This window comes from Pseudomonas sp. WS 5079 (assembly GCF_012985465.1).
Classification (GTDB): Bacteria; Pseudomonadota; Gammaproteobacteria; order Pseudomonadales; family Pseudomonadaceae; genus Aquipseudomonas.
In genome coordinates this window covers 166,955-281,878 of sequence record NZ_JAAQWN010000007.1, presented here as the reverse complement: position 1 = coordinate 281,878, position 114,924 = coordinate 166,955, and the positions used below count along the sequence as shown (strand labels likewise).

At 61.3% G+C, this 114,924-nt stretch carries 103 protein-coding genes and 1 pseudogene (2 of these 104 only partly in view); 41 read left to right on the top strand and 63 right to left on the bottom strand.

Annotated features, from left to right (window positions below):
- Positions 1–1,508, top strand: the 3' portion of a protein-coding gene (glmS, locus tag HBO05_RS20100) for a glutamine--fructose-6-phosphate transaminase (isomerizing) (protein ID WP_057439302.1). The gene continues 325 nt to the left of window position 1, outside the view; only the last 1,508 of its 1,833 coding nucleotides appear in the window; its start codon lies off the left edge, out of view; its stop codon occupies positions 1,506–1,508.
- 383 nt (positions 1,509–1,891) lie between these two features.
- Here glmS and HBO05_RS20095 read toward each other — a convergent pair whose 3' ends face one another.
- Together HBO05_RS20095 and HBO05_RS20090 are read right to left on the bottom strand one after the other, a co-directional pair.
- Positions 1,892–2,857, bottom strand: coding sequence for a DMT family transporter (locus HBO05_RS20095; protein ID WP_262376956.1), 966 nt, complete (start codon positions 2,855–2,857; stop codon positions 1,892–1,894).
- On the bottom strand, positions 2,854–4,062 hold the full coding sequence (locus tag HBO05_RS20090) for a tetratricopeptide repeat protein (protein ID WP_172313835.1): 1,209 nt from the start codon (positions 4,060–4,062) through the stop codon (positions 2,854–2,856). Before HBO05_RS20090 ends, HBO05_RS20095 begins: the two co-directional genes overlap by 4 nt.
- 119 nt (positions 4,063–4,181) lie before the next feature.
- Between HBO05_RS20090 and HBO05_RS20085 the strand changes: the two genes are divergently transcribed.
- On the top strand, positions 4,182–5,084 hold the full coding sequence (locus HBO05_RS20085; RefSeq protein ID WP_172313833.1) for a LysR family transcriptional regulator: 903 nt from the start codon (positions 4,182–4,184) through the stop codon (positions 5,082–5,084).
- Between the two features lie 281 nt (positions 5,085–5,365).
- On the opposite strand, the gene HBO05_RS20080 is transcribed toward HBO05_RS20085, so the two are convergent.
- On the bottom strand, positions 5,366–6,328 hold the full coding sequence (locus HBO05_RS20080; RefSeq protein ID WP_169954058.1) for a bifunctional GNAT family N-acetyltransferase/nucleoside diphosphate kinase regulator: 963 nt from the start codon (positions 6,326–6,328) through the stop codon (positions 5,366–5,368).
- Positions 6,329–7,048: 720 nt separating this feature from the next.
- Here HBO05_RS20080 and HBO05_RS20075 point away from each other — a divergent pair.
- Genes HBO05_RS20075 through HBO05_RS20045 form a run of 7 tightly spaced genes read left to right on the top strand, consistent with a single transcriptional unit; the run spans position 7,049 to position 15,229 of the window.
- A complete protein-coding gene (locus tag HBO05_RS20075; protein WP_169954057.1) occupies positions 7,049–8,074 on the top strand; it encodes a glycosyltransferase in 1,026 nt (341 codons plus the stop codon).
- Entirely contained in the window at positions 8,074–9,222 is a 1,149-nt protein-coding gene (locus HBO05_RS20070) for an FAD-dependent oxidoreductase (RefSeq protein ID WP_169954056.1), read from the top strand. Before HBO05_RS20075 ends, HBO05_RS20070 begins: the two co-directional genes overlap by 1 nt.
- Positions 9,179–10,033 carry a pyridine nucleotide transhydrogenase gene (locus HBO05_RS20065; protein ID WP_346343162.1) on the top strand — a complete coding sequence of 285 codons (855 nt, stop codon included), beginning with the start codon at positions 9,179–9,181 and terminating at the stop codon, positions 10,031–10,033. The genes HBO05_RS20070 and HBO05_RS20065 overlap by 44 nt, the downstream gene beginning before the upstream one ends.
- The gene (locus tag HBO05_RS20060; protein WP_172313831.1) at positions 10,030–10,863 is read left to right on the top strand and encodes a TIM barrel protein; all 834 of its coding nucleotides are present in this window, start codon (positions 10,030–10,032) and stop codon (positions 10,861–10,863) included. Before HBO05_RS20065 ends, HBO05_RS20060 begins: the two co-directional genes overlap by 4 nt.
- A gap of 2 nt (positions 10,864–10,865) precedes the next feature.
- Complete coding sequence (locus HBO05_RS20055) at positions 10,866–11,222, top strand: SMR family transporter (protein ID WP_057440644.1); 357 nt, start codon at positions 10,866–10,868, stop codon at positions 11,220–11,222.
- 11 nt (positions 11,223–11,233) lie between these two features.
- Positions 11,234–12,040, top strand: a complete 807-nt coding sequence (locus HBO05_RS20050) for a glycosyltransferase family 2 protein (protein WP_169954053.1) — start codon at positions 11,234–11,236, stop codon at positions 12,038–12,040.
- A 15-nt stretch (positions 12,041–12,055) separates the two neighbouring features.
- Complete coding sequence (locus HBO05_RS20045) at positions 12,056–15,229, top strand: hypothetical protein (protein WP_172313828.1); 3,174 nt, start codon at positions 12,056–12,058, stop codon at positions 15,227–15,229.
- A 78-nt stretch (positions 15,230–15,307) separates the two neighbouring features.
- Here the strand turns inward: HBO05_RS20045 and HBO05_RS20040 are convergent, their stop codons facing one another.
- Genes HBO05_RS20040 through HBO05_RS20015 form a run of 6 tightly spaced genes read right to left on the bottom strand, consistent with a single transcriptional unit; the run spans position 15,308 to position 20,994 of the window.
- Complete coding sequence (locus HBO05_RS20040) at positions 15,308–16,240, bottom strand: phosphatidate cytidylyltransferase (protein ID WP_170042018.1); 933 nt, start codon at positions 16,238–16,240, stop codon at positions 15,308–15,310.
- A 1-nt stretch (position 16,241) separates the two neighbouring features.
- Positions 16,242–16,862 (bottom strand): lysophospholipid acyltransferase family protein, encoded by a 621-nt coding sequence (locus HBO05_RS20035; protein ID WP_169954050.1) that lies wholly within the window; start codon positions 16,860–16,862, stop codon positions 16,242–16,244.
- Between the two features lie 9 nt (positions 16,863–16,871).
- Positions 16,872–17,315, bottom strand: coding sequence for a hypothetical protein (locus HBO05_RS20030; protein ID WP_169954049.1), 444 nt, complete (start codon positions 17,313–17,315; stop codon positions 16,872–16,874).
- Positions 17,305–18,603, bottom strand: coding sequence for a phosphatase PAP2/dual specificity phosphatase family protein (locus tag HBO05_RS20025; RefSeq protein WP_172313826.1), 1,299 nt, complete (start codon positions 18,601–18,603; stop codon positions 17,305–17,307). The genes HBO05_RS20030 and HBO05_RS20025 overlap by 11 nt, the downstream gene beginning before the upstream one ends.
- 2 nt (positions 18,604–18,605) lie before the next feature.
- Positions 18,606–20,360: a bifunctional alpha/beta hydrolase/class I SAM-dependent methyltransferase gene (locus tag HBO05_RS20020; protein WP_172313824.1), complete on the bottom strand. Its 1,755-nt coding sequence runs from the start codon at positions 20,358–20,360 to the stop codon at positions 18,606–18,608.
- 10 nt (positions 20,361–20,370) lie between these two features.
- Positions 20,371–20,994, bottom strand: coding sequence for a CDP-alcohol phosphatidyltransferase family protein (locus HBO05_RS20015; RefSeq protein WP_172313822.1), 624 nt, complete (start codon positions 20,992–20,994; stop codon positions 20,371–20,373).
- 216 nt (positions 20,995–21,210) lie between these two features.
- Between HBO05_RS20015 and HBO05_RS20010 the strand changes: the two genes are divergently transcribed.
- The 4 genes from HBO05_RS20010 (at position 21,211) to cfaB (ending at position 24,416) form a co-directional block, all read left to right on the top strand.
- Entirely contained in the window at positions 21,211–21,465 is a 255-nt protein-coding gene (locus HBO05_RS20010) for a hypothetical protein (protein WP_169954045.1), read from the top strand.
- A 62-nt stretch (positions 21,466–21,527) separates the two neighbouring features.
- Positions 21,528–22,373, top strand: coding sequence for a DUF692 domain-containing protein (locus HBO05_RS20005; RefSeq protein WP_172313820.1), 846 nt, complete (start codon positions 21,528–21,530; stop codon positions 22,371–22,373).
- Complete coding sequence (locus tag HBO05_RS20000) at positions 22,364–23,146, top strand: DNA-binding domain-containing protein (protein WP_169954043.1); 783 nt, start codon at positions 22,364–22,366, stop codon at positions 23,144–23,146. Before HBO05_RS20005 ends, HBO05_RS20000 begins: the two co-directional genes overlap by 10 nt.
- A gap of 85 nt (positions 23,147–23,231) precedes the next feature.
- The gene (cfaB, locus tag HBO05_RS19995) at positions 23,232–24,416 is read left to right on the top strand and encodes a C17 cyclopropane fatty acid synthase CfaB (protein ID WP_170057501.1); all 1,185 of its coding nucleotides are present in this window, start codon (positions 23,232–23,234) and stop codon (positions 24,414–24,416) included.
- Between the two features lie 201 nt (positions 24,417–24,617).
- On the opposite strand, the gene cls is transcribed toward cfaB, so the two are convergent.
- Complete coding sequence (cls, locus tag HBO05_RS19990) at positions 24,618–26,057, bottom strand: cardiolipin synthase (RefSeq protein WP_172313818.1); 1,440 nt, start codon at positions 26,055–26,057, stop codon at positions 24,618–24,620.
- A gap of 130 nt (positions 26,058–26,187) precedes the next feature.
- On the opposite strand from cls, the gene HBO05_RS19985 reads away from it, so the two are divergent.
- A complete protein-coding gene (locus tag HBO05_RS19985; protein ID WP_169954040.1) occupies positions 26,188–26,709 on the top strand; it encodes a DUF3617 domain-containing protein in 522 nt (173 codons plus the stop codon).
- 39 nt (positions 26,710–26,748) lie between these two features.
- Here the strand turns inward: HBO05_RS19985 and HBO05_RS19980 are convergent, their stop codons facing one another.
- The 5 genes from HBO05_RS19980 to HBO05_RS19960 form a co-directional block, all read right to left on the bottom strand.
- Positions 26,749–28,086, bottom strand: a complete 1,338-nt coding sequence (locus HBO05_RS19980; RefSeq protein ID WP_172313816.1) for a dihydroorotase — start codon at positions 28,084–28,086, stop codon at positions 26,749–26,751.
- 2 nt (positions 28,087–28,088) lie between these two features.
- Positions 28,089–28,649, bottom strand: coding sequence for a DapH/DapD/GlmU-related protein (locus tag HBO05_RS19975; RefSeq protein ID WP_170042025.1), 561 nt, complete (start codon positions 28,647–28,649; stop codon positions 28,089–28,091).
- Positions 28,646–29,071 carry a phosphoribosyl-AMP cyclohydrolase gene (hisI, locus tag HBO05_RS19970; protein WP_172313814.1) on the bottom strand — a complete coding sequence of 142 codons (426 nt, stop codon included), beginning with the start codon at positions 29,069–29,071 and terminating at the stop codon, positions 28,646–28,648. The genes HBO05_RS19975 and hisI overlap by 4 nt, the downstream gene beginning before the upstream one ends.
- On the bottom strand, positions 29,068–29,973 hold the full coding sequence (gene folE2 / locus HBO05_RS19965; RefSeq protein ID WP_172313812.1) for a GTP cyclohydrolase FolE2: 906 nt from the start codon (positions 29,971–29,973) through the stop codon (positions 29,068–29,070). Before folE2 ends, hisI begins: the two co-directional genes overlap by 4 nt.
- A gap of 78 nt (positions 29,974–30,051) precedes the next feature.
- Complete coding sequence (locus HBO05_RS19960) at positions 30,052–30,420, bottom strand: glutamine synthetase (RefSeq protein WP_169954035.1); 369 nt, start codon at positions 30,418–30,420, stop codon at positions 30,052–30,054.
- A gap of 126 nt (positions 30,421–30,546) precedes the next feature.
- Here HBO05_RS19960 and dksA point away from each other — a divergent pair, with 126 nt between their 5' ends.
- From dksA to HBO05_RS19940, 4 genes are read left to right on the top strand one after another with little or no spacing between them, the layout of a single operon-like run.
- Entirely contained in the window at positions 30,547–30,951 is a 405-nt protein-coding gene (gene dksA, locus HBO05_RS19955; protein WP_169954034.1) for an RNA polymerase-binding protein DksA, read from the top strand.
- Positions 30,952–30,977: 26 nt separating this feature from the next.
- Positions 30,978–32,186 (top strand): zinc metallochaperone GTPase ZigA, encoded by a 1,209-nt coding sequence (zigA, locus tag HBO05_RS19950; protein WP_169954033.1) that lies wholly within the window; start codon positions 30,978–30,980, stop codon positions 32,184–32,186.
- Positions 32,186–32,830, top strand: coding sequence for a DUF1826 domain-containing protein (locus tag HBO05_RS19945; RefSeq protein WP_172313810.1), 645 nt, complete (start codon positions 32,186–32,188; stop codon positions 32,828–32,830). Before zigA ends, HBO05_RS19945 begins: the two co-directional genes overlap by 1 nt.
- 45 nt (positions 32,831–32,875) lie before the next feature.
- Positions 32,876–33,838, top strand: coding sequence for a CobW family GTP-binding protein (locus HBO05_RS19940; protein WP_172313901.1), 963 nt, complete (start codon positions 32,876–32,878; stop codon positions 33,836–33,838).
- Here the strand turns inward: HBO05_RS19940 and HBO05_RS19935 are convergent.
- A complete protein-coding gene (locus HBO05_RS19935) occupies positions 33,832–34,224 on the bottom strand; it encodes a DUF3301 domain-containing protein (RefSeq protein WP_057961211.1) in 393 nt (130 codons plus the stop codon). The genes HBO05_RS19940 and HBO05_RS19935 overlap by 7 nt on opposite strands.
- Positions 34,225–34,340: 116 nt before the next feature.
- Between HBO05_RS19935 and pdxY the strand changes: the two genes are divergently transcribed.
- Positions 34,341–35,213 carry a pyridoxal kinase PdxY gene (gene pdxY, locus HBO05_RS19930; protein ID WP_169954031.1) on the top strand — a complete coding sequence of 291 codons (873 nt, stop codon included), beginning with the start codon at positions 34,341–34,343 and terminating at the stop codon, positions 35,211–35,213.
- 54 nt (positions 35,214–35,267) lie between these two features.
- Here the strand turns inward: pdxY and HBO05_RS19925 are convergent, their stop codons facing one another.
- The gene (locus tag HBO05_RS19925) at positions 35,268–35,750 is read right to left on the bottom strand and encodes an acyl-CoA thioesterase (protein WP_029290061.1); all 483 of its coding nucleotides are present in this window, start codon (positions 35,748–35,750) and stop codon (positions 35,268–35,270) included.
- A gap of 293 nt (positions 35,751–36,043) precedes the next feature.
- On the opposite strand from HBO05_RS19925, the gene HBO05_RS19920 reads away from it, so the two are divergent.
- A complete protein-coding gene (locus HBO05_RS19920) occupies positions 36,044–37,807 on the top strand; it encodes a cation:proton antiporter (RefSeq protein ID WP_169954030.1) in 1,764 nt (587 codons plus the stop codon).
- Between the two features lie 60 nt (positions 37,808–37,867).
- Here the strand turns inward: HBO05_RS19920 and HBO05_RS19915 are convergent, their stop codons facing one another.
- The 8 genes from HBO05_RS19915 to uvrD form a co-directional block, all read right to left on the bottom strand.
- The gene (locus tag HBO05_RS19915; protein WP_029290059.1) at positions 37,868–38,275 is read right to left on the bottom strand and encodes an SMI1/KNR4 family protein; all 408 of its coding nucleotides are present in this window, start codon (positions 38,273–38,275) and stop codon (positions 37,868–37,870) included.
- Positions 38,276–38,374: 99 nt separating this feature from the next.
- The gene (locus HBO05_RS19910) at positions 38,375–39,874 is read right to left on the bottom strand and encodes a surface lipoprotein assembly modifier (protein ID WP_172313808.1); all 1,500 of its coding nucleotides are present in this window, start codon (positions 39,872–39,874) and stop codon (positions 38,375–38,377) included.
- Between the two features lie 93 nt (positions 39,875–39,967).
- Entirely contained in the window at positions 39,968–40,507 is a 540-nt protein-coding gene (locus HBO05_RS19905) for a Slam-dependent surface lipoprotein (protein ID WP_262381434.1), read from the bottom strand.
- Positions 40,508–40,817: 310 nt separating this feature from the next.
- Complete coding sequence (locus HBO05_RS19900; RefSeq protein ID WP_172313806.1) at positions 40,818–43,928, bottom strand: TonB-dependent receptor; 3,111 nt, start codon at positions 43,926–43,928, stop codon at positions 40,818–40,820.
- 135 nt (positions 43,929–44,063) lie between these two features.
- On the bottom strand, positions 44,064–45,044 hold the full coding sequence (locus tag HBO05_RS19895) for a FecR domain-containing protein (RefSeq protein WP_346343161.1): 981 nt from the start codon (positions 45,042–45,044) through the stop codon (positions 44,064–44,066).
- A gap of 43 nt (positions 45,045–45,087) precedes the next feature.
- A complete protein-coding gene (locus HBO05_RS19890; protein ID WP_169954026.1) occupies positions 45,088–45,585 on the bottom strand; it encodes an RNA polymerase sigma factor in 498 nt (165 codons plus the stop codon).
- A 185-nt stretch (positions 45,586–45,770) separates the two neighbouring features.
- Positions 45,771–46,652: a Tim44 domain-containing protein gene (locus HBO05_RS19885; protein ID WP_172313804.1), complete on the bottom strand. Its 882-nt coding sequence runs from the start codon at positions 46,650–46,652 to the stop codon at positions 45,771–45,773.
- A gap of 223 nt (positions 46,653–46,875) precedes the next feature.
- Entirely contained in the window at positions 46,876–49,059 is a 2,184-nt protein-coding gene (uvrD, locus tag HBO05_RS19880) for a DNA helicase II (protein ID WP_169954024.1), read from the bottom strand.
- 280 nt (positions 49,060–49,339) lie between these two features.
- Here uvrD and HBO05_RS19875 point away from each other — a divergent pair, with 280 nt between their 5' ends.
- From HBO05_RS19875 to HBO05_RS29355, 3 genes are all read left to right on the top strand, one after another.
- Positions 49,340–52,219 (top strand): EAL domain-containing protein, encoded by a 2,880-nt coding sequence (locus HBO05_RS19875; protein WP_170042033.1) that lies wholly within the window; start codon positions 49,340–49,342, stop codon positions 52,217–52,219.
- 156 nt (positions 52,220–52,375) lie between these two features.
- The gene (hexR, locus tag HBO05_RS19870; protein WP_029290040.1) at positions 52,376–53,242 is read left to right on the top strand and encodes a transcriptional regulator HexR; all 867 of its coding nucleotides are present in this window, start codon (positions 52,376–52,378) and stop codon (positions 53,240–53,242) included.
- A gap of 224 nt (positions 53,243–53,466) precedes the next feature.
- Complete coding sequence (locus tag HBO05_RS29355; RefSeq protein ID WP_262376960.1) at positions 53,467–53,664, top strand: hypothetical protein; 198 nt, start codon at positions 53,467–53,469, stop codon at positions 53,662–53,664.
- Here the strand turns inward: HBO05_RS29355 and HBO05_RS19865 are convergent.
- Positions 53,594–54,568, bottom strand: coding sequence for a LysR family transcriptional regulator (locus tag HBO05_RS19865; RefSeq protein WP_169954022.1), 975 nt, complete (start codon positions 54,566–54,568; stop codon positions 53,594–53,596). The two genes, HBO05_RS29355 and HBO05_RS19865, sit on opposite strands and share 71 nt — an antisense overlap.
- 194 nt (positions 54,569–54,762) lie before the next feature.
- Between HBO05_RS19865 and HBO05_RS19860 the strand changes: the two genes are divergently transcribed.
- Both HBO05_RS19860 and oadA read left to right on the top strand, forming a co-directional pair.
- On the top strand, positions 54,763–56,178 hold the full coding sequence (locus tag HBO05_RS19860; RefSeq protein ID WP_029290035.1) for an acetyl-CoA carboxylase biotin carboxylase subunit: 1,416 nt from the start codon (positions 54,763–54,765) through the stop codon (positions 56,176–56,178).
- An 11-nt stretch (positions 56,179–56,189) separates the two neighbouring features.
- Positions 56,190–57,998: a sodium-extruding oxaloacetate decarboxylase subunit alpha gene (oadA, locus tag HBO05_RS19855; protein ID WP_170042035.1), complete on the top strand. Its 1,809-nt coding sequence runs from the start codon at positions 56,190–56,192 to the stop codon at positions 57,996–57,998.
- Positions 57,999–58,076: 78 nt separating this feature from the next.
- On the opposite strand, the gene HBO05_RS19850 is transcribed toward oadA, so the two are convergent.
- Positions 58,077–59,333 carry an autotransporter outer membrane beta-barrel domain-containing protein gene (locus HBO05_RS19850; RefSeq protein ID WP_172313802.1) on the bottom strand — a complete coding sequence of 419 codons (1,257 nt, stop codon included), beginning with the start codon at positions 59,331–59,333 and terminating at the stop codon, positions 58,077–58,079.
- Positions 59,334–59,479: 146 nt separating this feature from the next.
- On the opposite strand from HBO05_RS19850, the gene HBO05_RS19845 reads away from it, so the two are divergent.
- A complete protein-coding gene (locus HBO05_RS19845; RefSeq protein WP_262381433.1) occupies positions 59,480–59,728 on the top strand; it encodes a transcriptional regulator in 249 nt (82 codons plus the stop codon).
- A gap of 3 nt (positions 59,729–59,731) precedes the next feature.
- Here the strand turns inward: HBO05_RS19845 and HBO05_RS19840 are convergent, their stop codons facing one another.
- From HBO05_RS19840 to HBO05_RS19830, 3 genes are read right to left on the bottom strand one after another with little or no spacing between them, the layout of a single operon-like run.
- On the bottom strand, positions 59,732–60,403 hold the full coding sequence (locus HBO05_RS19840; RefSeq protein WP_172313798.1) for a GNAT family protein: 672 nt from the start codon (positions 60,401–60,403) through the stop codon (positions 59,732–59,734).
- A gap of 10 nt (positions 60,404–60,413) precedes the next feature.
- On the bottom strand, positions 60,414–60,860 hold the full coding sequence (locus tag HBO05_RS19835) for a GNAT family N-acetyltransferase (protein WP_172313796.1): 447 nt from the start codon (positions 60,858–60,860) through the stop codon (positions 60,414–60,416).
- Positions 60,857–61,492 (bottom strand): FMN-binding negative transcriptional regulator, encoded by a 636-nt coding sequence (locus HBO05_RS19830; RefSeq protein WP_170042039.1) that lies wholly within the window; start codon positions 61,490–61,492, stop codon positions 60,857–60,859. Before HBO05_RS19830 ends, HBO05_RS19835 begins: the two co-directional genes overlap by 4 nt.
- 87 nt (positions 61,493–61,579) lie before the next feature.
- On the opposite strand from HBO05_RS19830, the gene HBO05_RS19825 reads away from it, so the two are divergent.
- The gene (locus HBO05_RS19825; RefSeq protein ID WP_170057511.1) at positions 61,580–63,103 is read left to right on the top strand and encodes a PLP-dependent aminotransferase family protein; all 1,524 of its coding nucleotides are present in this window, start codon (positions 61,580–61,582) and stop codon (positions 63,101–63,103) included.
- Between the two features lie 3 nt (positions 63,104–63,106).
- Here the strand turns inward: HBO05_RS19825 and HBO05_RS19820 are convergent, their stop codons facing one another.
- The 26 genes from HBO05_RS19820 to aspA form a co-directional block, all read right to left on the bottom strand.
- Positions 63,107–67,741 carry a DUF6543 domain-containing protein gene (locus HBO05_RS19820; RefSeq protein WP_172313794.1) on the bottom strand — a complete coding sequence of 1,545 codons (4,635 nt, stop codon included), beginning with the start codon at positions 67,739–67,741 and terminating at the stop codon, positions 63,107–63,109.
- 115 nt (positions 67,742–67,856) lie between these two features.
- Entirely contained in the window at positions 67,857–68,948 is a 1,092-nt protein-coding gene (locus HBO05_RS19815; RefSeq protein WP_172313792.1) for a polyamine ABC transporter substrate-binding protein, read from the bottom strand.
- The gene (locus tag HBO05_RS19810; RefSeq protein WP_169954012.1) at positions 68,945–69,979 is read right to left on the bottom strand and encodes a histone deacetylase family protein; all 1,035 of its coding nucleotides are present in this window, start codon (positions 69,977–69,979) and stop codon (positions 68,945–68,947) included. Before HBO05_RS19810 ends, HBO05_RS19815 begins: the two co-directional genes overlap by 4 nt.
- A gap of 136 nt (positions 69,980–70,115) precedes the next feature.
- Entirely contained in the window at positions 70,116–71,108 is a 993-nt protein-coding gene (locus tag HBO05_RS19805) for an AraC family transcriptional regulator (protein WP_057440561.1), read from the bottom strand.
- A gap of 50 nt (positions 71,109–71,158) precedes the next feature.
- Positions 71,159–72,136 (bottom strand): asparaginase, encoded by a 978-nt coding sequence (locus HBO05_RS19800; protein ID WP_170042045.1) that lies wholly within the window; start codon positions 72,134–72,136, stop codon positions 71,159–71,161.
- Between the two features lie 77 nt (positions 72,137–72,213).
- Positions 72,214–73,665 (bottom strand): alanine/glycine:cation symporter family protein, encoded by a 1,452-nt coding sequence (locus HBO05_RS19795; RefSeq protein ID WP_172313790.1) that lies wholly within the window; start codon positions 73,663–73,665, stop codon positions 72,214–72,216.
- A 1,132-nt stretch (positions 73,666–74,797) separates the two neighbouring features.
- The gene (locus tag HBO05_RS19790) at positions 74,798–76,024 is read right to left on the bottom strand and encodes a hypothetical protein (RefSeq protein WP_169955451.1); all 1,227 of its coding nucleotides are present in this window, start codon (positions 76,022–76,024) and stop codon (positions 74,798–74,800) included.
- 437 nt (positions 76,025–76,461) lie between these two features.
- On the bottom strand, positions 76,462–77,421 hold the full coding sequence (locus tag HBO05_RS19785) for a PDR/VanB family oxidoreductase (protein WP_172313788.1): 960 nt from the start codon (positions 77,419–77,421) through the stop codon (positions 76,462–76,464).
- Positions 77,414–77,821, bottom strand: a complete 408-nt coding sequence (locus tag HBO05_RS19780) for a Rid family hydrolase (RefSeq protein ID WP_170042048.1) — start codon at positions 77,819–77,821, stop codon at positions 77,414–77,416. The genes HBO05_RS19785 and HBO05_RS19780 overlap by 8 nt, the downstream gene beginning before the upstream one ends.
- Positions 77,818–78,852: an aromatic ring-hydroxylating dioxygenase subunit alpha gene (locus tag HBO05_RS19775; protein WP_172313786.1), complete on the bottom strand. Its 1,035-nt coding sequence runs from the start codon at positions 78,850–78,852 to the stop codon at positions 77,818–77,820. Before HBO05_RS19775 ends, HBO05_RS19780 begins: the two co-directional genes overlap by 4 nt.
- Positions 78,853–78,873: 21 nt before the next feature.
- Positions 78,874–79,101, bottom strand: a complete 228-nt coding sequence (locus tag HBO05_RS19770) for a recombinase-like helix-turn-helix domain-containing protein (protein WP_029289990.1) — start codon at positions 79,099–79,101, stop codon at positions 78,874–78,876.
- A gap of 1 nt (position 79,102) precedes the next feature.
- Entirely contained in the window at positions 79,103–79,420 is a 318-nt protein-coding gene (locus HBO05_RS19765) for a hypothetical protein (RefSeq protein WP_169955447.1), read from the bottom strand.
- A 2-nt stretch (positions 79,421–79,422) separates the two neighbouring features.
- Complete coding sequence (locus HBO05_RS19760) at positions 79,423–80,565, bottom strand: FAD-dependent monooxygenase (protein ID WP_169955446.1); 1,143 nt, start codon at positions 80,563–80,565, stop codon at positions 79,423–79,425.
- Between the two features lie 13 nt (positions 80,566–80,578).
- Positions 80,579–81,544 carry a VOC family protein gene (locus HBO05_RS19755; protein ID WP_169955445.1) on the bottom strand — a complete coding sequence of 322 codons (966 nt, stop codon included), beginning with the start codon at positions 81,542–81,544 and terminating at the stop codon, positions 80,579–80,581.
- Positions 81,544–83,037, bottom strand: a complete 1,494-nt coding sequence (locus HBO05_RS19750; protein WP_170042051.1) for an aldehyde dehydrogenase — start codon at positions 83,035–83,037, stop codon at positions 81,544–81,546. The genes HBO05_RS19755 and HBO05_RS19750 overlap by 1 nt, the downstream gene beginning before the upstream one ends.
- 10 nt (positions 83,038–83,047) lie before the next feature.
- A complete protein-coding gene (locus tag HBO05_RS19745) occupies positions 83,048–83,851 on the bottom strand; it encodes an aspartate dehydrogenase (RefSeq protein WP_169955443.1) in 804 nt (267 codons plus the stop codon).
- Positions 83,852–83,861: 10 nt separating this feature from the next.
- Positions 83,862–85,544 (bottom strand): thiamine pyrophosphate-binding protein, encoded by a 1,683-nt coding sequence (locus tag HBO05_RS19740; RefSeq protein ID WP_172313784.1) that lies wholly within the window; start codon positions 85,542–85,544, stop codon positions 83,862–83,864.
- Complete coding sequence (locus HBO05_RS19735) at positions 85,537–86,334, bottom strand: SDR family oxidoreductase (RefSeq protein ID WP_172313782.1); 798 nt, start codon at positions 86,332–86,334, stop codon at positions 85,537–85,539. The genes HBO05_RS19740 and HBO05_RS19735 overlap by 8 nt, the downstream gene beginning before the upstream one ends.
- 1 nt (position 86,335) lies before the next feature.
- Positions 86,336–87,169 (bottom strand): IclR family transcriptional regulator, encoded by an 834-nt coding sequence (locus HBO05_RS19730; RefSeq protein WP_169955440.1) that lies wholly within the window; start codon positions 87,167–87,169, stop codon positions 86,336–86,338.
- Entirely contained in the window at positions 87,166–88,044 is an 879-nt protein-coding gene (locus HBO05_RS19725; RefSeq protein WP_172313780.1) for an alpha/beta hydrolase, read from the bottom strand. The genes HBO05_RS19730 and HBO05_RS19725 overlap by 4 nt, the downstream gene beginning before the upstream one ends.
- A gap of 4 nt (positions 88,045–88,048) precedes the next feature.
- Positions 88,049–88,588, bottom strand: a complete 540-nt coding sequence (locus HBO05_RS19720) for a cupin domain-containing protein (RefSeq protein ID WP_029289969.1) — start codon at positions 88,586–88,588, stop codon at positions 88,049–88,051.
- Between the two features lie 13 nt (positions 88,589–88,601).
- A complete protein-coding gene (locus HBO05_RS19715) occupies positions 88,602–89,366 on the bottom strand; it encodes an SDR family oxidoreductase (protein ID WP_172313778.1) in 765 nt (254 codons plus the stop codon).
- Entirely contained in the window at positions 89,366–90,139 is a 774-nt protein-coding gene (locus tag HBO05_RS19710; protein ID WP_076963115.1) for an ABC transporter permease, read from the bottom strand. Before HBO05_RS19710 ends, HBO05_RS19715 begins: the two co-directional genes overlap by 1 nt.
- 28 nt (positions 90,140–90,167) lie before the next feature.
- On the bottom strand, positions 90,168–91,109 hold the full coding sequence (locus tag HBO05_RS19705; protein WP_262381438.1) for an ABC transporter substrate-binding protein: 942 nt from the start codon (positions 91,107–91,109) through the stop codon (positions 90,168–90,170).
- Between the two features lie 90 nt (positions 91,110–91,199).
- Positions 91,200–92,036: an ABC transporter ATP-binding protein gene (locus HBO05_RS19700; protein ID WP_262381437.1), complete on the bottom strand. Its 837-nt coding sequence runs from the start codon at positions 92,034–92,036 to the stop codon at positions 91,200–91,202.
- Between the two features lie 521 nt (positions 92,037–92,557).
- Entirely contained in the window at positions 92,558–93,982 is a 1,425-nt protein-coding gene (aspA, locus tag HBO05_RS19695; protein WP_038444539.1) for an aspartate ammonia-lyase, read from the bottom strand.
- Positions 93,983–94,162: 180 nt separating this feature from the next.
- Here aspA and HBO05_RS19690 point away from each other — a divergent pair, with 180 nt between their 5' ends.
- The 5 genes from HBO05_RS19690 (at position 94,163) to HBO05_RS19670 (ending at position 97,950) form a co-directional block, all read left to right on the top strand.
- The gene (locus HBO05_RS19690; RefSeq protein WP_170057522.1) at positions 94,163–95,086 is read left to right on the top strand and encodes a LysR substrate-binding domain-containing protein; all 924 of its coding nucleotides are present in this window, start codon (positions 94,163–94,165) and stop codon (positions 95,084–95,086) included.
- A 313-nt stretch (positions 95,087–95,399) separates the two neighbouring features.
- The gene (gene purE, locus HBO05_RS19685) at positions 95,400–95,891 is read left to right on the top strand and encodes a 5-(carboxyamino)imidazole ribonucleotide mutase (protein ID WP_057440545.1); all 492 of its coding nucleotides are present in this window, start codon (positions 95,400–95,402) and stop codon (positions 95,889–95,891) included.
- A 12-nt stretch (positions 95,892–95,903) separates the two neighbouring features.
- Entirely contained in the window at positions 95,904–96,989 is a 1,086-nt protein-coding gene (locus HBO05_RS19680) for a 5-(carboxyamino)imidazole ribonucleotide synthase (protein WP_092232200.1), read from the top strand.
- Between the two features lie 100 nt (positions 96,990–97,089).
- Positions 97,090–97,335, top strand: a complete 246-nt coding sequence (locus HBO05_RS19675; RefSeq protein WP_029289950.1) for a GlsB/YeaQ/YmgE family stress response membrane protein — start codon at positions 97,090–97,092, stop codon at positions 97,333–97,335.
- Between the two features lie 78 nt (positions 97,336–97,413).
- Entirely contained in the window at positions 97,414–97,950 is a 537-nt protein-coding gene (locus HBO05_RS19670) for a DUF3299 domain-containing protein (protein ID WP_169955434.1), read from the top strand.
- Positions 97,951–98,076: 126 nt separating this feature from the next.
- Here the strand turns inward: HBO05_RS19670 and HBO05_RS19665 are convergent, their stop codons facing one another.
- Both HBO05_RS19665 and HBO05_RS19660 read right to left on the bottom strand, forming a co-directional pair.
- On the bottom strand, positions 98,077–98,964 hold the full coding sequence (locus HBO05_RS19665; RefSeq protein ID WP_172313773.1) for a D-hexose-6-phosphate mutarotase: 888 nt from the start codon (positions 98,962–98,964) through the stop codon (positions 98,077–98,079).
- A 57-nt stretch (positions 98,965–99,021) separates the two neighbouring features.
- On the bottom strand, positions 99,022–99,426 hold the full coding sequence (locus tag HBO05_RS19660; protein ID WP_003176975.1) for an acyl-CoA thioesterase: 405 nt from the start codon (positions 99,424–99,426) through the stop codon (positions 99,022–99,024).
- A gap of 562 nt (positions 99,427–99,988) precedes the next feature.
- Between HBO05_RS19660 and HBO05_RS19655 the strand changes: the two genes are divergently transcribed.
- The 8 genes from HBO05_RS19655 (at position 99,989) to HBO05_RS19620 (ending at position 110,502) form a co-directional block, all read left to right on the top strand.
- Positions 99,989–101,269, top strand: coding sequence for an MFS transporter (locus HBO05_RS19655; protein ID WP_170042267.1), 1,281 nt, complete (start codon positions 99,989–99,991; stop codon positions 101,267–101,269).
- A 292-nt stretch (positions 101,270–101,561) separates the two neighbouring features.
- Complete coding sequence (locus HBO05_RS19650) at positions 101,562–102,548, top strand: phosphate ABC transporter substrate-binding protein PstS (protein ID WP_169955432.1); 987 nt, start codon at positions 101,562–101,564, stop codon at positions 102,546–102,548.
- A 487-nt stretch (positions 102,549–103,035) separates the two neighbouring features.
- Positions 103,036–105,069 carry an ABC transporter permease subunit gene (locus tag HBO05_RS19645; protein ID WP_172313897.1) on the top strand — a complete coding sequence of 678 codons (2,034 nt, stop codon included), beginning with the start codon at positions 103,036–103,038 and terminating at the stop codon, positions 105,067–105,069.
- A 15-nt stretch (positions 105,070–105,084) separates the two neighbouring features.
- Positions 105,085–106,755 (top strand): phosphate ABC transporter permease PstA, encoded by a 1,671-nt coding sequence (gene pstA / locus HBO05_RS19640; protein WP_169955431.1) that lies wholly within the window; start codon positions 105,085–105,087, stop codon positions 106,753–106,755.
- A 164-nt stretch (positions 106,756–106,919) separates the two neighbouring features.
- Entirely contained in the window at positions 106,920–107,753 is an 834-nt protein-coding gene (gene pstB / locus HBO05_RS19635; protein ID WP_029289934.1) for a phosphate ABC transporter ATP-binding protein PstB, read from the top strand.
- A gap of 70 nt (positions 107,754–107,823) precedes the next feature.
- Positions 107,824–108,585, top strand: a complete 762-nt coding sequence (gene phoU, locus HBO05_RS19630; protein ID WP_057961181.1) for a phosphate signaling complex protein PhoU — start codon at positions 107,824–107,826, stop codon at positions 108,583–108,585.
- 168 nt (positions 108,586–108,753) lie between these two features.
- Positions 108,754–109,653: a response regulator gene (locus tag HBO05_RS19625; RefSeq protein ID WP_169955430.1), complete on the top strand. Its 900-nt coding sequence runs from the start codon at positions 108,754–108,756 to the stop codon at positions 109,651–109,653.
- A gap of 168 nt (positions 109,654–109,821) precedes the next feature.
- Positions 109,822–110,502 carry a M23 family metallopeptidase gene (locus tag HBO05_RS19620; protein WP_172313771.1) on the top strand — a complete coding sequence of 227 codons (681 nt, stop codon included), beginning with the start codon at positions 109,822–109,824 and terminating at the stop codon, positions 110,500–110,502.
- 6 nt (positions 110,503–110,508) lie between these two features.
- Here the strand turns inward: HBO05_RS19620 and HBO05_RS29350 are convergent.
- The 4 genes and pseudogenes from HBO05_RS29350 to phoB form a co-directional block, all read right to left on the bottom strand.
- Positions 110,509–110,595 (bottom strand): annotated as a pseudogene (locus HBO05_RS29350) (outer membrane lipoprotein carrier protein LolA); the annotation flags it as partial.
- A gap of 24 nt (positions 110,596–110,619) precedes the next feature.
- Positions 110,620–111,960, bottom strand: a complete 1,341-nt coding sequence (locus tag HBO05_RS19615) for a hemolysin family protein (protein WP_029289929.1) — start codon at positions 111,958–111,960, stop codon at positions 110,620–110,622.
- Between the two features lie 259 nt (positions 111,961–112,219).
- Positions 112,220–113,506 carry a phosphate regulon sensor histidine kinase PhoR gene (gene phoR, locus HBO05_RS19610; RefSeq protein ID WP_178123956.1) on the bottom strand — a complete coding sequence of 429 codons (1,287 nt, stop codon included), beginning with the start codon at positions 113,504–113,506 and terminating at the stop codon, positions 112,220–112,222.
- Between the two features lie 81 nt (positions 113,507–113,587).
- The gene (gene phoB / locus HBO05_RS19605) at positions 113,588–114,277 is read right to left on the bottom strand and encodes a phosphate regulon transcriptional regulator PhoB (protein WP_003176964.1); all 690 of its coding nucleotides are present in this window, start codon (positions 114,275–114,277) and stop codon (positions 113,588–113,590) included.
- Positions 114,278–114,429: 152 nt separating this feature from the next.
- On the opposite strand from phoB, the gene HBO05_RS19600 reads away from it, so the two are divergent.
- On the top strand, positions 114,430–114,846 hold the full coding sequence (locus tag HBO05_RS19600) for a hypothetical protein (protein WP_262381432.1): 417 nt from the start codon (positions 114,430–114,432) through the stop codon (positions 114,844–114,846).
- On the opposite strand, the gene ubiA is transcribed toward HBO05_RS19600, so the two are convergent.
- Positions 114,831–114,924: the 3' end of a 4-hydroxybenzoate octaprenyltransferase gene (gene ubiA / locus HBO05_RS19595; RefSeq protein ID WP_169955426.1), read on the bottom strand. The gene runs 797 nt beyond the window's last position; only the last 94 of its 891 coding nucleotides appear in the window; the start codon falls outside the window, past its right edge; it ends in the stop codon at positions 114,831–114,833. The genes HBO05_RS19600 and ubiA overlap by 16 nt on opposite strands.

Below are 114,924 nucleotides of genomic sequence, written 5' to 3'. Positions count from 1 at the left end.
GTGAACAACTCAAGGGCCTGGGCTACGTCTTTACCTCGGACACCGACACCGAAGTCATCGCCCACCTGCTCAACCACAAGCTCAAGGACCACAGCGACCTGACCACCGCCCTCAAGGCCACGGTCAAGGAACTGCATGGCGCCTACGGCCTGGCGGTGATCAGCGCCAGCCAACCGGACCGTGTGGTTGCCGCCCGCAGTGGCAGCCCGCTGGTGATTGGCCTGGGCCTGGGGGAGAACTTCCTCGCTTCCGATCAGTTGGCCCTGCGTCAAGTCACCGACCGCTTCATGTACCTTGAAGAAGGCGATATCGCCGACATCCGCCGTGAAAGCGTGGCGATCTGGGATGTGGACGGCAACTCCGTCGAGCGTGAAGCGGTGCAATACCGCGACGGCGCCGAAGCTGCCGACAAGGGCGAGTTCCGCCACTTCATGCTCAAGGAAATCCACGAGCAACCGGCCGTGGTGCAACGCACCCTGGAAGGTCGCCTTGGCGACAAGCAAGTACTGGTAAACGCGTTCGGCCCGCAAGCCGCCGAGCTGTTCGCCAAAGTGCGCAATGTGCAGATCGTCGCCTGTGGCACCAGTTATCACGCCGGCATGGTCGCGCGTTACTGGCTTGAAGAACTGGCCGGCATCCCGTGCCAGGTCGAAGTAGCCAGCGAGTTCCGCTACCGCAAGGTGGTGGTGCAGCCCGACACCCTGTTCGTGACCATCTCCCAGTCCGGCGAGACCGCTGACACCCTGGCCGCCCTGCGCAATGCCAAAGAGCTGGGCTATCTGGCGAGCCTGGCGATCTGCAACGTCAGCATCAGCTCCCTGGTACGTGAGTCGGACCTGACCCTGCTGACCCAGGCCGGTCGCGAAATCGGCGTAGCCTCCACCAAGGCCTTCACCACCCAGTTGGTGGGCTTGCTGCTGCTGACCCTGTCCCTGGGCCAGGTGCGCGGCACATTGGCTGCGGGCGTGGAAGCCACCCTGGTAGAAGAACTGCGCCGCCTGCCGACCCGCCTGGGCGAAGCCCTGGCCATGGACAGCACCGTAGAGAAAGTCGCCGAGCTGTTTGCCGACAAGAACCACACCCTGTTCCTCGGCCGTGGCGCGCAGTACCCAGTGGCGATGGAAGGCTCCCTGAAACTCAAGGAAATCTCCTATATCCACGCCGAAGCCTACCCGGCCGGTGAACTCAAGCACGGCCCATTGGCCCTGGTGGACGATGACATGCCGGTGGTCACCGTGGCGCCGAACAATGAACTGCTGGAGAAGCTCAAGTCCAACTTGCAGGAAGTTCGCGCTCGTGGCGGCCAACTGATCGTGTTCGCCGACGAAAAGGCCGGCATGACCAACGGCGAAGGCACCCACGTCATCAACATGCCGCACATCCACGACACCCTGTCGCCGATTCTCTACACCATCCCGCTGCAATTGCTGTCGTACTACGTGGCGGTGCTCAAGGGCACGGACGTTGACCAGCCACGTAACTTGGCCAAGTCGGTGACGGTTGAGTAATGTTTAGCGGTAACGAGAAAGGGTGATCGTAAGCATTAGAGTCTGTCTCGCTTGGAGCCTCCGTGGGCTCCAAGCGACGATCTTCTCTCCCGCTTCTTTTGTGCCGAGTGCTCCACGTTGCGGCTCACCTTCCAGATTCAGATTTACAAAAAAATTCGCGGAGATTGGCAAGTCGTAAATTGCGGTTGATCGTGAATATCTTCATGTACAGCCTGGATATTATAGGCGTCATAGCAACTGTGCATGGGAGCTTCGCAGGTTTGCTAGATAGCCTGCGTAGAAAAGGTGGATTGGTCCGAAAAATAGATGATCTAAAACGTTGTTTAGTTTATGAGCCTCTGGCTGTTTCGATAATTAAAACGGTAAATAACTTACTCAGTCTATTATGGCGTACGCACGTTCTTCATCTCGCAGTTATATTGAGGGCGGGCTGGTCTATTGCAGATCATGATGCCCACTATAATCAGTGCGCCCCCCATAAATGTGGGAGCGCTGAGCTGCTCATCCAACAAAATAGCACCCAGTAACACCGCGGTCAGCGGATTGAGCGCGATGAACACTCCGGCACGTGTTGCGCCGATCTGCTCGATTCCCTTGTAGTACCAGATGTATGCCAGCGCTGAGCCTATGGCACCCAAGTACAGCAAGCTGGAAAAGTCGGCAAGGGTTAGAGCTCGTAGTGATGCCTGATTGAATTGACCAGTGACGATAGCGGTCGCCGTCAGCATCGCGGCCCCCGCGAAGATGGAGTAGGTCACCGTATGTAGGGCGCCGATTTCTTTGACTACCGACTTACCGAATACGCTGAAGGCGACCCAACTGAGTACGCAACCAAAGATCAAAAGGTCTCCGCGCCAGTCGCTTTTATCCACGATTAATGTGCCTGACGACTTATTGAGAATCACGACAGCCGCCCCTATCAGGCAAAGAAAAATGCCTGCGGTTTTCATTGCAGACATTTTTTCTCGGAAAAACACATAAGAGAAAAGAGCCATGACGGCGGGATTCAGGGCTACGATCAATGACGCGCGGGAGGCTGCTGTGTAATGTAGGCCATAAAAAAAACAGAGGTTATAAGTATAAATTCCGCAAAATCCCAATCCTACGATCTTGACTAGTTGCGACCGATCAAGCCGGACAAAGCTCTTTTTTAAAAAGAAACCTAGGAACAGTCCGAGTGTGATTCCGGCGAATATAAATCTGACACTGGCGGCTAATAGCGCGGGTGTGTCTGCGGATAGATACCGACCAGCGACAAAGGTACCTCCCCAGATCATTGCTACCAGAGAAAGTTTAAGATAGGTAAGGCTGTCTGAAGTAAGGACCAGTGGATGAGAATGGCTGGTCATGCAGGTGCCCTCTCTTCAACGATCGGTCGGGTCTTGAGTTCTATGTATTCGAGAGTCAGATCAAGGACTTCGCGTTGGGCACGGCTCCCTCCTAACAACGGCCACTGGTCTCGGCTGGTACGCAAGAGCGCCAGGCTTTCGTGATAACGCTTCAAGGTGAACAGTAGAATGCCTTTGAGCACGTCTAAGCCTGCTCGGTGCGCTTCGGGCTCGATGCCAAAGCCGTCGCTTTCGGCGATTTGCTTCTCGATGAGGAGAGTCTGATTGGTCGCAGAAAAGGCAAGCGCAGCATGGATTTTGTGAAAGTAAGAGGTTGATCCAGAGACGCTGCCGGTCCACAAAAGAGCGAGACGTTCCCAGATAGCGGCGAACTTGCTGTCTGTGGCTTTCAAACGCAGGCGCCAGAGAAAACCCACCGCATCCAGATCCTGCTTCGCGAAGGGGCTGTCCTTTAATTCATACAGTTCCTCGAACGCTTGGAGTGCCTGATCGACCTCGTTGCATCGCTCGTGGGCTATAGCCATGTGCCAATAGACGTGCATGCGCATGCCGCTATTTTCGATCCATTCAGGCTTGCAGTCGATCAGGAAACTCGAAAGTTCCTGCCAGCGGCCCATCTCATGCAATGCGTGGGCAGTAGCATGGATGCCGTAGATGTTATGGGGAATCAGCCTAACCGCCTCAAGGCCCAGTTCAAGGGCTTGTTGGAAGCGCTGGTCTTCACACAAAACAAAAGATTTTATTGCCAGGTAGTAGGAGTACAAGGCATGAGTGTGCGGTATGTGTGGTTCGCAAAACGAAAATTCTGCCGTTAATCTAGGCGTCTTACCAGTACAGAAGTCGAGCATGTGCACAAAAAAAATTGTGATGATGTCGGAGGGGTACGCTTTCAGGTGTTGCGTAAAGAGTGTACGTGCTCGCTCATATTCAAAGTTTACCCAAGCTATAAATGCCTTATGGATCAGTAACAACTCCGGGGGTAAGTTCGATCGTTGATGCATCCGATTGAGAAACAGTTTGAACTTGTAAAGTTCTTTCATCTCGCAACTCGTGATTGCATCGAACCCTAATAGAAGGTCTTTGTACAGTTCCTGAGTCTGGGTGACCGGCATCAGATGCTCGGGTATACCTCGCAGGGACAGGAATGGGCCGTTGATTTCAGGCCACAGTGCCGAAATCCCATCAGTCTTCCATTGGGCGACCATAAAACAATCCTTGGATATAAGTTGGCGAAAAGGGCTGGCCTATCTCGTTATGCCTGTTTCATCTATGCTTACGCAAAATCATGGTCATATGAAAATGAGCGATTACTCATGGATGAAAAATGACGCTGACCCAATTGGAAATTTTTGTCGCTGTCGCAGAGCGGCGTGGCTTCACCCTCGCAGCCGCCCAACTGAAAATATCCCAATCTGCGGTTTCTCACGCAATAAGGGCTCTGGAGCAGGAGTGGGGTGTTGAACTGCTACTTCGGCATCAAGGCCAGATTGAACTGACAGACATAGGGGCGCGAATCCTTCTACGTGTGCAACCTATGCTTGGTCTGGCGGATGCAATTAGGCAGGATGCCAGCGATGCCCGCGGCATGAAACTTGGCACCCTGCGAATTGGTTCATTTGGCCCAACCTCATCCCAGCTTTTGTTGCCGCGGATTCTTACAGACTACCGCCGCCTTTACCCCAATATTGAAGTTCATGTGAGTGAGGGGCCTGATCGCCAAGTGACGGAATGGTTGTTAGACAGAGAGGTGGACGTAGGGTTTGTCACCTTACCTGAAGCCCAGTTTGATACCTGGCCTTTACTTGAGGACCAAATGGTTGCCTTGCTACCGATTGCGCACCCTCTCGCTTCAAACGAAAGAGTGACATTGGAGGACTTATGTTCTGATCCGTTTGTACTAACCGAGGCTGGTTCAGCCGAACTGGTCTCGCAGCTCTTTGCTGCTGTCAAATTGAAGCCGCGTATTCGCTACAAGACCTCTCAGTTGATGAGTACCTTGGCCGCGGTGGCTCGCGGAGATGGGGTAACGATTGTGGCTGAGTCTTCGTTGCCCGAGGATAGCGAGAAGCTTTATGTGGTCAGGACACTCGATCCGGCAGTCAGGCGCCAAGTCGGAATCGCGGTGCTGGATTGCAGCGAGACTACTGCTGCAGCTCAAGCATTCATTGAGTTGGCAGAGAAGATTTACCGGAGTCGTAAGAGTGATTTGAAGGGAAATGGCTTGTAAAGAGAGAGCCCCTCCGGTCATTTCAATGCTGTCGAGCGGGTTGATTTGCTGCGCGATGCCGTGCTGTAGCCCAGCCTGCCTAGCTGCGCATTACCTTATTCCAATCAATTTCGTATCCAGCATCCTTGAGCGCCCGGCTGAAGGCTTGCTTCCAACCATCGTCGTTGATCGACGTCCAGACCAAGGGCACGGTCTTCAGGATTAAAAACGGTCCCGTTTGGGGCCCCTCGGGGCTCCAAACGACGTCCTTCTCTCCTTATCCCTCTTAGCAAAAGGCGCAATTACAGGTGGAAATCGCCCGCCGCCTCCGGCTGGTAAAGCACTTTCCTGATCTCAATGCGGCGGGTCCGATCAGAAATTCGCCAGTCGATGGCGTCCCCCTCCTGATAGCCCAGGATGGCGGCGCCGATGTCGGAATACACGGAATGCTTCCCTGCGGTGCTGTCCGCGTCTTCAGGGTAAACCAGGGCCACTTCGATCTCTTCTTCGTCCAGTTGCAGCAAGGCCCTGGAGTTCATCGTGACGACATTGCACGCCACCTGCTGCGGTTTGACGACAATGGCTCGCTCAAGCTCATGTTCGAGTTCAACAACGGTCGGGCCTTGCTCGAGCGCGATCAGGCTCTCGAGCCTGGCCTTGTCGATTTCAGTAATGTAGATCCTGGTGGAGTCGCCAGCGGCACCTTCGCGCAAGAGCTGGAGATAGCGCCCCGCCGTCATGGAAAATGACTTCAATGCCGGCGCTTCGCTCTCAAGCACAAAGCCGCTGCGCAGAAAGGCTTTCAGCGAGCGCGCGTTGTCCGGGTGGATCTTGGCGATGAGCTTCTTGGCCCGCATGTCGAGGAAGGCCAGTTTCATGCCTTCGCGGATCGTGCGGGCACCAAGGTTTTGCCCCCACTTGTCGCTGTCTCCGATGACCAGGACTATCTCGCAATCTGAGCCGGTCTTGATCAGACGCACAAAGCCCACCGGGGCGTCATGCCGGTCATAGGCCATGAAGAATCGCCCGCCCCGGTTGAATAGATGGGTCAGGATCGGCGATTGAGTCCGATCGATGGCTTGCTCGATGGAGCGGGAGACATGACGCGAATCGCTCAGATAGCAGGTGACGCGCTCATCCTCCAACCAATCCATCAGCGTCAGCGCGTGGGCCCGAGTAATTTCAGGGCACAGCGAAATGAAAGGCTTGTTCATCTTCATCACACTTACTTGTAAAGGATGGAAGCCCGTCATGGCTTTGGCCATGACGGCTCTTTGGGCAACCGACCATGTTAAGACATAACGCGAGCAATGCCGAACAGCCTGGAGAGGTCGAGCAAATCATCTTTTGCCGAACCCTGTCCCTTGGTCCTACCCTGAGGCTCGCCGTAAGCGGCTCCATCAAGTCTTCCAGAAGTCTCGGTGAGTTGATCTTCCCCATACCCTGAGAGTGCCATATCTTTGCGGGATGTTTTATTTGCGCTGGTCATCCCGATAAGTCCTGGTGCTTGATCTGAGATTAACTACTTACAGCTATCCTGACGGAATACCGCCGACCGACTTGAACAATAGAAATGAATAAACTTTTTAATTAATTAACTGTTTTGAAACGATGGTTTAGTGGACGGCTCAAGATGTTCATTATCCCGGTTTCAAGGCTGGCATAACGCCAGTTCGGCGTCGTTGAGGCGCCTTTTTTTGTGTTATGATCCTGCGCAACTTTGGGCTGGCACCAGGTTCGATAGCGATTGTCTATTTTGCCGCGCCCCAGGTTTTCCTGGCTTGGCCGCTGTTTCGGGCGTGCTTTGAGCCAACTGCTTCAAGGAAGAGCGATTTGAACGTTTGGCAATGGCTACCCCTTCCCGGCAGTGATGATCCTGCGGCTCTGAAACTCTCGGTCAGTGGTGTGAGGTATTCCGGCTATCTATGGCGATCTCGGATAAACGACTCATCCAGTCTTTTAATTAATTTTTGCGAGAGTTGGTGATGGCTTATTTTCCCTGTTTTTTATCTGTCGTTTTTGTCGTTCGTAATCAGGGCGATAAAATAGAAAAAATACTGTCCGAAGCTGCCGAAGTCATTGCGAAAACAGTCAGCGACTATGAGCTGATCGTTGTTGATAACGCGTCCGATGATGACAGTGTCATGGTCTTGAAGGGCCTGACAAGTGAGAAGGGCCTGGCCAACTTGCAGGTCTATGCGCTGACCAAGGAAGTGGACACCGACACAGCGTCCTGGGTCGGCCTGGAAAACGCCTTGGGTGACTATGTCGCGGTCATCGATCCGCTGGTGGACGACATCAACTTCGTCCCCCAGATGCTTGATCAAGCCGTCAGCGGTGCCGATGTGGTCTTTGCCCACAACGAACAAAAGAGCACCCAGAGCCTGGCCTATCGTTGGGCCAACGCGGTGTTCCACAGCATGTACAACCGCTTCAACGGGGTTCATCTTGCCAAGGAAGCGCCTCAGTACCGCATTCTCAGCAAGCGCGTGATCAATTTCATCCTGCAACACCCCCAGCCTTCGATGACGTATCGGCATCTGCCGGCCACCGGTGGTTTTGCCCGGGCCTACCTCAAGTACAGCGCCGTGCCCCAGGCCTCCAGCCCCAAGCGGCTGGGCGACAGTATTGATCGTGGCGTGCGCTTGCTGGTTTCCACCACGCGCGCGCCTATGCGCCTGGTGACCTACCTTTCGCTGTTTGGCGCGGTTGCCAACCTGGTGTACTGCGCCTATGTGATTTCTGTGGGTATCTTCAAGGCTGATGTAGCGCCTGGCTGGATCAGTTTCTCGCTCCAGCAGTCGGGCATGTTTTTCCTGATCTCACTGGTGCTGCTGGTGCTGGGTGAATACATCCTCAACATGGCCAGCCTGTCGAATGAAGGGCCGCTTTACCATGTAGGCCAGGAGTTCACCAGCGCGCGCATGACCCGGCGCGAGAAGCTGAACATTGAAGAGGTAGCACCAGCTTCGGTCGCGCCCAAGGCTCAGCCCAGCGAACGAGTTTCCTGATGTCGAGCGCCCAAGCCAGCCAGCCTGAGCAGGATGCCGTCATCATCGGTGGGGGGTTTTACGGAGCAGCCATTGCGGTCTACCTGGCCAAGCAACGGGGCTTGAAACGGATCCTGTTGGTAGAGCGCGAGCCGGCACTGATGATGCGCGCCAGTTACAACAACCAGGCACGTGTGCATAACGGCTATCACTATCCGCGCAGCTTCACCACGGCCTATCGCAGCCGGGTCAACCTGCCCAAGTTTGTGCAGGACTGGCCGCAGGTGGTCAAGCAGGACTTTACCAAGCTGTACGCCATTGCCCGGCGCAACTCCAAGGTCACGGCCAAGCAGTTCGAGCGTTTTTGCCGGGACATCGGTGCGGACCTCAAACCCGCCGATCCAGCGCTGCGCGACTTGTTCGAACCACGTTTGATCGAAGAAGTATTCCTCGTCGAAGAATATGCGTTCGACACCACTCGCCTGGCAGCCTGGGCGGCTCGCGAGCTGGCAGAAAGCGCTGTGCAGATCCGTTACCAGACACGGGTCACTTCAATTTCCAGGGGCGCCGAGGCGCCTTTGCAGGTGGTCACCCAAACCTCCCAGGGCGAGGAAGCGCTGACGACTTGTCGCTACGTCTTCAACTGTACGTACAGTGGCCTCAATCAGTTTGCGGGTGATTTCGCGGGGGTCAGTACCGGCCTCAAGCAAGAGATCACGGAAATGGCCTTGATGCAGATGCCCGAATCCCTCGAGGGTTTGGGCGTCACGGTGATGGACGGCCCGTTCTTTTCACTGATGCCATTCCCGGCCCGTGGGCTGCATACCTTGTCCCATGTACGCTATACGCCGCACTTGCACTGGAACGATGAAAAAGGCCTCGACCCCTACGAAAAGCTACGGCTTTATGAGCGCGATACACGGGTCGATCGCATGGTCAGGGACGTCGGGCGGTATATCCCCGAAGTGCTCAAGGCCCAACACAAGGATTCGCTGTTCGAGGTCAAGACCATCCTGGTGAAGAACGAAGGGGATGATGGACGCCCGATTCTTTTCGAAAAGCACGCCGAGTTGCCAGGTTGCTTTTCCGTGCTGGGTGGCAAGATAGACAACATTTACGATGTGCTTGAAAAACTGGATACCGAGAGTTTTTCCCATCAAGGTCAATAAAACTTCAGGTTTGGAGCGGAAAAAGATGAATTCGCTTATTGGTTTCTCCGGGTTTGTCGGGGGCACGCTTCTTAAGCAGGCTTGCTTCGAGGACTTGTACCGGTCCACCAACATCGGTGAGATAGAAGGCAAATCCTTCGACCTCGTGGTCTGTGCCGGCGCCCCGGCGCAAAAATGGATTGCCAACCGCGAGCCTGAGGCGGACCGCCAGAAGATCGAAGCACTGATCGCCCATCTGAAAACCATCCAGTGCAAGACTTTCGTGCTGATCAGCACAGTGGATGTGTTCAAAAGCCCTATCGGCGTTGATGAAGACACGCCGGTCGATGAGTCCGGCCTGCATGCCTATGGCCTGCACCGTCGGCTGTTGGAAACCTTCGTTGAAAGTCATTTTCCGAATCACTTGATCGTTCGCCTGCCGGGGCTCGTCGGGCCTGGATTGCGTAAAAACGTGATTTTTGACTTCCTCAACGACAATAACCTGCAGGCGATCGATAGCCGGGGCGTGTTCCAGTTCTACCCGATGATCAACTTGTGGTACGACATCCAGACCGCACTCGAGGCGGGGCTCAAGCTGGTCCACCTGACTGCCCAGGCAGTGAGTGTCGCCGACATTTCGCAGAAGGGCTTCGGCAAGCCTTTCACCAATACCCTGGCCAATGCGGCTGCTACCTATGACATGCAGACCAAGCATGCGCAGCTGTTTGGCGGCACTGGGCGCTATCAGTACAGCGCTCGCGAAACCGTGCAGGCCGTACGGGCCTATGCGCAGTCGGAGCCGCTCAAGGCCGCATCGGGAGCACAGGCATGAGGCTGGCGATTTCCAATATCGCGTGGGAAACCACCGAGGACGAAGTCATCGCTGAACTGCTTGCGCGCTTTGCCGTGGATGCGATTGATATTGCACCGGGCAAATACTTCCCCGAGCCTGCCAAGGCCACGGACGCAGAGATTGCGCGGGTCAAGGACTGGTGGGCGCAACGTGGTATTGCATTGACCGGCATGCAGGCACTGTTGTTTGGCACGACGGGCCTGAATGTCTTCGGCTCCGTACAAAGCCAGGCGGCCTTGCTGCAACACCTGGCGGGCGTGTGCCGCATTGGCGCAGGCCTGGGTGCGACACGGATTGTATTTGGCTCGCCAAAGAACCGTGATCGCAGTGGTTTGACCGACCAGCAGGCGCAGGATGGCGCTGTGGCGTTCTTCCGGCAATTGGGCGATATCGCCCAGGCGAGCGGTGTGACGATCTGCCTGGAGCCCAACCCCACCTGCTACGGGGCGAACTTCATGACCAACAGTGCACAAACCGCAGTGGTGGTGCGGGCAATCGACCACCCGGCGATCCGCATGCAACTGGATACCGGGGCGCTTGCGATCAACGGTGAAGACCCATTCACCGTGCTTGAGGATTGTGCCGAGTTGATCGGGCATATCCACGCCAGTGAACCAGACCTGCTCCCGCTGGGTGACGGCGGTACTGACCATGAAAAAATGGCACGTGCCGTAGCCCGCTACTTGCCCGGGCATGTGGTCACCATTGAGATGGTGGCGACCAAGACCGAAGCCCATGCGCAATCGATCGAGCGTGCGCTGCAGGTTGCCCGCCAGCATTACCGCGCCTGCGACGAGGTGACGGCATGAGCATCAAATGGATCATCTTGATCCTCGGTATCTTGTCGAACGCCTCCGCCAGCGTCCTGGTGAAGATGGCGATGATGCCCCCGCGCAAATTCCCTTCCTTGAGCGACCCGATGGCGGCACTCAGCAACTGGCCGTTCTGGGTCGGGCTGGTCCTGTATGGTGCTGCGTTCCTGCTTTATGCCGCAGCATTGGCCCGTTTGCCGCTGAACGTGGCACACCCGGTCCTGACGGCCGGGGCTATCGCGACGGTCGCCCTGTTTTCCCTGCTGTTTTTCCGTGAGTCCTTCCACTGGACCACGGGAGTCGGCATCGCCCTGGTTATTGCTGGCGTAGGGCTGATCACAGCTCGCGTCGTTTGATGGAAATTAAAATGACTTCTTCTGATATTGCTCCCGATGTACGTGCCGGCTGGCAGGTACCGTCCTATGACACGCCACTCTGGCTAGGTCGCCAGCACCCCTGGTGCGTGGTCATTCCGGTCATCAACGAAGGCGACCGGATCAAGAACCTGCTCGCCCGTATGGCGGCGTTCAACATCGCAGACATGGCCGACATCATCATCGTCGATGGTGGCAGTTCTGATGGCTCGCTTGAGTTGCAATCACTGCAACAGGTGGGTGTGCGCGGCCTGCTGGTCAAGACTGCCCCGGGCAAGTTGAGCGCGCAGTTGCGCTGCGCCTACGCCTTCGCCCTGGACCAGGGCTACGAAGGTATCGTGACCATCGATGGCAACGACAAGGATGACCCAGAGGCCATCCCGCGCTTTATCGAAGCGCTGCAGCAGGGTGTGGATTTTGTCCAGGCTTCGCGTTTTGTCCAGGGCGGTGTTGCCGAGAACACCCCCAAGTCCCGCGATTTTGCTATCCGTTTTATCCATGCGCCGATGCTGAGCCTATTTTCCGGCTTCAAGTGGACAGATACCACCCAGGGCTTTCGTGCCTACAGCCGCAAGATGCTGATTGATCCGAAGATGGCGATCTTCCGTGATGTGTTCGATACCTACGAGCTGCTTGCCTACCTGTCGTATCGCGCGCCGAAACTGGGCTATCGCTGCGTAGAACTGGCGACCGTGCGCCGCTACCCCCAAGGTGAAGTGCCTACCAAGATCAGTAGCGTAAAAGGCAATCTTTCGGTGCTGGCGGTATTGTTCCGAGCCTGTTTTGGCAAGTACAACTAAAGATCTGGTAGTGAAATGTTCAAGCATCTGGAAATGAATGAAAGGGTTTCTTCGGTGCTTGCGTGTGTGGTTATCACGGCGTTTGCACTGTTGTTATGTCTGGGTATCTCGACCGCACCCAAGTATGCCGACTTCATCGTGGGCTACATCAGTTGGACCGCAGATACCAAGTTTCAGGACCAGGTGGTTGCTCCAGTATTCATCGCCGTTCTTTTCTGTGCGTTGCTGTTTTTTACCTCCTTGATGGGGCGCCAGAAGAAACAATTCGGTAGCGACAGCGCACTGGTTTTATCCAACCAATGGTTGTGGTGGTCGCTCCCTGCGATTACCGCTATTGCATGCATGGTGCTTGGCACGGATTTCGAGCCGAAAGTCCTCTACTGCTCGGTGTTTGGTGTCTCGTTTATCGCTTTGGCAGCCATGGTTGGCGCGGTCAAAAAAATCAATGTGGACCCTCGGATATTCGGCCTGGGGGCGCTCGGTATCCTGTTGCTGGCGCTGGTACAGCTGGAGGTGGTGTTGGCGCTGGGCCGCGCGCCAGCTGCCTGGAGCGATGGGGTTGAGTTGTCCAGATACGCCAAGCCCACCTATGGGATAGCCATCGTCGGATGGATCCTGGGTATGGCATACATTGTGTGGAGCCCCAAGGGTTTTGCGCGAATTGCCCCATGGCTGTTGATGGCTGGTCAATTGGGTCTGTCGACCTTTTACCTGACGCTGTATCCCGCTCGCATACAAGAGCCAGATGGCAGTATTTCCAAATACGAGACCACGGTCTGGTTGAAGATACTGGTTATCGGAATGCTGGTTTGGGGCGTGGTGGATGTACTGCGGCGTTTGCGTCGGTATACATCAACCAGTGACATTGCCACGCTGCTTTCGCCTATCGCGTTTTTCGGCTTGCTGGTGGGCTTGAAAATGGGCACGACCATTTTCCCCAACATCAGCGCCGACGATTATCACTTCGGTGAAAGCTTGTTGGGCTGGTGGTCCTATATGCAGGGGGCTATTCCCTATATTGATTACGTTCCTGCCCACGGCATCATCGGCGATGACCTGACCCAGTTCTTATCATTTGTGTTTTATGACGGTTCTGCCGGCAGCATTATTCATGTCGGTAACCTCAGCATCGCGCTGTTGTCTTTTGCCGCCTTCCTGTCGCTCTACTATTTTTCGCGCAGTATCGGGTTGGCGTTTGCCGCCATCTTCTTCCTGACGGCCAATATTATCTGGCTGTTTCTGATCCCGTTTCTCTGCCTGTGGTTGAGCCCGTCGTTGCGCCAGCGTCCCGAGCGCTGGCTGCTGGTCTGGATGATCACGGCGCCGCTGGTAGTCCTCGGAATCCCGCCACAAGGGCTGCTGCTTGCGGCGGCGTCTGGGGTGATGGCTGCTTATTACGCCTGGCACCTCTGGAAAGCTCCACGCCCCCGCAAGCTGAAGGGCATTCTGATTACAGGTGTAGTGCTACTGGTGTTGGCGGTGGTTACGCCCGCGGGGATCATGCTGTTGGGGGCTATCCGTTATGTCCTGGAAAATGGCCCTATCAACCAGGTTGCCTACGGCGTGCCATGGGCGTTGAGCTGGGAGGCCGCGCGCAAAGGCTTTGTGTTTGAAGCCTTGCGCATGTCCTGGATCGCTATTCCTCTGGCGTGCCTGATGTTGGTACATCGCTGGTTCCAGACACCCGAGCGTCGTCTCGACACCTTGCTGCCATTGCTGGTGGTGTTCCTCTTTGCGCTGTTGTTGATCCCTTATTCGATGGGACGCGTCGACCCAGGCGGTATGTCTCGTCCGGGGTTGGCGGCGAGTTTCGGCTGGGCGATCCTGTTGCCTGTCGCGTGTTGGGGCATGCTCAGTGCGCGCAATAAAGTGGTTATGGTTGTCCTGGCTGCGAGCATGAGCGCATCCCTGGGGTTCTCGCCGGTATCGATCAATAACCTGGTCAAATCCACTACGGCTGTTATCAGCACTCAAGGGTTGGGAATCAGTGATGGCGCCGCTGCAGGCCTGCCGAATATCGGCCGCTCCTTTGTACAGCCTTTTCACTGGGACAGGCTGACCCGTTTGTCGCGAGTATTGGCGGACAATGTTCCGGCTGGCGAAACCTATCTGGACCTGACTTCCCGCAACGCCCAGTACTTCTACCTGGGTTATCGGCCCCTGCTGCCGGTCACTGCGGCGTACAACATGGTGTCGCCAGCCCAGCAGTTGCGGGCTATCGAGACCCTCAAACAAGACCTGCCGACCATCGCCTTGCTGGAAGGGATGAACATCATCCACGACGGCGGCGGCCTGGCGCTGCGTAATCCGTACCTGTATCGGTTCGTTGTCGATCACTACGACCCGGTCTATGTGGATGGCTTCATTCTCGGGCGTAAAAAGGGCAGCGCCTCGGCGCCAGTCACCAGTATCGAAATACCCCTGATGGACTTCACCGATGCGAACTGGAGCCACGGCATCAATCGCACTGTCGCAGCGCTCTATGTGTCCGATCCGGGTATGTTGGCGGCGTTGAAGGTGGGTGATCAGATTCAGGTCAACCAGAGCGAGATTCGCCGGATTCGCGAGATACGTGCCGCGGGTCAAAGCATATGGCTGGAGGGCCCGGCGTTGCAGGTTTCCGACGCTGACCCGATCAGCCACCCACGCTTGATCGAACCTCGCCCCGAAGCGATAGCCGAGTACCAGGCAGCCTTGCTGCAGCGCGCTTTTGCATCACCGGACCTGAAGAAAATCCCGGTTGCCTGGGGCCGTTCCCAAGTCTCCCTGAACAACAAGATGGCACTGATCAACAGTCTGGATGACGTAAAGCCGAGCCTCAATCAATTGGTGGCACAAGAAAGCAGCTACCGAGTGGATGGCGGTGATCCGTCGATGAGTTTCGATCTTGCGGCGCTGAATCTGTCTGGTCACGACGCTGGCCTGCTCAAGTTCGAGTTCCGCTGCTCCGGCCGCACCGCCGAGCCGCGTATGCAGGTGTTCTGGTGGGGGGATGGGCAGCAGGGGCCGTTCGAGGCCTCCAGCGTTCGTTTCAATGCAGAGGACGGGACGTTGATCGTGCCACTGGATGCGTCACCGCGCTGGTTGACGTTGCAGCATGTGAAGGGCATCCGGATTGATCTGGACAATGCCGGCGCTTGCAGCAGTTTCAAGGTCGATAACCTGGGGCTCTACCAGCGACAGCACTGATGTAAGGTGCTCGCAACCCACAAGACCCGATGTCCCTGGCGGACATCGGGTCTTGTCGTTTCAGTCCTGTGGGGTGCTTCAGGTCCACCAATACCGCACCAGATGAAAGAAAATCGGCGCCGCAAAACACACTGAATCCAACCGATCCAGCATCCCGCCGTGACCTTCGATCATATGTCCCCAATCCTTCACGCCTCGGTCGCGCTTGATCGCCGACATCACAATCCCGCCGGCAAAGCCCAGCAGGTTGATCAGCAGTGCAATCAGGAAGGACTGCCAGGGGTTGAACGGGGTGGTCCACCACAGCGCTGCGCCGATCAGGGAGGACAGCAGGATCCCGCCGACAAAGCCTTCGACGGTTTTCGACGGTGACAGGTTGGGCGCGATCTTGTGTTTGCCGAACAGTTTGCCGCACACGTACTGCAATACATCCGAGAGCTGCACCACGATCACCAGGTAGGCGATCAGCAGCAGGTTGCGGCCCTCGTAGCCGACGATATCGAGGGTCAGCAGCGCAGGCACGAAGGACACGCAGAACACCGCGATCATCAGCCCCCATTGCACTTTCGATGCGCGCTCCAGGAAGTGCGTGCTGTCGCCGCCCAGCGACGCCAGGATGGGCAGCAGCAGGAACACGTAGACCGGGATAAAGATCGAGAACAGGCCGTACCAGTCAAAGTAGATCAGCAGGTATTGCAGGGGCAGCGCCAGGTAGAACGCGGCGACCAGTGCCGGGTAGTCGCTGCGGCGGGTGGGCGTGAGGGTGAGGAATTCGCGCAGGGCGTAGAACGATACGGCGTAGAACAGCAGGATCACCGCGCCGGTGCCGAGCCAGAAGGCGATGCCGATCACCACCACCATCACCCACCAGGCATTGATGCGGGCGTTGAGGTTGTCGATCACCGCGTTGGCTGTGCCACGGGTGCGCAGCTTGAGGATTAGGCCGATCAGCGAGGCGAGCACCAGGATCATGCCGATGCCGCCGAACAACATCAGGGTTTGGCTATCCATGTCAGGAATGCTCCGGGGCGAGGGCGAGCAGGGCGTCGCGGCTGCGGGCGAGAAACAGGGCCTTGTCTTCACCGTCCTGCAATTGCAGCGGTGCGCCGAAGCTGGTGGTGCACAGCAGCGGCAGCGGTAGCACCCGGCCCTTGGGCATCACACGGTTGAGGTTGGCGATCCACACTGGGATCAATTGCGCCTGTGGATAACTTTTTGCCAGGTGATACAGGCCGCTCTTGAAGGGCAACAGGCCATCTTCGAGGTTGCGTGTGCCTTCAGGGAAAATGATCAGCGAATCGCCCTGTTCCAGGGCCTCGAGCATCGGTTGCAAGGGGTTATCCACAGGGTCTTTGCGCTCGCGGTCGATCAGCACGCCGTTGAACACCCGGTTGATGATGTAGCGGCGCAAGGCGCTCTTGTTCCAGTAGTCGGTGCCGGCCACCGGGCGCGTGGCTTTGCGCAGGTTCTGCGGCAACGACGCCCACAGCAGCACGAAGTCGCCGTGGCTGCTGTGGTTGGCAAAGTAGATGCGCTGCACCGGTTCCGGGGCGCAGCCCAGCCACAGGCTGCGGGCACCGGTCACTGTGCGGGCCATGGAGGTAATCAGGGTCGCGACCACGGGTTCGAACATGAGGATTCCTTATCCGGCGAAGGGCAGCCACGGGCTGGCCAGGATGACGGCCAATGTCAGTAACACTTGCGCGCCCAGCAGGTAGGCCTGTTTGCGCAGCAATTTGAGGGCACCACGCCGACGTTCGGTCCAGGGGCGGCTGGGGCGATTGGCAGGTTGCAGGCTCAGGGCCTGCAGGGTCTGGTCCAGTTCGGCGGTACGTTCTATGTCCTTGGCCATCAGCGCAAACAGGTCGGCGTCGAAGGCCACCCGCAGCGCCCAGTACTTTTGCAGCAGCCCGAGGATAATCATCCACAGACTGAGCAGCAGGCAGATCGGCGTGATACTGACCATCAACAATTGCGCCAGGCCAAACAGCACCCCGAGCAAGGTCAGGCCTGTGGATAACTGATCCAGCGAACGGCCGCGGCGCAGTAGGCTGGCGACTACCTGAAGGTGCATGTCAGCGGGCATAAGGCAGTGCTCCCAAGGCTTGACGGTGATTGGCGTGCAGGACCACATCCGGCCGTGCTGTACGAATAATAGCCAGTGCCTCGTCTACCGTGCTCGCCCGCCCGCTGTGCAGCAGCCATGCCGCCACGGCGCTGGCACTGCGCGAGTAGCCGAGGGCGCAGCACACCAGCAACGGCCCGTGTTCGCGCAAGCGCTCAATGGCTTGGGCCGCCTCCAGGCACTGTGCCGGTGTGGGGGCAGTCAGGTCGAGGACGGGCAGGGCATGGTAAGCGCGGCCTTGTGGATAAACAGGCAACTCGGCACACAGATCGACCACCGCATTGAATGAACTCAGCTGTGCTGGCGTCGGAATTCGCCCCAACCACACGTTATCCACAACCCGGTCAGGCTGTGGATGCTTGCGCGTCCACAGCCGCGAGTTGAGCCACGCCGCCGCGAGGTAAGGCGCATACAGCCAGCGTGCTGCAGGGCTGAGGCGGCCATCGGCGCGTTTCTGAAAGCCTGCGGCGCCCAGCAGCCAGTAATTGAGCGCCACCAGCAACACCGCGACGGCAGGCCACAGCAGCCATAACCAGGCGCCGCCCCCGGTAAAGGCCGCTATCGCCAGCACCATGGCGCCCGTGGCGTAACGTAAACCCAGGCGCCAGCGTTTCGGGTCTTTGGCCAGGCGCGCATGCAACAGCGGGCTTGGATGATCCACCGGCCAGAGCCACACGCACAGCCAGCCGGCCAGGGCGCCTGTGGGTAAGTCGATAAAGTGATGTTGGTACGTGGTCAGCACCGAAACACCAATCAAAGCGAACCAGCCATGCACCAGCCAGCGCCACAGGCCTTGGCTATGCCGCTGGTACATGACCCACAGGATCACCAGCAAAGCGATATGCAGCGACGGCGCCTGGTTGAACGGTTTGTCGAACCCCGCCAGCACTGCGAACAGCCAGCCGAACACGCCGTCCATTTCAGGACGCTCAAAGGTGAACCGCAACGGCCAGAGCAGGAAGCAGCTCACGGCAATCACTTGGGCACTGAGCAGGCGCAGGGCATGTTGCTTGAGCTCATGGTGACTGTTGGGCAGCAACAGGGAGAAGCCGTAGAGCAGGTCGATCGACCAGTAGGGCACGATGGTCCAGGCCCAGAACGGCATATGGGTTTCCCAGCCGAACACCAGGGTGCCGACATCGCTGCGCTGGCTGGTGACCCAGGTGGCAAAGCCGTAGGTGCTGAAAAACAGCGGCGCCAGAAGCAGCAGCCACAGCAACGCTGGTTTGAAGAGGCCCGGTTCGCGCATGGTCAGATCTTCTGCGCCAGCGACACGCTGAAGATGCCCCATTCATCCACACGATGGGTGATCTTGCGAAAGCCTGCCGCTGCCACCAGTTGATCCATCTCTGCCTGGCTGCGACGGCGCATCACCCAGGCCTGGCCCTGGCGATGGCTGGTCAGGGCACGGGCGATCAGTTCCAGTTGCGGGTGCCACGGTTGGCCGGTGTACACCAGGTAGCCCCCGGGCTCCACGGCTTCGGCCAGGCCGGCGAGGGAGCCGCCGACCATGGCGTTATCGGCAAACAGCTCATACAGCCCGGACACCACCGCCAGCGTCGGCGTGGGCGCCAGCGCTGCGAGGTCGGCCCGGTCGAAGGCATCGCCTTTGACGAACTGCGCAATATCCCCCAGGCCTTTCTCGCGAATCAGCGCGCCACCGTCGCGCACGTTGATATCGCTGTAGTCGCGCAACAGGATCGATTCGGGCAGTGGAGAAACGCCCTGCAAGGCTTCCAGAATGTACCGACCGTGCCCAGCGGCGATGTCGACGATGCGCACCTCGCGCCCGTCGTCGCGCAGCTTGGCCATGGCCAGGCGCAGCAACTCTTCAACGTGCAGTTTGCGCTGGCGGATCCCGCGCCAGCCGATGGAGTTCAGGTAGTTGGTGTCGATCATCCGCCCCAGCGCGCCTTTGCCGGTGGGGGTGTTGCGGTACACGTAGTCCAGGGTGCTGCCCGAGTCGAAACCGGTGTCGAAGCCCAGCTTCACCCCCTCGGACAACTTGCGGCCCAGGCCCATGCTGGCGCGGGTCATGCGCCAGTACAGGTCACGCAGGGAGTTGCGCGGCAGCGGCGCGGCGAGGGATTCGGATTCGGCGCAGGTCGCGCCGATCTTGTCGGCGTCCAGCAGGCTGGCGCGGTCCAGCGGGTGGGCAAAGTTTTGCAGGATAAAACGCCTGGCGCTGGCCAGTGCCACGGCGCGGTCCCGTTCGCCGAGGGTGTCGTGGAAAAAGCCGGGCAGGATGTGCAGTTCCTTTTTCAGGCTGCCAAGGCGCTCGAAGAACTGTTGCTGGGGTTTGCGATGCACCACGAAGTCCGAGCCGGAGATCAACAGCTGGGTCGGCACCTGGATCGCCTGGGCATCGGCGACCACACGGTCGGCCGCTTCGTACAGGCCCAGCAGCACATTCACCGAGATCGCCTTGGTGATCAGTGGGTCAGTGTCGTAGGACGCAACGCGCTCTGGGTCATGGCTGAGGAACTTGGCCTTGACGTAGCTGTTGACGAAAAAGTTGCCGCGAAAGCGCCGCATCAACTCCAGGCCCGGGCGGGCGAAGGGCACGTAGAGCTTGACCTTGAACGCCGGGGAGGCGAGCACCAGGCCGCGGATGTTCGGCGCGTAGTCGTGGACCCAGGTGGCGGCAATCACCGCGCCGACGCTCTGGGCGATGACCGCGAGGTTTTCTGCCTCGATGCCATAGGTGGCGCCGATATGGTCGCAGAAGGTCTGCACGTCCCGCGCGCTGGTGGCAAAGCTCGGGCTGTCGCCACGCTCGCCGGGGGACTGGCCGTGGCCACGGGCGTCCCAGGCGAAGAAATCGAAGTGCGGCAGGTCCAGTTCATCCACCAGGTGCGCAATGCGCCCCGAATGCTCGTGGCCTCGATGGAACAGCAGGATCGCCTGGCGTGGCTCGGGCCCGGCGGCGCTGGTCGCGGGCCAATGCCGATAAAAAAGCGCTACGCCGTCGTGGGTGCTGAAGGTGTGCTGTTGCTGTTCGCGCATCGCAAGATCCTTATGCCGTCGGAGGGATGTCTGGTTGTTCTTTGAGGCCCTGGCGTACACGGTTGACCAGGGTGTAGGCGAGCAAGGCCGCCACCAGCCACATCACCCCGTCGACCCAGCCGGCACCGAGCCAGCCCAGGGCCACGCCAGTGGCCAGTACGCCGAGGACGAACGCCCGATCACTCTTGCCCATGGGCCCGTCATAGCGTCGCGATGCGCCGACCATCGGCCCGAGCACACCGGCGTACTCGCTGAACACCGCCAGCAGTGTCACCAGCAACACCGGCGCCAGGCCGACCCCGGGGATCAGCGCAAACGGCAGGATCAGCGCGCTGTCGGCGATCACATCGCACAGTTCATTGAGGTAGGCGCCCAGGCGTGACTGTTGGCCGAATTCCCGGGCGAGCATGCCGTCGATGGCATTGAGGGCCATGCGCAGGATCATCCACAGCGGGATCAATGCGAACACCCAGGCGTGCTGGGCGAAACCGGCGATCAGCAGGCCCACCAGCAGCGACACGATGCCCGCCAGCACGGTGATCTGGTTGGCGGTGGTGCCGTTGTCATACAGGCGCTGCACCAGGGGCCGCAGCAGGTTCTGAAAGCGCGGTTTGAGCTGATAGATCGAAATCATGAGAGTGACGCTTCCTTGTCCGTGATCCCGCGAAAAAGCTGCTGCGAGTGTGACGATAAATCGCGGTGCGCACTAGTGATGGCTCCTACATGGATTCAGGAAACCAGGAAAATTTTCACAGCGCTGTAACGCCCCTCCGGCACCTCACTCTAGTGCTGTGTCGGGACTGAACAAACCGTTTAGCCGACCCCCTACAGACCCATGAGGAATACCACAATGAACTTCAAGAACGCTGTTTCCGGTGCTGCCCTGGCCATCGCTGCCGCCACGCTGTTTGCCGGTGTCGCGACCCAGGCACAAGCCGCCGATGAAGCGAATGTGCACTGCTATGGCGTGACCTCCTGCAAAGGCATGAACGATTGCAAGACCGCTGAAAACGCCTGTAAAGGCCAGGCTGTCTGCAAGGGCCATGGTTTCAAGGCCATGACCAAGGCTGCTTGTGATGCAGCTGGCGGCAAAGTCGGCGAATAACCGCGAATACGTGATCCCGCAGCGGTGTGCACGTCGCTGCGGACACTTTCCAGGAGTTCGTCATGTCGGCATCGGTTCCTTGCCTGGGCTACGGCCTGGGACTACGCAGCACTTACTATCAGCAGATTATCGAGCAGTCGCCGGCGGTGGACTGGTTCGAAATCGTCTCCGAGAATTATCTGGTCCAGGGCGGCAAAGCCCTGTACTACCTGGACGCCATCGCCGAGCGCTATCCGCTGGTGATGCATGGCGTGTCCCTGTCCATCGGCGGGCCCCATGCCCTCGATAGGGACTACCTCACGCAACTCAAGCAATTGGCCGACCGGGTCAAGCCGGCGTGGGTGTCCGATCACCTGTGTTGGAGCCGGGGCAACGCCCATCAGTTGCATGACTTGTTGCCGCTGCCCTACACCGAAGAAAGCCTCTACCACGTTGCTACCCGCGTGCGGCAGGTGCAGGAGGTGCTGCAGCGGCCGCTGGTGCTGGAAAATGTCTCCAGCTATGTGCGCTCAAAGGCCGATGAGTTTACCGAGTGGGAGTTTCTCAGCGCCTTGAGCCACCTCAGTGGTTGCGAGCTGCTGTTGGACGTGAATAACGTGTATGTCAGCTCGCGCAATCATGGCTTCGATGCCTGGACCTTTATCCGCAACCTGCCGCCGCACAGCATCCGCCAACTGCATTTGGCCGGGCATATGGACTACGGCGACTACGTGGTCGATACCCATGACCACCCGGTATGCGATCCGGTGTGGCAGCTGTTTCAACAGACCCTGGAACACCTGGGGCCGGTGGCGACGTTGTTGGAGCGCGATGACCATTTCCCGCCGTTTGCCGAGTTGCTCGACGAACTGGGCAAGGCCCGTGAGCTGGGGGCTGGCGCCCTGGCCCGGAGGTCGCTATGCGCTTGATCGATTGGCAACTGGCATTTGAACGGCATCTATTGGCAGACACCGACGCCAGCGGCTTTGCCAGCACCTTGATCGGTGGCCCGACCCTGGATGTCGACACGGGCCTGGCGATCTATCACCACGCCTATCGGGCCCGTTTACTGGAAGTGATGCAGGGGGATTTCCCGGCTGTGTGGCACTGGCTGGGGGATGAGGAGTTTGCCGGGCTGGTAGCGGCCTATGTGCAGCGATATCCATCGGCGCATTTCAGCTTGCGCTGGTTGGGGCAACGGTTTGCAGGCTTTATCGGCGAGCATCTGGTCGCCGAACAAAGCGCGCCGCTGGCAGAGCTGGCGTGCCTGGAATGGGCCTTTACCCTGGCGTTTGATGCGTCCCCCGGCCAACCCCTGAGCCTGCACGACATGGCGCAACTGGCGCCTGAAGATTGGCCGGTGTTGCAGGTCGAGTGGGTGCCGGCGGTACAGCAAGTGTTGTGTCGCTTCAACAGCCTGGAGATCTGGCGCGGGGTCAAGGCACAGGCGACGTTTCCCGGCAGCCAGCCGTTGTCGTTGGCCCAGGTGTGCCTGATCTGGCGTGACCAGCAGGTGTGCCGCTTCCGTAGCCTGGAGCCCGCCGAGGCTTATGCCCTGGCCGGGATGGCCGACGGCGGTTGGAGTTTTTCAGAACTGTGCGCCGAATTGGCAGTCACTTATCAAGAGGGCGCGCCGCTACAAGCTGTCACGTGGTTGAAACAGTGGGTTGAGGACGGTTTGCTGCAACGTCGGGCACCATAGAAGGCGGCTATTGAATCGATAGCCAGCTACTTTTTCGTGGATGGTCTACCCTCATTCCAGACGTCTGAAACAGGGGGGACTACTCATGCTCGCGCAACTTCCACCGGCCTTACGGAATCTTCAGCTACCGCTGCGTCTGCGACTCTGGGATGGCCATGAGTTCAACCTGGGCCCGGAGCCCAGCGTTACGATCGTGGTCAAGGACCCGGTGATGGTGACGCAACTGACCCATCCTACGCTCGATTCCCTGGGCGCTGCCTTCGTCGAAGGCAAACTGGAGCTGGAAGGCTCCATCAGCGATGTGATCCGGGTGTGTGATGAGCTGAGCCACGCCCTGGTGGATGAAGATGAGCACGCCGGACCGGTGCGCTCGATCCACGACAAGGCTACGGATGCCGCCGCGATTTCCTACCACTACGACCTGTCGAACGAGTTCTACCAGCTCTGGCTGGACCGTGACATGGCCTACTCCTGCGGTTACTTCGAGACCGGCAGCGAATCCCTCGACCAGGCCCAGCAAGACAAATTCCGCCACCTGTGCCGCAAGTTGCGCCTGCAGCCTGGGGAGTATCTGCTGGACGTCGGTTGCGGCTGGGGCGGGCTGGCGCGTTACGCGGCGCGCGAATTCGGGGTCAAGGTGTTCGGCATCACCCTGAGCAAGGAACAACTGGCATTGGCCAGGGAACGCGTGCTCGCCGAGGGCCTGGAAGACCAAGTGGAACTGGCGTTGCTCGACTATCGCGACCTGCCCCAGGACGGGCGGTTCGATAAAGTGGTCAGCGTCGGCATGTTCGAACATGTTGGCCACGCCAACCTGGCGCAGTACTGCCAGACCCTGTTCGGCGCCGTGCGCGAAGGAGGCCTGGTGCTCAACCATGGCATCACCGCCAAACATACCGATGGCCGCCCGGTGGGACGTGGCGCGGGGGACTTTATCGAGCGCTACGTATTCCCCAATGGCGAGCTGCCGCACCTGGTGATGATCAGCGCCGAGATCAGCGAAGTCGGCCTGGAAGTGGTCGACGTGGAAAGCCTGCGCCTGCATTACGCACGCACCCTGGACCATTGGAGCGAACGCCTGGAAGACAACCTGGAAGCGGCGGCGAAAATGGTCCCGCCCCAGGCACTGCGTATCTGGCGCCTGTACCTGGCAGGATGTGCGTATGCGTTTGCCCGCGGGTGGATCAACCTGCATCAGATCCTGGCGGTCAAGCCCCATGCCGATGGCAGCCATGAGTTGCCGTGGACGCGGGAAGATCTCTATCGCTGAGGTCTTGGCTACGCTGCAATACTAAATGTGGGAGCGGGCTTGCTCTAATGCCGATCAGTTAAGCGAACGCAATGCTCAAAGCAGTGAAGATCAAATGTGGGAGCGGGCTTGCCCGCGAAGACGTCGGCCCAGCAAATATTGATGTTGACTGACCCACTGCTTTCGCGAGCAAGCCCGCTCCCACATTGGTTCTGCGTTGGTCTATAGGATCGGGGAAATCAACCGCGCCACCCGCATGCCCAGTTGCTGCAGGCGGCGGGTCTGTTGGCTTTCTTCCTGGCTGGTTTCGTGGGCCTGGGCGAAGTCGTCCAGCAGCATGTGTTCCACTTCGCTGGCGAAGGTTTTATCGACCGTCAGCAACATCACTTCAAAGTTGAGGCGGAACGAACGGTTGTCCAGGTTCGCACTGCCGATGGCGCTGATTTCGCGGTCTACCAACACCACTTTCTGATGCAGGAAACCCGGCTTGTAGCGGAATACCCGAACCCCGGCCCGCACCGCTTCAATCGCGTACAGGCTGGATGCGGCGTAGACAATGCGGTGGTCGGGGCGTGACGGCAGCAGCAGGCGTACGTCCACGCCACGCAACACCGCCAGGCGCAACGCGGCGAATACTGCCTCATCGGGGATGAAGTAAGGGCTGGTGATCCACACTCGCTCAGTTGCCGCATGAATGGCTTCGACGAAAAACAGCGAGCAGGTCTCATAGGGGTCCGCCGGACCGCTGGCCAGCAATTGGCAGAGCACGCCGTCGTCGGCGTAGGTATCGGGCAGGATCAGCGGCGGCAGTTCGCGCGCGGCCCAGAACCAGTCTTCGGCAAACGACTCCTGCAGGCAGGCCACCACCGGGCCGCTGACTTGCACATGGGTGTCGCGCCAGGGCGCCAGCGGCGGTTTCTTGCCCATGTATTCGTCGCCGACGTTATGCCCACCGACAAACCCGCTCAGGCCATCGACCACGACGATCTTGCGGTGGTTGCGGAAATTTACCTGGAAACGATTGAGCCAGCCGCTGCGGGTGGCAAACGCCTTGATCTGCACCCCGGCGTCGCGCAGCGATTGCACATAGCGGTGGGGCAGGGAGTGGCTACCGATGCGGTCATACAGCACGTAGATGGCCACGCCCTCGGCGGCCTTGGCCTTGAGCAGGTTGTGCAACTGGCGGCCGAGTTCGTCGTCATGAATGATGAAAAACTGCACCAGCACAGCCGTCTTGGCGGCGCGGATGGCGTCGAAGATGGCGCTGAAGGTGGCGTCGCCATTGACCAGCAAACGCACCTGGTTATTGGCCAGGCACGGCATGCGCCCCAGCTTGGGCATGGCGCGCAGGGAGGCGTAGGCGTGGGAGTTGCGTGCGGCCAGGGCTTCTTCGACCCAGGGGCGCCAGTTCAACTCGGTGATGGCCTTGTGCATTTCCTGGTTGGCCTGGCGGCGCGCCTGGATATAGGCATCGAAGCTGCTGCGGCCAAAGATCAGGTAGGGGATCAGGGTCAGGTACGGCATGAACATCAGCGACAGCGCCCAGGCAATCGAGCCTTGGGCGGTACGTACGGTCAGCACCGCGTGCAGGGCGGCCAGCGAGCCGAGAAAATGCAGGGTGGCGATGAAGTAACCAAGCAAGTGCGGGCCGAAGAAATCCATGGACAACATTACTCCTGACAATCCAATGCGTAACAGACCATGTTCGGCGGCGATTGTCGCTATTTTATTGAGCATGCAACGCCGACCACTTTACGACGTCTAACGCCGACAATTACCCAGGAGTTACCCGATGAATGCTCGTCTGCTTGGTTTGGCCATGGTTGTTGGTTTGACGCTGCCGGTGGCAGCGCAGGCGCAGATGTTGGCGCCGGGCTTGTGGGAATTGACCACCAGCAACATGAAAGTCGATAACCAGAACCTGCCGGACTTGTCGTTGATCCTCGGTCAGCTGAAACAACAGATGACCCCGGAACAGCGCGCCATGCTGGAAAAACAAGGCATTACCATGGCCGGCAAGGGCGTGCAGGTGTGCCTGACACCGGCCCAGGTGGCCTCCGACTCCATCCCGCTGACCGACCCGCAATCGGGTTGCAAGCAAGAGGTGACAGACAAGACCGGCAACCAGTGGAAATTCCGCTTCAGCTGCCCGAAAGCCCAGGGCACTGGCGTGGCCACGTTCCAGAGCCAGAAGGCATTTACCACCACGGTCAACGGCACCTTCAATGCCACCGGCGTGCAGCAGAACGGCAGCCTCGACACCCAGGCGCAGTGGCTGGGCAACGACTGCGGCACGGTCAAGCCCCGCGCCTGATCACACGCCCTGCAGGAGCCGGCAAGCCGGCCCCTGCGTTTAGCGCAGAAAATGCAGGGGCAGCCCCTGGCAACTGTCCACCACCTGCCCCTGGTGCCAGGCCACATGGCCTGACACCAGGGTAGTGCTGACGCTATGGCGAAAGCTGCGTTCGGCAAACGGCGTCCAGCCGCACCGGGCGAGGATCGGTTGGCTGCTCACGGGCTTGCCTTCGGGCTCGGGTTTGATCAGCACCAGGTCGGCCCAGTAGCCCTCGCGCAGATAACCCCGCTGGGGAATGGCGAACAGGTCGGCGACGCGATGACTGGTTTTTGCCACCAGCGTAGTCAGTGGCAACAAGCCGTCGGCCACCAATTCCAGCAATGCAGGCAACGCGTGTTGCACCAGGGGCAATCCTGCCGGTGCCTCACGGTACGCCTGCTGTTTTTGCGCCCAGGTATGCGGGGCGTGGTCGGTGCCAATCACATCCAACCGGTTGCTCAGCAGTGCCAGGCGCAGGGCATTGCGGTCGGCCCGGGTCTTGATCGCCGGGTTGCATTTGATCTGGTGGCCGAGGCGGGCATAGTCGCGGTCATCGAACAGCAAGTGATGCACGCACACTTCTGCCGTGATGCGTTTTTCTGCCAGCGGTTTGTCTTCGAACAGCGGCAATTCCCGCGCGCTGGTCAGGTGCAGCACATGCAGGCGCGTGCCATGGCGGCGCGCCAGTTCCACCGCCAGGGATGACGAGCGATAGCAGGCTTCGGCGTCGCGAATCAGCGGGTGGGCTACAGCAGGAATCTTCTCGCCGAAGCGATCGCGCAGCCGCTGTTCGTTGGCGTGGATGCTCGGCGTGTGCTCGCAATGGGCGAGGAGAATGGTCGGCACCTCAGCAAATAAACGCTCCAGGACGCGTGGATCATCCACCAGCATATTGCCGGTGGAGGCGCCCATAAACACTTTGACCCCGGCGACCTGCCGCGGATCAAGGGCAGCCACGGTGTCGAGGTTGTCGTTGCTGACGCCAAAGTGAAAGCCATAGTTGGCCACCGAGTGCAGCGCCGCGCGGCGTTTCTTGTCGGCCAGTGCTTCCAGGGTCAGGGTCGCCGGTTGGGTGTTGGGCATGTCCATGAAGCTGGTGATGCCACCTGCCACCGCCGCGCGGGACTCGCTGTAGAAGCTGCCTTTGTCCGGCGCGCCGGGTTCGCGAAAGTGCACCTGGTCGTCGATCATGCCTGGCAGCAACCATTGGCCTTGGGCGTCAATCTCGATAGCGGCTGTTTGCCCGTGGATGCTGCTGGCGATTTTCTCGATACGGCCGTTGGCGACCAGCAAGTCGGCGTCGAATTCCTGGCCCTCATTCACCAGGCGGGCGTTGCGGATCAGCAGGCGGCTCATGCTCAGAACTCGTTTTGCAGGGCTTTGTAGCCAAGCACCAGGTCGACATTGGTACGCGCCACATCTTCAGAAAACTCCGAGGCGCTGACGCTCACGGGCGGGAACTGCGACAGGTCGGTGTTGGGACCGATGCGCGTGGTGGACGGCACATAGAAGGCGGCGGGCAAGTCGCGGCCATCCACCACCGAGTTGTGCCGCACCACGCAGCCGTCGCCAACCACGCAGTTGAACAGCACGCTGTTGAAGCCGATGAACACCCGGTCGCCGACGGTGCAGGGGCCGTGGACAATCGAGCGATGGGCGATGGAACTGAACTCGCCGATAGTCACCGCCGCACCGGATTTGGAGTGGATCACCACGCCGTCCTGGATATTGGAATTGGCGCCGATGGTGATCGGGTCCATGTCGCCGGTGGCGTCCACTTCATCGGCGCGGATCACCGCATAGGGGCCGACAAATACGTTCTCGCCGATGATCACCTTGCCGCAGATGATCGCGGTTTTATCGACGTAGGCCGATTCGGCAATGACCGGCAGATCGCCGGAAGGGTTCTTGCGGATCATGCTGCAGGTTCCTTGAGGGGCGCGGTGAGGATATGCACGTGGTTGTCTTCGATAGCGTTGTAAAAACAGTTCGGGCGGCCGGTGTGACAGGCCGGGCCCTGTTGGTCGACGATCAGCAACACAGCATCGCCGTCGCAATCCAGGCGTGCTTCGACCAACTGCTGGCGGTGGCCGGAGCGTTCACCTTTGCGCCACAACTGCTGGCGTGAGCGTGACCAGTAGCAGACCTGGCCGCTGGCGAGGGTTTCTTCGAGGGCCTGGCGATTCATCCAGGCCAGCATCAATACCTCGCCGCTGCCGTGTTGCTGGGCGATGGCGGCGATCAGGCCGTCGCGGTTCCACGGCAAGGCATTCAGTACCGGGGCCAGGGCAAAGCGACTGCCCACGCTGGCGGCTTCGAGGTCGAGCATTGTCAGCGTCATGGGGTGCCCGAGACGGTTCTCGTCCAATGGCTTTCGGCTACGGCGTCATGGGCGTGCAGGCTTTCGGCGTGGATGACTTTGAGGTGAATGGCTTGCACTGCATCCGAGCGTTTTAGCGCCAGGTTCAGACGGCGCGCGGCGTCTTCGCAGAACATCAGGTTCTGGCCGTTGGCCAGGGCGAACGCCTGTTCATCGGCGCGCTTTACGGCGGTTTGGACGGCGGTGCCGAGGGCGGCTTCGGCCTGGTCGATCAAGTCGGTCAGGGGCAAGGCTTGTACGCCGGGTTGCAGTTGGACCTGCAACAGCGCACTGCTGCGTTGGCTGTGGGGCGTGGCGACGATGCCATTGGCACTGCCGAGCCAGGCCAGTACATCTTCGTGCTGCAACGACTTATTGCCGAAGTCATCGACAAATTGCTGTTGAATCAACTGCCTGGCGAGGGCCGCAGAGCAAGGGCAGGTGGACGAGTAGGTCACGTCAATTTTTAGTTCCACGTGGAACATCTGCTTTTCCAGACGCGCTTCGATGGCCACCGGATAAGTCTTCCAGCCCGATAGTGGGCTGACCAATGCCGGGCGTTTAAGCAGCAAGTCGGTGTGAATCCGCAGGTAGGCGCTGCTCGATAACCCTTCATGGCTATCAAGGAATCGCTGTAAAACCTGGCGCAGCAACACGGGTTGCAGGTCTTGTTGCTCGAGCATCTCCAGCGCCAGGTACAGGCGCGACATATGAATGCCTCGCGCCTCGCCGTCATCCAGGCTCACGCCGGCATCGGCCTTGGCACTCAAGCGCTGGCCGTCGATCAGGATAGGAAGGGCAATGCCGCACATGCCCACCCAGTCGAGAGGCAAGGCTTGGCGAGAAGCCTGCGCGGCGATATCCGGCAGAGTCAGCGCATTCATGAGCAGGTCCATCGTTGGAAATAATCTGACATGTTATAGTATAACAATTAGATCTACGATGATTTTTCTACGACCGCCCTAGCACCCGCTGATACGGCTGCAGGTGAACTTGGCGCTGGAGCCTCCGGAACTGGAGAACCGGTTGATCGTGGTCCAGCCCACACGCCGGGTGTAGCCCACCCACGCCTCGCCGTCGGAAGCCAGCCCGGTAAAGAACGTCAATTGGCCATAGCGGCTGTTGGTCTGTGCCCAATAGCGCTTGCCGATCACCTCGAACCCGCGCAGATACGTGGTGTTGCCTGCGGTCGCGACACTGTAGGCATTGCCTTGGGCATCGACGCAGGCCAGCAGGGTGGCGCTGCGAGTGCAAGTGGCCAGCGTGCCGGGCATTTGGGCGCTGGCCTGGGTCGCCACCAGTAGCAACACGCTGCATATCAGGTATTTCATCGCGCTTCTCGGGGCCTGGAGAGAATCAAGGATTACGCCCTTCGTCGTGTCGAGCAAGAGGGCGTTGGCTTATTTGTATTGTTATAATATAACATCAATGCACAGCCTGACCCGTGAATCGTCCCGATGACTGAACAAGACCTGCTTGCCCAGCCGCCCGCTGATTACATGAATGAGGCCCAGCAAGCCTTTTTCCGCGAGCTGTTGTTGGCCCAGCGCTATGACCTGCAAGCGCGCATCGAAGCCGAATTCATCGTGCTGCGCGAGCAGGAGCCCAACAGCGACCCCGCCGATGTGGGCAGCGCCGAAGAACAGCGCCAGTGGCAACTGCGCCTGCTGGAGCGAGAAAAGAAGCTGCTGGACAAGATCGACGAAGCCTTGGAGCACCTCGCCCGTGGTGAATACGGCTGGTGCCGCGAGACGGGCGAGCCGATTGGCCTCAAGCGCCTGTTGCTGCGGCCCACGGCCACCCTGTGTATTGAAGCCAAAGAACGTGAAGAGCTGCGCGAACGCCATCAACGGGCGATTTGACCGGCCACCCTGATGAGGAACACCCGATGACCGACCGTCTACCCGTTACCGTGCTGTCCGGATTTCTCGGCGCCGGTAAAAGCACGCTGCTCAATTACGTCCTGCGCAACCGCGAAAACCTGCGGGTGGCGGTGATCGTCAACGACATGAGCGAAATCAACATTGATGGCGCCGCAGTCCAGCGCGACGTCAGCCTCAATCGCGCCGAAGAAAAACTGGTGGAGATGAGCAACGGCTGTATCTGCTGCACCCTGCGTGAAGACTTGCTGGTCGAGGTAGGAAAGCTCGCCAGGGAGGGCCGGTTCGATTACCTGCTGATCGAATCCACCGGCATTTCCGAGCCGCTGCCGGTGGCGGAAACGTTTACCTTTCGCGATGAAAACGGCCAGAGCCTGGCTGACATTGCACGTTTGGACACCATGGTCACCGTGGTCGACGGCATGAACTTCCTGCTCGACTACCAAGCCGCCGAAAGTCTGGCGTCACGGGGCGAAACCCTGGGCGAGGACGATGAGCGCTCCATCACTGACCTGTTGATCGAACAGATCGAGTTCGCCGACGTCATCCTGGTCAGCAAGATCGACCTGATCAGTCGCCACGAACGTGAAGAGCTGGTGGCGATCCTGGAGCGCCTGAATGCCCAGGCGCGCATCATTCCCATGGTCATGGGCGAGGTGCCGCTGGCCGAGATCCTCAACACCGGGCGTTTTGACTTTGAGCGCGCGGCCCAGGCACCGGGCTGGTTGCAGGAACTACGCGGCGAGCATGTGCCGGAGACTGAGGAATATGGCATCGCCTCCACGGCCTACCGGGCGCGCCGGCCATTCCATCCCCAACGCTTTTTCGACTTTATCGACCGCCCGTGGAGCAACGGCAAGCTACTGCGCTCCAAGGGGTTTTTCTGGCTGGCCAGCAAGCACCGCGATGCCGGTAGTTGGTCCCAGGCCGGCGGCCTGATGCGCCATGGTTTTGCCGGCCGCTGGTGGCGCTTTGTGCCCAAGAGTCAATGGCCCGAGGATCAGGAAAGTGTCGCGGCGATCATGGGCAACTGGCAGCCGAGCACCGGGGATTGCCGCCAGGAACTGGTGTTTATCGGGCAGAACATCGACTTCGTGCGCCTGCGCGCCGAGTTGGACGCATGCCTGCTGACCGACGATGAAATGGCCTTGGGCGCTGAAGGTTGGCACCTGCTGGTCGATCCTTTTGGCCCTTGGTACGAGGAGGCAGCCGCCTGATGCTGGCACCTGTGATTCAACTGCGCCCGGTGATTCGCCAGACCCGTGGGGAAACCCCGTTGGCCCTCGCCGACATCCTGGATAACGGCGTCAACCTGGCGCTGTGGCAGCGCCAGTTGCCGCTGCACATCGCCGAGTTTGGCGCGTTGCTGGTCTCGCTGGGCGAGCCGCTGGCGGAGTCGCTGGTGGTGGAGCTGGACAGCGAAGACGCCGAACCCGACTTGCAGGGGCTGGCCGCAGGCTGTCGTGACCTTGAGGGCTACGAAGGCTTTATCGCCGATGTTGCCTGGCTGATCAGCGCTTTTGCCTGCCTGCTGGGCGCCAAGCGCATTGGCGTGCGGCTGAGGCTACTGGACAAGGCCATGTGCCCGCGCTTTCACGTCGATCACGTGCCTGTGCGTTTGATTACCACCTATGCCGGTATCGGCAGCCAGTGGCTGCGCGAAGGGGTGATGGACCGAAGTCAATTGAGTCAGGCGGACGCGGAGCCCACCGAGCGCATCGAACAGATCCACTGTGGCGAAGTCGCCCTGCTCAAGGGCGAAAAGTGGCGCGGCAATGAGGGCCATGGCCTGATTCATCGCTCGCCGGCCCTGGCCGCCAACGAACGGCGGCTGATTCTGACGCTGGATTGGCTGGCATAACCGGGTAGGATCAAGCGTCTCTACACGGCCTGAATAATGTCCACGATGCTGCAGAATATTCCCACGCATGTGATTGCCGGCCCCTTGGGTGCTGGCAAGACCAGCTTGATCAAGCACCTGTTCAGCCAGCGCCCGGCCAATGAGCGATGGGCGGTGTTGATCAATGAGTTCGGGCAGATTGGCCTGGATGCTGCGCTGCTGACCCTGGATGACGACGGCATTGCCATCGGCGAAGTGGCCGGTGGCTGTTTGTGCTGTGTGAATGGTGCGCCGTTCCAGGTAGGGCTAGGCCGCCTACTGCGTAAGGCCAAGCCGCACCGGCTGTTTATCGAGCCCTCGGGGTTGGGGCACCCGGCGCAATTGCTGGCGCAGTTGCGCCAGGCGCCCTGGCAGACCGTGCTCGCTGTCCAGCCTTGTGTGCTGGTGCTCGACGCCCAGGCACTGGCGGCGGGCAGACCGTTGCCCGACGCGCAACGCGAAGCATTGGCCAGTGCCGGGTTGCTGCTGCTGAACAAGGCTGAAGGATTGGACGCTGCGCAACGTAGCGCAATCGAAAGGACCCTGCCGGCCTGCGAGATTTATTGGGCGCGGCAAGCGCAGCTGCCATTGGTTCGGCTACCGGGGTTTGGCGCACAGGCCGGGGCGGCTGTGGATAACTTTCAAGTGCCCCAGGGGCTGGCGCAAATCCCGGCAATCTGGAGCGATCCGTGCGTGCCGATTTGCCTGCATCAGGCGCAGGCCGGCGGCTGGAGCATCGGTTGGCGCTGGCACCCAAGCCAGCAGTTCGACCCCACGCGGCTGTGCCAATGGTTGCAGAACCTGGAGTGGCGTCGCGCCAAATTGGTTATCCATAGCGCCGACGGCTGGGTCTCGGCCAACGCTGTGGATAACACCACACTCACCTGGCAGCCCAGCGAATGGCGTCGGGACTCGCGTATCGAGCTGATCTTTGGCGAAGAGCAGGATGTGGCAAAACTGCAAAAAGCCCTGGCCGCTTGCCGTCAGTGACGGCTCTTGCCGTGCTCCTGGCGCCACTGGCTCAGTTCAATCACTTCGGCGCTGGGCGGCGGCGTCTTTATTTCAAACGGGTAGGGCGCCAGTTCGATTTGCGCGCTGTGGGCCCCAAATTGGGTGATGGTGCCGGGATGGCGGGCTTCGCCGGTCACCGTGAACTCAAAATTGTAGACCCGTGCCAAACGCCGGCGCCCGCTGGCGTCCTTGACGAAACCGATGCGTTTCAAGGCCACGGCGCCGTCGAGCAGTTCGATGTCGAGCTTGGCGCAATGCTGTTTGACCCTCTCCAGCGCGCGCTCGCGCAGGCCGTGGTTGTGCCACACCCAGGCGGCAGCCGCCGCCAGTAGCATCAGCACAAAGATATTTCCCAGGGTCAGCATGCGATTTGCTCCAACAAAGTAAGGCCAGCTTAACTGCGTCTCCGGTCTGTCGTACAGGCTGCTTTTAGTCGCATACTGCGCGGCCAGAATTTAACGGTTTTACGGAAGTTTCCTGCATGAAACGTACGCCTCATCTGCTTGCGATCCAGTCCCATGTGGTCTTCGGCCATGCCGGCAACAGCGCCGCCGTGTTTCCCATGCAGCGGGTGGGGGTGAATGTCTGGCCGCTGAACACTGTGCAGTTCTCCAACCATACCCAGTATGGCCAGTGGGCGGGAGAAGTGTTGGCGCCCCAGCAAATTCCTGCGTTGGTGGAGGGGATCGCGGCGATTGGCGAGCTGGGCAACTGCGATGCGGTGTTGTCCGGTTACTTGGGCAGCGCCGCCCAGGGCCGGGCGATCCTGACCGGTGTGGCGCGGATCAAGGCCATCAACCCCAAGGCCCTGTACCTGTGCGACCCGGTGATGGGGCATCCGGAAAAAGGCTGCATCGTGCCCCAGGAAGTCAGTGATTTCTTGCTCGACGAAGCCGTGGCCATGGCTGACTTCCTGTGCCCCAACCAATTGGAGCTGGACAGCTTTTGCGGGCGTAAACCGCAGTCGCTGTTCGACTGCCTGGGCATGGCGCGGGCCCTGCTGGCGCGTGGGCCCAAGGCGGTGCTGGTCAAGCACCTGGATTACCCGGGCAAGCTGGCGGACGGTTTCGAGATGCTGCTGGTGACGGCAGAAGGCAGTTGGCACCTGCGTCGGCCATTGCTGGCGTTTCCGCGCCAGCCGGTGGGGGTGGGCGACTTGACGTCGGGCCTGTTCCTGGCGCGGGTGTTACTGGGTGACAGCCTGCTGGCTGCCTTCGAATTTACGGCGGCGGCTGTGCATGAAGTGCTGCTGGAAACCCAGGCGTGCGCCAGCTACGAGTTGGAATTGGTGCGGGCCCAGGACCGCATCGCCCATCCGCGCGTGCGCTTTGAAGCCACGCCGATCAGCCTCTGACACCACCAACCCAATGTGGGAGCGAGCAAGCCCGCTCCCACATTTTGATTGGGGTTACACGTCGGCCTTGATTTCCTGGTAGCGCTTCTCCAGCTCCTGGCGAATCTGCCGGCGCTGCTTGCCCTGGATAAACCGGCGCTTGTCTTCACTGTTCTGCGGCTGCAATGCGGGCACGGCGGCCGGCTTGCGGTCGTCATCGACGGCAACCATGGTGAAGAAGCAACTGTTGGTATGGCGCACCGAGCGCTCGCGGATGTTCTCGGTGACGACCTTGATCCCTACTTCCATCGAGGTGTTGCCGGTGTAGTTGACCGAAGCCAGGAACGTCACCAACTCGCCGACATGGATCGGCTCGCGAAAAATCACCTGGTCCACCGACAGCGTGACTACGTAGCGGCCGGCATAACGGCTGGCGCAGGCGTAGGCCACTTCGTCGAGGTACTTGAGCAGGGTGCCACCGTGGACATTGCCTGAGAAGTTGGCCATGTCAGGGGTCATCAATACCGTCATCGACAGCTGGGCGTTTCCGGGTTCCATAGCACACTCACGGTTGTAGGCATTGGTTGGGGGGGCACCTCTGCGGATGCTGGAATCATTGCGGCGTCATCCCTTACGGGACGCCGGGACGGGCCTTGCCGTCACGCCCAAGGCGATCTGTTTCCATATATTGCACCGGCTTTCTGCCGGAAGTCGTGGTGTTACCCTTGAAAAGCCCATTTCAAGGGCATTTCTTACGATTAAGGCAGACTTCTCCTTCCGCACATTGCGCGCCGTTGTAGCGGCCGCGTGGAAACCGGGACAGCGCCAGTACCCTCAAGGAGCCCCTCGCCATGCACGCCATCAGCTTTATCCAGGATTTGGCCGTGATCATGCTGGTGGCAGGGGTGGTGACTATCCTGTTTCATCGCCTCAAGCAGCCGGTCGTCCTGGGGTATATCGTCGCCGGCTTCATCATTGGCCCGCACACCCCGCCATTCGGCCTGATCCACGACGAAGACACTATCAAGACCCTGGCCGAGCTGGGGGTGATCTTCCTGATGTTCTGCCTGGGCCTGGAGTTCAGCCTGCGCAAGCTGTTCAAGGTGGGCGCCACGGCGTTTATCGCCGCCTTCCTTGAAATCATCCTGATGATCTGGATTGGCTATGAAATTGGCCAATGGTTCGACTGGAACACCATGGACTCGCTGTTCCTCGGCGCGATCCTGGCGATTTCCTCGACCACCATCATCGTCAAGGCGCTCAACGACCTGAAGATGAAAAACCAGCGCTTCGCCCAGCTGATCTTTGGCGTGCTGATTGTCGAAGACATCCTGGGTATCGGCATCATTGCCTTGCTGTCGAGCATCGCCGTCAGCGGTACGGTCAGTTCCGGCGAGGTGTTTTCCACGGTCGGCAAGCTCTCGCTGTTCATGATCGTGGCCCTGGTGATCGGCATTTTGCTGGTGCCACGGCTGCTGGCCTACGTGGCCAAGTTCGAAAGCAACGAGATGCTGCTGATCACCGTCCTGGGCCTGTGTTTCGGCTTCTGCCTGCTGGTGGTCAAGCTCGAATACAGCATGGTGCTGGGCGCCTTCCTGATCGGTGCGATCATGGCCGAATCCCGGCAGTTGCTGAAAATCGAGCGCCTGATCGAACCGGTTCGCGACATGTTTAGCGCAATCTTCTTTGTTGCCATTGGCTTGATGATCGACCCGCAGATCCTGCTGCAATACGCCTGGCCGATTGCAGTGATCACCGTGGCCGTGGTGCTGGGCAAGATGCTGTCCTGTGGCCTTGGCGCGTTTATCGCCGGCAATGACGGCCGCACTTCGTTGCGGGTGGGTATGGGCCTGTCACAAATTGGCGAATTTTCTTTCATCATTGCGGCGCTGGGGATGACCTTGCAGGTGACCAGCGACTTTCTCTACCCGGTGGCGGTGGCCGTTTCCGCCATCACGACGTTGCTCACGCCCTACCTGATTCGTGGCGCCGACCCATTGTCCTTGAAGATCGCGGCGGTGATGCCCCAACGCCTGAGCCGGGTGTTTGGCATGTATGGCGAATGGTTGCGCAGTATTTCGCCCCAGGGCGAAGGCGCGATGCTGGCGTCGATGATCCGCAAGATCATCCTGCAGGTGGGGGTGAACCTGGCGCTGGTGGTGGCGATCTTCTTCACCGGCAGCTTTTTTGCCGCGCGCATTGGTGGGTATCTGGAAGGTTGGATCAGTGATCCGAGTTGGCAGAAGGCATTGATCTGGGGCGGGGCGTTGTTGCTGTCGCTGCCGTTTCTGATTGCCGCATATCGCAAGCTCAAGGCGCTGTCGATGTTGCTGGCGGAGATGAGCGTGAAGCCGGAAATGGCCGGGCGCCATACCCAGCGCGTGCGGCGGGTGATTGCCGAACTGATCCCGATTCTCTCGCTACTGGTGATCTTCCTGCTGTTGGCAGCCTTGTCGGCCAGTATTTTGCCGACCAACAAGTTGCTGGTGTTGATTGCCGTGGTCACGGCTGCGGTGGCCGCCGTGCTCTGGCGTTGGTTCATCCGCATCCATACACGTATGCAAGTGGCTTTGCTGGAGACCCTGGACAATCACAAGGACACGCCGGAGCACTGACCACCACCCTCAACTGAGCGATCCACCGTAGGCGCCGGCCGGCCGGCGCCTACAAAGGCATCAGCTTTCCAGCCAGACGTCCCGCGCCCAGTGCCACACCGACTCCCAGGACTCTTCGGTTACCAGTTCTTCTTCGCCGGACCACAACACCACCGTGCCGTCTTCTTCGACGCAATAGTAGTCGTCGCCATCCTGGCAAATCGGGATCAGTTCGCGAGGCACGCCGATATCCCAGGCATTGGCGGCGACTTCCGGCAGGTAAGTGTGGGACTGGGGGTCGGTGATGGTCACCGGCTCCAGGCTGCCATACACCACATCGCTGACGGTCAGCAGGAATTCCTTGAACACAAACGGGATGTTGATAAACAGCTGTTCCTCGACTTCCACCAACTGGTCTTCGTCGGGCAGTTCCAGAGGAACCGGTACCGGTTCGTTGGCTTCACGCAATTGTTCGATAACTTCTTCCACGGCCGGGATCCTCATGCTAGATGGCGCGGTTTATAGGGGCGTTTTATACAGTAGCTCGCTATAAGTGCAACCGCGAAATAGAAAACCCGGTGTTGTCGGTTAAAACTGCTTTTCCAGCTTTAGGCTGATGCTGTTTTTGTCGTAGGAATAAAGCCAGTCGACATTGCTGACGACCTTGTTGTACTTGACCGTCAGACTGGGCACCGCATCCAGCACCGCCAGGCGTGGGGCACGCAGGATAAAGGTGTAGCCTTGTTCTTTCTCATTGCGTCGATCATCGACGATAGCGCTGTAGGCATCGTATTGGCGCTTGCGGTACGAGGCGAACAGCACGGCGCTGACGCCCACTTCGAAATCCTTCGCCACCCCCAGCCGCACGCCCTTTTGCAGGTAGGCCGCCGTGCGGTCCTGGGTATTACGTTCGGTCAGGTCTACGCCGCCGAACAGCGTCCACCGTTGGGGCAGGGCCTGCCACAGGGTGGCGTAGACCGAACTGATGCCGCCGTCGAGGTTGCTATTGATCTGGTGTTTGTAGGCCATGTCCTTGTATTCGCCTTCCAGCTTGAACATGCGGGTGGCCGACAGTGTATGAATCAATTCGCCGCGCAGCCCCCAGGCGCTGTACATGGCGTTGTCACCAATCGTATTGAATTCAAACGACGGCCCGAGGGCGTACTGGTTTTTGGCGTCGTGGTAGCTGTAGCCAGCGTTATTGATGAGGGTGCCTTCGTTGTACTTGCTCTGTTTTTCATAGGCCTGGCCATAGAGCAGCGAGCGCATGAACACCCCGTGGTGGCCGCTGATGGCCACGCGCTTGTTGAGCGTGGCCTCGTAGTCCGCGCCGTGGGCAGACACGGCCTTGGGCAGTGAGCGTTTGACGTAGATGGTTTCGTCGGGGGTGACGTAGCGATAAGTCACCTCGCTTTCCGGGGACTGGTTGAGGTTGTAGCCCCAGGTCGGGCCGATAGCCAGGGAGCCTTGCCAGTCTTCACGGTGGTCCAGGGCCTGGATAAAACTGTCGACGGTCTTGCCCACGCCCATGGCTTGGGCGTCCGCTGGGCTGAGGCTGCTGCTGATCTGCCGGAACGCGGCGTTGGATTCGCCATCCTTGCGGTTCTCGAACAATACCCGCGCCAGCTCCAGGCGCCCCGGCAGGAAGTCGCCCTGCAACGCCAGCAGCTGGCGGTAGTAGCTTTCTGCTTGTTCAAGGTTGCCATCGGCGCGGGCCAGGCCGCCGTTGGCATAGGCGGTGAGCATCGGGTCGTGGCCGGGCAGGGCGGTGTAGCGCTTGAGGTAATCCCTGGCTTGCGGCCATTGCTGGCGCTCGATGGACAGGTACACCGCGCGGCCCAGTTCATCGAGGTTGTTGCCGACGCGGTAGGTTTGCCCATCGATATTCAACAGCGGCGGGGCGCCGTCGCTGGGCAGTTCATCCTTGAGCAACTCGCGCTCTTGCTGATTGGCGCGGTACTCGATGGTCTGGTTCAGGCGCAGGCTGGTGTCCTGGTCGGCGGCAAATACCGCCGGGGTCATGCACAGCAGTAGGGAAAAGGGTAAAGCGTGGAGCGTGAGGGATCGCATGCAATAGGGCTGGGGCATTACCGGGCTCTCGGGATCGCTTCAAAACGCCAAAAGCAAGTGCCTGGGGGCAGGCACTTGCTTGGGTGGTGCTACAACAGGTTCAACGTGCGATTACTTGGCGACACCACCGAAGGCGGTGTCGTAGTTGCGGTCGGTGAACTTGGCGATACCCGCCAGCGACGCGGTGGCGCCTGCGCCGAAGAAGCTGCCTTGTGAGGTGCCGGACGAAAGCAGTGCGTTGGTTGCGGTATTACGCGCCTGGGCAGTACCGGCGAAGCCTGCGGTGGCGGTGTCGATGGCCGCGGTGACTTGAACTTTAAGCGCGCTGTTGCTCAGCGAGCCGGTCAAGGTTGGTGTAGCGTTGCCGAACGAGGCGGTCAGGTCGCCAGACAGCACGTTCGCCCCGGAGTAGTTGTTGATGCCCTGTACCGCGTAGGTCACGTTGGCTGTTGGCAGTACACGGCCAGCGGTGTCGCCGGAGTAGTACACGACGCGGGTTGGATCATTGTTGGCGCCGGTCTGCGACCATTCTCCGTAGTACACTTGCTGGTTGGCGACTTGCTTGAAGTCAAAGTTGCCCAGTGTGGAGTGAGAGGGTGGCATCATCGCGGTGGTAATGGTGGAGACACCATTGGCATCGGTGGCAGCCATACCTTTCAAACCGCTGAAAGCGACTTTCGTGCCGTTGTAAAAAGCGTTAACGCCAATGGCTGGCTGGCCTGCGGAACCTGGGTGGTTAGTTGAGCCTGAACCACTGGAGCCGTCGACGACGATCGTGCCATCGTAACTTTGACCAGAAGAAGTGGCTGCTTGAGCAACGCCAGCCAGACCCAGAAGTGCCACTGCCAATACTGTGTAGTTGAAAGATTTCATTTCATCATCCATTGAGTGATTTAAATTAAGTCAACACGTCAAGCGTTTGCCAATTTCTTCTTTAGCCTCCCATGCAGTACCTCCCAAGTTAAAAAGTAGTGGTGAAAGCGAGTTTCAACGTTCGACCGGGTGCGGGCATGGCCGAACGCGTGAGTGGGTCGATGTAATAAAGGTTGCTCAAGTTGGTGCCGGTTAACTCGATGGATGCGTCATCGGTCAATTTATAGTTAACGTAGGCGTCATAAGTGATGATCTTGTCCCATGACATGGGCGTATTCAGGTAATAACTGACCATGGCGCTGTTGGGGTAGTTGTCATAGAACTTGTTTTCATGTTGGCGGTAATAAATAGCCCGTCCGCCCACTTCCAGTTTGCGATCAAGGAAGCGCGCACCTAACCCGAGGTTGGCAGTCCACTCCGGCATTGCCATGCTCACCAGGTATCCGCCTACAAAACCGTCTTCCACGCAGTTGGGGGTGCTGCCGTCGGTGCTGACGGAGACAGCCGAGTTTTCATCGCAGACTCTGTTTTTCAGGACGTGGCCGATACTCATGTCGGTGAAAAACCGTCCGTTATCGTAGCGGCCCTGGAACTCCACGCCGGAAGTGACTTGCTTCTCAAGGTTACTGAAGCGCAGTTGTGGGTCGCGTTCGATCACGTTTTTGGTCGTGTTGTAGTAATAGCTAAGCTTGATGTCGGCGCTTTCACTGCCACCCCAGCCGGCCAGGTTATGGATGTAGGCGGCTTCGTAGTTATGCGCATGTTCTGGCTCAAGCCCCCAGGGGTTGACCGATGAGGAAAAGCCCATGGTGCTTTCAAACATGCTTGGGTAACGGATGGCCTCGCTGTAGCGCAGGTAGACCCGGCCATTTTCCGAGGTATAGAAGGTTGCAGAAAGCGAAGGTGTCCAGCCACTGTCTTTCTGGTGTTTGGCTTTGATATCTTTTTCGTAGCCCTTGCCGTTTCCGGAAGAGCTGCAGGAAATAATATTTTCGCCTGCACTCAATCCATTGATACATGGATTGTTATAGCGTGAATAACGACCTTTTCCGTCACTCGCCCAATCCGCCCTGTGCTGAGTGTCTTGCACACGTGGCGTTTGTTGTTTGATTACGTCAATTAGCTCCTGACGCTCCGACTCCGGGGTATCAAACATATCCCAGAAAACTTTGTTGCTTGCAATTTGTCGATCGATGTCGGCTTGCAACTCAGAGTCGGTCAGCGTCTTTCGCGTGGTGTAATCCACCCGACGCCCGGTATCTTCAAATTGTGTTGTTATCCCACTCTTGTCCTGGGCACTTTTCAAGTAATCATCAAATGCCCAATAAGACGAATAACGCATCCCCGCCTCAAACTTGGCAAAGCTTACGGGCCGCCAGTCGAATTTGAAGTTGTACTCCTGTTCCTCGCGGCGCCCGGCCCGAGGGTACATGCGCAACGTGTCGCTGATGATAGGGTCGTAATAGTTGTCGTTCGATCCCAACTTTTCATGCTGATAACTACCACCCAGGGTCAGGTCGAGGCTGTCGAGCAACTTCAACTTATTGCTTGCGGTCAGGCCGATACGATCGTGCTTGGCGTTGGCCAGGGCGGTATTGCGGTACACCGGGTCGGCAATGGTGGTTTGATTGGGGACGCCACCGCTGCTGTAGGTATCGCTGCGGGTGTTGGTCATCCACAGGTTGGAATAGAAATCCACCCACGGGTTACCTTCGGGCTTGAGGTTGTATTCCAGGTTGTAGGCTTTGCTTTGTACATGGCTCAACGGCCATTGCGGCACGCCGTTGGTGGCGGCGTCGTAAGTCGTGCCGGGTTTAAAGAACGAGATCCGTGATGGCAGGATCTCGCCGTACAGCGCATCGGTGTCGCGATAGCCGAATTCCAGGGACTGGTTTTCATCAATCTTGAGTTTGGCCTTGCCCAGCCAGGACTCCATCTTGCTGGAGGTGTTGGGCACTTCATCGCCCGGTTTGTAGATAGTGGCGAGGTTGGGAATGTAGTCAAACTCGCCGTTGACTTTCTTCCCGCTGGAATAGAAGCCGCTCTTGTTCTTGCCCGCGTAGTGGTTGCCTTTTTCACGGAAGGCGTAGGCTGCCAGCAGTTCGAATTTTTCCTGGCGCGTGGCCAGTGCCAGGCGGTAGGCGGAGTCATCGCTGGACAGCAGTTTGTTACTGCTGCTGGTGCGCGGGTGTTTGTACAGCGAGTGATCGTAATAGCCCCTGATGGGTGAATATTCATAACCGGGGCTGGGCATTTGCCCGGTCATCAGCGTCGGCAGTTTGGGTGACACCGAGTTATTGCTGCCTTCGATTTTAAGTTCGCCACCATATTCCTGGTCCTGCTTGAGCACATCGTCGACGTTTAGAGTGCTGGCCACCACTGCGCCGCCAATGCCGCTGTAGACGTTACGCTCCAGGTTCGGGCCCTTGAGCACCTTGATGCTGCCGATCAGGTTGGGGTCGATGTAGTTGCGGTTGTTGGCGCCCATGTAGCCGCGATAAGCGGTGATTGCCTGCTCGGTGCCGTCGATGGTCACAGGCACGCGGCCGGGGCCCTGGATGCCGCGGATGTTTGGGTCCAGTGCGCCGCTGTTGCGCGAGTCGCCGCTGTACACGTTGAGCATGCCCTTGAACATATCGGCGGGGGCTGCGCCTTTGTAGCGTTCGATCTGCTCCTTGCCGGCATACACCGAGGAGATGTCCTGATCGTAGATATCGTTGTAGCCCTTTTCGTCCCGGGACTGCTTGCCTTCCATCCCCATGACGTAGGTCGGGTGCAAGTCGCCGGCCTGGATACCCGCCGAGTTCGGTGCCGATTGCACCTGGATGATCGGGCGTTCGGCTGAGCCGGTGAGGCTATAGCTGACCCCTTGATTGGCCAGCAGCGTTTGCAGCGCGGTGTCCAGGGACAGGCGTCCCTTGACCGGGTTGCCGTAGCTGTTGGTGAAGTCGTTGCTGCCCAGGTACAACTCGACACCGGCCTGGCGCGCCAGCAGGACCAAGGCTTGATCCAGCGCCAGGGCGGGCACGTCGAAGTTGTGCACGTCAGTGGCCGGGGCGTGGTTTGCGCTTGGCGCTGCCAGCACCGGGCTGATGATGGCGGCATTGGCGACCAGCGCAATGGCGGCCGACGCAATCCCCAGGCTCAGTCGGGTGCGTTTTGTTGCCTGGCGTTTTTTGTTGTTCTCTTGCGTCTGCAAAACCGGCCTCACTAAAGTAAATAAGATTTATTCACATGTAGTAGAAACGGCCCAGCTGCAAAAACGCGATAGATCGTTATGATCTATAAATATTGTTATTTATATTTTTTTGAAATTGACGCCGTGCGAGGCGGCTCAGTAGATCAGTGTCAGTCCTGGCAGCTCGAACATGCGCCCGTGGACTTGCGCCACCAGGTGTTCAAGCGCGGCGTCGAGGTTATCCAGGCGCATTACCGCACTGACCCGCACGTTGCGCAGGGCCTCGCCCTTGACCAGCACCAGCCCCGGTCGGTAACGGTTGATGCGGGCGGCGGCGTCGGCCAGGGATTCGCGTTGGAATACCAGCCGGCCTTCCTGCCAACTGGCCAGTTCCTCGGGGCTGGTGTTCAGCGGCACCAGGCCCGTTCCGGGGCTGAAGTGCAGGCTGTTGCCCTGCTCCAGCAGCGCGGAACCTGCGGCTTCATCGCGCCCGTGCTGGGTCAGGTTGACCTCGACCCGATGCTGCAGCACCCCCACCCAGCCTTCGCGATCCTTGCCGACACCGACCAGGTAACGCGTGCCTCGCGCGGTGATATCGGCCCCGGGCGCTTGTACGGTGAAGGGCCGCCGCTCCTGTTCATTCATTGGCGCAGGGGTGAAGACCGCCTCGCCCTGGCTCAGGCGCACCCGACGGGTCTGGTCGTCGTAGGCCAGGCTCAGGATGCTGTGGCTGCCCAGTTGCACCTGGCTGCCGTCGGCCAGGGTGATCTGGCGCACTTCGCCAAACCCGGTGTGATAGTCGCTGTTCAGGGCCTGGACCCAGAAAGGTGGTGCCAGCAGCATCCAGCAGCCCAACGCCAGCGCCGCCACGGCGCTGCCGCCGACCACCGGCATGCGCAGCCAGGCAGAGCGCGGCGGGCGTTGGGGTTTTACATAGCCGGGACGTTGCTTGAGCTGCGCGGTGGCCAGCCAAGCACGATTGGCGCGCTCGGCGGCGGCGGCGTGCAAAGGGTCGGCGGCCAACCAGCGCTGAAACGCCTCGAGTTCACGTGCCGAAAGCTGTCCTTGGCGATGGCGCATCACCCAGTCGGCAGCTTTGCGCTCTACCGGGTCGATAGTCTGTGGGGAGGCGTTCACGGTTCGGTCTATTTACCTTTTGGCTCTTTGTCGTACACAAGGCTCAGCCCTCTTGGTCCGGCTCAAGCGCCCGGCCAATCCTGGCCAGGGCCATTGCCATGTGTTTTTGTACAGAGCTTGTGGATATCCGTAAATAGCGCGCGGTCTCTTTGTGCGTCATGCCTTCCACCCGGCACAGCATGAACACATCGCGGGTACGCGGCGGCATGCGTTGCAGCAGGCTTTCCAGGTGCTCCAGTTCCAACGCGCCGAGGGCCTGTTCTTCAGGGCAACTGGTTTCGTCTACCAGGGTGGCGAAGAAGGCGCTGGGGTCGTTGTCGTAGCGCTTTTCACCATAGCGGCGGTGATGGTCGATCATCAGGTTGTGCGCTACCCGAAACAGATAGGACGGCGCGCACAGCACGCGCTCCAGGCTCTCCAACTGGGCGATGCGCAGGAAAGTGTCCTGTACCAGGTCCGAAGCCAGGCTTGGGGAGCACTTTTTGCGCAACAGATACCGATGCAACGCGGGTGCATGTTGAGTGAACAGTTTTTCCAGCACGGCGGCACTTTCCTATGCTCGGGCAGAACCGGGGAGGGCGAGTATAATGAGAGTCGTTCTCATTAATCCAGCAAAACCCCATGCTGACTTTTCCACAGGCAAAAAAACACCCCGGCTGTGCAGGCTTCTTAAAGCGCTGCACAAGACCGGGGTGTTTCTTACAGCAGGCTGTAGGCCTTTGTGGATCAGCCGTTCTGGCGGATACCGGCTACCAGCCAAGGCTGGTTTTCGCCCTGTGGACGTTCCATGTTCCAGCTTTCGCTGAACACTTCGCCCTGGTCGAAGCGCGAAGTCTTCGACGTACCGCTGAAGGTCAGGGTAGCGATGGTCTTGTCGGCGCGATCATCCACACCTTCCAACTGCACGCGCAGGTCGTCGATGTAGGTCGACTGGAAGCCGTCGCCCAGTTCGGCACGTTCGCGCTTGAGGAACTCCAGCAGTTGCGGGGTCACGAACTCGGCGATCTTGTCCATTTCGTTGGCGTCCCAGTGTTGCTGCAGGGACTGGAAGTGGTTGCGGGCCGCTTCGACGAAACGCTCTTCGTTGAACCAGGCTGGCGCGTTGATCACCGGACGAGCGGCAGCAGGTGCTGCCGAGCCGCCGAAGATCGAACCCATGGCAGGCTTTTGCTCGAACACTTCACGCTGCATCGGCGCGCCGGCTGGAGCCAGGTGCTCCTGCTGCTTGCGGCGACGGGCGGCGATGAAGCGGAAGATCACAAAAGCGATGACCGCCATGATCAGGATGTCGAAGATCTGCATGCCCTGGAAGCCGCCGCCCATGAACATGGAAGCGAGCAGGCCACCGGCAGCGATACCGGCCAGAGGGCCCAACCAGCGCGAAGCACCGCCGGCCTTGGCAGCAGCGCCAGCGGCACCGGCTGCACCGGCTGCACCTGCGGTGGCAGCCGCTCCGCCCATGCCGCCAGCGGCTGGGGCCATTTGGCTGGTCTGGTGGCTCGGTGCTGCGCCGGAGCTTTTACCGCCACCGAAGCGTTTGGCGTTGGCGTCGAGGCTCATCGTCAGGCCGATGCACAACGCCATGGCGATGCTAAGAAAACGTTTCATAAAGGGAATTCCCATTTGTGGATTGCACGCGCGCCATGTTGCACAGGTGCAGAGGCAGTGGCTAGCGGCATAATGTTTCGGGCTTTTGCGTAAGACCTTTGCGAATGGTCTGTAGGACTAATTACAGATATTGGCCCGTACTGGTTAAAAACAAGGGCAAGGCGACCCATCTCACCGAGGCAGAGCGCCCGATCGTTCCCACGCAGAGCGTGGGAACGCTCAGTCAGACCGCTTCGAGCTTGGCGTAACCCATCATCAGCCACTTGCTGCCTTCGGCGAAGTTCACCTGCACCCTGGCCTGGGCTCCGGCGCCTTCGAAGTTGAGGATCACCCCTTCGCCAAAGATCGCATGCCGGACCTGCTGGCCAAGGCTGAACGGGGTCTCGGGAATTTCCGAGCCGGCAAACATGTTGCTGGAGTTCTGCTGCTGACCGCCACCAAACGGCCGGCTGACGCTATTGGACAAGCGCACTTCCTGAATCAGCCCTTTGGGCACTTCCCGTACGAAACGCGACACCTTGTTGTAGGTCTCGCTGCCATACAGGCGTCGTGTCTCGGCGTAGGTCATCACCAGGTTCTGCATCGCCCGAGTGATACCCACGTAGGCCAGGCGGCGTTCTTCTTCAAGGCGGCCGGGCTCTTCCAGGCTCATCTTGTGCGGGAACAGGCCTTCTTCCATGCCCACCAGGAACACGTAGGGGAATTCCAGGCCCTTGGCACTGTGCAGCGTCATCAGTTGCACGCTGTCTTCGTGCTCATCGGCCTGGGTATCGCCGGCTTCCAGGGAGGCGTGGCCGAGGAACGCCGCCAGTGGCGACAGGTCGGCATCTTCCTCGCTGTTCTCGAACGCGCGGGCGGCGCTGACCAGTTCCTCAAGGTTTTCTACCCGAGCCTGGCCTTTCTCACCCTTTTCCGCCTCGTGATAAGCGATCAGGCCGGATTGTTCGATCACGGTCTGGGTCATCAGGTGCAGCGGCATTTCCAGGCATTTGGCGGCGAGGCTGTCGATCAACTCGACAAACCCACCCAACGCTCCGGCAGCGCGGCCGGTCAGGCCTTTATTGGCGATCAGCAGACGCATGGCCTCCCACATCGACACATCGCTGTGACGCGCATGTTCGCGGATCGCCTCGACGGTTTTCTCGCCGATGCCCCGTGCCGGTACGTTGATCACCCGCTCCAGCGCGGCATCGTTGCCGCGACCTTCCAGCAAACGCAGGTAGGCCATGGCGTTCTTGATTTCTGCGCGCTCGAAGAAGCGCTGGCCGCCGTAGATGCGGTACGGAATGCGCTCGCGCAGCAAGGCCTCTTCGAGTACCCGTGACTGGGCGTTGGAGCGGTACAGAATGGCGATATCACTGCGGGCCAGCCCGGTTTTCAGGGCGCTTTCAATGGTTTCCACCACGTAGCGCGCTTCGTCGTGCTCGTTGAAGGCCGCGTACAGGTTGATTGCCTCGCCTTCGCCGCCGTCGGTCCACAATTCCTTGCCCAGGCGCCCGGTGTTATTGGCGATCAAGGCGTTGGCGGCCTTGAGGATCCCGGCGGTGGAGCGATAGTTCTGCTCCAGGCGAATGGTCTCGGCGTCTGGGAAGTCGTCGGAATACTGGTAGATGTTCTCGATTTTCGCGCCGCGCCAGCCGTAGATCGACTGATCGTCGTCGCCCACCACCATCAGGCTGTCGCCGCCCTTGGCCAGCAGGCGCAACCAGGCGTACTGCACGGCGTTGGTGTCCTGGAACTCGTCCACCAGGATGTGCCGGAAGCGCTTCTGGTAGTGGGCCAGCAAGCCGGGGTTGTCGCGCCACAGGTCGAGGGCCCGCAGCAGCAGTTCGGAGAAGTCGATGACGCCGGCACGCTGGCAGGCCACTTCATAGGCTTCATAAATGCTGCGCATGGTGGCCAGGAACAAGTCGCCACTGGCCTGGATATGTTGCGGGCGCAGGCCTTCGTCTTTCTGGCCGTTGATAAACCATTGGGCCTGACGCACCGGCCAGCGTTGTTCATCCAGGCCCAGCTCGCGGATCACCCGCTTGACCAGGCGTTGCTGGTCATCGCTGTCGAGAATCTGGAAGGTCTGGGCCAGGCCCGCCTCCTGCCAGTGGGCCCGCAGCAAGCGGTGCGCCAGGCCGTGGAAGGTGCCGACCCACATTCCGGCCGGGCTGATGCCCATCAACTGCTCGATGCGGTGGCGCATCTCGGCAGCGGCCTTGTTGGTGAAGGTCACCGACAGGATGGAATGCGGCGACGCGTTCTCGACCTGGATCAACCAGGCGATACGGTGCACCAGCACTCGGGTTTTACCGGAGCCAGCACCGGCCAGGACCAACTGACGGCCAACGGGGGCTGCTACGGCCTGGCGTTGGGCATCGTTGAGGGAATTCAGCAAAAGGGAGAGATCATCGCGCATCGGCGCATTCTAGGGTGCCGGGGGAAGGGGGGCAAATCCCATTGCCGGGTGGTCGGCACAAAAAAATCCGCGGCGATCTTCAATCGGCAAATAATCGATCCACGGTGATGACCGGTAAGTCATCGCCTGTAGCCCGCGCCCTGTCTTGTTCAGCCCCTCTGGGCCCAAGGTTTGCGATGGTTTATTCGCCGATTTTTATGATCCAGAGCAGTTTGGTCTGCCCGCCCGCTTGTGTATGCTCCGTCGACGTTTCGGGCTCACCATTATAAGAACACTGCCTATGACCCTCAGCACCGACTTGCCTGGCCCTTCTGTCGCGCCGGCGCAAGTTATCCGCAAGCACTACGCCATGGAGATGGCGGTCGAGCGCACGCGTCTGTTGTACCAAGGTTCGTTGCTGCCCACTTTATTGATGTTGATTAACGGTCTGGTCTGCGCCTGGTTGCTCTGGAGCCCGCAGCGCTACGTGCTGGTCGGCAGTTGGCTGGTGTGGTTGCTGGCCCTGGTGGCGATGCGCGTGATCCAGGTGGCGGCCTTCGATAGCGCCCTGCCCAGCCGGCAGGCGCAGCCGGTCTGGCGGCGCATGTTCATGTTGGGCTCGGCGGCCAGCGGCCTGACCCTGGCGAGCGCGGCCATTGTCCTGGTGCCCCTGGACAGTTTCGTGCAGCAGGCCTGGATCTTCGGCCTGATTGGCGTGGCCACCTTATCGGCCAGCGTGGCCTACGCGGTGAGCGTGCCGGCGTTCTTATCGTTTGCCTTGCCCTGCCTGGTGCCCACCATCCTCTATTTATTCTGGAGCGGCGAACCGCAACTGCAGGGCTGGAGTTACCTGGGCCTGATTCTGCTGGCATCCCTGAGCCTGGTGGCATGGCAGGTCAACCGCCTGATCCAGCGCGGTTTGCTGCGCCGGTTCCAGAACCAGGCCCTGATCGAGCACCTGCAGCAGGCCCGTCAGCGCAGCGAGCAGTTGAATCAGGACCTGGTGCGCGAGGTTGAGCAGCGGCGCCAGGTCGAGCAGGAGTTGCGTGAAGCCCAGGTCGGCCTGCAACACCGTGTCGAACAACGCGGCCAGCAACTGGACGCCGCCAGCCTGGCCCTGAGCAAAAGCGAAGCGCGCCTGGCGATGGCATTGCAGGCCAGTGAGTTGGGTTTGTGGGACTGGAACCTGCAAACCGACGAGGTCCACCACACCCAGCTCAAGGAGTTGTTCGGCCTGGAGCCGGAATACGTCACGGCGATGTTGCGCGACCTCACGCCTCGCCTGCACCCGGACGACTTGCCGCTGCTCAAGCGCGCGCTGGTGGAGCACTTGAAAGGGCGCAGCGAGGACTACCAGGTGGAGTACCGCGTGCGCCATGGCGACGGGCGCTGGGTGTGGATCGAGGACCGTGGGCGCGCCGTGGAGCGTGCGGCCAGCGGGCGCGTGACGCGCATGCTCGGTACCCGGCGCGATATCAGTGCCGGCAAGGCGGTGGAAGAACAGCTGCGGCTGGCGTCCACGGTGTTCGAGGCGGCCAGCGAAGGCATCGTGATCCTGGACCCGGAGTACGTGCTGATTGCGGTCAACCAGGCCTTCAGTCGCGTGACCGGCTTTGATATAGACGACATGCTCGGGCGCAATGTGGTGGAGTTGCCGTGCAGCCGCGATGCCCGCCGACACTTCCCGGTGATCCGCCAGGCGTTGTTGAGCCACGGCAGTTGGCAGGGCGAATTGGTGGAGGCGCGCAAGAACGGCGAGCTGTACCCGCAATGGCTGCAACTGAGCGTAGTGCGCGATGTTCGGGGAAACGTGAGCCATATCGTGGGCTTCTTCGCCGATCTGTCGGCGCGCCGCGAATCCGAGGAGCGCATGCGCTACCTCACCCATTACGACGAACTGACGGGCCTGGCCAACCGCTCGCTGTTTCGCGAGCGCCTGCGCGAGGCCCATCAGCGGGTGCGCCAGGGCGGCCGCAGCCTGGCGTTACTGCATATCAACCTGGACCGCTTCAAGCTGCTCAATGACAGCCTGGGCCATGAAGTCGCCGACCAATTGCTGCAAAAAATGGCGCGGCGCCTGATCAACGCGTTGCCGGAGGCCGACACCATTGCGCGGTTGTCCGGCGATGAATTTGCGGTGTTGTTCGACGCTTATGGCAGCCTGTCGAGCCTGGCGCGAGTGGCCACCCGGCTGCTGGCCAAGTTGCGGGTGCCAGTGGCGGTGGAGGGACATGAGTTGGTGGTCAGCGCCTCAATCGGTGTCAGCCTGTTGCCGGATAACGCGCGGGAAATTTCCGCGTTGGTCAGCCAGTCGAACATGGCCATGCAGCACGCCAAGCATTTGGGCGGCAATAACTTCCAGTTCTACACCGACAGCCTGCAAGCCAGCACCCTTGAGCGCCTGCAGCTGGAAAACCAACTGCGCAAAGCCATCGATGAACGCCAATTGAAGGTGTTCTACCAACCCAAGCTGTGCCTGGCCACTGGCAAGATGAACGCCGCCGAGGCGCTGGTGCGTTGGGACCATCCGCAATGGGGCAGTGTGCCGCCCGGTGATTTCATTGGCTTGGCAGAAGAAACCGGATTGATCGTGCCGTTGGGCGAGTTCGTGCTGCGCCAGGCCTGCTGGCAGGCCTGTGAATGGCAGCGCCAGGGCCTGGCGCCGATCCGCGTGTCGGTCAACCTGTCGGTGCACCAGTTGCGCCAGGGCAAGCTGGTCAGCCTGGTGCGCCAGGTGCTGGACGAAACCGGGCTGGCCCCGCAGTACCTGGAGCTGGAGCTGACCGAAAGCCAGTTGCTCGACAGCGTCGAGCACATCATCGCCACCTTCCAGCAATTGCGCGACCTGGGGGTGAAGCTGGCGATTGACGACTTTGGCACCGGCTATTCGTCCCTCAGCTACCTCAAGCGCATCCCCGTGGATTACGTGAAGATCGACCAGACCTTTATCCGCGGCCTGGGCCAGGGGCGCGAGGACTTGGCGATTACCCGGGCCATCATCGCCATGGCCCATGGCTTGGCGCTCAAGGTGGTGGCCGAGGGTGTGGAGGATCAGCAGCAGCTGGATTTCCTGCGCGCCGAAAACTGCGATGAGGTACAGGGCTATTTGATCAGCCGGCCGATCGAGGCCGAAGGGCTGGCGGATTTGTTACGGAAAAATGCGGATTTTCCTGGCTGCTAGCGAGGCGCCATCGGGTGCTACATCGCATATGCCCGCTGATTCAGGGGGGAGTAGGGCGATTTAGTGATGCATCGAACGGGCAAATCCGCAATTCTTGTAGTATAACTACAAGCTTGCTACATCCCTGGCGCCTGCCAATAACAAGAGTCCTGCCCTTTGAACCTGTTGCAACATATCGCCCAGTCGCGCCACCTGTTACGCAAATCGGAACTCAAGGTTGCCGATCACGTGCTGCTTGACCCTGCGGCCGTGATGCACAGTTCCATGGCTGACCTGGCCCACAGCGTGGGGATCAGCGAGCCGACCATCGTGCGCTTCTGCCGCGCCATCGGTTGCTCGGGGTTCCAGGACTTGAAGTTGAAACTGGCCCAGAGCCTGGCGGCCGGCGCCAGCTTCGGGCAGTTTGCGATCCACGAAGACGACTCCGTCGCCGACTACAGCCTGAAAATTTTCGATACCACCCTGCACACCCTGATGGAAGTGCGGGAAAAGCTCGACCCGATCGAACTGCAAAAAGCCGTGACCGCCATGTCCCAGGCCCAGCGCGTGGAGTTCTATGGCTTTGGTGCCTCCGGCGCGGTGGCGGCGGATGCCCAGCACAAATTTTTCCGCCTGCTGCTGACGGCGGCGGCCTACAGCGACCCGCACATGCAGGCGATGTCGGCGGTGACGTTAAAGCCTACCGACGTGGCGATCTGTATTTCCCAGTCGGGCCGTTCCAAGGACTTGCTGATCACCGCCAACCTGGTGCGTGAAAGCGGCGCGTCGCTGATCACCTTGTGCCCGAGCCAGACGCCATTGGCGGAGCTGTCCACGGTCAACCTGGCGATCGACGTGCATGAAGACACCGAGATCTATACGCCACTGACCTCGCGCATCGCCCACCTGGTGGTGATCGACGTGCTGGCGATGGGCGTGGCGATGGCGCGTGGCCCGAGCCTGGTCAACCACCTCAAGAGCGTCAAGCGCAGCTTGCGCAGCCTGCGTCTCTCGCCCAAATCGGTCAAAGCCCTCGACGACTGACCCAAGGTCGCACTCGATCAACTGTAGGAGCTGGCTTGCCTGCGATAGCGGTCTGCCAGCCCCGCACTTATCGCCTGAGGCACCGCCATCGCCGGCAAGCCGGCTCCTACAGTTTTGGCCGGTGTTGCATCCGCAAGATTCATCGTCCTGTAACCCCCGCGCCGCCAAACCGTCATCCCCCGTGCCCATCCTGAACTCCCCGTACTCGCATTGGGAGACTCGAAATGGCCCGGCACTACGAAGACAGCACCAGCACCGTCAAGACCCGTCGTCAGCAGGAAGACCAGCGCCGCATGGCGTTCCGACGTGCAATTGAAGATCGCTGTGAACAACGCCAACTGCTGCAAAGCATCAGTGACTACCCGGAGTTGCATTGGCAGGCACCCGCGGCTGCCCAGCGAAACGTTCAGCCAGCGCGCTGATCTGCACCCGTTCGCTGCGGATAAAGCCCAGGAACGCATGGGCCACCGGTGACAGGCGCTTGGCCTTGGCCTGCACCAGGCACCAACTGCGGTACAGCGGCAGCTCTTCCACCGGCAGCTCCTTGAGCCCACCGGTGGCCAGCTCCAGGTTCAGGGCGTGGCGCGTCAGCAGTGCCACGCCCAACCCCGCCACCACGCACTCGCGCTGCGCCTCGGCCGAGGCCACTTCCACCGTCTGGGTAAAGTGCACGCGCTTTTCCTTGAAGTATTCCTCGCAGGCCAGCCGTGTCCCTGAGCCCGGCTCGCGCAGCAACAAGGTGTAAGGCTCCAGGTCCTGCAGGCGCAGCGGCCCTTGCAGGCTCAGCGGATGGTCCGGCGGGGCCACCGCCACAATCGGGTTATTGAGAAACGGCAGGAATTCCAGGCCCATGTCCTGGGGCACCATGGACATGATCACCAGGTCGTCACGGTTGTCCGATAGCCGGCGGATCACCTGGGCGCGGTTGACCACCGTCAGGTGCAACTGCACCTCCGGGTGCTGGCGCTTGAAGGCAGCGAACAAGTGCGGCACGAAGTATTTGGCGCTGGATTCCACGGCCAGCTTCAATTGCCCCTGCAGCGAGCCTTGCATGTCCGAGAGCTGCATATCGAGGTTTTCCAGGCGCCCGAAAATGTCCCGGCTGGCCCGTTGCAGGGCTTCGGCGGCTTCGGTCATGTAGAGCTTTTTGCCGACGTAGTCGAATAGCGGCTGGCCGATCAGCTCTTCAAGCTGGCGAATTTGTAGGCTGACGGCGGGTTGCGTGAGGGACATTTCCTCGGCAGCGCGGCTGTAGGAACGCAAGTCGCAGACTTCATTGAAGATTTGCAACTGGCGTAATGTCATACGCATCAATGACTTACGCATAATTCAAGACGGCTCGCTGGGTTTGTACGGCCAACTATAAGTCTTTACTTATACACAACCCAATAATTATTGATTTTTGTTAATCCCTAAGTGCGCATAGTGTGTGTCTCGCGACTGGCTTGAAACATTTGGTCACGCGCCGACCTGGTCTAGCAGGTCGATGAACGCAGCAATAGGCTCAAGGGAATTTCCAAGTGATAACAAAGATCCTGATCGCCAACCGTGGTGAGATTGCCGTCCGCATCGTGCGGGCCTGTGCCGAAATGGGTATCCGTTCGGTGGCGGTCTATTCCGACGCAGACCGGCATGCCTTGCACGTCAAGCGCGCCGACGAGGCCCACAGCATTGGTGCCGAGCCCCTGGCCGGCTACCTGAATCCGCGCAAGCTGGTGAACCTGGCGGTGGAAACCGGCTGTGATGCATTGCACCCAGGCTACGGCTTCCTGTCGGAAAACGCCGAACTGGCGGATATCTGCGCCGAACGCGGCATCAAGTTCATTGGTCCATCGGCCGAAGTGATTCGCCGCATGGGCGACAAGACCGAAGCGCGCCGCAGCATGATCAAGGCCGGCGTGCCGGTGACGCCGGGCACCGAAGGCAACGTCGCCGACATCGCCGAGGCGCTGACCGAAGGCGACCGCATCGGCTACCCGGTGATGCTCAAGGCCACCTCCGGTGGTGGCGGGCGCGGCATTCGTCGCTGCAACAGCCGTGAAGAACTCGAACAAGCCTTCCCCCGCGTGATCTCCGAGGCCACCAAGGCCTTTGGTTCGGCGGAAGTGTTCCTGGAAAAATGCATCGTCAATCCCAAGCACATCGAGGCGCAGATCCTCGGTGACAGCTTTGGCAACGTGGTGCATCTGTTCGAGCGCGATTGTTCGATCCAGCGCCGTAACCAGAAGCTCATCGAAATCGCCCCTAGCCCCCAGCTGACCCCCGAGCAGCGCGCCTATATCGGCGACCTGTCGGTGCGTGCGGCCAAGGCTGTGGGCTACGAGAACGCCGGCACCGTGGAGTTCCTGCTCGCCGAGGGCGAGGTGTACTTCATGGAGATGAACACCCGGGTGCAGGTGGAGCACACCATCACCGAAGAAATCACCGGCATTGATATCGTCCGCGAGCAGATCCGCATCGCTTCCGGCCTGCCGCTGTCGGTAAAACAGGAAGATATCCAGCACCGTGGCTTTGCGTTGCAGTTTCGTATCAACGCCGAAGACCCGAAGAACAACTTCCTCCCAAGCTTCGGCAAGATCACCCGTTACTACGCCCCCGGCGGCCCTGGCGTGCGTACCGACACGGCGATCTACACCGGCTACACCATCCCGCCGTTCTACGACTCCATGTGCCTGAAGCTGGTGGTGTGGGCGTTGACCTGGGAAGAAGCCATGGACCGCGGCCTGCGTGCCCTGGACGACATGCGCCTGCAAGGCGTGAAGACCACCGCCGCCTACTACCAGGAAATCCTGCGCAACCCGGAATTTCGCAGCGGCCAGTTCAACACCAGTTTTGTGGAAAGTCACCCTGAGCTGACCAACTACTCGATCAAGCGCAAACCCGAAGAGCTGGCCTTGGCCATCGCCGCCGCCATCGCCGCCCACGCAGGCCTGTGAGGAACATTCCAATGTCTAAGAAAATCTTCGTAACCGACACCATCCTGCGCGACGCCCACCAATCGTTGCTGGCCACCCGCATGCGCACCGACGACATGCTGCCGATCTGCGACAAGCTCGACAAAGTCGGCTACTGGTCCCTGGAAGTCTGGGGCGGCGCGACCTTCGACGCCTGCGTGCGCTTCTTGAAAGAAGACCCGTGGGAGCGCCTGCGCAAACTGCGCGCCGCGTTGCCTAACACGCGCCTGCAAATGCTGTTGCGTGGGCAGAACCTGCTGGGCTACCGCCATTACAGTGACGATGTGGTCAAGGCCTTCGTCGCCAAGGCCGCGGTAAATGGTATCGACGTGTTCCGCATCTTCGACGCGATGAACGACGTGCGTAACCTGCGGGTGGCCATCGAAGCGGTGAAAGCGGCGGGCAAGCACGCCCAGGGCACCATCGCCTACACCACCAGCCCGGTGCACACCATCGAGGCGTTCGTGGCCCAGGCCAAGCAGTTGGAGTCCATGGGTTGCGATTCCATCGCGATCAAGGACATGGCCGGCCTGCTGACCCCGTACGCCACCGGTGAACTGGTCAAGGCGCTGAAGGCCGAGCAGAGCCTGCCGATCTTTATCCACTCCCATGACACCGCTGGCCTGGCCGCGATGTGCCAACTCAAGGCCATCGAAAACGGTGCCGACCATATCGACACCGCCATCTCCAGCTTCGCCTGGGGCACCAGCCACCCGGGCACCGAGTCGATGGTCGCCGCCCTCAAAGGCAGCGAATTCGACACCGGCCTGGACCTGGAACTGCTGCAGGAAATCGGCCTGTACTTCTACGCCGTGCGCAAGAAATATCACCAGTTCGAAAGCGAATTCACCGCCGTCGACACCCGCGTGCAAGTCAACCAGGTGCCGGGCGGGATGATTTCCAACCTGGCCAACCAGTTGAAAGAGCAGGGCGCCCTCAACCGCATGAGCGAAGTGCTGGCGGAAATCCCACGGGTGCGCGAAGACCTCGGCTTCCCGCCGCTGGTCACGCCAACCTCGCAGATCGTCGGCACCCAGGCGTTCTTCAACGTGCTCGCTGGCGAGCGCTACAAAACCATCACCAATGAAGTGAAGCTGTACCTGCAAGGCGGCTACGGCAAGGCGCCGGGCACCGTGAACGAGAAACTGCGGCGCCAGGCCATCGGCAGCGAAGACGTGATCGACGTGCGCCCAGCCGACCTGCTCAAGCCGGAAATGACCAAGCTGCGCGGCGAGATCGGCGCATTGGCCAAGTCCGAAGAAGACGTGCTGACCTACGCCATGTTCCCCGATATCGGGCGCAAGTTCCTGGAAGAGCGCGATGCCGGCACCTTGTCCCCTGAAGTGCTGCTGCCGATCCCTGAAGCCGGTGGTGTAGCCCGTGCTGGCGGTGAAGGTGTGCCGACCGAGTTCGTCATCGACGTACACGGCGAAAGCTACCGCGTGGATATCACCGGTGTTGGCGTCAAGGCCGAAGGCAAGCGCCACTTCTACCTGTCCATCGACGGGATGCCGGAAGAAGTGGTGTTCGAACCGCTCAACGAGTTTGTCGGCGGCGGCACCAGCAAGCGCAAGCAGGCCAGCGCGCCGGGCCATGTGAGCACGGCGATGCCGGGCAATATCGTCGATGTTCTGGTCAAGGAAGGCGACGTGGTCAAGGCCGGCCAGGCCGTGCTGATCACCGAAGCGATGAAGATGGAGACCGAGGTGCAGGCGGCCATCGCCGGCAAAGTCACCGCCGTTCACGTAGCCAAGGGCGACCGGGTCAACCCGGGCGAAATCCTGATCGAAATCGAAGGCTGATATCCAGCCTTCGACACTACCGCTTAATCCTCGGGGGGGCATGTTGCCCCCTTTTTTTTGCCTGTAATAAAGCGCCAATCAGAAGCTCAGGGTCCATTGGCCCATGACGGCCTGGCTGTTGCTGCGGGCGCCAAAATCGCCGGTGTAGGTCAGGCCGACGCTTTGGCTGCTGGAGATGCCCAGGCCCAGCCCGGCTTGCAGCGCCATGCTGTCGCGGTCCAGGGACGTGCCTTCGATGGTGAAGGTGCTGTTGAACTCGTCCTTGTTCACCCATGCCGACGATTGGCGCACGCGGCTGTCGACGTCGCCGTACAGGTGTTTCCAGCTGGCGCTGGCGTGGGGTTTGAGGGTCATCTGGTTGTCCAGGGTATAGAGGCTGGTCATGCGCAGGCCGAAGGTGCTGTTGAGGTTCGCCTGGGTCTGCTCGCCGACATTGAGGGCGCTGAGGCCGCCTTTTTCCTTGAAGCGCTCGCGTTGGTAACGCTGATAACCGACGCCCGCGAACGGTTCGACGGTGAAACTGCCGTGGTCCACGCGATAGCCCAGCTCGCTGAAAAGCGTCTGGCTTTGCGCAGAATACTTGCCCTTGAGCTGCTCTTGATGGTCGATGAAATCAAAACCGACACTGCGCTTGTTCAGCCCGGCATGGTTGCTGTGGATTGCCCCCAGGCGCAACGCCAACGGCCCGTCCTGTCGCACCGCGTATGCCCCCAGGTGCCAGCTGTCGAGCGCGGCCTTGAAGCGTTTGGCGCTCAGGTCACTGGTCGTCTTGGCCCCCATTACACCCACGCGCCAAGCGGGGTCCACGGCCCAATCGGCGCCCAGCACCAGGCCCTGGTTACGCTGCTGCAAATCACCACCGCCGTGCTGGCCGTCCAGGCTGCCGGCGTTGCCCAGGCCTTGCAGCCAGACGCGGCTGTTGGCGTCGCCGTTCATCGCGCCCATGGCCGACAGCAAACTGCTTTGCAGTGGCTTGAGGCTGCTTTGGGTGGCGTTGCCCAGGTTGGCGTTCTGGCTGCCGGCCAGTTGCTCAAGCACCGCGCCGATTCTTCCGGGGGCCAGGTTGCCCATATAGCGGGCGTCATCTGCAATCAGATACTGCTCGCGCACGCTCAGGTTGCCTGACTCCAGCAAGGCATCCACTGCACGGTCCAGCACCTGGGCCACGCCCCGGCCATTGCCGGTGGTGGCGTAGTCAATGAAATAAAATGGGCTGGCCGGGTCCGGTTCGCTGGGCGGTGGCCCCATATCCCCGCGTGCGGCGGCCAATTGAATGCTCAAGGCACTCAGCATGAAAGTGATGGCAAGGGCGAGTCGCTTGGATGTGCAGTGCATAGGGTCCGACCTCTGATATGTGAGGCGGGGAATTTAGCGAGGCGGCGGAGGGATAACTGTCAGGAGCAGCGTTTTAGGTGGGAGGGAGATGTCTTTAGTCCGGGGCGAATACATACGTGCGGGTTGTGGCCTGGACACGCGCTTTGTTGATCCAGAGCGCAAAGCAGGGCCTGGCCGAAGGCATCCTGCAGATCGGCGAAGCCGTGCGTCGGCTGGGCGTGGACGCCACCGGAGTGCACCAGAGCCAATGCGCCAGGATGTGCAAGATTTCCCTGCGCACCCTGGTGCATATCGAGCATGGCGAGGGCAATCAGACGCTCAAGTCGTTGAACGCGGTGTTCCGGCCGTTCGGTTTGCAGATGGATGTGGTCAAGGTCCGGCGGTCGCTGAACTGACCGTCAGCCCCGGCATTGCGCCAGGCTTTTCGCCTGCCCATCCGCTGTCTGGTTAGTCTCGGATAGCCACGCCTCAAACCCCGCGCCTACCTTCGGCCATTCCCCATCGAGGATCGAGTACCACGCGGTATCGCGGTTCTGCCCCTTGACCACCATATGCTGGCGGAACACCCCTTCAAAACTGAATCCCAGCCGCTCGGCGGCGTATTTGGAGCGGGCGTTGCCGTTGTTGCACTTCCATTCCAGGCGGCGGTAGCCCAGCTCGAACGAGTGCCGGGCCAGCAGGTACACGGCCTCGGTGCTTTTGGGCGAGCGCTGCATCGGTGCGCCGAAGGTGACGTGGCCGATTTCGATGCGGCCCTGGGCCGGGACGATCGACATCAGGCTGAGGATGCCCTGCACGTCGCCGCTGGCGCGGTCGATCACGCTGAAAAAGTATGGGTCGCTGTTGGCCGCGTGGTTGTTCAACCACGCGTCGAACGCGGCGCGCTCGGGAAACGGGCCGTAGGGCAAATAGTCCCACAGCTTGGGGTCGGCGCCGGGGCCCTGGAGGGCTTGCCACAAGCCATCGGCGTGGCGGGCCGGGTCGAGTTTTTCCAGGCGGATAAAGCGCCCTTCGATCAATTGGGCGGTGGGCGCGGGGGCGCCTTTCCAATCTGCAAGTGAGGTCGACATGGGGTACTCCTTAAAGGCCTTTGCGAAATTGGATAAAGCCGGGACGTTCGGCAATGCGTTCATACAACTGGATCGCCGTGGCGTTGCTCTCATGGGTCAACCAGTGGACCTTGGCGCACCCCTCGGCCTTGGCGGTGGTGTAGACGAACTCGATCAGTTGGCGACCAACCCCGGTGCCGCGTTGGCCGGGTTCCACGAACAGGTCTTGCAGGTAACAGGAGTTTTCGATGCTCCAGTTGGAGCGGTGATAGATAAAGTTGACCATGCCCACCGCCTTGCCATCCTGCCAGGCCAGGGCCGAATGGGTCGGTTCGCTGGGGTCGAGCAGGCGTTGCCACGTGCAGGCGCTGACCGCGTCAGGCAACTCGGTGTTATAGAAGCGCAGGTAGGCCTGCCACAGCGGTAACCAGGCGGCGTGCTCGGTGGCTGCTACCCGGCGGATTTCGATCTGGCTCATGTGCGGTCCTTGGGAATGAATCGGGCGAGGGTTTGGTCACGCATATCAACGCTGGCGGCCAGTCCTTCGCGCACCCCGGCAATGTCGGCCGCGCTGCGGTTCTGGCTGAGCTTGCGTTTGCCGATCAGGCGCTCGATTGGCAGGACGAAGCCGACGATGGCCTTGAGCATGCCGTCAATGTAGCTGGCCGGGGCGTCGCTGACTTTCCATGGCTGGGCGCGGCGGCCTTCATGGCGATCGGTCAGCGCACTGACCACCGCCAGCAAGCGCTCGGCATCGGTAAACACCTGGGCCTTGCCGTAGGCGTGTACCGCCAGGTAGTTCCAGGTTGGTACCACTTTGCCGTGTTCGGCCTTGGCCGGGTAGAACGCCGGGCTGACGTAGGCCTCGGCGCCCGCGAAGATCACCAGCGCTTCGCTACCATTTTGTAGGTCGCGCCACTGAGGGTTGGCCTTGGCCAGGTGCCCGTAGAGGGTGCCGTTGGGGCCCTCGTCGGGGTTGAGCAGCAGCGGCAGATGGCTGGCTTGCAGGCCTTGTTCGCCAAAGGTCACCAGTTGCGCCAGGCGCGTGTGCTGGATCAGTTGCTGCTGTTCGGGCAAATCGTCGAGAGCAAAGGCGGACGGTGTGTACATGAATATTTTCCTTGGCGAATACGTGCATCCTAGGCAGGCTAATGGTCCGTTGTAAGAGCCATCTCAGACCAATTTCATAGGTCCAATATGTCGCCCATGTCGTTTAACCCTGCTGGTATCGAGCTTGATCGTCGCCAAGGCCTGACACGCCAGTTGTACGAGGCGCTGCGCCAGCGCGTGCTGGATGGGCGACTGGCCAGTGGCACTCGCCTGCCGGCTAGCCGCGACCTGGCAGCGGCCCTGGGGATTTCCCGCAATAGCGTGGTGCGGGCCTACGACCAGCTGTATGCCGAAGGCTTTATCGAAGGGCGGGTGGGTGACGGGACCTATGTGGCGCAATTGGAAAAAAAACTATCCACAAAAGTGTCCACAGGGTTATCAACAGGTTTATCCCCAGCTTTATCCACAATTCACGCCGACCTGCCTGGATTTTCATCCAGTGCAGTTATCCACAGCGGCGCCTTGGGTCGTCTGGAAAGCAACCATTTACCCTTGCCGCCGGCTGGCCCGCCACGGGCTTTTCGCGTGGGTGTGCCGGCCTTCGATCTGTTCCCGTTTGACGTGTGGGCCAAGCTGAATGCGGCTTTTTGGCGCAAGCCGAACCTGCAGCAGTTGTGCTACGGCGACCCGGCAGGGGACGCGCGCCTGCGCGGGCTGATCGCCGCCTACTTGCGTAGCTCGCGAGGCATGCAGTGCACTGCTGAGCAAATAGTGATCACCAGTGGCGCGCAACAGGCGATCAGCCTTTGTGCACAGCTGCTGGTGGAGCCCGGGGATGGAGTGGCGATTGAAAATCCCGGTTATCGGGCGGCTGGACATGCGTTCGCCATTGCCGGGGCGAAACTCCAAGGCGTGGCAGTGGACGCTGGGGGCATCGACTGCACCGCGTTGAACGCGCTCAGCGATTGCCGCCTGGCCTACGTCACGCCCTCGCACCAATACCCGACGGGGGTGGTGATGAGCCTGGCCCGGCGCCTGGAGCTGCTGGCCTGGGCCGAGCGCACCGGTGGCTGGGTCATCGAGGACGACTACGACGGCGAGTACCGCTACAGCGGCGCGCCCTTGGCCCCGCTGGCCGCCCTGGACCGCAGTGGCCGGGTGCTCTACGTGGGTACCTTCGGCAAGGTGGCGTTCCCGGCGTTGCGCCTGGGCTATCTGGTTTTGCCCCAGGCGCTGGTGAGTGCCTTCACCCGACGCCGCGCCGTGGATGTGCGGCACTCTGAGGTCAGCACCCAGGCAGTGATGGCTGAGTTCATGGCAGCGGGGCACTTCCAGCGGCATATCCGCCGCATGCGTCGCGCCGCCCTGAGCCGGCGCAATGCCGTGCTGGCCGGCTGGCCGGCCGATGTGCCGGGTGTGGGGAGCCTGCCCGGTGTCGCGGCCGGCTTGCACCTCACCGTGCGGGTGCAGGGCTTGGCCCGTGAAGCGCAACTGGTGGCCCAGGCCTTGGCCGCGGATGTGGAGATCAACGCCCTGAGCAGCTACTGGCTGCCCGATACCGGGCCGGCACCGGAGCTGCGTGCCGGCCTGGTGCTGGGGTTTGCCGCCGTGCCCGAAGAGGCTATTGCCCAGGCGCTGGCCCGGTTGCGCCGGGCCTGGCAGGCCGGTTGAGCCTCAGTTCTGGAAGAACAGGGCACGCGCCAGTGGCGGGCGGATTTCACTGCGATAAATCGCGATCTGGTCGCGCTCGCTCAAGCCCGTACGGTGGATCGCGCCGCCGAGCTTTTGCTGGTCGCGGGTCTTGAGGTGGCCGGCGGTGTAGTTGTCGAGTTCGGCTTGCGGCGATTCGTAGTGGAAGTGCGCATACCACAGCACTTCCTGGCTTTGGTGATCGCGGATGGCGTACTCATCCAGATAGTTTTTGCCGGGCCCCTTGAGGCGTCGGCGGGTGACCACCTTGACGATGTTTACCTGCCCCAGGCTGTGCAGCCATTCCACCCGTTCGGCGGTGGGCAGTTGCTGTTTGGTCATGCTGATACGGGTGTTGGTGCCCAATTGGTAGAGGCGTTGCGCCGCCTCGTTGAGTTTGCGGTTGAGTGTGGCAGCAGAGGGGCGATCGCTTTCGGTGAGGTTGCGCTGGGTCAGCGCCTCCTCGACCGTGTTAACCGCCTGCTCCAGGCGTGCCGCGTACTGATGCAGCATTTCTTCGATCTCTACCGGGATGCGTCCGGCTTTTTTGGCATGCGCCAGCACCCGCTGCGTGGCGGCGGGTTCCTCATCCAGCAGGTGCTGACCATCGTTCATGCTGGTATTGAGGTCGGCAGCCTGTGGCTTGGGCAGCTTTGCGGCAGGCCTTGCGCGTTCCACCCACACGCCGGGGCTTTTTTCGTGGAAGGTGGCAATGACCTTGCCCGTCACCGGCGCCCTGACATCCAGCAGGCCTGCCTCGTCAGGCCGCAACTCCCCCACCAGCACGCCGCTGAAACGGGTCTTGATAACCTTTTTTTTCGGCGTCTGCGGCGTTCTGGACGAGCCGGCCTTGGGTTCCGGGGGCTTGCGCTCACGCAGCAGCAGCACCAGTTCGTGAGTCGCCTGCTGGTTGAATTCGTCGATCCGCTGGCGCAGGTCTTCCAGGGGCTCTCGCTGCACGTGTTCAGGGTATTCGGCGTGCAGGTCCAGCAAGCGCTGGTCAATGATGGCGAACTGTTCTACCAGGCTGTTGAGCACATCGAGGCGCTCGTCCGGGTTGCTGATGGTCGATTCGCTCAGGGTCTCGACCCAGGTCAGGATGTTGATATCGGCGCAGTTGACGATTTCATCGAGCTGGCGGTGCGCATCGGTGAACGCTTCGCCGGTGCCTGGCGTGATGCACAGGTAGCGGGTCAGGGTGATTTGCAGGGCTTTGAGGTCGTACAGCTTGAAGTGGGGCAAGGCGCGCAGCGTGGTCTGGATGATTTTGGTGCCCTCGATACCGAGCTTTTCCAGCTCGCGATAACGCGACTCGGCGTATTGCAGGCGCTTGATCATGTCCAGGTTGAGCTTTGATACCGTTCCGGCGAGCTGCGCCTGAAGCTTGGCGTCCCGCGAGGTGATCGTTTCCAGCTCCTGGAGCGTGGTCAATAGCTTGGTGCGAAACATGGGCAGGCGTTGCGCAACGGCTGAACGGGTCAGCAGCAGTTGTTGGCTCAAATAGTCAATCATGTTGCCCTGGTAATTGGGCACCGTGTCGATGATGTTCAGTGCCCGCAGTTGGCGGATGGGCACGTCGTATTCGGCCATGCGGGCGTCGACCTTGTCGATGTACGCCTCGCGCTGGCGCTCGGAGGAGGGGCCTGGCTTTGGCTCTATCGCCGCATGTGCCTGGGTGATTTCGGTTTGCCCGCGTCGCTGGTCGGCGTTGAACGCGTTGAGTTTTTGCCGCAGGTCGAGGATGCGCGAAGGTGCTTTGGCTTGTGCGGCTTTGCGGCGGTTCCTGAACCCGGCACCGCGCAGGCGCAGGCGGGTGTCGACAAACCATTGGCCGGCCAGGTTGCTTAGCAGCAAGGGGCCGTTGTGGGTGGGGCGTTTGGGGTCGATGATCATGACGTTGTCGTTCTCATCCACCGTCACCTCGAACCAGCGTGGGCCGACCGGTGCGTACCATTTATCGGCAAGGGCATAGAGATGCAGGTGCACCCCGGCCTCCGTGATCGGCTCCCCCAGCCCCTCGGGTTTGTCAATTTTGAAGCGATCCAGGGTCGCCCCCAGGCTTGAGGGCGCACGACTGAGTGCGCCGCTGCTGTGCAGGAGGCCTTGATGACGTGCGGCCAGGTCGCTCTCGGACACGTTGGCTTGCTGGCTGACGAGGACTTTGGGCGACGGCGGCAGTGCTTTTTGCGTCTTTTCCAGAACCGTGGTTTCAGGTTCTACCGGTGTGGGTTCAGGCTCCACCAGCGCCACCTTTTGCGCTGCTCGCTCAGGTGGGTGGCGCAAGGTCACGTGCAGCACCAGGGCCATGCCCAGGTTGAGCAGCAGGTCGACCTGAGCCGTCCAGGAAACCTCCCCATCGGGCCCCGGTTCGGCCTGGGCCGTGGCTTGCAGGTCGTCCATGATTTGCCAGATCCATGCGGCGATCCCCACCGTGCGCCCCAAAAAGGGCAGCGCCGCGCCGAAAATCATCCAGCCGGCCTGCCGGTAACTGGCCCAGCGCTTCTGCACATTGGACACCGATTGGCGGTTGGCCAGCTCCACCAGCGCATTGGCGTTGTCCGTGAACAACGTCGCCAGGGCATCATTGCCCAGCACTTCGTCGCTCAGGGCCATGGGGCCACTCATTTGCAGCACCACTTGCGGTTCCACCAGCGCGCGCACCACCGTCCATGGCGAGGGCAGGGCGGCGGGGAACACGTACTGCTCGTAGTTAAAGCGTATGTCTTCGGCCAGCCAGGCCAGCACCGAATCGCGCAGGGTGCGCTGATGCTTGATCGCATACAGCAGGTTTTGCCGGGACGGGAACTGGATCAGCACCGGAGTCAGCAACGGGCGATACAGCAGGCACGGGCCCTGGGTGTGGTCGCGGGGGCCGATCACGAACATATTCGCCACCCCATCCTGTTCCTTGCTGGGGCGCAAGGTCGGGACAAAGGCCAGGCGGCGGAACACGATCTCTTGCCCTTCCACCTGGCGCTCGTGCGCCTCTGCCTGCACGGCCGCCGCCACATAGCGGTAACCGCGCTCGTCGATGCCATGCAGGCGCTGGATTTTCCACTGCAAGGCCAGCAGCGGCAGTTGCACCCGCAAGTGCGAGGTGTAGAGCGTCTGCCGGCTCTTCGACTCAGCAGGGTCGTCGAGCAGGGTGCGTTTGATCAGCGCCGGGTAGTGTTCGCCGATATCGAGGGTTTCGATCAGGTCCTTGAGGTAGGTGTAGGTCAGCCAGGTCGGGCTCTTGCCGCCGTTGTAGAGCACGCTGGTTGTTCCTGTGGGCAGCCCGGTGAGGTTTTCCAGGGCCAGGTCGATCAGGCTGCGCCGGGTGATGTCGCTGGCCCCGGGCAGCACAAAAGTGCCCCAGACCACCGGGCTCTCGATGCTGATCTCGACCTTGTCCAGGTTCAGGCTCGCGCCATTGGGTTGCTGTTTGAGTGTGTCTTGCAACTGCTCCCGGGCGTAGTCGCGGATTGCCGGGATACCGTCCTGGAACGTGCGCCCGTGGTTGTGGGTGTGCAGTTCGGCCAGGTCGATCAGGTAGCGGCTGTAGGTCGAGATGTCGAGGTCTGAGGCGCCGGTCAGCCACTCGGGAAGCTCTTCATGTATCTGGCGGATGTTCGACAGTGAGTGGCTGCTCAGGTCCTCAATCACCGGCAGGATGCGGGCGACCGCCTTGCCGCCGACCGCTGCTGCGGGAGGTGCTTCGATGCCGGACGAGCCCACCGAGCCGATGGCCTCCAGTTGCAGGGCGACCAGGTTACACGCCTGGCTCTCGAAGAAATCCCCCTGCGGTTCGTACAGGCGCCATTGCACGTTCACCTGCGCCGCACTTTGCGTCAGGCCTGTGGGCAGGGCTTGGCCGAAGGCGTCCAGGGAGTCGAATTTCGCATAACCAGTGCTCAGCGAATACGTGAGGATGCGCTGCTGTTGCTCGTGTACGCCGATCAGCACCGCGATATCCGACAGGCCAACGTGAATGGACTGGTTTTCGTGGCTGGCATCAATGTCGACCAGGTAAGCGTGGGTCTGGAAGGTATCGGAGGTTTTGCGCCTGGCCAGCTGCGGGAAGTGGAACAGCGTCCTGGCCATGGCGCAATCTTGCTCATCCCAGCCTTCCTGGGCCGTAACGTTCCATACGTTGCGCAAGGAATGGGCGAGTGTCTGCCAGCGGGGGCCTGCCAGGCCGTTGGAGGCATTCCAGTAGTCCAACTGCTGCTCCTGGAAAGCGCTGAAGATCAGGGCCGACAGCTCGTTGACCAGCCGTGCGATAGCATCGATCTTCACGGGCAGGTGGTCGGGGGGCTGGGCTGCGGGCTCCAGGGTGAGGAAATGCTCGCCGTCGATATAGATCACCGGCTCAGGCGACAGGGCCTGGTTGGCCAGGACCGAGGTCAGTGATTCGGTAGACGCCGGCGCTGCCTGGATCGCATCGCCGACGATGCGCCAATGCGGTGTGACGACCATGGCCAGGTCCGGCTCGATGTTCAGTGTCGGGTATTGCTCCTTGAGGGCTGCACGTAGCAGGTTCGCGGCGACTTCACGGATGGAGGGGCCGGTACTCAATTGCATCAGCAGCTCATAGGCACTTGGCGGACGGTTGTGGGGGGCGGGTGAGTCGTTGGGCATTTGCAGCTCCTTGGCCAGTGGAAGGCTTGAAGAGCTGCACGGTAGTTTCTGCGGCGGCGGCGAAGACGGTAGATAAATACCCTGGCCGGGGCCGGTGCGCCCAGGCCAAGGTCAATCAGGTGCCGGACTTGATCTTGCTCCAGGCCCGGGTCCGCGCACGCTCGGCGTCGCGCTCCAGGGGCTTGAGGGTGTAGAGCGTGGCCATCGCCGCTTCGGTGGGATACAGGTTGGGGTTGTTGCGAATCGCCGGGTCGACGTGCTCGGTCGCGTCCCTGTTGGGGTTGGGGTAGCCGACAAAATCACTGATGGGCGCGATCACCTGGGGTTGCAGCAGGTAGTTGATGAAGGTGTAGGCGTCCTGCGGGTTTTTCGCGCCCTTGGGAATGGCCAGCATGTCGAACCAGATCGGCGCGCCTTCCTTGGGCAGGCGCATGTCGACAATCACCCCGTTCTTGGCCTCCCGGGCGCGGTTGGCGGCCTGGGAGAAACTGCCGGAGTAACCGACGGCCACGCAGATATCCCCGTTGGCGATATCGGCCATGTATTTGGATGAGTGGAAGTAGGTGATGTAGGGGCGGATCTTCATCAGCAACGCTTCGGCTTTGAGATAGTCCTTGGGGTTGCTGCTGTTGGGGTCCAGGCCCAGGTGCTGCAGGGCCAGGGGCAGGATTTCCGACGGTGAGTCCAACAGTGCCACGCCGCATTGCTTGAGCTTGCTGATGTGCTCTTCTTTGAAGATCAAATCCCAGCTGTCCACCGGTGCGTCGGCGCCCAGGGCGGCCTTGACCTTGTCCGGGTTGAAGCCGATGAGGATGGTGCCGTACATGTAGGGCACCGCGTGTTTGTTGCCCGGATCGTTGGCCTCGATCAGCTTCATCAGCTTGGGATCGAGGTGGTTCCAGTTGGGCAACTGGCTGCGGTCCAGGGGTTGGAACACCCCGGCTTCGATCTGCTTGGCCAGGAACACATTGGACGGCACCACCACGTCATACCCGGAGTTGCCGGTCAGCAACTTGGCTTCCAGGGCTTCGTTGGTGTCGAAGATGTCGTACACCAGCTTGATCGCCGGGTTCTGCGCCTTGAAATCTTCCAGGGCCTTGGGCGTGATGTAGTCGAACCAGTTGTAGACCCGCAGGGTTTTTTCTTCGGCGTGGGCGGCGCTGCTGAGCACGGCGGCGCAGAGCACAAGCGACTTGAGCATGTTCATTGGGCTGCCCCTTCAAAACCTTCGAGAACGTTGACGGCATTGATGCCGATTTCTGCCACCGCGTAACCGCCTTCCATCACAAACAGCGTCGGCTTGCCCAGGCGGGCGATACGCGCGCCCATGGCCAGGTAGTCCGGGCTGTCGAGCTTGAATTGCGAGATGGGATCGTCCTTGAACGTGTCCACGCCCAGGGACACCACGATGATGTCGGCGCCATAGCCCTCGATCTCCCGGCAGGCCTGCTCCAGTGCCGCGCTCCAGGTGTCCCAGGCGGCACCAGCCGGCAGCGGGTAATTGAAGTTGAAGCCTTCGCCGGCACCCTCGCCCAACTCGTCGGCATAACCGAGGAAAAACGGAAACTCGGCCTGCGGGTGCCCGTGGATCGAAGTGAACAGCACATCGCTGCGCTCATAGAAGATCGACTGGGTGCCGTTGCCGTGGTGGTAATCCACGTCGAGGATCGCGACCTTTTTGTGGCCCTGGTCGATAAAAGCCTGGGCAGCGATGGCGGCGTTGTTGAGGTAGCAGTAACCGCCCATCAAGTCGCCAGCTGCGTGATGCCCCGGTGGCCGGCACAAGGCGAAGGCGCTGTGGGCGCCTTGTTGGATCGCCTGCTGCGCGGTCAGCGCGACCTGCGCCGCGCTGTAGGCCGCCTGCCAGGTACCGGCGGTGATCGGCGCACCGCCGTCGAAGCTGTAATAGCCCAGTTGGCCGTGCAGGCTGGTGGGCAGCACGCGGCGCAAGGTCCGGGCGGGCCAGGTGTAGGGCAGCAGGTCGCCGTCCTGGCCGAATTCGACCCAACGGGCCCAGGCACCCTGGAAGAACTCCAGGTAGTCGCGGCTGTGGATGCGCTGCAGCGGCGCCAGGCCAAAGTCCTGGGGCGCTTGCACCGGGCCCAGTGCACGGTCCTTGACCCGTTGCAGCACATGGTCGGCGCGCGAAGGCATTTCGAAGCAGGGCATCAACTGGCCGTCCATCAATTCGCAACGGCCATGGTGCAGGTGGTGATCGTGCGAGTAGATCGTCAGCATTTTTATTGTTCTCCGCAGGCAGGTTGGGATGCCTTGCAGTGTTGCGGTGCGCACAGGTTTGGAGAACGGCAGGAGCGGCCAAAAGGGGATAAATATGGCCAAATTGTCTGTCCGAAATTCGCCCCTACATGGGGCGTCAGGCTCGAAATTGACTCGGCGCTACACCGCTCCAGCGTACAAAGGCATGCCGGAAGCTCGCGGTCTCACTGAAACCCAACTGCTCGGCGATGCGGTAGATCGGCCACTGGTCTTGCGCCAACAACTGCTTGGCGCGCTCGAAGCGCAGTTCGTCCAGCAGTTCCTGGTAGCTGCAGCCCAGGTCGTGCAGGTGCCGGCGCAGGGTGCGCGGCGAACAGTTCATCTGCTGGGCCAGGCCATCGAGCCCCGGTGCGGCGTGCAGTTGTGCCGCGAGCAACTGGCGGACCCGCCCCAGCCAGGCCTCGCGCCCGGTGAATTCGGTGTTCTGTTTGCGGCAGCGTTCGGCCATGGCCCGGTGGGTCACGGTGTCGGCCAGGGGCAAGGGTTGGGCGAGCCAGCGCTGGTCGAAGGCGAACGCATTGGCCGTGGCCTGGAACTGCAACGGGCAGTCGAAACACTCGGCATAGCGCGCCTGGTAATCCGGCGCAGCATGCTCAAAGCGCGCGCCCAGCAAGGGCAGCGGATGGCCGAGCAGGTCGTCGCAGATCACCTTCAGCGACCCCAGGCACAGCTCCACGTTGAAGGCGGTCAGCGCCGGGCTCTCGCGGTAATCGCTGGCGGTGAACCAGATACGCTCTCCGTCTTGCTCAAGGCTCAGTTCGAACAGTGTTCCCAACAGCGCCGGATAACGCAGGGCCAGGCGCAAAGCGTCACCGAAAGTGGCACTGGTGAGCAGGGCATAGCCGAGCATGCCGTACGCCGATACGTGCATCCGTCGCCCCACGATCAGCCCGATATCGCGCTGCAAGGCCACGGCATTGGCGCACACTTGCATCTCCTGGTGCGTGGCGATGCGTGTGTCGGCGCGGCTCAGGTCCGCCGCACAGATGCCACTGCCGGCCAGTAGCGCTTCGGCGGGCAAGCCTTCGGCCTTGAAGGTGCTGAGCACCAGGGAAACGGCGTTGAGGGTGGTGAGGTGGGAGTGCAGCATGGGAACTTCCAGCCAGGGGATGGCTGGAAGTGGAGCAAGTTATATGCCGCTCAGCTCAGTTCGCCGCACAGGTCCAGCTCGACCAGGCGCCGTACTTCGTCGTTGGGCAGCCCGGCGCCGAGCAAGGCTTGCAGCTTGCCGAACACGGCTTCGCGGGTCATGCCGCCACCGGACAACACACCGACCCCACGCAGGCGGCTGCCGGCTTCATATACGTCCAGTTCCACACCGCCTTCATGACATTGGGTGATCGCGACGACCACGATGTGCCGAGCCTGCGCACGTTGCAGGCTGGCGAGGAACGCCGGGTTATCGCTGGGCCCGGTGCCGCTGCCAAAGCATTCGAGCACCAGTGCCTGGATGCCGCTGTCGACCAGGGCATCCAGTTGCCCGGCATCAATGCCCGGCACCAGCGGCAATACGCCGACATTGGCCAGGGCCTTGGGCTGGCGGTAGTCCAGTGCGGCAGGCAGCGCCTGGGCCTTGGCCACGCCGCCGTTGCGCTGCAGTGCAGCAAAGGGATGGCGGCCAAAACTGCGGATTTTCGCACAGCGGGTCGGCGCCATCAGTGCGCCGTGGAAGTACAGGTGCACCCCGGGCGCCAGGCCTTCACCCAACGCTGCCAGGGCGCCGCTGACGTTTTCCCAGGCATCGCTGTCGGGCACGCCGGCCGGCAGCATCGAACCGGTGAACACCACCGGCGCCGGCAGGCCCAGCAGTTGGAAACTCATGGCCGCCGCGCTGTAGGCCAGGGTGTCGGTGCCATGCAGAATCAGCACGCCATCGCAGCCCTCGTCCACAGCCTCGACCACGGCGCTGCGCAGGTGCTGCCAGTAGGCGGGCGTCATATTGGCGCTATCGATCAGCGGTGACATTTCCCGAAAGCGCCAGGCTGGCGCTGGCAGGTGGGCAAGCTGTTCGCGCATGCGCGCTTCAAAGCCCGAAGCGGGCGCCAGGCCGTTGGCGCTGGCTTGCATGCCGATGGTGCCGCCGGTGTAGAGCACCATGAGGGTGTTAGCTTTGGACATCGAACAATCTCCTGAACGAAAAACGCCGCCGGGCCCAGAGCATGCCCAAGGCCGGGCGGCGTGTCATCTATCTAGGCTCAGCGTTGCACTTGGGCGTTCAGCTCAGCAGTCGCTTGAGTGGTTGGCTCAGGCTGCACCGGGTTGGCCGGCCAGGCCTTGCGGTCCAGGTCCAGGTCCGGGAACTGGCTGGAGTCGAACACCGGGGTCCTGATGCCCGCCGCGCGCTGGTTGTCGTAGTCGTTGAGGATACGCATGGCGATCTTGAACAGGAACGCCAGGGCGAACAGGTTGACGAACGCCAGCATGGTCATGGTGATGTCGGCGAAGGCGAACACGGTGCTCAGGTTCTCGATCGAACCCCAGAAGATCAGCACCAGTACCAACGCGCGATAACCGATCAGCACCTTGCGGTTGTTGCCCACCAAAAAGCGCAGGTTGCTCTCGCCCAGGTAGTAGTTGTACATGATCGATGTAAACACGAACAACGCCAGGGCCACCGAGATAAACATCCGCCCCCAGTCACCGACCACCGCTGCCAGGGAGTTCTGGGTCAGGGCAATGCCGTCGCCTTCGAAGCCTGGGGTGTAGAAGCCCGAAAGCAGGATCAGCAGGGCGGTGCAGGTGCAGATGATGAAGGTGTCGAGGAACACGCTGAACGCTTGCACCACGCCTTGGGCGACCGGGTGTTTCACCGAGGCCACCGCGGCCACGTTGGGCGCGCTGCCCAGGCCGGCTTCGTTGGCGAACACGCCGCGCTTCACACCCATGATGATCGCGCTGCCCACCAGGCCACCGAAGGCCTGGTCCAGGCCAAAGGCGCTCTTGACGATGGTCGCGAGCATGGCCGGCACCTGGTCGAATTGCAGCACGATCACGTAGACCGTCACGGCGATATAGACCAGGGTCTTGACCGGCACCAGCAGGTCGGCAATCGAGGCAATACGCTTGATCCCGCCGATAAACACCAGGCCCAGCAACACCGCCAGCGCCAGGCCGGTGTAGGTGGTGTCGAAACCAAAGGCGTTATTGAGCGAGTGGGTCACGGCATGGGCTTGCAGGCCGTTGAAGGCGAACCCGAAGGTCACCAGCAGCAGGAACGCCATGACCATCCCCAGCCAGCGTTTTTGCAGGCCGTGCTGGATGTAATAGGCCGGGCCACCACGGTAGGTGCCTTCGGCGTCGGTGCGTTTGTAGAGCTGGCCCAGGGAGCACTCGATAAAGCTCGACGACATGCCCACCAGCGCGGTGACCCACATCCAGAACACTGCGCCCGGGCCACCCAGGGTCACGGCAATGCCGACCCCGGCGATGTTACCGGCGCCCACCCGCCCGGCCAGGCTGAGCATCAGCGCCTGGAACGAACTGAGTTGGCCGGCGCTGCTTTTGAGGCTGTCGCGAAACACCGCGAACATATGAAAGAAGTGACGAAACTGAACGAAACGCGAGCGGATCGTGAAGTAACCACCGAGCCCGACAATGAGCACGATCAGTACTTTTCCTGAGAGGAAGTCGTTGATGACTTCTAGCATGGAGTATTCCTCGCTGTTTTTTTGTAAAGGCAAAAGCCGGACGGGTCGAAACATCGCGTTACACACCGTCGCGCAGGCAGCACGATAGGTGGGGCGAGTGCTCGTCCCGGTTCCAAGTCGCGGGTTGTTATTAGTTCGGCGTTCGCATGCGGTTGACGATCGTGCATGCGAAGAGGGGCGGCACTATACCTAGGTGTGCGCCAGCCGTCTGCAAGCAGCGCAACTGAGCGAGGAATGGTCGAAGCGTCACACTGACCTGATGTGGGGGCTGTCGAGCTTTGGTGAGGCTGCGTTAGGCATGAGTATCTACACGACTTGCTCTTTTTTGGTTGTGGGGTGTGAGTACATATCCGTTGCTGCAGTCATGGCCACTTAGGGTTCCGCCCTTACGGCGGCTCACTTTGGAAAAGCCCCAAAGTAAGCAAAGGGCTCTTGCCCCACCACTCGGCACCTCGCCTAGGCTCGGTGTGCCCGTCATCCGACATTGATTTGGGGGGCCGCCGCGATGGGCCATCCCTGGCCCAGCGCGGCTAACCCGGCGTCCTGCCGGGTTACCCCCCAAATCAATATCGGATGACGGCCAGCGTGGTTTAACGGGGCGCCTAAGATCAAAATCACAAGCAAAGCGAGGCGGCCTGACAGCCGACCTGATCGTCAAAGCGTGCGCGTCCCCCTGTAGGAGCTGGCTTGCCTGCGATGGCGGTGTATCAGTCGATGAATCTGTTGGCTGACCTGCCGTCATCGCAGGCAAGCCAGCTCCTACAGGGGAATGTAGCTTCGCGCTCTGGCTTTGCTGTTGCTCTGCTGTTGCCTGCTTTTGATCTGGCTTTTGATCTTAGGCGCCCCGTTAAACCACGATGGCCGCAGGCAGGTATTGCGCAGTGGGCACCCCGGCAGGATGCCGGGGTAGCCGCGACACGGCCATGGATGGCCGATCGCGGCGGGCCCACGGAGCAATGCCTGACTGCGGGCATGCCGAGCCTAGGCGAGGCACCGAGTGGTGGGGCAAGAGCGCTTTGGTTACTTTCGCGCTTTTCGAAAGTGACCCGCTGTAAGAGCGGAACCAATAGCCGCCATGACCGCAGCAACGGATATGTACTCACCCCCCCCACCTTTGTTTTTTGTTGCCTGGTTAAAAGTAGTAACCAATATTCACGTTGGTGCGGTAATACCACTCGTTGCTGCCCACCGAACTGGTGTTGGTAAAACCACTGCCATTCTCTGCGCCGCCATAGGGGTTGGCGTTGCGCGCCCAGGTAAAGTCGACCCAGGCCATCACCGGCATGGCCAGGAACTGCGCGCCTACGGTGAACATCTGCGAATCATCCCAGTCGCTCTTGTCTTTCATCATCCGGCTGTAGTCGGTGTACAACTTGACCTTCTTCAACTGCCCCAGCCTCGGCGTGTAGACGTCATAGCCGAGATTGATCGACGCCAGGCTGGCCTTGGACGCGATCAGGTACGCCGGGGTCAGGCCGTTGCCGCCCATCAGCACCGAGTCCTTGCTGACGCCGGTGGGGTTTTCGGGATCGTATTCGTAGCGGATGGCCTGGGTGGTGACGGTCCACAGCCCCTTGTTGATGATGGCGTGTACACCGGCGGCCCAATAGTCGCCATCGTCCTTGGTGGTGGCGTTGTACAGCTGGGCGGTGGCCAGCGAGGCGCCGATCTCGGTTTTCCAGCCATTGCTGTTGAAGGTGCGCGCCACGCGGGCGTTGAGCTGGTTGCGCTTCTCGTTGTCCTGGCGCGACTGGGTGAAGGCAATCGCGTTGTCGTTCAGGTCGGCGTAACGCCCGACTTCAGGCGAGTAGCGAAGGTCGCTGGGCAACATACGTGGGAAAAAGCCAAGCTGCACGTCCCAATCCTGATCCTTGTAGCTGTACTTGAGGCCGGTGCCGGCACTCACTGCATAGCCCATGAAAAACGGCAGGTGGTAACTCCAGCCAAATTGCGGATACGGCTCCAGGCCAAACGGCTTGAACGGTGCGCCCAGTTGCAGGTTGGAGTTGGCATTGAGCCGATAGCCAACGAAGCCACGGTCGATGGAGCGCTTGCCGTCGTCCTGGAACCAGTAGCCGATATCGCTATAGAGGCTCTTGTAGGTGGCCTGCACGTCCAGGCGGAACGTGTCGAAGAGGAAGCGGCCATTGTTCTCGGTGGTGTCCCAATGCTCGTCGCGATAGTTGGTGCGCAGCGCGCCGCCGATGTCCAGGCTGGCGTCCCCGGCGTCACTGCGCCAGGCAATGTGGGGGAAAGGTTTATTGGCGGCGTTGGCCCGCACCGGCTCGGAAGGGATGGGTTCTGCGGCGAAACCGCTGAAACTGGCAAACATCAATCCTGCACATAAGACACGCTTCATAGAGACCTCTCTACCGGGTGATCGGCAACACTCGTCCGCTTGCCTTTAAAGGCAACTAAGGAGGGAGCGGGTCTTACCGGGTTTAAGTGTTGGTTCTTATTGTTTTATCGGCGAAACGCCGTTTAATCAGTGGATGCACGGGAGTAGAGCAGGAAGTGTGCCAGGCGGTAAATTAGTTTGGATTTTATAAAAAACCGCTTAAAAACAATTGTTTATATGGGAAACAAAGCGCTGTGTATAACCCATGAAACAATCCGTAAGTGCGGTAACAAAGTTGCCCGTGATAGGTGCGTCTTTATTGCACGCTGCCAATGAAACGGGCACTTTGCGGGTGATCCTGTAGGCGCGAGCGAAGAACTTGAGGGTAACGCGGTTATTCAGGATAAACCGCGTTATCGTTAACGTTCTTCGCGAGCAAGCTCGCTCCTACAGGGGGGCTAGAGGTCCAGCACCAACCGTTGGCTCTTGCAGCCCGAAACACACACCATCATCGATTTGTTCGCCGCGCGCTCGGCCTTGGTCAGCACCCCGTCGCGGTGGTCGATCTGGCCTTCCACCACCCGCGTTTCACAGGAGCCGCACACCCCCTCGCGGCAGCTGTGATCGATGTCGCAACCGGCTTCGAGCAGCACATCCAGCAAGCTCAAGCCGGGTTCCACCGACAGCGTCTTGCCGGACTTTTTCAACTCCACGCTATAGCGGTTCTGCGCATCTTCGCTGGGCGGCAGTTCGGCGGCGGTAAAGCGCTCGATATGGGCATGGGGATAACCCAGGCGCTCACAGGTGCCCTCGAACGCATCCAGCATCGGCGTTGGGCCGCAGCAGTAGAAGTGCGTATCCGCAGGTTGGCCGGCGAGGTAGGCGGCGAGGTCCGGCGGCACGCCTTTTTCGTCGTTGAAGTGGTACACCACCCGCGCACCCAGGCCGTTCAAGGCTTCCACCAATGCCGCTTCCTGGCGCGAGCGCGCGCAATAGATCAGCTCGGCGGATTTGCCCTGGGCCAGCAGTTGGCGAAACATGCAGTAGATCGGCGTAATGCCGATGCCACCGGCCACCAGCACACTGTGGCTGGCGCTCAGGTCCAGCGCGAAGTTGTTGCGCGGCGCCGAGATCGACAGCGCCATGCCGACCCGCAGTTGGCTGTGCACATACTCCGAGCCGCCGCGGCTGTTGCGGTCACGCAGGATGCCCACGGTGTAGCGCCCCTGGTCGCTGGGAGAATTGAGCAGCGAGTAGCTGCGCACCAGGCCGTTGGCCAGGTGCAGGTCGATGTGCGAGCCGGCCTCGAACGGCGGGAACACGGTATCGCCCAACGGCCGAAACTCCACGCTGATGATGCCTTCGGCTTCATAGCGCAGGGTGTGTACGCGGGCGTTGAGCAGGGAGGGCTTAGACATCATTCACCTCTGTGACGGTACGCAGGTCGACATCGAGCCGGGCACTGGCCTCGATCTCGACCCGAAGTTCAGGAAACACCAGCGCGCTGACGGCCACTAGGGTGGACGTGGGAAATACGGCCTGCCCGGCGAAGAAATCGCGGCGTGCGCGGCCCACCTGGTCCTTGTCGGCGATATCGGTGAGGTACACCGTCAGCCGGTAGATATTGCCCAGATGCCCACCGGCCGCCGTCACCAGCGCCTGGATCTTGCCCAGCACCACCAGGGTCTGGGCGTAGCAATCCAGGGTCGCCTCGCGGCTGGCGGGGTGTGCGGTCATCCCGGACATCACCACCTCGCGGCCGATCAGCAGCGCATTCGACCAACTGGCCCCGGCGGGCGCCACCACGACCGGGTTCATGGCAGTTGCTTCGCGTCGATCAGTTCGAGCTGGGCCTTGGCCGCGTTCTTCAGGTAACGGCGCATGCGCACCACACCCAGGTCGTGCTGGTAGAGGTTTTCGCGCTGGTTGGCGTCCGGCTCCATGAACTCCAGCAGCACCCGATCCTGCTCCAGCACGGCCCAGTGCCGCGCTTCCAGGCGGTTTTTGTAGAGGAAGCGCCAGGTGTCGCGCTGCCAGCCGGTCAGCGGTCGGCAGCGCCAGTGGAACACCGCCGAGAGCGCGCGGCTGCTTGGGGTGTAGCTGCCGATAATGGTGAAGTTGCCGCCCGGGCCGCCGGTTTTCGGGTAGGGGATTTCCAGGCGCAGCCAATGGCAGCCGTTGTCCATGAACTCGGTCCAGTCGAAGTTCACCCCGCGCTGGCCTTCCTTCTCGAAGAAGAACCCGTTGTCGGTGTCGCGGGTGACGAACTTGGCGGTGGCTTCGCCTTCACTCATCGAGTGCGACATCTTGTGCAGGTAGGTGCCGTGCATCGGGTCCATGACGTTGTCGATCACGTAGCGGTAGTCGCCTTTCCACTCGGTGTAGCAGACGAAGCTGCTCCACTCCGGGGACGTCAGTTGCTCGGGCAGCACCAGGTCCGGCGGGGTCGCTAAATGCGGGTCGGTGGCATTGAACAAAAAGATCGCGCCTGCCGCTTCGCGGGTATGGAACATGCGGGTCGGGCGGCTGCCTTCGAGTTTGCAGCCGGGGCTGCCCGGTACCTTGGTCACGGTACCGTCACAGCGCACTTCGATGCCGTGATACGGGCATTGCAGGCGATCACCCAACACCGGGCCCTGGGACAGCGGCGCACCGCGATGGGGGCAATGGTCTTCGAGGGCGTGCACGCGGCCATCGTTGTCGCGCCACAGGGCGATCTTGTAGCCCAGGCGGCGTACCGATACCGGCTTTTCACCCAGCAGGTCCGAGGGTAATACCGGGAACCAGAGGTCTTTGAGGCCATTGGCCAGATGGTTTTCAACAGGGTCGACGGTCAATTGCATAGTCATTGTTTTATTCCTTCTGCCGGGTCATTCGCCCAGCCGGGCCATCAGGGTTTGATAGGCATCTGCCGTCCACTCGCCGCTGGTCAGCGGGCAGGGCGGGCCGGCCAGGTTGAGGTGGGCGAGCAGGGCCGCCAACTCGGTCACGCCGTTGCCGAAGGCGCGCTCGATGGAGTCGCCCAGCAGCTCTTCAAACTGGGTATTGGGCCGTTTGCGCGCCTGATGGGGCTCGAGGAATCGTTCGGTAGTGCTCATGTCATTGACCTCCGTTGCGTACCCGTTCGCGGATGGTTTCGCGCACCGGGATAAAGTCGTATGTCGGGAAAACTTCAGTGCTGAACACGCCCCACGCCGAGCGCTCAAGCTCCACGTTAAGGGACGGCAGCAGGCCCGGCGCCAAGCGCAGGGTGACGATCTGGCCCAGGCCCATGGCCACGGTCCAGCTCACCACCTCCACGCCTTGCGGTGGAAAGCGCTCCCACCAGTCCTGCTGCTTCATGTGCCGCTGAATGTCTTCCAGGTTCTTTGATTGGTCGTGCTTGAGCAGCACGGTCACCAGCAAGGTGTCGCTCATGGTCAGGCCGCGCTTTGGGTGGGGATGGTCCAGGCGTCGTAGCCGTAGACCCAATCGGCGTTGCCGCCGTCCTTGAGCCACTGGTTGCCGCGCGAGCCGATCTGGATCTGGCTGGTGCGTTCCAGGCGCGCCTGCTGATAGCCCTGCAAGGCAGCGGCGACCTGGGACGGGCTGTCGAGGTCTTGCAGGTAACGGGCGAGCACCACCGCATCCTCGATGGCCTGGCCGGCACCCTGGGCCATGAACGGCATCATCGGGTGGCACGCATCGCCCAGCAGGGTGATGGGTCCCTTGGACCAGAACGGCAGCGGGTCGCGCTCATACAGCGCGGTCTTGAGCACATCGCTGCACGCATTCAGCAGGGCACGGGCGTCGGGGTGGAATGCCTGGTAGTGGCTGCGCAGTTCGTCGGCATCGCCGGCGCTGGTCCACGACTCTTCGTGCCAGCTGTCCTGGGCGGTAGTGGCGAAGATAAAGATGTCCTTGCCCTGGTTGAGCGGGAACGTAACGATCTGGCTCTGGGGGTTGGGGCCCCACCATTTGGTGAAGGCCTGGATATTCGGCACATGGGCCACCAACTCGGCCGGCACCACCGCGCGGTATGCCACCACCCCGGTAAAGCGCGGGTGCTCTTCGCCGAACAGCGCGTTGCGCACCACCGAGTGGATACCGTCGGCGCCGATCAGCACGTCACAGTGGTGCTGGCTGCCATCCTTGAAATGCAGGCAGATGCCGTCGTCAGTGTGCTCGACCCGTTCGGCACGCTTGGCGAACTGCACCTGCTCCAGCGGGAATACTTCAGCCAGGGCCGCCAGCAGGTCGGCGCGGTGGATGGTCAGTTGCGGGGCGCCGTATTTCTGCTCGGCGGCGTCGGACATTTCCAGGCGTGACGTCTCTTCGCCGCTGTCCCACATCCGGCTGATACGGTGGGTCGGCCGCGCGGCCGGGATGCGCACGGCGGCGCCAATTCCCAGGCCATCCAGCGCCCGTACCGCGTTGGGGGTGAGGTTGATGTCGGCACCGACCCGCAAAAAGGCCTTGGACTGTTCAAACACGGTGACCTGGTGACCGGCGCGGTGCAGGGCGATCGCGGCGGTCAGGCCGCCGATGCCGGCGCCGGCGATAGCAATATTTAAGGAAGGCATGGGCGACTCCTGCTCAAGGTTTCGGTTTGTCGGTGAGGAACTTGCCTTGCGGCGCCTCGACGTGTTGCTGGCGCCGGGTATTGCCGTCGATACCGCCGGCAATCGCCCATTCGGCGAACACCGTGGGCCCCGGCTCAAAGGTGCGGGGCTGCCATTCGCCGGTCAGTTGGTCTTCGTCGGCGTAGTACTCCACCAGCGCGCCAGCGGGGTTTTTGAAGTACCAGAAAAACGCCGAAGACACCGGGTGGCGCCCAGGGCCGATCTCGGTCGGCCAGCCGCTGCGGGACACGTGCATGCCGCCGCCAAACACCTCGTGCACATCGCGCACGGTAAAGGCCACATGGTTCAGGCCGGCCCGTGGCGCCGGCAGTTGCAGCATGAACAGGTCGTGATGGCCGCCTTCCTCGGCGGTGCGCAAAAAGGCCCCGCGGTCCGGGTAGCGGTCCGAGGCCTGGAAGCCGAAACGTTCGTGGTAGAAGGCTTCGCAGGCGTTTACGTCCTTGACGAAAAACACCACGTGGCCGACTTCAATCGGCGTGGCGCGCTCGTAGATCGGCGCCGCCTTGTTGATCCGACCCTTGGTCTGCCAGGTGTTGTGGCCGCTGCATTCAATCTCCAGCTCACGCTTGCGCGTCACTTGCAGGCGGATCGCCAAGCCGTTGGGGTCGGTGCAGCCGATACGGCCGTTGCCCTCGACAAACCCCGGGTCGTTGGCGATGCGTTCGGCGTACAGCGCAAGGTCCGCCGCGTCGGCCACGCCCCACACCACTTCGCGCACGGTCGAGCCGGCCTCGATGGCGGGCGGCAGGCCGGGTTTGTTCAGGTCGGCGAGCACTACGCGGCAGCCGTTGAGGGTCTCGAAGATCACCTCATCGGGTTGCGCGCTGACCTGAGTCAGGCCCCAGTCGCTGAAAAAACGCACGCAGGTGTCGAGGTCCTCGACGCCATAGGTGACTTCATCAATACCTAAAACGCTCATCACGCTACCTCGTGTGGCACACCGGCCCAGGCCAGTGGCTGTTGGTTCATGCCCCAGTAGAGGCTCTTTTGTTCCATGTATTGCAGGATCCCCAGGCGGCCTTTCTCGCGGCCCAGGCCGCTGTCGCGCCAACCGCCGAACGGCGTGGAAATCGAGAACTGCTTGTAGGTGTTGATCCACACCGTGCCAGCCTGCAAGCGCCGGCCCAGGGCCCAGGCGCGCTTGTAGTCGCGGCTCCAGATGCCTGCCGCGAGGGCGTACAGGCTGTCGTTGGCCTGCTCCAGCAGTTGCTCTTCATCGTCGAAGGGCATGGCCACCAGCACCGGGCCGAAGATTTCTTCCTGGCACACCTGTTGTTGGTTGTGCAGGCCTTCGAGGATGGTCGGCGGGTAGAAGTAACCCTGGTCATACAGTCCGCCGCTAGGCCGCTGCCCACCCAGGCGCAGGCGCCCGCCTTCGGCCAGGCCGAGGGCGACGTAGCGTTCCACCGATTCACGATGGCTGGCGCTGATCAGCGGGCCCATCTGCGTGTTTTCGTCGGCCGGGTCGCCCATGCGCAGGTTCGCGGCGGCGGCTACCAGGCGTTGCATGAAGGGTTCGTACAGGGCGCGCGCGACAAACAGTCGCGAGCCGGCAATACAGGCCTCGCCCGAAGAGCTGAAGATGCCGTAGAGCACGCCCGCCACCGCGTGGTCGAGGTCGGCGTCATCAAGGACGATGGTCGGCGACTTGCCGCCCAGCTCCAACGACACCGGCATCATCTTGTCGGCGGCGATATGGGCGATGTGCTTGCCAGTGCGGGTGCCGCCGGTGAACGACACGCGCTTGACCAGCGGGTGGCGGGTCAGCGCATCACCCAGCAGCGAGCCCTTGCCGGGCAGCACGCTGATCAGGCCCTTGGGCAGGCCGGCCTCTTCACACAAGCGCGCCAGGCGCAGGGCCAGCAGCGGGGTGATTTCCGCTGGCTTGATCACCACCGCATTGCCCGCCGCCAGGGCTGGCGCGACCTTCTGCGCCTCGCTGGCAATCGGCGAATTCCACGGAGTGATCGCGGCGACCACGCCCATCGGCTCATACACGCTCATGCTGACGAAATCGCCGCGCGAGGGGGTGATGGTTTCTTCGAGGGTTTCGCAGGCGGCGGCGAAGAACTGGAAGGTGCCGGCCGCACTGGCCACCAGCGCACGGGTTTCATTGATCGGCTTGCCGTTATCCTGGCGTTGCAGCTGCGCCAGTTCCTCACTGTGCAGGCGGATCAGCTCGGCGATGCGGTACAGCACGCTGGCCCGCTCATGGGGTTTGCGTTGGGCCCAGCCGCTGTGCAGGAAGGCCTGGTGCGCGCCCTGGATGGCGTCTTCCACATCCTGCAAATCGGCAGCATTGAGCCAGGCCACGGCCTCGCCGGTGGCCGGGTAGCGGCTGGCGTAGCGTTCGCCACGGCCCAGGCGCCAGTGGCCGGCGATGCAGATCGGTAAAGTCTGTTCGAGGGTCATCGACGGGCTCCTAAATTGAGATGGCATGGGCGTGGTTGCCCAGCGCACGGACCACGCTGTACACGGTCAGCGCCGAGGTCTTGGGGTTGGCCAAAAGCGGCTTGCCGCGCAGGCTCAACTCGAAACGGCCAAAGGCGCCACGGGCTTCGAAGTGGTGGACGTTTTCGTCGCTGTGGGGGTCGGCGATCAGCGTGACGTGGGTGCGATCCAGGCCCAGCCCGGCCAGGGACAGGGTGGCGGCGACGTTGGCGTTTTTCGGATACAGCCGCGCGGCTTCGCGGGCGCTGCCCTGGAAGATCACCGTGGCTTGGCTGATGGTGTCGAGGTCGCACGCCTGCTCGCCGGGAGTGTTTTTCCAGGCGCGGGCCGGCTTGCGCCCGGTGTAGTTGACCGAATCCAGGCCGCCGACCTTGGCCGCCGACAACGCATCAATACCGCCAATCGCACCGGGCAGCAGCTCGATGCGGGTCTTGCCGCGCTCAGCGGCTGCTTCCAGGCGCTCGACCAGACCCACTTCGGACAAGGCGCCGACCGACACAATCAGGCAGGCAATCCCACGCTCCAGGGCCGGCAGCACATGTTCCTCGATAGCGCGGTGGCCGGCGCATTCCACCAGCAAATCCGGGCGCGTATCGGCGGGCAAGGCGGTGAGCACCTGCGGCGGTCGCTTGAAACTGGCCAGGCGCTGGCGCACCAACGCCTCTGAGCCCTCGGAGGCAATGACGTAATCCACGCACAACTGCGGATCGTTCTCCAGCAGCTCCAGCACGCCGACGCCAATGGCGCCGCAGCCGATCATGGTGATATGCAACATGCGGCGATCCTCAGGCGGTGGCCTTCTGGGCTTTGGTTTCGCTGTTGGGCGGGCCGGCGAACTGGGTGGCGAAATTGCCCACGCTGAGCATGTCCACTTCCAGCAGGAACGGGCCGGGTTGGCTCAGGGCGCTGTCGACCACCTTGCCGAAATCCTTGAGGTCGGTGACCAGGCCGTGGCGCAGGCCCATGGATTCGGCGAGCTTGGTGTAGTCCGGGGTGTGCAGGTCGACATAGCAATGCCGGCTACCGTAGACCGCGTCCTGGATATTGCGGATGACCCCATAGCGCTGGTCGTTCATCAGCAGGATCACCAGGTTGGCGCGCTCCTGGACCAGGGTCGCCAGCTCACCCAGGTTGAGGATGAAACCGCCATCGCCCGCCAGGGCGAACACCTTGCGCTCGGGCGCGGTTTCAGCGGCTGCGACCGCGGCGCCGATGCCCATCGCCAGGCCTTGGCCGATACCGCCGCCCAAGGCGTGAACCCCGGCACGCGGGTGGTACAGGTTGAGCAGGCGGTTGCCCCAGATGCTGTTGGACAGGGTCACATCGCGCACCCAGGAGAAGTTGCGCCCGGTGCTGGCCTGCAATTGCTCGACCATCGCCGAGTACGGGCCCAGGTCCGCCACCAGTTGGTTGCGCGATTGCTCGCGCACGGCCTTGAGTTCGACGAGGAATTGCGGATCGGTATGCAGGCGGCCTTCCAGGCGGTCAGCCAGGCCGTCCAGGGCCAGGGCCGTATCGCCGCAGATAAACAGCTCGCTGGCATAGCTGCGGCCTTCGATGGCCGGGTTGGCGTCGATGCGCAGGGTGTTCTGCGGCAGCTTGAGCGCGTACTTGAAGGTCTCGTTGCTGCGCAGGCGCGACCCGGCGATCAGCAGTGCATCGCAGGTTTGCAGGAACTGCTCGACCCGTTTGTTCTGCGAAAAGGCCCCCAGGCAGCGCTCGTCGTCTTCATTGACCACGCCACGGCCTTGGGTCGAGGTGATCACCCCCACGCCCATCGCCAGCAGGCGCTTGACCTGCGTCCCGGCATGCCGTGCGCCGCCACCGAGCCAGAGCATCGGGCGCTTGGCACTGGCCAGGCGCGCGGCCACCAGGTCGAGGGCTTCCGGTGCCGGCACGGCGACCGGGATCGGCAGCGGCGACAGGTCGGTAGGCATCGGGATAAAGGTCGACTGGATATCGATCGGGATCTCGACGCTGACCGGGCCGGTGGGCGCGGTGAGGGCGGTCTGTACCGCGAGCTTCAGGGTGCTGATGGCGGTCTCGACGCTGCGCACGCGAAAGGCGGCCTTGGACACGGCCTTGAGCATGTTCAACTGGTCGCGGGCTTCGTGGATATACGCCAGTTCCTGATCCAGGTATGGCGTCTCGATCTGCCCGGTGATGTGCAGCAGCGGGGTGCCGGCAGTCTGCGCTTCAACCATGGCGCCGGCGGCATTGCCGGCGGCGGTGCCGGTGGAGGTCAGGCACACGCCCAGGCCGCCGGTGGTACGGGCATAGGCGTCAGCCATGTTGGCGGCGCCGGCTTCACCCCGGGCCATGACAAAGCGGATATTGCCGCGCACGGCGAAGGCATCGAGGATCGGCATGTTGTGGATCGAGATCACGCCAAACGCGGCCTTGACGTCGCATTGTTCGAGAAAGGCGGTGATGGCAGCGCCCACGGTGACAGTGTTTTCATTACGCATGGCGGGACAGGCCTCCGGATACATCGATATGGCTGCCTGTGGTGTAAGCCGACAGAGGCGAGGCCAGAAACAGGATCGCGCGGGCCGCTTCAATCGGCAGGCCCAGGCGCCCCAGGGGAATATGTTTTTGTTGGGCCAGGCGGGCGGTCCATTGCGCCCAGTCGAGGTCGCGTTCTTCACGCGCTTCGAAGCGGCGGCGCCATTGCCCGGACTCCACCAGGCCAATCAGGATGCCGTTGACGCGGATGCCTTGCGGGGCGAACTCGGTGGCCATCGAGCGCACCAGGTTCTTGATCCCGGCGCGGGCGGCCGAGGTGGCGACCATGTGCGGCTCCGGCTGGCTGGCCAGCAGTGAGTTGACGCAGACGATGGCGGCATCGGCCTGGTTTTGCAGCTGCGGCTTGAAGGCGCGGACCGGGTTGATCACCGAAAAAAACTTCAGGTGCAGCTCTTCGGTCCAGGCGCTGTCGGTGGTGTCTGCGAAGGTCGAGACCCGGCCTTGCCCGGCGTTGTTGATCAACACACTGGCGGCGCCCAGCGCGGCCTGGCTGGCGCTGGCAAAGGCGTTGACCGCTTCGCCATCGAGCACATCGCACACCTGGGCCAGCAGTTGGCCTTGGGGGAAACGTTGGCGCAGGCCGCTTTCGGCACGGCGCAGGCGTTCTGCATCGCGGCCGCAGAACGCAACGGCGGCGCCGGCTTCCAGCAGCAGCTCGACGCACGCCAGACCAATGCCCGAGGAGCCTCCGGTGACGATTGCGGTGCGGCCCTGCAATGGATAAAGGCTCATCTCAATCTCTCATCAAGGCAGTGACGCGGGGCTGGCTGCTGTGGGCGCCGCCGTTGTAGTTGAGCAGGCGCGACAGCTCGTCGGCGCTGCGTCGTACCTGGGTCAACAGCTCTTCAAAATTCACATGACCGATCTGCGTGGTCGGGATGGTCACGCCGAGGGCGGCCACGATGTCGCCGCTCTGGTCGCGCACGGGCGCGGCCACTGTGGAAATCGCCGATTCAAAGAACCCTTCGCCGCTGACAAAGCCGCGCTGGCGGTCGGCCTGGAGCATGTCGAACAGCTCCATCACGGTTTTGGGGGTGCAGTGGGAGTGCTGTTCCAGGTGCTCCTCGGGGTACAGCTCGCGCAGTTCGGCCAGTGACAGGTCTTCGAGGAGGATGCGCCCCAGCACCGTGGCATGGGCCGGCAGGCGGGTGCCGACGTTGACCGCGTTGGAGAACACCGACGGCGGCGAAACCTTGGCCACATAGACGATGGAACGCCCGTCGCGCACCACCAGGTTGCTGGGGTAGTTAACCCGGTCGCACAAACGGGCCAGCAGCGGCTGGCCGAGTTCGGTCAGCTCCAGCGAGGCCAGGTACTCGAAGCCCAGGCGCAGCACCGACATGCCCAGGCGGTATTCGTTGCCGCTGCGGGTGACGAAGCCCATGGTTTCCAGGGTGGTCAGCAGGCGGAAAATGGTCGAGCGCGGCAGCGCCAGGCGCCGTGCCAGTTCCGGCGCGGTCAGGGTGCGGTTGCGCCGGCTGAACTCGCAGAGCAGCAGCAAGCCGCGCTCCAGGCCCGGCACGATGTATTTGTCCTGAGCATCCTTCAGCAGATCTGAGTCGTTCATAGGGTTCTACCTGTCAGGGATTGTTTGAGGGCGTAGGCCAGGCGACCGGCAACCACCAGCGGTTGTTCGATGGGGCTGGCATGGCCTGCGTCGGCGATCAGGTTGAAGCTGGCACCCAGGGCCTTGGCTACGCCCAGGCAGGTGTCGGGCGTGGTGATGGCGTCGGCTTCGCCGCAATGCACTTCGCAGGGCATTGCAGGTTGGCCGTGGCGCAGCAAGTCGTCGCCGCACAGCAATTCGATGGCCTGGCGATAACCCAGCGGGTTCAGGCGGGCCATGTTCCAGTGCACCCAGGCCAACGCTTCGGGCTGGGCCCGCGACGAGAGCATGTGGGCGCTACGTTGTGCGGCCAGGCCGGCGATACCCAGGCGTTGCAGGTTATCCAGGCGTTGCTGGCGTACTTGCTGGCGCTGCTGGCTGCGCTCGGGTGCGCCATAGCCGCGAGCCGGGCTGATCAGCACCAGGCGGCTCACCCGCTTGGCCTGGGCACTGCGGGCCAAGGCCAGGGCGGTCAGTGCGCCCAGGGAATGGCCGACCAGCACGCACTCGTTCACCTCCAGCGCATCGAGCATCTGCACCAGGCGGGCGGCGTATTGCTCGGCCTTGGGCACGTCCGACTCCAGGGGGCTGGAGTCGCCATAGCCGGGCGCGTCCCAGGCGATGACCCGGGCCTGGGCCGCCAGGTGCTGTGCCACTTGCAGCCAGGACGCCGCGCCCGAGCCGATACCGTGCAGCAACACCACCGCCGGCCCCGTGCCGCATTCGCGCAGGGCCTGCTGGCCACCGGCGGCGGCGACCAGGCGCTGGGGGAAGTCGCGCTGCAGTTGGGCTTGCAGGTCGGCCGTCGGCGCGGCTTGGGTGAGTCCTGGCAACATGGGCTTACCCGCGCTTGATCGAGGCCAGAGGGTGCTCTGGCGGATAGGTCGGGGTGATCGGCTTTTTCGCGCCGAGCATCACGCACATCAGCGCGTCTTCGTCGCCGATATTGATCTCTTCGCGGTACACGCCCGGCGGCACGGAAATCACGTCGCGGTCGGTGAGGATGGTTTCGAAACGCTCGCCGTCCTTTTCCAGTACCACCTTGAGTTTGCCGCGCAGCACGAAAAACACTTCTTCGACGTCAATGTGCAGGTGCGGCGGGCCTTCGTGGCCGGCCGGGATGACCATGGTGGAAAAGGTGAAGTGCTCCGACGGGATGGTGTTCATGTCGGTGCTGATGCCGGTACCGCCAGTGCCGATGTAGCGCATTTGCGCACGGCGGAACTTGGGGTCGTAGTCGGCCTGGAACTTCAGGGCATCCCAGTCGTACTTGCGCGTCTCGTAGCGGGCGATGCGCGTGCTCATCCAGCTTTCCAGGCTGGCGCCGGCAGGGCGGTCCCAGCTTTTCGGGGTGTCGTTTTGGGCAGATAGATCAGTCATGACAGTCTCCAGATCAAGGCATGACGAACCCGCCGTTGACCGGCAGGGTTTGTCCAGTGATAAAGCGGGCAAGGTCGGACAGCGCGAACAGCACGGCGCCGCTGACGTCTTCGGGCAATTGCGGGCGTTGCAGGGCCCGTTGGTCGTTGTACAAACGGTGGCGCGCCTCGGGCACGTAGGCGGTGGCTTCCACCAGCACCAGGCCGGGGGCGATGGCGTTGACGGTGATGTTGTCGCTGCCCAGCTCACGGGCCAGGCTGCGGGTCATGGCGATGATCGCGCCCTTGCTGGCGACGTAGGCCAACAGGTTCGGTGCACCCCACAGCGGGGTGTCCGAGGCCAGGTTGACGATGGCGCCCTGGCCGCTGGCGCGCAGGGCCGGCAGGCAGGCGGTGGTCATCAGCCAGGTGCCGCGCACGTTGACCTGCATCACCTGGTCCCAGGTGTCGATGCTCAGCTCTTCGCAGCCCTTGCCCCCGGAGTTGGTGATCGAGACGTTGTTCACCAGGCCGTCGAGGCCGCCCAGCAGGCTGATCGTCGCGTCGACACAGGCCTGGATCGAGGTGGGTTGCGCCAGGTCGACAGCCACGGCCTGCACGTCCAGGCCCAGCGCCCGTAATTCACCGGCGGCCTGCTGTACACGCTCGTGCAGCACATCGGCAATCACCACCCGGGCGCCGGCCTGGCCGATGGCCTGGGCAAAGGCATAGCCCAGGCCCCGGGCGCCACCGGTGACCAGCACGCGGCGGCCTGCAAGCAAAAGGTCATGGCGGCTCATCATTGGGTGCTCAACATGGCTTTGGGCATGTAGTGCAGGACGCGTTTTTCCGCCCACACCACTGCGCCGTAGGCGATCACCCCAATCAGGGTCAGCGCGACAATGGCGACGAACACCCCGGCGGTGTTGCCCTGGCCCTCGGCGTCTACCAGCAAGAAGCCCAGGCCCTGGTTGCCACCGACCAGCTCACCGACGGTGACGCCGATCACGGCCAGGGTCGAGGCAATGCGCAGGCCGGAAAACAGTGCGGCCATGGCCGACGGGAACTCCACCAGGCGGAAGATCTGCCAGCGGCTGGCATTCATGGTGCGTACCAGGTTGATCATGTCCGGGTCGACGGTGCGGATTGCCGAGAGCACGTTGATCATCACCGGGAAAAACACGATCAGGATCGCGATCAGAATCTTCGGGTAGATGGTGTAGCCCAGCCACATCACGAACAGCGGCGCGAAGGCGACTTTCGGGGCGATCTGCAAGGCCAGGATGTACGGCGACAACATGGCTTCGGCCGCCGGCGACAGGCCCAGCGAGACACCGATCATCACTCCCAGCAGGGCGCCGAGGGCGAAGCCGACGACGATCTCCAGGGCGGTGATCAGGGTGTGTTGCAGCAGGCCGCCGGTTTGCCACATCACCAGGCCTTCCTGGGCCACGCGGCTGAGTTTGGGCATGACGAACTCGGGCATGCCGAGCAGGCCGGGGCCCCATTGCCAAAGCACCAGGAACAGGATCAGCAGCGCGACGCTACCGAGCACGGAGTTGTTGTTTTTCATCGTGTACGTACCTCAATGTCCCGGTGGTTCACTGTGCGGCGACCGGGCTGTCGACGAATTGGTTGGTGAAGAGGTCTTCAAGCGGAGTCGCCTGAGTGACGATGCCCTCGCTGACATAGAACTGCAGGACCTTGTCCAGGTGCTGCGGATCGATGTGCCCGAGCACGGCCTGCTTGGCGTAGACGTGTTCGACGTAGAGCTTGAAGATTTTCTCCAGCGAGTCTTCCTTGCCGGCGTAGGCCGGTACCGCCTTGGCGAAGGTCGCGGCGGCGGCGCGCGGGTCCTGGATGATGTCGCGCATGCCTTGCAGGGTGCCCTGGACCACGCCGCGCACAATCTGGGGCTGGTTCTTGATCGCGTCGTCGGAGGCGAGAATCGCCTGGGCCATGCTCTCGAAAATCTGGTCCTGGGGGATCAGCTTGATCTGCACCCCGGCTTCCTCGGCATTGATCACCCAGTCCGGCACGCCCGCCATGGCCTGGGCCTTGTTGGCGGAGAACAATTGCCAGACCCCGGCGGGGCCGGCGGCCTGGATGTTCACGTCGTTTTTGCCCAGCCCGGCTTTGCGCAGCGAGGCGAGCAGGGCGTAGTAAGTGGTGTCGGAGTACGACATCACCGTCATGGTCTTGCCCTTGAGGTCGCTGACGCTGTTGATGTTGTCCTTGGCGTTGGTGGCGATCATCGTCACCCCGCCGTCGCCCAGCACCGCCACGGCGCGCACCGGGATGCCATTGGCCCGCACCACGATCGGCGTGTCACCGATGGCTCCGCCGATCAGCGCATTACCGGCGCCGATCTGCTTGGCCACGTCCACGCCACCTTTGGCGGCGATAAAGGTCAGGTCCAGGTCCTGGGTCGTGTAGTAGCCCTTTTCCTTGGCGATGATCCACGGAGCGAACGCGGGCGAGTTGGGCGGCGCCGGCAGCAGGTAGGTGACCTTGGTCGGCTGCGCCTGGGCGGCACAGGCCATGCCGAGGCCCAGGCTGAGGGCGCAAAGACGTTGAAACAGAGACTTGAGCATGGGGACTCCTGAATCGGTTGGGGGCCGCAAGGGCGGTGATCAGTGCAGTTCGGTGTCGGCGCCGACCTGGAGCAACTCCATCAGGCGGCCGACCAGCGGGCCGATTTCCGGCAGCTTGCGGCGCTCCAGGGGGTTGTCGCGAAACGGCAGGTCGATACTGATTTCCTCGATGATCGTGCCGGGGCGGGCGCTCATGACCAGCAAGCGGTCGGACATGGCGATGCCTTCGATCAGGTCATGGGTGATGAACAGCGCGGTCTTCTTCTCGTCGAACAGCATCCGCGCCATGTCCTGTTGCAGGATCATCTTGGTCTGGGCATCGAGGGCCGAGAACGGCTCGTCGAGGAACAGCACCTGCGGGTCGATGGCCAGGGTGCGGGCCAGGGCGGCGCGCTGGCGCATGCCACCGGATAGCTGGAACGGGTAGTGATCGGCGTAGCCATTGAGGTGGCAGCGCTCGAGCAGGTCGAGGGCGACTTTCTGCCGGGTGGTGGCGGGTACGCCCTGGATCTCCAGGCCCAGCTCGACGTTGCGGCGGATGCTGCGCCAGGGCATCAGCAGGTCCTTTTGCAACATGAACGCAACCTGCGGCACCGGCCCGGTGACCGGCTCGCCACCAACGAACACTTCACCTTCGCTGGGGCGGTACAGGCCCGAGCCCATGTTCAGGATGGTGCTCTTGCCGCAACCGGAAGGGCCGATGATCGACACCACTTCACCCCGGCGAATCTTGAAGTTCACCTCGCGAATGGCGAAGGGCGCGTCTGCTTTACCCTTGGCCGGGAAACATTTACCGACATTGCGAAATTCAATTTCAGTCGGCTCCAGCTCTTCCCTGAGAGCTTGGTTATTCCATTGGGGCGTCACGGCGTACATCTCTTTCACAGCCATCAGGTAGGTACTCTGGTCTGTTTTATAGGTGATACGCCGTTTAGTGCATGAACAATGCCAGGGGGTTATTTCCTACAAACTATTAGTAAATATCCTTTGATATTAGTGATTTAGGTTCTAATAGTTGGAAGTTGGTTGTTTCATATATGAAACGTTGGTTCTTATATGGCACGAAATTGCACACTGCTTGAGCGTGTAATGGGAAGTTGCAAGAAGTCGGTGCTTTATTGGGTAACGCGGGGAAGTTGCGAAAGGCGTTATTTGTTTTATATGTAAAACGCATTCGAGGGACTGGTTGCGTTTATGTAGGAGCCGGCTTGTCGGCGATGGCGTCCTTGAAATGTTGTACCTGCCTTGAGGACCTCATCGCCGGCAAGCCGGCTCCTACAAAGGTTGGGGGTTGGCAAATTGCGGGCAAAAAAAAGGGCCTGAAGAGCAAGTCTTCAAGCCCTCAAAAGGGTGAGAGGTGTCTAGTCCCTCAACCTGGTGAGCGGTGCTACATGCGTTCAGGCCTTCAAAGGCACCAGACGCGGGGCAATCATGTTTTCCGGGCGCAGGATGTCGTCGAGCATGGCGTCGTCGAGCAAGCCTTCTTCGCGCACCAGTTCCAGCACGCCGCGGCCGCTTTCGAGGGCAATGCGGGCGATGCGGGTGGCGTTTTCATAGCCGATGTACGGGTTCAGCGCGGTGACCAGGCCGATGGAGTGCTCCACCAGTTCGCGGCAGCGTGCTTCGTTGGCGGTGATGCCGACGATGCAGTGCTCGCGCAGCATGTCCATGGCGCGTTGCAGCAGGCGGATCGAGTCGAAGATCTTGAAGGCGATCAGCGGCTCCATCACGTTCAGTTGCAGTTGGCCGCCTTCGGCCGCCATGGTCAGGGCCAGGTCGTTACCGATGACCTGGAAGGCCACCTGGTTCACGGCTTCCGGGATGACCGGGTTGACCTTGCCGGGCATGATCGAGCTGCCTGGCTGACGCGCTGGCAGGTTGATTTCGTTGATCCCGGTACGTGGGCCGCTGGACAGCAGGCGCAGGTCGTTGCAGATCTTCGACAGCTTCACCGCCGTACGCTTGAGCATGCCGGAGAACAGCACGAACGCGCCCATGTCGGAGGTGGCTTCGATCAAGTCGGCCGCCGGTACCAGCGGCTGGCCGCTGATGGTGGCCAGGCGCTGTACAGCCAGGGCCTGGTAGCGCGGGTCGGCGTTGATGCCGGTACCGATGGCGGTGCCGCCCAGGTTGACTTCGGTCAGCAGCTCCGGCGCCAGGGTCTTGAGGCGTGCCAGGTCTTCACCCAGGGTCGTGGCGAAGGCACGGAATTCCTGGCCGAGGGTCATCGGCACGGCATCTTGCAGCTGGGTACGGCCCATTTTCAGGACGTGGCCGAACTCGACACCCTTGGCGGCGAACGCCTGGATCAGGCTGTCGAGGCTGGCCAGCAGCGCGTCATGGCCCAACAGCAGACCCAGGCGGATCGCGGTCGGATAGGCGTCGTTGGTCGACTGCGCCATGTTCACGTCGTTGTTGGGGTGCAGGTATTGGTACTCGCCCTTGTTGTGGCCCATGGCCTCCAACGCGATGTTGGCGATGACTTCGTTGGCATTCATGTTGGTTGAAGTGCCAGCGCCGCCTTGAATCATGTCCACCACGAACTCTTCGTGGAAGTCGCCGCGGATCAGGCGGGCGCAGGCTTCGCTGATGGCAGCGTGCTTGGCTTCGCTGAGCTGGCCCAACTCGCGGTTGGCATCAGCGGCGGCTTGCTTGACCATTGCCAGACCGACCACCAATTTCGGGTAATGCGAAATCGGAACGCCGGAGAGACGGAAGTTATTCACGGCTCGCAGGGTCTGGATGCCGTAATACGCTTGGGCAGGTACTTCGAGTACGCCAAGCAGGTCTTTTTCTGTGCGGAATGATGCAGCGGAGGACATGACGGAAATCATCTCGATATGGACCCGGGCTAGGCCGGAACGCTGTGAATGCTAGGCTTGTGGGAGTTTTTGGGCCAATGCTATTAAGCGCTGGCCTATGCACAAACGGCATAATGTTGATGTGACCCGGTTAACATGGCGGGCGTGTGTGCCAAAATGGTGCATGCCCTGGAGAATCAGATGAACCTTGAAAGCAAATGGCTGGAAGACTTTAGCGCCCTGGCGGCCACGCGCAGCTTCTCCCAGGCGGCGGAGCGGCGCTTTGTCACCCAGCCGGCCTTCAGTCGACGCATCCGCAGCCTTGAGGCGGCCCTGGGGCTGACGCTGGTCAACCGTTCGCGCACGCCCGTCGAATTGACGGCGGCGGGGCAGTTGTTCCTGGTAACGGCGCGCACGGTGGTCGAGCAACTGGGCGAAGTGCTACGCCATTTGCATCACCTTGAAGGCGGCCAGGGCGAAGTCATGCAAGTCGCGGCGGCGCACTCCCTGGCGCTGGGCTTTTTCCCACGCTGGATCGCGCAATTGCGCAACGAAGGGCTGAACATCGCCACGCGGCTGGTCGCGACCAACGTCGGCGACGCGGTGCATGCCCTGCGCGAAGGTGGCTGCGACCTGATGCTGGCGTTCTACGACCCGGATGCGGCAATGCAGATGGACCCGGATATTTTCCCGTCGCTGCACCTGGGCAACACCGAAATGCTTCCGGTGTGCGCCGCCGATGCCGATGGCAAGCCGCTGTTTGACCTGGAAGGCGAGGGCAGCGTGCCATTGCTGGCCTACAGCGCTGGGGCATTCCTCGGGCGTTCGGTGAACCTGCTGCTGCGCCAGCGCGCCCTGCGCTTTACCACGGTGTATGAAACCGCCATGGCCGACAGCCTTAAAAGCATGGCGCTGGAAGGGCTGGGGATTGCCTGGGTACCACAGTTGAGCGTACGCGCCGAGCTGGCCCGGGGTGAACTGGTAGTGTGCGGCGGGTCGCAGTGGCATGTGCCGCTGGAGATCCGCCTGTATCGCTGCGCGTTGGTGCGCAAGGCGAACGTGCGGTTGTTGTGGCGCAAGTTGGAAGGTGGGGCAACGCAGAATCCGCCGGCCGAACGCGGTTAACTATAGGAGCTGGCTTGCCAGCGATAGCAGTGTGCCAGTCGAATATTTGGTGCTGATTGACCGCAATCGCCGGCAAGCCGGCTCCTACAGGTTTTGGGTGTTTTGGCTGACTCTGAAGTCAATAAAACCGCAGGTTTGACCGGTAAGACAGATGGTCATTCCAGGGGCTGTTTATCTGCATTATTACGGTATACTGCGCGGCCTTCGGCCGGTCCAACCGGCCTTAATTCGTACAACAAGCCACGCCGGATTTCCCGCGTGGCTTGTTGTTTTTTGACGCGCCTGCGGGCGCCCAGAGAGAAGAGGCACGACGATGAGTGCATTGGTTGGCGTGATCATGGGCTCCAAGTCCGATTGGTCCACCCTTAGCCACACCGCCGATATGCTGGAAAAACTCGGCATTCCGTTTGAAGTGAAGGTGGTTTCCGCCCACCGCACACCGGACTTGCTGTTCCAGTATGCCGATGAAGCAGAATCCCGTGGCATCGAGGTGATTATCGCCGGTGCCGGTGGCGCAGCCCACCTGCCGGGCATGTGTGCGGCCAAGACCCACTTGCCGGTACTCGGTGTGCCGGTGCAGTCGTCGATGCTCTCGGGCGTGGATTCGCTGCTGTCCATCGTGCAGATGCCCGCCGGCATTCCGGTGGCCACCCTGGCGATCGGCAAGGCTGGCGCGATCAACGCGGCATTGCTGTCGGCCAGTATCCTGGGCGCCAAGCATCCACAGTTCCACGCGGCCCTGAAGAAATTCCGCGCCGAACAGACTGACAGCGTCCTGGACAATCCAGACCCACGCATCGCCTGAGGTTGTTGATTGATGAAAATCGGTGTAATCGGTGGCGGCCAACTGGGTCGCATGCTGGCCCTGGCGGGTACGCCGCTGGGGATGAACTTCGCGTTTCTTGATCCGGCGCCGGACGCCTGTGCGGCGGCCCTGGGCGAACACCTGCGGGCGGACTACAGCGACCCGGACCACTTGCGCCAACTGGCCGATGAAGTCGACCTGGTGACCTTCGAGTTCGAAAGTGTGCCGGCCGAAACCGTGGCGTTCCTGTCGCAATTCGTGCCGGTGTACCCGAGCGCCGAAGCCCTGCGCATCGCCCGTGACCGCTGGTTCGAAAAGAGCATGTTCAAGGACCTGGGCATTCCGACCCCGGCCTTCGCCGACATCCAGTCCCAGGCGGACCTGGACGCTGCCGTCGCCAGCATCGGCCTGCCGGCTGTGCTGAAAACCCGCACCCTGGGTTATGACGGCAAGGGCCAGAAAGTCCTGCGTACCGAAGCCGATGTGGTCGGCACCTTCGCCGAGCTGGGCAGCGTTGCTTGCCTGCTGGAAGGCTTCGTGCCGTTCACCGGCGAAGTCTCGCTGGTGGCCGTGCGCGCCCGTGATGGCGAAACGCGCTTCTACCCGTTGGTGCACAACACCCACGACAGCGGCATCCTCAAGCTGTCCGTGGCCAGCACCGACCACCCGTTGCAGGCCCTGGCCGAAGACTATTCCAGCCGCGTGCTCAAGCAACTGGATTATGTCGGCGTGATGGCCTTCGAATTCTTTGAAGTGGACGGTGGCCTCAAGGCCAACGAAATCGCCCCGCGTGTACACAACTCCGGGCACTGGACCACCGAAGGCGCCGAGTGCAGCCAGTTCGAAAACCACCTGCGGGCGGTTGCGGGCCTGCCACTGGGTTCCACGGCCAAGGTGGGCGAGAGCGCGATGCTCAACTTCATTGGTGTGGTGCCGCCGGTAGAGCAGGTCATTGCGATTGATGACTGCCACCTGCATCACTACGGCAAGGCCTTCAAGGTCGGGCGCAAGGTCGGCCACGCCAACCTGCGTTGCAAGGACCGCGCGACACTCGACGCGCAGATCGCCAAGGTCCAGGCACTGATCGCCGCGCAATAACCCACGGGCTGGCGGGAACCATTGGTGACCGCCATCCTCTGATTGCAGGATGCCAAAGTCTGACTAGGCTTCAGCTAACTTTCATTCAGAGGGAAATGCCATGGGTATCATTGGGACCATCTTTATCGGTTTGATCGTCGGCCTGCTGGCGCGTTTCCTGAAACCAGGCGACGACAGCATGGGCTGGATCATGACCATCCTGCTGGGTATCGCCGGCTCCCTGGCGGCGACCTATGGCGGCCAGGCGCTGGGTATCTACCAGGCAGGCCAGGGCGCAGGCTTCATTGGCGCGCTGGTCGGTGCCATCGTGTTGCTGGTGATCTACGGTCTGCTGAAAAAGAAATGATTTAGCGACAAGCCCTCTGCGCTGCGCAGGCGCAGAGGGCTAGAATGCCGGCACTGTGTTCATTTGCCGAGCCCCTTCATGCGCCGCCTCCTGTTGACTGTCCTTTTGCTGGGTTCAAGCCTGGCACACGCCGCCCAATTGCCGGAAACCGACTGGCTGGAACTGATGCCTGAGTCAGACCAGAAAGCCCTGGAGCAAATGCCGGATATCGACCACAACTCCCCGGAAGCCCTGGGCACCTTTACCGAAAAGGGTGGCTTGAAGCAGAGCAAAGGTTTGCCGGCGGTGATGTACTCGACCAAGACCGTGGCCGCCCTGAACGGTAAGCATATCCGCCTGGGGGGCTACCCGGTGCCATTGGAAACCGATGCCAAGGGCCGCAGCACCTTGTTCTTCCTGGTGCCTTACCCGGGCGCGTGCATCCACGTGCCGCCGCCGCCGCCAAATCAGTTGGTGTTGGTGCGCTATCCCAAGGGCTTGAAGCTGGATGACATCTACACGCCGCTTTGGGTGACCGGCACCTTGAAGGTAGAGACGGTCAACAACGACCTGGCGGATGCGGCGTATGCGCTGGATGCGGGAGTGGTGAGGGTGGTGCAGGAAGCGGATCTATAACCAGCGCCACAAAACCCCCGGCTTGTGTGGGAGCGGGCTTGCCCGCGATAGCGGTGTATCAGTCGCCGAATGTATCGGCTTAAACACCGCTATCGCGGGCAAGCCCGCTCCTACATTTTGGTCAGGTTACAGGGGCACACTGGCGATGCTCACACCCATGGTGTGACTAGCGCCCGGTGCCAGTGCCACCACATCGTCCAGCACATTCGCCGTCTCGATGCACAGCATGCCCTGCCAGCCATCGTCGGCCATGTCATCGAAGGCCTTGGCGCGTTCAGTCCAGGGGTTCCAGATCACCGTCGATTTTGATCCTTCGCTGGTGAGCTGGATACGGCGCTGCCAGTCTTTATCAACGATGTTCAATTGTACCGGGGTGTCGAGGTAGATGCGGTCGGTCTCGGCAGTAAAGTGCAGGAGGCCGGATTGCTTTTTGGTCACCCAGCCGTCGGCGGTATCGATATAGTCCAATCCGTCCAGGCCTTCAACCTGCACCTTGCGCACGTCGCTGACCGCGAAGTAGCTGTGCAGCGCCTGGCTGATGGTTACGGTGTCGGTGCTGCGGTTGTGGCTGGTCAGGCGGATATGCAGTTGATCGTCGAGCAGGATGCTCATTTTCAGATCGACCTGATGGGGCCAGCCAGGGAAGCCGCCAGCAGGTGCCGGCAGGACCAGCTCAACCCGGTTGTCTTCGACGCCGGCCAGGGTCCAGATGGCTGTGCGCGCGAAACCATGGGCGCCGGCCGGCTGATCACTCTGGCGCATCGCCTTGACGCTTTGCGGGTTGCGCTCGAACACACCAAACCACGGCCAGCACACCGGCACACCCGTACGGATACCTTTGCCAGCCTTGAACACCGCCTTGTCGTTAGGCCAGATCACCGGTTTTGCGCCAGCGGGCTGGTAACTGAACACGTGCGCACCCTGTTGGGCCACCAGCACTTCGGCGCCGTTGTGGCGGATGCGCCAGCAGTCCAGCTCATCCATTTTCACGGCTTCAACGTGGGGCGTAGGCATACAAGGCTCTCTTAGTGACAGGCAATGGGGCAATGGACCGTCAAACCGCCGCGAGGTTTAACGCGCTCGCGACGGAACCGACCGGGTGCGCCCGCTGCCATCGATGGCGACGAACACAAACACCGCCTCGGTGACTTTGCGCCATTCGCTGGACAGCGGGTCATCGCTCCACACTTCGACCATCATCTGGATCGAGCTGCGGCCGATTTCCAGGGCCTGGGTGTAGAAGGACAACTGCGCGCCCACCGCCACCGGAACCAGGAAGGCCATGCGGTCGATGGCTACGGTAGCCACGCGGCCGCCGGCGACCTTGCTGGCCATTGCCGTGCCGGCCAGGTCCATCTGCGCTACCAGCCAGCCGCCGAAAATATCGCCGAAACCGTTGGTTTCACGAGGCAGTGCGGTGATTTGCAGGGCGAGATCGCCTTGCGGGATAGGATCTTCTTGTTCGAGTTCGATCATGCCGGGGGTGCCTCTGACCCGTGACTCTTGGACTATGTAATCGGTGAATAGCCGTCTTGGAAAAACGATTCAGCCCCGAACATACTACGTTCGTCACGTTTTTCGAAAGGCGCCTTGAGGGAAACTCTGCGAAATCGGCTGGCCGGTGCCAACGACGTTTTCGCGCAACTTCCACTGATATGCCGGTGCAAGGCGGGCAGTATATCGGTCGCTAGCCTGCGCGACGACCATTGGGGCCGGATTTTGTACATCTATCTGCGTGGCTTTGAAAGTGTCGGGCAAATGGCCAAAACAGTCATGCAACTTGAGGGGTTTGACCATTGTTTCTTTTAAACCCGGCACCCCAGTATTTGCTGGCGTTTTTGGTCCCCGACAATAATTCGAAGAAGGAAGAGGCGGGCCTTGCAAGGTGGTGACTTTGCGAGTCGGCGCTAACCGCTGTGCAGGTGTTTAGACTGTGCTTTTCCAGGCAATTTGTTATCTTGCCGGACCTGCCAGGCCAAACCAGCACTGTTGCGGATTCCTGATCTGACCTAATAAGAGAAGCCTTGCCATGACCACAGTGCCTTCAAGCATTGCGCCGCCCGCACGACCGCTGAACCGCAACGACTACAAAACCCTGTCGCTGTCGGCCCTGGGCGGCGCGCTGGAGTTCTACGACTTCATCATCTTCGTGTTCTTCGCCACGGTGGTCGGGAAGCTGTTTTTCCCCGCCGACATGCCCGAATGGCTGCGCCTGATGCAGACCTTCGGCATCTTCGCCGCCGGCTACCTGGCGCGGCCGCTGGGCGGGATCATCATGGCGCACTTCGGCGACCTGCTGGGGCGCAAGAAGATGTTCACCTTGAGCATCTTCATGATGGCCGTGCCGACCCTGATCATGGGTCTGTTGCCGACCTACGCGCAGATCGGCCTGTGGGCTCCGATCCTGTTGCTGCTGATGCGCGTGATCCAGGGCGCGGCGATTGGTGGCGAAGTGCCGGGGGCGTGGGTTTTTGTTTCTGAGCATGTCCCACCACGCCATATCGGCTACGCCTGCGGCACCCTGACCAGCGGCCTGACCGCCGGGATCCTCCTGGGTTCGCTGGTGGCCACCGCCATCAACACCCTGTACACCCCGGAGCAGGTGTCGGACTACGCCTGGCGGATCCCGTTCCTGTTGGGCGGTGTATTCGGCCTGTTTTCGGTGTACCTGCGCCGCTGGCTGCACGAAACGCCGATCTTCGCCGAAATGCAGCAGCGCAAGACCCTGGCCGCCGAGCTGCCCTTGCGTGCGGTCCTGCGTGACCACCGTGGCGCCATCGTGCTGTCGATGCTGCTGACCTGGCTGCTGTCGGCCGGTATCGTCGTCGTGATCCTGATGACCCCGACCGTGCTGCAGACCATCTACCACTTCAGCCCGACAGTCTCGTTGCAGGCCAACAGCCTGGCGATCGTCACCCTGAGCCTGGGCTGCATCCTCTCCGGCGCGCTGGCTGACCGCTTTGGCGCCGGTCGCGTGCTGATCGCCGGTTGCGCATTGCTGCTCGCGACCTCGTGGACGCTGTATCACAGCCTGCTGGACCACCCGAACTGGCTGTTCCCGCTGTACACCCTCACCGGCCTGTTCGTCGGCGTGGTCGGCGTGGTGCCCTACGTGATGGTCAAGGCCTTCCCGCCGGTGGTGCGCTTCAGCGGCCTGTCGTTTTCCTACAACGTTGCCTACGCGGTGTTCGGTGGTCTGACGCCGTTGGTGGTGTCGCTGCTGATGAAAGAAAGCCCAATGGGCCCGGCGTACTACGTTGCCGTGATCTGCACGATGGGGATGCTGGTGGGTGCCTACCTGTGGAAACGCGGGCGCTGAACCTGGCAAGTCCCCTGTAGGAACCGGCTTACCGGCGATAGCGTCCCTTGATCAGTGCACAATTCAAGGGCCCATTGCCGGCAAGCCGGCTCCTGCAACGTTTACAGAGTGTTTCTAAAATTACCGCAATCCCTTGCCTCGCCCCCGCGTTTACTCAGCGTCCCCCCCCGCATCCGCTTTCCTAGCCAATACTGGCCTTTCATCTAATTGTCATATTCCAGACATAGAGTGTTCACACGGCCTACCGATACTTGGCCCCGATCCAACTATCCCTATCTGCTAGGAGTAAGGCATGAAACTGAAGCGTTTGATGGCGGCAATGACTTTTGTCGCTGCTGGCGTTGCGACTGCCCACGCGGTGGCCGCTGGTGTTGACCCGGCAATTCCGGCCTATACCAAGACCACTGGTGTATCGGGCAACTTGTCCAGCGTCGGTTCCGATACCCTGGCCAACCTGATGACCCTGTGGGCCGAGAACTACAAAAAAGAATACCCGAACGTAAACATCCAGATTCAAGCCGCCGGCTCTTCCACCGCGCCGCCTGCACTCACCGAAGGCACCGCCAACCTGGGCCCGATGAGCCGCAAGATGAAGGACAACGAACTGCAGGCTTTCGAGAACAAATACGGCTACAAGCCGACGGCTATCCCGGTGGCCGTGGACGCCCTGGCTGTATTCGTACACAAGGACAACCCGATCAAGCACCTGACCATGGCTCAGGTCGATGCCGTGTTCTCGTCGACTCGCCTGTGCGGCGCCAAGGCTGACGCCAAGACCTGGGGTGACCTGGGTGTGACCGGTGACCTGGCCAACAAGCCAGTGCAACTGTTCGGTCGTAACTCGGTATCCGGCACCTACGGCTACTTCAAGGAAGAAGCGCTGTGCAAAGGTGACTTCAAGCCAAACGTCAACGAACAACCAGGCTCGGCTTCGGTCGTGCAGTCCATCAGCTCCTCGCTGAACGGCATCGGTTACTCGGGCATCGGCTACAAGACTGCCAGCGTGAAAACCGTGGCCCTGGCCAAGAAAGAAGGCGGCGAGTTCGTCGAAGACACCGAAGAAAACGCCCTGAACGGCAAGTACCCGCTGTCGCGTTTCCTCTACGTGTACATCAACAAGGCTCCGAACAAGCCTCTGGCCCCGCTGGAAGCCGAGTTCGTGAAACTGGTTCTGTCCAAACAGGGCCAGGAAGTTGTAGTCAAGGATGGCTACATCCCACTGCCAGCCAAAGTTGCCGCCAAGGCACTGGCTGACCTGGGTCTGAAAGAAGGCAAATAAGCCTGCACTACCTGGTGTAGATGCATGCTCTTGTGTGGGAGCGGGCTTGCCCGCGATGCAGGCGACGCGGTTTAAAATTGAAATCGTGTTGATGCCATCGCGGGCCAGCCCGCTCCCATGACAAGCCGGTCTACACCCCTAATTTTTCGGTCCGCTGCCAGCCCTGCTACGCGGCGGATTTTTTGCGTCACTGCATTGTCATCTTTCTGTCATACAGGATCGCTAGGGTGTGCGCATGAATGATCTGGCCAATTCCACCATGACGACGACTTCTCCTCCCAAGCGCATTGATTTCAATACGCCTGAGCTGCAACGCAAGCGCCGCATCCGCGCGCTCAAGGACCGCCTGACCCGTTGGTACGTACTGGTCGGCGGCCTTGCCGTCCTCGGCGCTATCACGCTGATTTTCTTCTTCCTGGCCTACGTGGTCGCGCCGCTGTTCCAGGGTGCCAGCCTGACCAAGGACGAGGCCCTGAGCCCGGCCTGGATGCAGGATGCCGGCAAGCCGTTGCTGATCTCGCTGGAAGAGCAGAACCAGGTCGCCATGCGGGTTTCCGACAAGGGCCAGGCGTTGTTCTTCAGCGTTGATTCCGGTGCTGAACTCAAGCGTGTCGACCTGGCCCTGCCGGCCGGCGCCAGCGTGGTGTCCATCGGTGAAGACCAGCCCGGCAGCCCGCTGGTAATCCTTGGCTTGTCCAATGGCCAGTCCCTGGTGTTCCGTCACTCTTATAAAGTGTCGTACCCGGACGGCAAGAAGACCATTTCGCCCGAAATCGAATACCCCTACGGCGACACGCCAATAGTGCTCGACGAAGCCGGTCGGCCGCTGGAACATGTCGCCCTCAACGCCACTGACAGCTCGCTGATCGTTGCCGGTTCCGCCGGTTCGCACCTGAACGTGCTGTCGGTGAGCCGCGAAGAAAACATGATGACCGGCGAAGTGGTCAGCGAGCAGAAGCGCATCGACCTACCGCAAATGACCGAGCCTGTTAAAGCGATCTTTGTCGATCCGCGCCAGCAATGGCTGTATGTGATCAACGGTCGCGCCCTGGCCGATGTGTTCAGCCTGCGGGACAACAGCCTCAACGGTCGATACAAATTATTGGAAGATGGCAACGCCGAAATCACCGCCAGCACCCAACTGGTGGGCGGTATCTCGCTGATCGTCGGCGACTCCAAGGGTGGCCTGGCCCAGTGGTTCATGGCCCGTGACCCGGATGGCGAGCAACACCTCAAGCAGATCCGTACTTTCCAGATGGGCACCACGCCTATCGTTGAAATCACCGCTGAAGAGCGTCGCAAAGGCTTCACCGCCCTGGATGCCTCCGGCAAGTTCGGGGTGTTCCACAGTACCGCGCACCGCACTTTGCTGGTGGACCCGGTGGTCGAAGGCCAGGGCATCTTTGGCATGTCGCCACGGGCCAACCGCGTGATCGTCGAAGCCGGCGGCAAGCTGCAGCCGTTGACCCTCGACAACCCGCACCCGGAAGTGTCCTGGAGCGCGTTGTGGAGCAAGGTCTGGTACGAAAACTACGACGAGCCTAAATACGTCTGGCAATCGACCGCCGCCAACAGCGACTTCGAACCGAAGATGAGCCTGGCGCCACTGACCTTCGGTACGCTCAAGGCCGCGTTCTACGCCATGCTGCTGGCTGCACCCCTGGCCATCGCCGCGGCGATCTACACCGCTTACTTCATGGCTCCGAGCCTGCGGCGCAAGGTCAAGCCGGTGATCGAGCTGATGGAAGCGATGCCGACGGTGATCCTCGGCTTCTTCGCCGGCCTGTTCCTGGCGCCGTATGTCGAAGGGCACCTTCCGGGGATTTTCAGCCTGCTGATGTTGTTGCCAATTGGCATCCTCGTCGCCGGCTTTGTTTTCAGCCGCCTGCCTGAGTCGATCCGCCTGCGGGTTCCCGATGGCTGGGAAAGCGCGATCCTGATCCCGGTGATCCTGTTTGTGGGCTGGCTCTCGCTGTACATGAGCCCGTACCTGGAAACCTGGTTCTTCGGTGGCGACATGCGCATGTGGATCTCCCACGACCTGGGCATCACCTACGACCAGCGCAACGCCCTGGTAGTCGGCCTGGCCATGGGTTTTGCGGTGATCCCGAACATCTACTCCATCGCCGAAGACGCCGTGTTCAGCGTGCCGCGTGGCCTGACCCTGGGCTCCCTGGCGCTGGGCGCTACGCCTTGGCAGACCATGACCCGTGTGGTGTTGCTGACCGCAAGCCCGGGGATTTTCTCGGCGCTGATGATCGGCATGGGCCGTGCAGTGGGCGAAACCATGATCGTGCTGATGGCCACGGGTAACACCCCGGTCATGGAAATGAACCTGTTCGAAGGCCTGCGAACGCTCGCCGCCAACGTCGCGGTGGAAATGCCCGAGTCGGAAGTGGGCGGCAGTCACTACCGCGTGCTGTTCCTCTCGGCGCTGGTGCTGCTGCTGTTTACCTTCGTCATGAACACCCTCGCCGAGCTGATCCGTCAGCGTCTGCGCAAGAAATACTCGTCGCTTTAAGAAAGGTAGAAGTCTGTGAAACAGAACTCCCTGAATGGATGGTTCAAGAGCGGCGCCCCTGGCGTCTGGATCAGCGGTGGCGCGGTGGCCATCGCGGTCATCATGACCATTGGTTTGCTGGCTGTGATCGCCGTACGCGGCTTGGGTCACTTCTGGCCGGCCGACCTGATCCAGGCCAACTACAACGTGCCGGGCCAGGCCAACCACATCGTCATCGGCGAAGTGGTACAGAAAGAACAAGTGCCGCGCGAGCGCCTGAAAAGCGCTGGTCTGCCGGTGCCGGACGAAGGTCCGGAGTTCATGACCCGCGAGCTGATCAAGGTCGGCAACCGGGACTTGAACGGCAATGACTTCACCTGGATCGTCGGCGAGTGGCTGACCAACCAGACCACGCCTGTCGAGTTGATGGCCATCGAGCGTCGTGAGTGGGGCAACTTCTACGGCACCCTGGTCAACGTCAAGCAGGATGGCAAAGTCATCGCCGAAGGCGAGGCGGCGTGGCCTGAGCTGCAGGCGCGGGTTGAGCGGGTGAACAGGTTGGCCGCCGATCTCAAGACCCTTGAGAAGAGCGACATTGGTGCGATCAACGCCGGCCTGGAGCGAATCCGCCTGCACGGTCGCAAACTGGAACTCAGCGGCAAGCTCGACGCTGCCGCCCAGGCTGACATGGATGCCGACCGCGCCGAGCTGAATGCGCGTTACCAGGCCGTCGAGGCGCGCCTGACCGACCTGCACGCCCAGTTCAACCGCGACAGCCTCACGGCCCGTGACGCCAACGGCAAAGAGCTGGAAATCAACATCGGCCATGTGGTGCATGCCTACCAGCCGAACGCCATGGGTACCCTGACCAAGATGGGTTTCTATGTCAGCAAGGTCTGGGAATTCCTCAGCGATGACCCGCGGGAAGCCAACACCGAAGGCGGGATCTTCCCGGCGATCTTCGGCACCGTGATGATGACCCTGATCATGGCGATGATCGTGACTCCGTTCGGCGTGCTGGCGGCGGTCTACCTGCGTGAATACGCCAAGCAGAACACCTTGACCCGCATTATCCGTATCGCGGTGAACAACCTGGCGGGCGTCCCGGCGATTGTCTACGGCGTATTCGGCCTGGGCTTCTTTGTGTACGTGCTGGGTGGTTCGGTGGACCGCCTGTTCTTCCCCGAAGCCCTGCCGGCGCCGACCTTCGGTACGCCGGGCCTGTTGTGGGCCTCGTTGACCCTGGCGCTGCTGGCGGTGCCGGTGGTGATCGTGGCCACCGAAGAAGGCCTGGCGCGAATCCCACGCACGGTGCGTGAAGGTTCCCTGGCACTGGGTGCGACCAAGGCCGAAACCCTGTGGAAAATTGTCCTGCCCATGGCCAGCCCGGCGATGATGACCGGCATGATCCTCGCGGTGGCCCGCGCTGCGGGTGAAGTAGCACCGCTGATGCTGGTGGGTGTGGTCAAGCTGGCGCCATCGCTGCCGCTGGACGGCAACTACCCGTACCTGCACCTGGACCAGAAGATCATGCACCTGGGCTTCCATATCTACGACGTCGGCTTCCAGAGCCCCAACGTCGAGGCCGCACGTCCGCTGGTGTACGCCACCGCGTTCCTGCTGGTGCTGGTGATCGCCACGCTGAACCTGTCGGCGGTATGGATTCGTAACCACCTGCGCGAAAAGTACAAGGCACTGGATAGCTGACACGGTCCAATGTGGGAGCTGGCTTGCCTGCGATGCAGACGACGCGGTGTATCAGTAAGACCGCAGTGATGCCATCGCAGGCAAGCCAGCTCCCACAGACACAGAATTTGAGTAAGCCGCTCCGGCGGTTCAACGAAACGAATTGGTAGCACAGGGAGCATCCCATGCAACATGAAACCCATTCCCACGGCATCAACATGTCAGCCCTGGGTCGCGACAAGCAGAGCCTGAGCCTGGCCGAAGAAACCGTGGCCATCGAAGTCCCGGGCCTGAGCCTGTACTACGGTGAGAAGCAGGCCCTGTTCGACGTCAGCATGAACATCCCCAAGCAGCGCGTGACCGCCTTTATCGGCCCGTCGGGCTGCGGCAAGTCCACGCTGTTGCGCACCTTCAACCGCATGAACGACCTGGTGGACGGTTGCCGTGTGGAAGGCGCGATCAACCTCTACGGCAGCAACATCTACCGCAAGGGCGAAGACGTGGCCGAGCTGCGTCGCCGGGTGGGCATGGTGTTCCAGAAGCCTAACCCGTTCCCCAAGACCATCTACGAAAACGTGGTCTATGGCCTGCGGATCCAGGGCATCAACAAGAAGCGCATCCTTGACGAAGCGGTGGAATGGGCCCTCAAGGGCGCGGCGCTGTGGGACGAGGTCAAGGACCGCCTGCACGAATCGGCCCTCGGCCTGTCCGGCGGCCAGCAGCAGCGTCTGGTGATTGCCCGGACCATCGCCGTGGAGCCGGAAGTGCTGCTGCTCGACGAACCGTGCTCGGCACTCGACCCGATCTCGACGCTGAAAGTCGAAGAGCTGATCTACGAGCTCAAGTCCAAGTTCACCATCGTCATCGTGACCCACAACATGCAACAGGCGGCGCGGGTTTCCGACTACACCGCGTTCATGTACATGGGCAAACTGGTGGAGTTCGGCGATACCGACACCCTGTTCACCAATCCGGCGAAGAAGCAGACCGAAGACTACATCACCGGTCGCTACGGCTAGGAAGCTGTGGTTTTTATTGCACTGACGCTGCGGTTCTCCGCACCTTACCGGACGCTCCAAGGACGCCAACATGATTAGCAAAGAAGGCCTTACCCACCACATCTCCGCGCAGTTCAACGCCGAGCTTGAGGAAGTGCGCAGCCACCTCCTGGCCATGGGCGGGCTGGTGGAGAAGCAAGTCAACGACGCGGTGACCGCGCTGATCGAGGCCGACTCGGGCCTGGCCCAGCAAGTGCGCGAGATCGACGACCAGATCAACCAGATGGAGCGCAACATCGACGAGGAATGCCTGCGCATCCTCGCTCGTCGCCAGCCGGCGGCCTCCGACCTGCGGTTGATCATCAGCATTTCCAAGTCGGTGATCGATCTGGAGCGCATCGGCGATGAAGCCACCAAGATCGCCCGTCGCGCCATCCAGTTGTGCGAAGAAGGCGAAGCGCCGCGCGGTTACGTCGAAGTGCGTCACATCGGCGACCAGGTGCGCAACATGGTGCGTGATGCGCTGGATGCGTTTGCCCGCTTTGACGCCGACCTGGCGTTGTCGGTGGCCCAGTACGACAAGATCATCGACCGCGAGTACAAGACCGCCCTGCGTGAGCTGGCGACCTACATGATGGAAGATCCGCGCTCCATCTCGCGGGTATTGAGCATCATCTGGGTGCTGCGCTCCCTGGAGCGGATCGGCGACCACGCGCGCAATATCTCGGAATTGGTCATTTACCTGGTGCGCGGCACCGACGTGCGGCATATGGGCCTCAAGCGCATGAAAGCCGAAGTTGAAGGCACGGCCGATCAAATCCCTAATGTTCCGGCCGAATCTGACGATAAGTAAGATTGCCCGAGAAATAAACGCCCGGCCTCTGGTCGGGCGTTTGCGTTTGTGGCGTATGAGTTTTGCGCTGCGGGCAGCCATAAAGTCCCGGCGTGACTGACGAGTTTTTGGCAAAATGCCATCAGTTAAGCGTTTTGCTTGCCGGGGTTTTGAGAGGATGAAGGGTCGATGAGTAAAGTCAGTGTATTGGTGGTGGATGACGCCTCGTTTATTCGCGACCTGGTGAAGAAGTGCCTGCGTAACTACTTCCCCGGTATCAAGATTGAAGATGCGGTGAACGGCAAAAAGGCCCAGGCCATCCTGATGCGCGAAACCTTCGACATGGTGCTGTGCGACTGGGAAATGCCGGAAATGTCTGGCCTGGAACTGTTGACCTGGTGCCGTGAGCAGCCACAGCTCAAGTCCATGCCGTTTGTCATGGTCACCAGCCGTGGCGACAAGGAAAACGTGGTCCAGGCCATCCAGGCCGGCGTCTCCGGCTATGTCAGCAAGCCGTTCACCAACGAACAGTTGCTGAACAAGGTCAAGCAGGCCCTGAATAAGATCGGTCGCCTCGACGCCTTGCTGGCCAGTGCGCCGACCAAGATGAACTCGGCTTTCGGCAACGACTCCCTCAGTGCCCTGACCGGTGGCAAGCCCGAAGCGGTCAAGCCCGCCCCGGTGGCCGCGCCGAGCAAAGGCCTGCTCAACAGCCCGCCCGTTCAGTCCACCGCCGCCCCCTCGGCCGCCAGCGGTCGCGGCCAGGGCCAATTGCGCCTGTCCAGTGGCACCCAGCAATGTGTGATCAAGGGCCTGAGCATCAAGGAGGCGCTGCTGGTGGTGCGCCGTGGCGACGTCCTGCCGCAAGTGCTGGAAAGTGCTGTGCTTGACCTTGAACAAGGCGAGAACGCCGAAACCGCCCGCCTCAACGGCTACCTGCACGCCATCGTCGCCTACGAACCACGCCCCGACAGCGACTGGCTGCAACTGACCTTCCGCTTTATCGACCAGGACGCGCAGAAGCTCGACTACATCTCCCGGCTGATTGCCCGGGGCACCGCGCAGAAGCATTTTGTGCCGGGTGCCTGAACCAAACCCCTGATCCCTGTAGATGCTGGCTTGCCAGCGATGGCGTGGCGCGGTGACAGATAAACCGCTATCGCCGGCAAGCCGGCTCCTACAGGGGCGTCGGTCCACACAACAGTGTCATGAACCCTTGCTAGCCTGCCGTTCAGTCATACCCGGCAGGTTTATCCGATGCTTGTGCGTTTTATGTTGTTTTGTGGCCTGTGCGCGGTCGCTTCATCGACCCTGGCCACGACCCTCTATCGTTCCACCGATGCCCGTGGCGTGGTGTTTTTCAGCGAGCAGAAGACCCCCGGCGCCCAGGCGTTTGTGTTCCAGGAACGGCGGGTGGTGCCGGTGAAGCGCCAGGTGCTTGATCCCCAGCCGCGGCGTAACTTGCGGCCGGCGCAGTTCCAGCGCTACCCCTTGCCCTGGCGTGGCGGGCCTTTCCGCCTGACCCAGGGGCCTGGCGGCACATTCAGTCATTCTGACGTCAAGAGTCGCTACGCCATGGATATCGCCATGCCCGAGGGCACGCCGATCATCGCTGCGCGGGCCGGCTTGGTGGTGAAGACCGAGAACAACCAATCCGGGCGCGGCAGTGACCCGTCGGGCAACTTCGTGCGGGTGTTGCACGATGACGGCACCCAGGGTGTTTATCTGCACCTCAAGCGAGGGTCGGTCAGCGTCAGGGATGGGCAGCACGTGGGGGTGGGCAGCCCGCTGGGGCAGTCGGGCAATACCGGTAACAGCAGCGGGCCACACCTGCATTTTGTGGTGCAGCGCGATACGGGGGCGGGGTGGGTGTCGATTCCGTATGAGTTCACGCAGCCGGTACAGGCCCTGCCCAACTTTGCGTCGGGCACGCGGTAAGGCTTTTGTAGGAGCGAGCTTGCTCGCGAAAAACCTGAGGGCGCTGCCGGGTGTCAGGATCCCAGCGTTATCGTTAACGTCCTTCGCGAGCAAGCTCGCTCCTACAGGGGGTGTGCCCTAGTCGAGCATCAGGACCTTGGCCAGCACGATTTTCGGGCCTTTCATCTTCTTGATGATGATCCGCAGGCCTTCCACTTCCAGCACTTCTTCCTCTTCCGGCACCCGGTTGAGGGTGTCGTAGATCAAGCCAGCGAGGGTTTCGGCCTCGATGTGGTCCAGGTCGATGCCCAGCAGGCGCTCGATCTTGAACAGCGGCGTGTCACCACGCACCAGCAGTTTGCCCGGCTGGTAGGCGAGGATGCCGCGCTCGGCCTTGCGGTGTTCGTCCTGGATATCGCCCACCAGCACTTCCAGCACGTCTTCCATGGTCAGGTAGCCGATGATGTTGCCGTCGGCTTCCTCTACCAGGGCAAAGTGCGCGCCGCCCTTGCGGAACTGTTCGAGCAATTGCGACAGCGGCATGTGCCGCGACACGCGCTCCAGCGGGCGGGTCAGCTCGGCCAGGTTGAACGACTCGGGAATATGATCCAGGGCCGCCAGTTCCAGCAGCAGATCCTTGATGTGCAGCAGGCCGACAAATTCACCACGCACCGGGTCGTACACCGGGTAGCGACTGAATTTGTGGCGGCGGAACAGCGCGAGGATTTCTTTGAGCGGCGCGTTGAAGTCCAGGGTCACCAGGTCTTCCCGCGAGTTGGCCCAGTCCACTACTTCCAGCTCGCCCATTTCCACGGCCGAGGCCAGCACGCGCATGCCTTGGTCGCTTGGGTCCTGGCCACGGCTGGAGTGCAGGATCAGCTTGAGTTCTTCGCGGCTGTAATGGTGCTCGTGATGGGGGCCGGGCTCGCCCTGGCCGGCGATGCGCAGGATCGCGTTGGCGCTGGCGTTGAGCAGGTAGATTGCCGGGTACATCGCCCAGTAGAACAGGTACAACGGCACCGCCGTCCACAGCGACAGCAGCTCGGGCTTGCGAATGGCCCAGGACTTGGGCGCCAGCTCACCGACCACGATGTGCAGGTAGGAAATCACGAAGAAGGCGGCGAAGAACGACACGCCCTTGATGACTTCAGGCGACTCGACGCCCATGGCCCCCAGCAACGGCTCCAGGATGTGCGCAAAAGCCGGCTCACCGACCCAGCCCAAGCCCAGGGAGGCGAGGGTGATACCCAACTGACAGGCCGACAGATACGCGTCGAGCTGGCTGTGTACGGTGCGCAGGATCTGCCCGCGCCAGCCGTTGGTGTGGGCGATGGCCTCGACCCGGGTGGAGCGCAGTTTGACCATGGCAAATTCCGCCGCAACGAAGAAACCGTTGAGCAGTACCAGGATCAGTGCAAAAAGAATCATGCCGAAATCGGCGAAGAGTGTCGCGAGGGTGATACCAGGGGAAGGGTCCATGATGGGGTTTTGCGGGTTCCGTGTATTCAAAAAGGGGTGATGGCTGTGCCTCAAGGGCGGGCACAAGTCAGGCAATGTAGCGGCTGAAGGGGCGCTTGCCTAGTGGCGGCTGCCGGGTGGATCCGTGAATGCCTGCTGCATTGGGCTTATGTGGGAGCTGGCTTGCCTGCGATGCAGGCGCCTAGGTCTTACAGATGCACCGAGGTGATGCTATCGCAGGCAAGCCAGCTCCCACAGGAGGGTGGGGGTTATTTTCAGATTAATCCTTCGTCGCGATTGCTTGCGAACGACTGACTTGCGTCGGCGCAAAGTGGCAGGTAAAGGTGCTGCCGTGGCCCAGGACGCTGCTGATTTCCAGGCGGGCCCGATGGCGCAACAGCACGTGCTTGACGATCGCCAAGCCCAGCCCCGTACCGCCGGTGTTGGAGTTGCGGCTGGAGTCGACGCGGTAGAAACGCTCGGTCAGGCGTGGCAGGTGTTTGCTGTCGATACCAATCCCCGAATCCTGCACGCTCAGGTGCGCCCCCTGCTGATCGGCCCACCAGTGGATGCGGATCGTGCCTTTGTCCTGGGTGTACTTCACAGCGTTGAACACCAGGTTGGAAAAAGCACTGCGCAATTCGCCCTCGCTGCCCTTGAGCAGCACCGACGGGTCGGCTTCCAGGGTAATGATCTGGCCGCGCTCGCCGGACAGGGCCTGGGCATCGTTTTTGATGGTCTGCAGCAGGCTCTGTACGGCCACGGGGTGGTTGTCCGAGGGGTAGTCGGTGGCTTCCAGCTTGGCCAGCAGCAGCAGGTCGTTGAGCAGGGTCTGCATGCGTGAGCCCTGTTGCTGCATCTGCTGCAAGGCACGGTTCCAGCGCGGGTTGACGCCTTCGACGTTGTCCAGCAGCGTCTCCAGGTAGCCACAGATCACCGTCAGCGGCGTACGCAATTCGTGGGAGACGTTGGCGACGAAATCCTTGCGCATCTGTTCCAACTGATGGATGCGGGTGACGTCGCGCACCAGCATCAAGTGTTCATTGTTGCCATAGCGCGTGAGGTACAGCTGGATGCGCACCCGATCGTTGGTGGGCGACGGGATTTCCAGGGCTTCTTCGTAGTTATCCTGCTCGAAGTATTCCTTGAAGCGCGGATGGCGTACCAGGTTGGTCACCGGCTGGCCGCTGTCCTGGGGCGTCTTGAGGCCCAGCAGGGTCTCGGCGGCGCGGTTCCACCATTCCAGGTTGCCGTCGCTGTCGAGCATGATCACCGCGTCCTTGAGCGCGGCCGTCGACTCCTGGACCCGGTCGATCACCGCTTGCAGGCGGCCCCGCACCCGCTGGTCGCGGCGTTGCAGGTGATAGATGCTGTCGAACACCTCGCCCCACAGGCCGTAGCCGTCGGGTGGTGCTTCGTCGGGTTTGTGCTGGCGCAGCCACTCGTGCAGGCGCAGCAATTGCTTGAGGGTCCAGCCCAGGTAGAGGCCCAGGCCGATGGCCAGGCTCCAGCCGTAGTAGCCGCTGATCAGGCCGACCAACAGGCAGCCGGTGACCAGCAGGAGCATGTGGCGGATCAGGGTGCCATGCCAGTTTTGGTTCACTTGAACATGCGTCCTTGTCGGCTGTTAAGTCTGGGAAGGGCTGGCTCAGCCTTTGGTGGAAAACCGATAGCCGGTACCGCGCACGGTTTGTACCAGATTCTCGTAGGCATCGCCCAAGGCTTTGCGCAGACGGCGGATATGCACGTCCACGGTGCGCTCCTCGACATACACATTGCCGCCCCACACCTGGTCCAGCAATTGCCCACGGGTGTAGGCGCGTTCCTGGTGGGTCATGAAGAACTGCAACAGGCGGTATTCGGTGGGGCCCATTTCGGCAGGCTTGCCGTCGATGGTCACGCGGTGGCTGATCGGGTCCAGCAGCAGGCCGCCGACTTCAATCGGCGCCTCGCCATCGGTCGGGCCGGCGCGGCGCAGCACGGCCTTCAGACGTGCAACGAGTTCCCGTGGGGAAAACGGCTTGGTGATGTAGTCATCGGCGCCCACTTCCAGGCCCTGGATCTTGTTGTCCTCTTCGCCCTTGGCGGTGAGCATGATGATCGGGATATCCCCGGTCAGCTCATCGCGCTTGAGGCGCCGGGCCAGCTCGATGCCAGAGGTGCCGGGCAGCATCCAGTCCAGCAGGATCAGGTCCGGCTTGCGGTCGACGATAATGGCGTGGGCCTGCTGGGAGTTCTCTGCCTCCAGGCAGTCATAGCCGGCCATTTCCAACGCAACGGCGATCATTTCGCGAATGGGCGCTTCGTCGTCAACGATCAGAATGCTCCTGCCAACCATGCTAAGTCCTCTTGTCATTTAACTGTCTTGCGCCGCATTAGATAACGGAATTATTGCAGTCGTGTGACAGTATTTTACTGGCCTGCGCAATCGGCCTAGTCCTGAACTACGCTTTGAGTCCGAATCCTGACAACCGCAAAAGGAAGGTTCTGATGACTCAAGGTATTTTTTCCTGGAAAGCCCTGCTGGTCACGGCGGCGTTGACGCTGCCGACACTGGCTGTCGCGGCGGACCCAGCCATGACTAAAGACGGGATGTTGGTGGACCACAAGGGCATGGCGCTCTATACCTTTGCCAAGGATGCCGACGGCAAGTCCAACTGCAACGACAAGTGCGCCACCAACTGGCCGCCGTTGAAGGCCGAGTCCACCGATAAACCGATGGGCAAGTGGACCGTCATCACCCGTGACGACAACACCAGCCAATGGGCCTATGACGGCAAGCCGCTGTATACCTTCATCGCCGACAAGAAGGCCGGCGATGGCGGCCCTGAAATCACCGCAGGGCTGCTGGCCTCATCGCCGGCAAGCCGGCTCCTACAAGCTACAGGGCATTATCGGAAGGCGTAGTCGGCCACAATCCCGAGAAAAATCGCCAACCCTGCCCAATGGTTGTGCAAAAACGCCTTGAAGCACTTCAACCGGTCC

Coding starts and splice junctions, on each gene's coding strand:
- HBO05_RS20095 (WP_262376956.1), bottom strand. CDS start 2,857: ATGACCAGCCATTCTCATCCACTGGTCCTTACTTCAGACAGCCTTACC.
- HBO05_RS20090 (WP_172313835.1), bottom strand. CDS start 4,062: ATGGTCGCCCAATGGAAGACTGATGGGATTTCGGCACTGTGGCCTGAA.
- HBO05_RS20085 (WP_172313833.1), top strand. CDS start 4,182: ATGACGCTGACCCAATTGGAAATTTTTGTCGCTGTCGCAGAGCGGCGT.
- HBO05_RS20080 (WP_169954058.1), bottom strand. CDS start 6,328: ATGGCCAAAGCCATGACGGGCTTCCATCCTTTACAAGTAAGTGTGATG.
- HBO05_RS20075 (WP_169954057.1), top strand. CDS start 7,049: ATGGCTTATTTTCCCTGTTTTTTATCTGTCGTTTTTGTCGTTCGTAAT.
- HBO05_RS20070 (WP_169954056.1), top strand. CDS start 8,074: ATGTCGAGCGCCCAAGCCAGCCAGCCTGAGCAGGATGCCGTCATCATC.
- HBO05_RS20060 (WP_172313831.1), top strand. CDS start 10,030: ATGAGGCTGGCGATTTCCAATATCGCGTGGGAAACCACCGAGGACGAA.
- HBO05_RS20050 (WP_169954053.1), top strand. CDS start 11,234: ATGACTTCTTCTGATATTGCTCCCGATGTACGTGCCGGCTGGCAGGTA.
- HBO05_RS20045 (WP_172313828.1), top strand. CDS start 12,056: ATGTTCAAGCATCTGGAAATGAATGAAAGGGTTTCTTCGGTGCTTGCG.
- HBO05_RS20040 (WP_170042018.1), bottom strand. CDS start 16,240: ATGGATAGCCAAACCCTGATGTTGTTCGGCGGCATCGGCATGATCCTG.
- HBO05_RS20035 (WP_169954050.1), bottom strand. CDS start 16,862: ATGTTCGAACCCGTGGTCGCGACCCTGATTACCTCCATGGCCCGCACA.
- HBO05_RS20030 (WP_169954049.1), bottom strand. CDS start 17,315: ATGCCCGCTGACATGCACCTTCAGGTAGTCGCCAGCCTACTGCGCCGC.
- HBO05_RS20025 (WP_172313826.1), bottom strand. CDS start 18,603: ATGCGCGAACCGGGCCTCTTCAAACCAGCGTTGCTGTGGCTGCTGCTT.
- HBO05_RS20020 (WP_172313824.1), bottom strand. CDS start 20,360: ATGCGCGAACAGCAACAGCACACCTTCAGCACCCACGACGGCGTAGCG.
- HBO05_RS20015 (WP_172313822.1), bottom strand. CDS start 20,994: ATGATTTCGATCTATCAGCTCAAACCGCGCTTTCAGAACCTGCTGCGG.
- HBO05_RS20010 (WP_169954045.1), top strand. CDS start 21,211: ATGAACTTCAAGAACGCTGTTTCCGGTGCTGCCCTGGCCATCGCTGCC.
- HBO05_RS20005 (WP_172313820.1), top strand. CDS start 21,528: ATGTCGGCATCGGTTCCTTGCCTGGGCTACGGCCTGGGACTACGCAGC.
- HBO05_RS20000 (WP_169954043.1), top strand. CDS start 22,364: ATGCGCTTGATCGATTGGCAACTGGCATTTGAACGGCATCTATTGGCA.
- cfaB (WP_170057501.1), top strand. CDS start 23,232: ATGCTCGCGCAACTTCCACCGGCCTTACGGAATCTTCAGCTACCGCTG.
- cls (WP_172313818.1), bottom strand. CDS start 26,057: ATGGATTTCTTCGGCCCGCACTTGCTTGGTTACTTCATCGCCACCCTG.
- HBO05_RS19985 (WP_169954040.1), top strand. CDS start 26,188: ATGAATGCTCGTCTGCTTGGTTTGGCCATGGTTGTTGGTTTGACGCTG.
- HBO05_RS19980 (WP_172313816.1), bottom strand. CDS start 28,086: ATGAGCCGCCTGCTGATCCGCAACGCCCGCCTGGTGAATGAGGGCCAG.
- HBO05_RS19975 (WP_170042025.1), bottom strand. CDS start 28,649: ATGATCCGCAAGAACCCTTCCGGCGATCTGCCGGTCATTGCCGAATCG.
- hisI (WP_172313814.1), bottom strand. CDS start 29,071: ATGACGCTGACAATGCTCGACCTCGAAGCCGCCAGCGTGGGCAGTCGC.
- folE2 (WP_172313812.1), bottom strand. CDS start 29,973: ATGAATGCGCTGACTCTGCCGGATATCGCCGCGCAGGCTTCTCGCCAA.
- HBO05_RS19960 (WP_169954035.1), bottom strand. CDS start 30,420: ATGAAATACCTGATATGCAGCGTGTTGCTACTGGTGGCGACCCAGGCC.
- dksA (WP_169954034.1), top strand. CDS start 30,547: ATGACTGAACAAGACCTGCTTGCCCAGCCGCCCGCTGATTACATGAAT.
- zigA (WP_169954033.1), top strand. CDS start 30,978: ATGACCGACCGTCTACCCGTTACCGTGCTGTCCGGATTTCTCGGCGCC.
- HBO05_RS19945 (WP_172313810.1), top strand. CDS start 32,186: ATGCTGGCACCTGTGATTCAACTGCGCCCGGTGATTCGCCAGACCCGT.
- HBO05_RS19940 (WP_172313901.1), top strand. CDS start 32,876: ATGCTGCAGAATATTCCCACGCATGTGATTGCCGGCCCCTTGGGTGCT.
- HBO05_RS19935 (WP_057961211.1), bottom strand. CDS start 34,224: ATGCTGACCCTGGGAAATATCTTTGTGCTGATGCTACTGGCGGCGGCT.
- pdxY (WP_169954031.1), top strand. CDS start 34,341: ATGAAACGTACGCCTCATCTGCTTGCGATCCAGTCCCATGTGGTCTTC.
- HBO05_RS19925 (WP_029290061.1), bottom strand. CDS start 35,750: ATGGAACCCGGAAACGCCCAGCTGTCGATGACGGTATTGATGACCCCT.
- HBO05_RS19920 (WP_169954030.1), top strand. CDS start 36,044: ATGCACGCCATCAGCTTTATCCAGGATTTGGCCGTGATCATGCTGGTG.
- HBO05_RS19910 (WP_172313808.1), bottom strand. CDS start 39,874: ATGCCCCAGCCCTATTGCATGCGATCCCTCACGCTCCACGCTTTACCC.
- HBO05_RS19905 (WP_262381434.1), bottom strand. CDS start 40,507: ATGGCTGCCACCGATGCCAATGGTGTCTCCACCATTACCACCGCGATG.
- HBO05_RS19885 (WP_172313804.1), bottom strand. CDS start 46,652: ATGAAACGTTTTCTTAGCATCGCCATGGCGTTGTGCATCGGCCTGACG.
- uvrD (WP_169954024.1), bottom strand. CDS start 49,059: ATGCGCGATGATCTCTCCCTTTTGCTGAATTCCCTCAACGATGCCCAA.
- HBO05_RS19875 (WP_170042033.1), top strand. CDS start 49,340: ATGACCCTCAGCACCGACTTGCCTGGCCCTTCTGTCGCGCCGGCGCAA.
- HBO05_RS29355 (WP_262376960.1), top strand. CDS start 53,467: ATGGCCCGGCACTACGAAGACAGCACCAGCACCGTCAAGACCCGTCGT.
- HBO05_RS19865 (WP_169954022.1), bottom strand. CDS start 54,568: ATGCGTAAGTCATTGATGCGTATGACATTACGCCAGTTGCAAATCTTC.
- oadA (WP_170042035.1), top strand. CDS start 56,190: ATGTCTAAGAAAATCTTCGTAACCGACACCATCCTGCGCGACGCCCAC.
- HBO05_RS19850 (WP_172313802.1), bottom strand. CDS start 59,333: ATGCACTGCACATCCAAGCGACTCGCCCTTGCCATCACTTTCATGCTG.
- HBO05_RS19840 (WP_172313798.1), bottom strand. CDS start 60,403: ATGTCGACCTCACTTGCAGATTGGAAAGGCGCCCCCGCGCCCACCGCC.
- HBO05_RS19835 (WP_172313796.1), bottom strand. CDS start 60,860: ATGAGCCAGATCGAAATCCGCCGGGTAGCAGCCACCGAGCACGCCGCC.
- HBO05_RS19830 (WP_170042039.1), bottom strand. CDS start 61,492: ATGTACACACCGTCCGCCTTTGCTCTCGACGATTTGCCCGAACAGCAG.
- HBO05_RS19825 (WP_170057511.1), top strand. CDS start 61,580: ATGTCGCCCATGTCGTTTAACCCTGCTGGTATCGAGCTTGATCGTCGC.
- HBO05_RS19820 (WP_172313794.1), bottom strand. CDS start 67,741: ATGCCCAACGACTCACCCGCCCCCCACAACCGTCCGCCAAGTGCCTAT.
- HBO05_RS19815 (WP_172313792.1), bottom strand. CDS start 68,948: ATGAACATGCTCAAGTCGCTTGTGCTCTGCGCCGCCGTGCTCAGCAGC.
- HBO05_RS19810 (WP_169954012.1), bottom strand. CDS start 69,979: ATGCTGACGATCTACTCGCACGATCACCACCTGCACCATGGCCGTTGC.
- HBO05_RS19805 (WP_057440561.1), bottom strand. CDS start 71,108: ATGCTGCACTCCCACCTCACCACCCTCAACGCCGTTTCCCTGGTGCTC.
- HBO05_RS19800 (WP_170042045.1), bottom strand. CDS start 72,136: ATGTCCAAAGCTAACACCCTCATGGTGCTCTACACCGGCGGCACCATC.
- HBO05_RS19795 (WP_172313790.1), bottom strand. CDS start 73,665: ATGCTAGAAGTCATCAACGACTTCCTCTCAGGAAAAGTACTGATCGTG.
- HBO05_RS19790 (WP_169955451.1), bottom strand. CDS start 76,024: ATGAAGCGTGTCTTATGTGCAGGATTGATGTTTGCCAGTTTCAGCGGT.
- HBO05_RS19785 (WP_172313788.1), bottom strand. CDS start 77,421: ATGTCTAAGCCCTCCCTGCTCAACGCCCGCGTACACACCCTGCGCTAT.
- HBO05_RS19780 (WP_170042048.1), bottom strand. CDS start 77,821: ATGAACCCGGTCGTGGTGGCGCCCGCCGGGGCCAGTTGGTCGAATGCG.
- HBO05_RS19775 (WP_172313786.1), bottom strand. CDS start 78,852: ATGACTATGCAATTGACCGTCGACCCTGTTGAAAACCATCTGGCCAAT.
- HBO05_RS19770 (WP_029289990.1), bottom strand. CDS start 79,101: ATGAGCACTACCGAACGATTCCTCGAGCCCCATCAGGCGCGCAAACGG.
- HBO05_RS19765 (WP_169955447.1), bottom strand. CDS start 79,420: ATGAGCGACACCTTGCTGGTGACCGTGCTGCTCAAGCACGACCAATCA.
- HBO05_RS19760 (WP_169955446.1), bottom strand. CDS start 80,565: ATGCCTTCCTTAAATATTGCTATCGCCGGCGCCGGCATCGGCGGCCTG.
- HBO05_RS19755 (WP_169955445.1), bottom strand. CDS start 81,544: ATGAGCGTTTTAGGTATTGATGAAGTCACCTATGGCGTCGAGGACCTC.
- HBO05_RS19750 (WP_170042051.1), bottom strand. CDS start 83,037: ATGACCCTCGAACAGACTTTACCGATCTGCATCGCCGGCCACTGGCGC.
- HBO05_RS19745 (WP_169955443.1), bottom strand. CDS start 83,851: ATGTTGCATATCACCATGATCGGCTGCGGCGCCATTGGCGTCGGCGTG.
- HBO05_RS19740 (WP_172313784.1), bottom strand. CDS start 85,544: ATGCGTAATGAAAACACTGTCACCGTGGGCGCTGCCATCACCGCCTTT.
- HBO05_RS19735 (WP_172313782.1), bottom strand. CDS start 86,334: ATGAGCCTTTATCCATTGCAGGGCCGCACCGCAATCGTCACCGGAGGC.
- HBO05_RS19730 (WP_169955440.1), bottom strand. CDS start 87,169: ATGAACGACTCAGATCTGCTGAAGGATGCTCAGGACAAATACATCGTG.
- HBO05_RS19725 (WP_172313780.1), bottom strand. CDS start 88,044: ATGTTGCCAGGACTCACCCAAGCCGCGCCGACGGCCGACCTGCAAGCC.
- HBO05_RS19720 (WP_029289969.1), bottom strand. CDS start 88,588: ATGACTGATCTATCTGCCCAAAACGACACCCCGAAAAGCTGGGACCGC.
- HBO05_RS19715 (WP_172313778.1), bottom strand. CDS start 89,366: ATGAGCCGCCATGACCTTTTGCTTGCAGGCCGCCGCGTGCTGGTCACC.
- HBO05_RS19710 (WP_076963115.1), bottom strand. CDS start 90,139: ATGAAAAACAACAACTCCGTGCTCGGTAGCGTCGCGCTGCTGATCCTG.
- HBO05_RS19705 (WP_262381438.1), bottom strand. CDS start 91,109: ATGGCCTGTGCCGCCCAGGCGCAGCCGACCAAGGTCACCTACCTGCTG.
- HBO05_RS19700 (WP_262381437.1), bottom strand. CDS start 92,036: ATGTACGCCGTGACGCCCCAATGGAATAACCAAGCTCTCAGGGAAGAG.
- aspA (WP_038444539.1), bottom strand. CDS start 93,982: ATGTCCTCCGCTGCATCATTCCGCACAGAAAAAGACCTGCTTGGCGTA.
- HBO05_RS19690 (WP_170057522.1), top strand. CDS start 94,163: ATGAACCTTGAAAGCAAATGGCTGGAAGACTTTAGCGCCCTGGCGGCC.
- purE (WP_057440545.1), top strand. CDS start 95,400: ATGAGTGCATTGGTTGGCGTGATCATGGGCTCCAAGTCCGATTGGTCC.
- HBO05_RS19680 (WP_092232200.1), top strand. CDS start 95,904: ATGAAAATCGGTGTAATCGGTGGCGGCCAACTGGGTCGCATGCTGGCC.
- HBO05_RS19675 (WP_029289950.1), top strand. CDS start 97,090: ATGGGTATCATTGGGACCATCTTTATCGGTTTGATCGTCGGCCTGCTG.
- HBO05_RS19670 (WP_169955434.1), top strand. CDS start 97,414: ATGCGCCGCCTCCTGTTGACTGTCCTTTTGCTGGGTTCAAGCCTGGCA.
- HBO05_RS19665 (WP_172313773.1), bottom strand. CDS start 98,964: ATGCCTACGCCCCACGTTGAAGCCGTGAAAATGGATGAGCTGGACTGC.
- HBO05_RS19660 (WP_003176975.1), bottom strand. CDS start 99,426: ATGATCGAACTCGAACAAGAAGATCCTATCCCGCAAGGCGATCTCGCC.
- HBO05_RS19650 (WP_169955432.1), top strand. CDS start 101,562: ATGAAACTGAAGCGTTTGATGGCGGCAATGACTTTTGTCGCTGCTGGC.
- HBO05_RS19645 (WP_172313897.1), top strand. CDS start 103,036: ATGCAGGATGCCGGCAAGCCGTTGCTGATCTCGCTGGAAGAGCAGAAC.
- pstB (WP_029289934.1), top strand. CDS start 106,920: ATGCAACATGAAACCCATTCCCACGGCATCAACATGTCAGCCCTGGGT.
- phoU (WP_057961181.1), top strand. CDS start 107,824: ATGATTAGCAAAGAAGGCCTTACCCACCACATCTCCGCGCAGTTCAAC.
- HBO05_RS19625 (WP_169955430.1), top strand. CDS start 108,754: ATGAGTAAAGTCAGTGTATTGGTGGTGGATGACGCCTCGTTTATTCGC.
- HBO05_RS19620 (WP_172313771.1), top strand. CDS start 109,822: ATGCTTGTGCGTTTTATGTTGTTTTGTGGCCTGTGCGCGGTCGCTTCA.
- HBO05_RS19615 (WP_029289929.1), bottom strand. CDS start 111,960: ATGGACCCTTCCCCTGGTATCACCCTCGCGACACTCTTCGCCGATTTC.
- phoR (WP_178123956.1), bottom strand. CDS start 113,506: ATGCTCCTGCTGGTCACCGGCTGCCTGTTGGTCGGCCTGATCAGCGGC.
- phoB (WP_003176964.1), bottom strand. CDS start 114,277: ATGGTTGGCAGGAGCATTCTGATCGTTGACGACGAAGCGCCCATTCGC.
- HBO05_RS19600 (WP_262381432.1), top strand. CDS start 114,430: ATGACTCAAGGTATTTTTTCCTGGAAAGCCCTGCTGGTCACGGCGGCG.